Source organism: Ehrlichia chaffeensis str. Arkansas (genome assembly GCF_000013145.1).
GTDB classification, from domain to species: domain Bacteria; phylum Pseudomonadota; class Alphaproteobacteria; order Rickettsiales; family Anaplasmataceae; genus Ehrlichia; species Ehrlichia chaffeensis.
The window spans coordinates 1,038,087-1,153,429 of record NC_007799.1 but is presented as its reverse complement, the minus strand read 5'-3'; the positions used below and the strand labels follow the sequence as shown (position 1 = coordinate 1,153,429).

The following is a 115,343-nucleotide window of genomic DNA, read 5'->3' as shown; positions in this document are numbered from 1 at the left end:
GAAAGTTGAAATTTGTGTAGGTTGTGATATTACTGTTCCCTATGACACTGATGTCCTTTTTAAGCCCAACTAGTTGAGTAGTATTGTAGTTGGTTTCTTTGACTGAAAATTTGCTAAAATGAGAAACTCCTGGTCTATATTGTCCACTGATATATAACCTAGGTTTAAAATAAGTATGGTTACTTACATTTCCTGTAGAAGAGGCCTCAGATGTGAATAATAAGCTTGCTAGTAATGATGCACCTATTATAAAAAAACTTTTTCTATTATTCATAATATTCCTTTAAAATGTAAGTCTAATTCCGATTTCACCACCAAAATAACCAATGTTAAGTGTGGCTACTGCGTATACAGGTCCAAAATCTGTACTAGCCACGTGTTGAACATTTAGATTGTTGAATTGATTTCCTATAACCTTATGATAATATCCATCAATAAATACGCTTGCTTGAGTCGATAAGTGATAATTGATACCTAACTTGCCTTGGTATGCTAATTTAATGTGTAATGCGTCAAAAAATTCTATAAAATCTCCACCTACACCAACACATACATAAGGTGATACTTCTAAATCCTTTAAAAAGATGTCATAACAGCCATTAAATATAACAGAAGTAATGGAAACACCATCATTTCTCATAACAGTATAGTTGTTTGAGGTAGGGCTAGAACCTGATGGGTTTCTAGCTAAAGCGAAATATCTATAGGTATCTTTTATTAAGCAGTCTCCAGGATCTGTCACATCAAATTCTTCATAAGAACCTTCAAGCTCAAATCTTGCCCCTGTGGGATCAGAATAACCAATAGCTCCACTAAAGCTGGTAATGTTATTTTGAAATGTTACTTTATAGGGGATATTAAAATCTGTATTAATATTAAGGGTACTAGTAGAAATTGCGTTGTGTCTTAACCCAATTAGTTGAATGTTATCATTATAGATTTCTTTGACTGAAAATTTGCTGAAATGAGAAATCCCTGGTTTATATTGCCCACTTATATATAACCCAGAAAGTTTATCAGTGTTATTGTTAATAGTTTCTGGAAAAGATATGTTAGGTAACAACATATGAATAAGTGTTGCTCCTATTGTAATAAAATTTTTTTTACTCATAAAACTCCTTAAAATATAAATTTTAACCCAAATTCACTACCGAAATACTCAACATTAAGAGTAGCTACTGCAAAAGTAGACTTAGGATGACTGTTAAGACTAACAACGTGTTGAACATTTAAATTGTTAAATTTATTTCCTATGACCTTATGGTAATATCCGTCAGCAAATATAATCATATTAGAGAATAATGGATAACTGATACCTACCTTACCTTGATAAGCAAATTTAAAACTTACAGCACTAAAAAATTCTATAATGTCCCCACCAAACCCTACGCATATGTAAGGTGATACTTTTAAATTGTTTAAAGAAAAATCATAACAGCCATTGATTATAATGGATGCGACAGATAAGCCATTGTTCTTTATAACAACATACTTATTTGTTTCAGGATATTTTTGAAGATTATCAATTCCTCTTGCTAAAGCAATATACCTGAAGGCTTCACTTACTACGTAATTACCAGGATTTTTAACGTCAAATTCTTCATAAGACCATTCTACCTCAACCCTTGGACTGTCTTGGGAAATATATCCAACAGCTGCACTGAAGCTAACAGCATTATCTTGAAATTTTGTGTTATAAGGAATGTTGAATTTTTTATTTGTTGTTATATCTGTAATAGACTTAATATCTTTTGCTAGTCCTAATAACTCTTTAGTGTCAGTATAAGTTTCTTTAAGTGAAAAATTACTAAAGTGAGAAACAGTAGGTTTATATTGTCCACTGACATATAGCCCAGTGCACTTAGTGTTATTATTAATATTATTTAAGTTTGACAAAGATTTAGTAGGTAAGTATGACACTAAACATACTAACACTGACCCTATTATAAAAAGCTTTTTTTTAGCACTCATAAGAACTTTCCTTATTTATTGATATATTCCTTACTCGAATTTCATTACTGAACTCTCTAGCATTAGGTATTGGTATTATTACGAGAGTATTTTTATTATGTTGGTTTAATACAGAACGGTTATAGTTAATAAGTAATTTACATTGACAGATAATGTTTTCATATAGAATGTCAAAAAAATTACGGTACTCACTGCCAGTAAGTGTATATGTATAATGTAGTGCTGGATTATCCCATAACGTGGTATAGAAGCCGCATTTACTATCATTAGGAATTATTAGTGTGTTATTTTGAAAGTTTCTAATAAAGGAAAATATTCCATAAAAAATTTGTAAATTTAACGGTTTACCGTACAAATAACAATTCATGTTACTAAACTTAGTATCACGACATTTATCTTTTATTAATTTTTTTGTGCTAACGTTAAAGATATTAGTTCTTAGTAGACTGATAACACATATAGCAAGGCTGTTATATCTAATAATATTTACCAGCACTAGAAAGATATAAGTAGAAAGAATAAATGATAAATATGCTAAGATATATTCTCCCACTCTAGTAAGTTTTTCTTTATATATCATATGAGAACTGCCCACATATTATTTAAAATGTAAACTTTACTCCAGCTTCACCACCAAAATAAGCAACATTAAGTGTAGCTACTGCAGAAGTTGCTTTAGGAAATTCATCAAGTGTAACAACATGGTTAACATTTAAATTTTTAAATTTATTCCCTATAACTCTATGATAGTACCCACCAGCAAATACATTAATCTTAGGAAAGAAGTAATAACTAATACCTAGTTTTCCTTGATAAGCAAGTTTAATGTGCAAAGTATCAAAAAATTCAATGAAATCTTCACCAATACCTGCACATATATAAGGTGATACGACTAAATTATTAAAAGATAGATCATAACAACCATTGATCATGATTGATGCAACAGATAAGCCATTATTCTTCATAACTGTATATTTTTGAGCATCAGGAACAGTAGTAGACGTATTACGTGCTAGAGCAAAAAACCTAAAAGCATCTTTTGCTGAGTAGTCTTTAGGATCTTTGACATCAAATTTTTCGTAAGAACCTTCAAGTTCAAGTCTTAGACTTTCGGGGTAAGAATATCCAATTGCTCCACTGAAACTAGCAGCATTATCTTGAAATGTAACAGTATATGGACCTTGAAAGTTTGAATAAGTGTTAGGATCGATAGAAGACGCACTTTTTTTATATCCTACTAGTTGTATTGTATCAACATTAGTTTCTTTTACTGAGAAATTGCTAAAATGGGATACTCCTGGTCTATACTGCCCTGTAATATATATACCACTAGTGTTATTTCCTGTATGATTATGATTTATAGCTGAAAAGGATTCAATAGATAAGAATGATAATAGAGATGCAAGTACTGTTCCTATTGTAATAAACTTTTTTTTGCTCATAAAAATTCCTTATTTGATTATTTAAAATATAAATCTCATCCCAACTTCACCACCAAAATATTCAATGTTTAGTTTGGCTGTTGCAGAGGTAATGGTAGGTGAGTTTTTAAGTTCATATGAATACTTAACATGTAGGTTGTTAAATTTATTATTTATGACCTTGTGATAATGTGCATCAGCAAAAATAGTAATAGAGGGAGATATTGGATAGCTAATACCAACCTTACTTTGGCAAGCAAACTTGATATGCATTACTTCAAAAAACTCTATAAAATCTCCTCCAACTCCTATACATACGTAAGGTGATATTGTTGTGTTATTAAAAGAAAAATCATAACAACCGTTGATTATTACTGATGCAACAAATACCCCATTATTCTTCATTAAAGTATAAAAAGACTTTTTAGGATTACTGTCAGAGGGTTGACTAGTTTCATGTGGTTTTGGAGAGAAATTTGAACCATTTTTTTCACGTACTAAAGCAAAATATCTATTAACATCTTGTACTGCATAATTTTTATAATTTACAACATCAAAATCCCCATAAGAGCTTTCTATTTCTAACCTTGGTCCTTGCCCAGAATAATAACCAATTGCACTGCTGAAATTTATAAAATTGTTCTTGAACTTTGCAATATAATGAGTGTTGAATTTTGTATTATCTCGTAATATATGTTCTGTGATATATGTAACATCAGTTGTAAGACCTATCAAATCTACTACTTTGTCATTTTCTTCTACTGAAAAATTCTTGAAATGAGGAATACTTGGCTTATATTGACCACTTATGTACAATCCAACTTTTTGAGTGATTGTGTTATTATTTGCATATGTTGTAAATGACTTAAGTGGGAAAAGAAATAACAAAAATGTTAATATAACATTTACAAAATTAAATTTCTTTGTCATAGTATATAACCTTACTTAGTTAAACATAAACCTTATTCCAATTTCACTTCCAAAATAACCAATATCAAGTTTTGCTAATATAGGTATAGTTTCTTCAGAAATATTAGGATCAGCTACATATTGCATGTACAAATTTTTAAATCTGTTACCCATGACTTTATGATAATATATGTCAGAAAATAATAGGATATTGTTATTTATCAAATAACTCATTCCAACTTTCCCTTGATATGCAAGTTTAAAATGTATTGTATTAAAAAGCCCTACAAGATCTTCACCAATGCCTGTGCATAAATACGGTACTATTGATGTATTATTAATTGAAATATCATAGCAGGTGTTAACCATAATAGATGCGATGGATAATTTATTATTTGTTGTAATAGCATAATTTTCATCATGTATTCTAGAATGGTATTTATTTGAACTTATTATTAGTGAGTTATTGGAATTTTTTACGTTGAACTCTTGATAACAACCCTCTGCTTCAAGTCTTAGTCCCTTAGAAAAGTAGCCAATGGTTCCACTAAAACTAGTGGTATTATCTTGAAACTGTAGGTTATAAGCGTTTGATTTGAGTATATTATTTAGATTAGCCTTTATTTTTTTGAATTCTTCTGAACTTTTTTTAGGGTGAGATTCTTGTATTGAGAAATTTCTAAAGTGAAAAATACTGGGTTTATATTGACTACTGACATATGTACTAGAAACTTTTAAATCCTTTTCTACATTGCCTATTAATGCTGACAAAGATTCTATAGGTAACAATAGAAAGAATAGTGTTATAACATATGTTACTATATAGCAATAGTGTTTTTTGTTATACATATACATATTTCCTTCACTTTAAAATATAAAACTTAATCCAATTTCACTGCTAAAATGTTCTAGATTAAGGGTTAATGATGCAGTGACATCTTGATCTATATCTTTGCTAGTCTTGTTTGTAACTAGTCTTTTTAATTCAACAGGTTGGTAAACTGGTAAAAGTTCAAATTTGTTTCCTATAACCTTATGATACTGTCCATTAATGGAGAGAATTAACTTTGAAGTAATGGGATAGCTAACACCAACTTTACCTTGATAAGCAAACTTTATTCTCATGACATCAAAAATTTCTATAAAATCTCCACCAACGCCTATACATATGTAAGGTGTAAAGGCCTTATATTTTGTTTCGCTACATAAATTTATTATATTAGATATAATAGATATACCATTGTTTTTTGCTACAGTGTAACCAAAGGTATTGTCAAGAAACCCATGCTCCGACTTACGTGGTATAGCAAAGTATTTATACCCGTCTTTGGATTTATAACGTGCAAGGCGCTTTGTATTGAAATTTTTGTATGCTCCTTCAAATTCTATCCTAAAACTTTTTACAAACAGTCCAACAGACAAACCTATCCCTAATAAATCATTTTGATAGGACTTATAAGAATCAGTTTGATGTAGTGGGCTAAAGCTAAAATTTTCTTTTAAAGTATCAAATTTAGTGTTTGCTGTAATTTTAGCTAATCCAATTGGTTCTTGTGTATCAAAATCAGTTTCTTTAATATAGAAATTCTTAAAATGTGGAGTGGTTAATTGATATTTTATTGTTACATAAGATCCATCTATATTGTTGTTTTGGTGCATGCAAAAAACATACTTTGGCAATAACAGCCCAGATAATATTATAAAACTTATATATAACTTCTGCATAAATACGACCTACTATTTAAGAAATAAACCTGATTCCGATACTGCTAGTAAGAAAATTGGCGTTAAATTTTGCTGATATAGTTGGGAACCCGGAAGATGAGTAATCTACTACTGGCAAATCAGAAAATTGATTATTTAAGTGTCCATGAAAAGATCCATCAATAAAGAATGCTATATTTGGAGAAACAAAATAACTAATACCAACCTTAGCTTGATAAGCAAATTTAAAGCTTACTTGATCTAGAAAATCAATAAAATTACCACCAACCCCAAGACATAAATAAGGAGCTACATTGCGTGTCTTTTTTAAAATAAAATCATAACATGCATTAATTATAAAAGGTGATAAAGTAATACCTGTGTTTTTCATATAATAATATTTATCTTCTGCAGATTGATGTGGATGTTTAGTATCCATTGTAGTTGCTAAAGCAAAATACTCGTAAAAATTTTTATGAAGGTATCCTGCAGGGGCAGTTAAATTGAACTTCTCATAAAAAGCTTCAACTTCTACTCTAAAATGAGTGGTTGAATACCCTATAACACCACCTGCACCTAATAAATTTTTCTTGTATGTAGGGTTATAAGGTAAAGTAAAAAAAAGATAACCTCCATGTAGCAATCCTTTTGCAAGCTCTTCCAACGCTTCAGGTGGTAAAGTACCTTGTGCTACACTTTGCACCATGTGAGGTATAGTACTTCTACACTCTTCATCTGAGGACATTAGCTCTCTTATGTTGTTATTAGTTACTAAAAATCTATTAAAACGTGGAACACCTGGTTTATATTGTCCTCCTATATAAAAATGACCTATATTGTCCTTTAAGAAATCATTGTTTACAATTGCAAAGGATAATGAAGGCACAAGCAATATTAAACATATTAATATAAAGACCTTTGCATAGCTCATAATATAACCTTAATAATTATAATTAACAAAACCAGGGTATATCCCTATAATAACACTATTGATAAAACTAGTTGCTGTAGGATTGATAGTATACTTATTCAAAAGATAATTGATGGAAGAATTGTTACACTTATTTTTTAGTATCTTATAGTATATTATCAATACTCTAGGGTTAGTAAAAAAATTTAAATAAGAAATTTTAAAATTGGTTGTTCTTATAATACCAAAAAGTTTGAATAAACTCCTATGTAGGTAATTTGATGTTTTACTATAGTTGTAATTTACGAAAAATTTTCCTAGTTTTAAGAAAGTGCTTTTGTAATAAAAATACTTTAAAGGATTATAAACAAAACATTTTACACTTAGCCTAAACTTACTTGTGCAGCTATTAATATACTTAAAGATGCTATAAGCTGCAAATAATAAGACCTGACCTCTTGATTTTTTATTATTCATGCATAACCCTTTTAACACACTCACTTAATGAGCAATAGACACACTAAAACTTTATTATATACCTATATACATATAAACACAAATATAAATTTGTCAAAAAATATTTTTATAATATAAACTTTATTCCAATACTCCCACCGTAATATCCAATACTTAACATAGCTAATGCTGTAGTGTGAACATGTGGCTTGCTGTTTGGTGGTGTTGGTGATGGATAGTCACATGGATAATTTACAGGAATTTTCTCAAATTTTTTACCAAATAAACCATGATAATAACCTTCTATAAAAACCGATACTTGAGGAGAAACAGTATAACTAGCTCCTAATTTTCCTTGGTATGAAAACTTTGTAGTATACTTACTGAGAAAATCAATTGTGTCTACTCCAAATCCTAAACATGAATACGTTATTATATTATGTTTAAGTCCGTCAACATCATAACAAACGTTGATCAGAGCTGAGGTAAGTGAAATACCATTATTTATTAGGGTAACATATTTATTATTGGCAGGATTGTTACTACCACCGCTTATTTCCTTTGCAAGAGCAAAATGCTTTTCACAATCAATTCTTTTATATCCGTTGTTCTTTATGTGGAAAGTTTCGTAAGAAAGTTCAGATTCTATTCTGAAATTTTTGTTATAGTAATATCCAAATATACCGGAAAAACCTAAACGATTATTTTCATAATATGGGTTGTATTTTATATTAAAATTAGTATTATCTTTAATACCAGTTAATAGATCATTTAGTAAGTCTTTTTTTAACCCAAAAACTTCTACAGTGTTGGCTGCGCTTTCTTTTATAAGAAGTTTTGATAGGTGTTGTCTGGCTGGCTTGTACTGAATACCAACATACATAGAATTATGGTCATTTAAAACTGATGCTAAAGAAATATGTGGTGTAAATAATATTAACATAACCCACAAAACAAACTTTCTGTTACTCCTTTTACTCATACACCTAAACCTTAATAATTGTTTTTAAAGAACCACACACTTACAGCAAAATAAATATACTAAAAAAGAATTAAGTCAACAAAACTAATAATCGATTGTTATGTTTACGGCATAATTTAAGCATTTGTTATAAATGTGAAACGGTAATACACAATGATTGTTTTATTCTATAAAAAATATTTAGTCAAATAAAAAACAAATTTATAAAGTATAAAACAAGATTACATAACATGTAAATGTGTATTTAAGAACAAATTTCATTTATGGATTCTTAAATTGTTTTTGATAAGTGTCTAATATAAGTTTGCCATGATAGGATAGTTTTCCTGCTATCACCTGTTTTATTTTTATATCACGTGATAAAGTTATTATAACGTGAGAATATGCTATGTACACAGAACTTACTTTATAGTAGAATTAGCTTTACTAAAACTATGTTGTTGTTAATATGTTGCTATAGTCAGATTATAGAATAAATCTAAGACCGACTTCACCACCATAGTTGTCTGCATTAAAGCAAGCTATAGGGTCTATATGTTTTGGTGCTTCTTTAAGTTCAAGGGGGTACTGAACTGATAGGTTAGTGAAAGAATTGTCTTTTGTTTTTACATAATACCCATTGGCGAATATAACAGTTTTTGGTGAGATTAGAAACCCTAAGCCTAGTTTTGCTTTAAATAGGGTATGGATGTTTGTTCCTCCTAAAAAGTTAGTTATTCCTTGCCCTATACCAATACAAGCGCTTGGCACTAAAGAGGAATTACTAACTATCATATCATAACAAGCATTGAATGTTAAAGAAATAACTCTAAATCCTTCATTTTTCATGACGACATGGTTGCCATTACTGTTATCTGTACTCTCTATACTATCTTTTTTACATAATGCAAAATATCTATAGTTATCCTTTTTATATTTTTGTTTATCGACATCAAATCTTGTAAATGCTCCTTCTAATTCAACTCTAAGACCTCCTCCTGAATATCCGATAGCTCCTGAAAATCCTGTATAATTTCTATTGTATATAGGGCTGTAACCTTTTTTGTCGTTGAACTCACTTTTCTGTTTGAAAGTTGGAGTATCAGTACTTTCTTTTAATGTAAATAGAGTTAGTTCTTTTTCTGTATTTTCATCTGTTTTATATTTGACGGATATTGGACTAAATCTAGGGAACTGTATGTTGTAATGTCCGCTTGCGTAAAACCCAGCTGTTTCGCTTTCATTAGAGAAATCAATAGGAATCGGTGATGCAAATACATTACATGCGAATAATGTTACTAGAGAAAGTACAATTCCTATAGCTGAGAATTTAGTCATAATATTATCCAAATGATAGAACAGTTTCATATTAATTAAAATCATGCTTCAAGTCAAAAGTAATACTTCAATAATATACAAATAAAACCTTATTAATATACTGAATGACAATACCTGGTTTACTTATAGGTTAATATTATAAAATAAATCATTGTTAATGCATTACAATTATGAAAGCTTTAATTTATTAGCATACTTGTATATATAAGATACAATTTTATAACTTACTGTTTGTTATCTAAAGACAATGCCTTAACCAAATTGTAAATTATGTTACGTACTTTTTCATTTTTTATACAAGTATATGCTCTAACCATCATTAAAACTTCTTTGCTATCTATTTTGCTATCGTGAAACTCTGGTATAAACTTTTCCTCGTTATCTTTAAGAGTAGATGTAGATGCAACAGTGTGATCACATGAAATATTTTTTAGATCTTCCTGTAACTTTAACATTATATCTCTTACTTCAACGTTAAGTACGCTTGCAAGTTGATATAGCCTGCTAATCACTATACGGTTTGTTCCTTTTTCATACTTTTGTACTTGTTGGAAAGTGATTCCTAATTTGTTTGCAAGCTGGTTTTGACTCATACCTCTCATGATACGTTGTCTTTTTATTTCTTTCCCAACGCACTCATCAACAGGGTGAGGCCTAATTTTTGTTGTGCTATTTTTTAGATCTTTTGTGGATTCTACTCCTTCTTTTGTGAAATTTTTGGAAGTATGATTGTCGTTTACTCCTTTATTTGTAAATTTGTTTTTCTGCATGTTTTTATCGATCAAACCGGCAATTAAAGGATCATGTGCTTTTATTTCATCAGTATCTTCCATTTTATTTATTTTGTTTTTCGCATGTGTAGACATATTATTTTCCTATAACAAAGCAACCTATGTAAGATAAATCATGCATAAAGTGAATGCAATAGTTATTTAATGGATATATTCTATCTAGTTTGCTGGAATAGTATACTAATTATATAATATACAGAAATAACATATTATGCTTTATGAAATATAAGATAAAATTTATTTACTTTTTAGCTTGATTGGATCAATAATTTATATTAAACATGAAAGTCAGTTTGTCCGGGTAAGGGGGGATGTATTTTGTTAGAGAAAACTTTGTCTATATTAAAACCAGATGTGATAAAGCGTAATATTACTGGGCAGGTGAATTCTTATATAGAAAATTCAGGACTTAAAATAATTATACAAAAGATGTGTTTACTAACACGTTGTCAAGCTGAAGAATTTTATGCGATACATAAATCTCAACATTTTTTTGTACCTCTAATTGATTTTATGGTATCTGGTCCAATAATAGTGCAAGTGTTGCAAGGAGAAAATGCTATAAGCTTATATAGAGAAATTATGGGTGCTACAGATCCTAAAAAAGCAAGTCCTGGAACGATTAGAGCAGATTTTGCTGAGAATATAGATGCAAATTGTGTCCATGGTTCGGATAGTTTAGATAATGCCATGAGAGAAATAAGATTTTTCTTTAGTGACTATGAGCTCCTAGCGTTAAATGGGTAATTACCTGTATTGAAATATATTCATGTTAAAGCCTGAATTTATAATAACATGTTGTTATTTTAAGTTCAGGTACCTTGGTTTGTTGTAATATAAGTATTTATTACTTAAAGTACTTCTGTTGTTTATCTGTCAATTTTAGTTTGTTGTATATACAGGTGATAGTTGGGTGATTATGTAAAAAGTATCAATTTAGATATGATATCTTAATGAAATGGCTTTTGTATAAATAGAATATTATATTGTTTATACTTTTAAGTGTAATAGTTGATTTCTGTGCAATAAGTTTGAGTTTATATTTGTTTTAAATGTTCCTTTGAAGAATTATGAATTCTTCGATAGGAAAAGAATATATTTTAGTGTGTTTGGAAATAGCTATGTAATTTCTTGTAAAATACAGTTTGCAATAAAATGTTTTTATCTTATGTAATTTTTTGAAGATAGTACGAGATTTAATTCTTACTTTTTAATAATTTTCCTCTCGCGTAATCTAATAATTGGGTTTTTGTTAGTTGATATGAACTATTTTCCCATAGATCTTTGATTTTTTCTAAAGTGATACCAAGATTTTTTCCTGGTTGGTATCCTATATTAAGTAAATCTTTTCCAGAGATAGGAAATTCAGGAATAATTAATTGATCTGCGTACTCTATATATTGCATTAGGTCATGATAATTTAAATTTAATTCTGCATGTATTATTCTCAGTAGATTGCAGTATATTTCTTTTCCAAGCTTGTTAATGTGTTTGTGTTGTGCGGTAGTTGAAAGTGGAAGTTCTAAATTATTGTTTAATAGTGACACAAGTGTTTTTTGACTGTAGTTTGATAAGCATAAAGAAGCTTTAATTTTATCTAGAGAGTGGTTGTTATTGTTTGTTCTTAAAAGAGCTGCTAATTTTGTTAGTGGATCTGTGTTTGATAAGGTCTCAGATGACATTATGTCTGGTATGACTTCAAAGGGAATGATTTTATCTAGCACGTGGCATTTTTGCATAATCTTTAATGTGTTTGATAAGTTAGGACATAATAAAAGTTTAAAGAACTCATCGCGAATGCGTTCTCTGGATAGGTTATTGATATAAGATGAATATTTTGTGCAAGAGTGCACTATTTCATCACTCAATTTGTTTTGACTACATATAGAAGCATAAAATCTAAATGCTCGAAGTATGCGTAGGTAGTCTTCTTGTATTCTAATTTCTGGATCTCCAATAAAATTTAGATGTTTTTTTTCTAGATCTTGGATACCAGAAAAATAATCATATACTATTCCTTTTTCATCACAATATAGAGCATTGAAGGTGAAATCTCTTCTTGAAGCGTCTTGCTGCCAATTGTTTGTAAATTTTACTTCAGCATGTCTTCCATCACAGCTAATATCAGATCTTAGTGTTGTAATTTCATATGCTGTATTATTAACTAAGGCTGTTATTGTACCATGTTTTATACCTGTTGGAATAGCTTTAATATGAGCTGCAGTAAGAGCATTTATTGTTTGGTTGGGTAATAAAGTAGTTGCAAAATCAATATCTATGGTCTGTCTTTTTAGAAGACTATCTCTTACACATCCACCTACTAACCTAATATCTCCTTGAAATTTTTTTATTGCATTTATGATTAACAGAATATTCTCATTATTTATAAAGTCATCGTACATTTGTAACGTTAGATTGTTGAAACAGTAAAATGTTAAACAAATACTGATAGTATTGCATTGTTTTTTTAAATCCTATTAATTTTTAATTATTTGTGTACATAACGTGAATGGTTATTGTTACATGAAATTGATATCATTTAGCTATTATATCTGTAGGAATATATAGATGTGAGCGTATATATTTACAGCTAATGGTATGAAATATATACTAATTAAAAGATCATTGTTTTTCTATTAATTTTTTGATTGTTTGTATAATATAATGTGAATGGTTATTGTTACATGAAATTAATATTATTTAGCTTTATATCTATAGAAATATGTAGATGTGAGAGTATATATTTACAGCCAATAGTATGAAATATATACTAATTTAAAGATCATTTATTAAGGAAAAACTGTTGTAATATTTTTGCTATTTAATGTCCTTGTAGATTGTAAAGGTTATGTATTATTGAATTTATCTACCAATAACAACATTTGTGTTGAGTATTCCTATAATCTTTATAATTTGTGATCATTGTGACTTTTTGTAATCGCATCTTCTATTATAAACTGTATGTTCTCATTGCCTTTCCAATAGTTAACGCTGATTTTTCCTAGTAACATGATTGCAGTACGTTCTAATAGAGCTAAGCCCAATTCTGTGTCTGTACATCTGAAACAAATTCCTTTTATAAAAGTTTTGTTGTCATGAATTAAACATCTTATATGACTATCTCCTATAATCTCCGGATTTTTTATTTTGATATTTGTCAGGATAAACCTTGGTTCAGGATTGCCTATGCCAAAGGGTTCTAAAAACTGTAATTCTTTCCATAAGGTTAGATTAACTGCTGCTGCAGTAATAATGCCGTCTACTTTAAATACTTTTTGTTTATTAATATTGTGAAATCTTTGTGAAAGGAATTCATTTAATGTTTTAATTTTATCTTCCTGTATTGAGAATCCAGCAGCCATGGCATGTCCTCCTCCTTCAGTGATGATCCCTTCTAATTTTGCTGATAAAATGGCTGCACCCAAGTCTACATCTGGTATTGATCTAGCGCTCGCTTTGCCAATGCCCTTATCCAGTGAAATTACTATGCTTGGTAGAAAAAATTTATCTTTAAGTCTTCCTGCGACTATACCTATTATTCCTGGGTGCCAGTTTCCTGCAACTATAATTAAATTTGTATTTGTTGATATTAGAGCTTCTGCTTGTTCTACTGCTTCATTGAAACTTCTATGTTCTAACTCTTTTCTTTCTAGATTAAAGTTTTGTAATTTTTCTGAAATTTCTAGAGCTTCTTCTTCACTATTACTTGATAATAGCCTTGCTCCTAAACTTGCGTTTCCAACTCTTCCTCCAGCATTAATATGTGGACCTATATTAAATCCTAGTTGGTAAGTATTTGGTTTATCTTCTAAACCAATAACATCAGACAAGACTTTAAGGCCTATATTTTGTCTTGTTGCCATAATTTTTAAGCCTTGTTTTACGAAAGCTCTATTTAATCCTATAATAGGCATGACATCACATACAGTTCCCAATGCTACTAAATCTAGATAGTTTATTAAATTTGGTTCGTTGTTATTTGTAAAAAATCCTTTTTCTTTTAAAGTTTTATTTAGTGCTACAAGCATTAAAAATGATACACCAACTCCTGCTAAATATGTATATGGAGAATTTTCATCTAGGCGATTGGGATTAATAACTGCAATTGCATCTGGTAAAGTGTTCAAGCCCATATGATGGTCTATAACTATCACATCAAGATTTACAGATTTTGCTACGGATATTGGTTCATGTGCTATAGTCCCACAATCAACAGTTATGCATAAACTGTGCCCAATTTCTTGTAATTTAAGTAAGGCTTGAGTGTTTGGTCCGTATCCTTCACATATACGATCTGGAATATATATTGTTGTAGGTACACCTATTTGTGTTAAGTATTGCTTTATTAATGCAGATGATGTTGCTCCATCAACATCATAATCTCCAAAAATAACAATTCTTTCTTTATTATATATTGCGTGACAAATTCTCTGTATTGCTTTGTCCATATCTAAAAGATGGAAAGGATCAGGTAAAGATGACCTTAGTGTAGGATATAGAAAGTCATTGATCTCTTCTATATTTACTTTTCTTGTTGATAATACTCTTGCAACAATTTCAGATATACCAAGTTTTTGTGTTATTGTTAAAACATCACGGAAGTTTACATTATATGGCTTCCATAGTGCACCTGTTACCCCAATGTATTCTAAATTTTCCAAATTGCAATGTAGCATACTGTGTTAACTAAAAATATGTATTATAACACTGCTATTTTATACTTACTATAACATTATTTTAGTGTGTTTGTGTTTATAATTTTAAGATTTTGTAAAGAAGATTATTAGTAATATAAAATAGTAAAGAGAACAGATGCTTGCTTTGTTAACTGATATAAATTAATGAATGTAGATTATGATGATCATATTTATGTGACTTATTGTTTTGATAAGAGCATAAATTTTGGTTGATGACGGTACTAGCAAATTGTTTAACGTCTTATATCGTCTTATTAGATATAGACATGTTTGATATATTTTTGTTGTTTTTAATATTATATTGTCTATATAATCAAATTTTTTAGTCTGGAAGATATACTATATTATTGTTGAAAATGGAAGAAGTATAATGTCAATTCCAATAACAGTTGCTTATGGAGATGGTATTGGCCCAGAAATTATGGAAGCTGTACTATTGATCTTGAGTGAAGCAGAATCAGGTCTAGTTGTAGAAACTATAGAGGTGGGACACAATTTATATAAAAAAGAATGGTCTTCTGGTATTGCGCCTTCATCTTGGGATTCTATTTATAGAACGAAAGTACTGCTTAAGTCTCCTACCATGACTCCACAAGGTCGTGGGCATAAAAGTCTTAATGTTACGTTGAGAAAGAGATTAGGGTTGTATGCAAATATTAGGCCATGTATTTCTTATCATCCTGTGATAAAGACAAGGTATCCTAATCTCAATGTAGTGATAGTTCGAGAAAATGAGGAAGATACATATACTGGTATAGAACATAGGCTGACTAATGATACGTATCAATGCTCAAAAGTTATTACGAGATCAGGTTCAGAAAGAATATGTGATTATGCATTTCACTATGCTAAGGTTCATAATAGGAAGAGAGTTACTTGCTTGATAAAAGATAATATTATGAAAATGACAGATGGAATTTTTCATAAGTCTTTTTCAAAGATTGCAGAGAATTATCCTGACATTGAATCAGATCATTATATTGTTGATATTGGAATGGCAAAAGTGGCTTCTAACCCTGAAAATTTTGATGTTATAGTTACTACTAATCTTTATGGTGATATAGTGTCTGATATAGTTGCTGAATTATCAGGGTCTATAGGCCTTGCAGGTAGTGCTAATATAGGGAATAATTATGCAATGTTTGAAGCTGTTCATGGTTCAGCTCCAGATATAGCTGGAAAGAACATAGCAAATCCTTCTGGATTACTTAATGCAGCTATACAAATGTTGATGTATTTAAAACAGTTTGACAAGGCACAGCTAATTTATAATGCATTTCTTAAAACTTTAGAAGATGGTATTCATACAGCAGATATTTACCAAAGTCAGGTTAGCAAGAAAAAAGTTTCTACAATGGATTTTGCTAAGGCTGTTGTTGAAAATTTTGGACAATCTCCATCTCAATTACCAAAATCAATGTTTCAGGATAATGTAGATAGGACGGGTGTATCTTATACATATGAACCATCTTATGTTACTAGAGTTCTTGTAGGAGTGGATATTACTATTGGTTGTGATGGTGTAGGACTAGATTTTAAGCAGTTAATTAATAATCTTCAAAATATTACACATGATAAACTGGAGCTTGTGCTAATTCATAATAAAGGATTAGAAATTTGGCCTGATGAATCTGTGAGTGTAAATCTTTCTTATATGGATCAGGTATGTTGTAGGTTTTACATGAAAAGTAAAGATGATAAAATCATGAATGAGCATATTAATCAGTTGCTTTTTGACATAGAGCAAAAGAAAATAGATGTAGTAAAAATGGAAAAATTATACTTATATAATGATCAACCTGGCTTTTTTACTATGTAATGATTGTTGTTATACGTGTTGCTTTTAACCTAGATTAAAAAATAAGTTAGTAGCTTGTTAATGTAATATGAATTTCTTTTTAGTAAGAAATAATTAGCAATAGTGTAATGTTGTAGTTGTTATAGAATTTCAGATAAAGGGTATTTGTTATTGAACATATTTACTGTTCCAACATTGATTGCGAGGATAGTCTGGAAGGTGATTAATAATTTTTGTAGTAGTTATTGTGTTATGGTATATGTAATAGTTATGAAAGTGTTCGAATACAGGATAATTACATCTGAGCATATTATTTAACGTGGCTTATAAAGGGTAAATGCAGTGGACTTGTAAACGTTAATCTGGTTTTCATGTGTATAATGAGTATTACACAGTTTATTGAGTAACTATTTGAATTATATGATGTTTGTGTCGAATAGTAATCCTACAGCGAATTCTTTAGCAGAAAAGTCTTAAAGTTGTTCTACAGATTCACCAATACCTATTGTATGAGTTCAATTTATATTTGTGCTATTCTTATGGCTACTCTGCTGATATGGCTGAATATTAGACAGTTTATTAAGTGACTACAATTATATGGTGTTTATGTCGAGTAATCCTACAGCAAATTCTTTGGCAGAAAAGTCTTAAAGTTGTTCTACAGATTCATCAATATACCTATACATGAGTTCAATTTATATTTGTGCTATTCTTATGACTACTCTGCTGATATGGCTGAATATTAGACAGTTTATTAAGTGACTACAATTATATGGTGTTTATGTCGAGTAATCCTGCAGCAAATTCTTTGGCAGAAAAGTCTTGAAGTTGTTCTACAGATTCACCAATACCTATTGCATGAATGTTCAATTTATATTTTTGTGCTATTCTTATAACTACTCCTCCTTTTGCTGTGCCGTCTAACTTAGTTATAATTAATCCACTAATATTGACGAATTGTAAAAAAGCATCAACTTGATTGACAGCGTTTTGTCCAGTTGTTGCGTCTAATATTAGTATGACATCATGAGGTGCATTGTTGTCATGTTTGTTTATAATTCTTCTAATTTTTGCTAGTTCTTCCATCAAGTTTTTATGATTATGTAATCTTCCAGCTGTATCAATTAGCAAGACATCGGTTTGTTCATTTAAGGCTTGTTGCATTGCTTGATATGCTATACTTGCTGCATCTGCTCCCTGATTGCCTGTTACTACTGGGAAATTTACTTTTTGTGACCATACTATTAGTTGTTCAGTAGCTGCTGCACGAAATGTGTCACATGCTGCAACTAGTACTTTTTTCCCTGTGTTTTTAAACCTATGTGCTAATTTACCTATAGTTGTGGTCTTGCCATTTCCATTTGTACCACATACCATAATTACATGTGGCTTATTGTTTATAGAGAGAGGCTTTTCAACTTGTAATAGGATGTTTTCTATAGATTCAGCGAGTTTTTGCTTTACTGTATTATCATCCATTTCATTAAACTTTGTGGATGCAAGTTTTTGTGTAAGTAGTGAAGCATTGTCATAGCCTACATCTGCTGTGATGAGTAATTCTTTCAATTCTTCTAAAGTTTCTTGGTCAACTTTTTTTCCACTAGAAAAAATTTTCTTTATACCGTCACTTAACTTTGATGAGGTTTTAAATAAACCTTTCTTGATATTGCTGAAAAATCCTTTATTAGTTGCATCTGTCATATTGAATTGCCCTTGTTTCTAAAATATTGTGAACTGGGTTTGTATCAGTTAGGATACGTTTGTTAAATTATATTGGTTGTTGTGTAAATGTCAGCTTATTTTATTACATCTTGCGGTACTGATATAGGAAAAACTTTTATTATGACAGCCCTGTGTTGGCATTTAAGTAAAAGTTATAAGGTAGTACATGCAATAAAACCTGTTATTAGTGGGTGGAGTGATGCGAATATTTTAGATAATGATACAGGTAAAATACTGTGTAGTTTAAGTATGGATTGTCATGATAGTAATATAACGAAAGTTTCACCTTGGAGGTTGTATTATCCACATGCTCCTAATATAGCCGCTAAGTTAGAAAATACTAAATTGGACTATAATAAAATTGTGACATTTTGTTCCCAATGTATTAGTCAGGCTCATGATTATTTGTTAATAGAAGGAGTGGGTGGAGTTATGTCTCCTATTACAGATGATAAAACTTGTTTAGATATAATACGGGATTTAAATATTAATGTGATTTTGGTTATAGGCTCTTATCTAGGCAGCATAAGTCATACATTAACAGCACTGAAAGTGTTGTCTGGTATGTCTGTAAAGGTTGTCCTTACTCTTAAGGATAACAACGTTGTTAATGTTGATGATATAGTAAAGTTTATTTACGAATATACAGGTAAAACAGTATATATTCAACGCTATGTTACAGGTAGTTTTGATTTATGGAAAGGGACATCAGATAATATAGTAAATTTTATAAGTGCAGATAATTATGATAAGTCTTAACCTTTGATTACAAGGTATAGAACTTTGTGTAATGTTTATATTGGTATGATACTTAAGTATTGCAATTTTGAAATGAATTGTAACGTTATACTTCGCTATGAAAAAAATGAATGAGGATAAAATCTTATTTTTAACATTTTAGGTGAAAATAGTTGCTAGTTTTATAGGTGTTGATAGTTATGATTTGAGCTTATACTAATTAAGTTTGTGTCATTGATAATTATTCCATGATTTTTAAGATAGAAGAACCTTTTGTGAATGTTTAAATTTGGTTTGTTTGAAATAAATGGTGCAATGATTTATAACTTGACAATTAATATTAAGAGTGATTAGCTTTTTTAATTTATAAAGTATTTATCATATGTCTGATAGCAAAAATTTAAACCAGGAAAGACAAAAAGCATTGGATAGCGCAATTAGTCAAATTGAAAAGGCTTTTGGTCGTGGTGCAATAATGAAATTAAAACAAGGTGCTATTGAAAAAATAGATAGTATTTCTACTGGATCAATTGCGCTTGATACAGCTTTAGGCATTGGTGGGTTTCCTAAAGGTAGAATTGTTGAAATTTTTGGGCCTGAAAGTTCTGGTAAAACAACACTTGCTTTGCATGTAATTGCTGAGTCACAAAAAAAGGGTGGGAATTGTGCATTTATTGATGCTGAACATGCTTTGGATATCATGTATGCTCGCAAATTAGGGGTAAATACTGGTGATTTGATCGTTTCTCAACCCGATACAGGTGAACAAGCATTACATATAGTTGAGTATCTGGTTTGTTCTGGTGCTATTGATGTAATAGTAGTAGATTCTGTGGCTGCATTAACTCCTAGAGCAGAGATAGAAGGTGATATGGGTGATCAACATATGGGGTTACAAGCTAGGTTGTTAAGTCATGCATTGAGGAAGTTAACTTCTATTGTATCAAAAGCTAATTGTGTTCTTATTTTTATTAATCAGATACGTATGAAAATAGGGGTAGTTTATGGAAATCCTGAAACTACTACTGGTGGCAATGCTTTAAAGTTTTATAGTTCTGTAAGATTAGATATACGTAAGGTAAGTGCAATTAAGGATAAGGACGTAATTATTGGTAATCAAACTAAGGTGAAAGTTGTTAAAAACAAGGTGGCTCCTCCTTTTAAACAAGTAGATTTTGATATCATGTATAATGAAGGTATCTCAAAGGTAGGAGAGATTATAGATATGGGTGTAAAACTTAATATTATTGAAAAAGCTGGGTCATACTACTCGTATAATAGTGTGCGTCTTGGTCAAGGTAAAGAAAATGCAAAATCTTATCTTAAAGCTAATTGTGATACTGCACATGAAATAGAACAGAAGATAAGAAGTATACTTGCAAGTGATAATGAAGTTAGTTGTTTCAATGCAGAGGTTAATGATAATCTTCATGAAGTAGAAGAAACAGTTTTTTAAGGTGTTTTGTTATGGAAGCGGATTTATTAAATAGTGATTCTATATATGGTGAATTTACTAAAATTGGGGTAATAATAAGTGGTCACTTTGTATTATCTTCGGGATTACATAGTGATACTTATATTCAGTGTGCTAGGTTATTTGAAAACCCAGTTATTGCGGTGAAGTTTTGTGCTTTACTTGCTACAAAGATTGGTAAAGTTTTACCAAATATAGATCTTATAGTTTCTCCAGCAGTTGGAGCTATTACAGTTGGCTATGAAATTGCTAGGCAGTTGGGTATTAATAATGTGTTCTGTGAACGTGTTAATGGACTGTTTACACTGCGTCGGGGGTTTGAAATAAAAAAGGGAAGTAAAGTTTTAATTGTAGAAGATGTGATTACAACTGGAAAAACTTCTATGGAAGTAGTAAGTTGTGTAAAGAAGAATGGTGGTACTGTTGTTGCAGGTGCAGCTTTAGTTAAACGTAGTAGGGATATTAAACTACCTTTTCCTATAATTAGTTTAGTTGAATTAAATATTAAAAGTTATGTAGATGAAGATGTTCCAGAATATTTGCGAAAGATACCTGTATCAGTTCCAGGTAGTAGGTATTTACAGGAAAATTAGTGTTTGACCGTTATAAGAAACAAGTTCTTATTTCAGAGATAGGCAAAGTAGGTCAAAGTAAATTAAGTGAAAGTAATGTTTTGATAATAGGTTGTGGTGGCTTAGGAAGTACAGTTATTCCTCTACTTGCTGCTAGTGGTATTGGCCATATTACATTGTGTGATGATGATAAAATACAAATGTCCAACCTTAATAGACAGGTGATTTATAAGGAGAGTGATATCAATCAAAGTAAAGTGATAAAAGCACAGGAGTTTGTAAAATCACTTAACTCTGATGTTAATGTTCAAGTGTTAAATAATTTTGTTACGCCTAAAAATTTCGAGGAAGTGTTTAAGAATGTGGATGTTGTTGTCGATTGTACAGATCGTCTGGCTACAAAGTTATTTCTTAATGATGCAGCTGTTTTGTTAGGTAAACCTTTAGTACATAGTGCAGCGATTGGATTTACTGGACAAGTGTTAACAGTATTTCCTTATGGTAAACCTTGTCTAAGATGTTTTTTTGAATGTCAATATATGAGTCTGCACTTAAATTGTTCTAATGCTGGAATACTTGGAGCAACGGTGGGAGTAGTAGGAAGTATTGCAGTTGCAGAAACTATAAAATATTTATTAAAAATTCCAGATAATTTAGTAGGGAATTTGCAGAGAATAGACTTGCGATCTAATGAGTTTACTAAATATACATTTCAAAAAAATAGTGCATGTATAGCATGTAGTGACAATATGAAAGTCGATCCTTATGATTATAATTATTATGAGAGCAAATTGTGTTTTTAGATTAATTACTTATTTGATGTGTATATCTATAAATGAAATAGGATGTAAGAGTTAAATAGCATTTAATATGTATTATTTTTAATATAGAGGGTTTTATCCTATTGTTATGATTAAAATGCAATGTGTTTGATAGATTAATAAGTTTTTGAATAAGGAGTGTTAAGTATACATGAAAACATTATACATTTGTTTAAGTACGATGTTTTTCAATTTGGTTGCATTCATATTATGTTGTGCTGTATTAGATTAGTGATTTGTCTTAGAAATATAAAATATTTTGTTTGTTGCAATAATATAATATAATAGCCAGATATATTTGGTAGATGATATGTTTTCTAAGTTACAAATTAAGCCTATAGTTGTGACCTTGTTATGTGTTCTTGCTATATATTTAATACTACCAAATTTTATTAATAGTAAATTTTTGCTGTCAAAACAAAAAGTTAATCTAGGATTAGATCTGCAAGGTGGTGTTTACTTGTTGTTAGAAGCGGATTTTAAAGAATATTTAAAAGAAAGAATGTATAGCTTGTATGATGAAATGAGTGAATTTTTATCCAGCAAAAAAATAGAGTATAGTAAACTAGATGTAGAGCAGGATAAACTGGTGTTGGTACTAAAAAGTAGTCAGGATTTTAATAAAATAAAGTTGTTTGATAATAAAAACGTTAGAGTATTTGAACAGGAAGGTCAGATTGTCATGTCTTTTTATGACAGTTATAAGGCAAGTTTGTTGAGGAATGTTATATCTGATTCTATTAGTAACATAAGACGTAGGTTAGATAAATCTGGTACAAAAGAGATTATTATAAATAGTCATGGTAAAGATAGAATCTCTCTGCAAATTCCTGGGGTACATGATACTAGTCAAATCAAGACGTTATTGGGCAAGACAGCAAAGCTGACATTTCACTTGCTAGAAAATGTTAGTCAGTTATCATCTATTAATCCTCTTACTACTGTTTTGCTTAAGGATCATCGTGGAAATACATATCCTATATTAAAAAAAGTTGAAATTAGTGGTGATTCTTTAATAGATGTGTCATCTGGTATAAATAATCTTGGTAACGTAGTTGTACATTTTAAGCTGAATAATGCAGCAGCTAAAAAGTTTGCTAAAATTACAAAAGAAAACTTTAATAAACCATTTGCTATAGTGCTGGATGGAGTAGTACTTACTGCTCCTATAATACGTGAACCTATTTTAACTGGAAGTGGTGAAATTAGTGGTAATTTTACGGTTGAAACTGCAAAAGAATTATCTATATTGTTAAAATCTGGAGCTTTGCCAGTACCTTTGAAAGTAATAGAAGAAAAAACAATAGGTTCTAGTCTAGGTGCTGAATACATTAAGCAAGGTAGATTAGCAATGATAATATCAATTGTAGCAGTTTCTATTTTTATTATATTTTCTTATCGTATATTTGGTGTTTTAGCTGTAATTGGATTAGTTTTTAATATTGTTTTTATTATTACCATACTTACATTGCTTCAAGCTACGCTTACATTACCTGGACTTGCAGGAATTACTTTGACAGTTGGAATGTCTGTGGATGCTAATGTGTTGATTTTTGAGCGTATTAAAGAAGAGTTAAAGTCTACAAAAAAGTTAAAATGGGCTGTAGAATCTGGCTTTAAAAATGCTATGTCAACGATATTTGATTCTAATGTTACCACATTAATTGTTGCTGCAATTATGTTTGTAATAGGTAGTGGCCCTATTAGTGGATTTGCTATTACATTATCAATAGGTATTTTATGTTCCATGTTTTCTGCAATAACTTTAACAAAGATGCTAATAGATTTATATATTAGATTATTTAATTTGAAGACATTAAGTATATGATTTGTGAAATTTTGAAAAGTTGATTTATGTCTGGTAGTGATGAGAAAGATAAAGTGAAAATAGTTTGTTGCAGTGGGGAAGGGAATGCTTCTGAGTATATTGAACATCCGAAAATATATTTGACTGTTAAAATTGGACAAGAAGTTAGTTGTCCCTACTGTAGTAAGGTTTTTGCTTTTGCCTCTCGAGATTGATGTGAGTGTGTTTGTAATACTTTAAGTACCATTACTGTATATACTACTTACAACTTTTTATTTAAGTTTAACATAACTAAAAAACTTTCAACTGCATTTCAAAAACATAACACTATAAGAACATCCTACATTTGTAATATCACAAATTTAGAGTTGTAATTAAAAAAAATGTTAATTAAAACTGTAATGAAGAGTATATGCAGTATTTATTGTTGAGCTTTTAGAATATCTAGTTTGTCATCGTGCAAACAAGTGGTTAGTTGGTTTTGTATAAAACTGACAGTAAGTATTCAATGTGCTTGACAAAAACGTAATGATCTTTACCAGAAATAAAATCCTTACTTCTATGCTTAAATAATTAATGTATTTGCAGGAATTATATCGTATCCTTATAGTAGATAGTTTTTTTTCAATACTTATGCAAAATAGTCAAGATTACCATGCGTATGATAAACTTTTTAAAGAGCTAAAACGTGTTGTTTTTCATATTCCAGGTGTTGGTATTGTTCGTGTAGGACAATTAGTGCGTAATGTTACACCAGCATCTGTTATGGTTGGACCTCAGGGTGATGATATAGATGGAAACTTTTTAAGCAGAGTATTTGTGCATCGTTCTAAGAAAGAAGGTGATGTACAAGAACTTGCGGATTTTGTCAGAGGATTAGGATTTGTACCAGTAGTATGTGCTGATTATCCAATATTAGACAGTGAAGACACTCCTGTTTATAGTCTAACCAAACAGTATAGTCATAGGACTGTATTGATTGTTTCTTCTCGTGATGGGTATACATCACGTGATATATGTAGTATTGTAAAAAGAAACAAAAAGAATTTTGCTGACAGTAGTGCTGGTGGTAAACCTCCACGCGAAATTCATATAGCTACATATGATCCAAACAGTAAACCATTAAAACAGAAACTATATGATGCAGTGTTGTATGCTGAACGATGGTCTTTACTTACAACTCAAGAGAAAGTGATAAGATGTGTTGCGAGTGTATTGTCTCTTGCTCTTCCTTTGCTTCCTCCACTTCTTTTATTATCTTATATTGGGAATTTGGAGCTTAGAGAACAAGCATATAATATGAATTTATTGCCATGGCAATGTCGGTTATATGCAAATGCATCAGAGGGTGTTTATGATGTTATGGTTAATGGAACTGATAAAGCAAGAGAAAAAGCAGTGCAATCATACATCATAGAAGAAGCGAAAAAAAGGGGATTTGTTAAAGAACATGAAGGAGAGGGTGATCAACCTACTGATTTGGGAAAAGCAGTAAGTGAAAAACATAATCTACTCCTTGTAGCTAGTAATGAAGAACTTACAAAAAGACAATTATGGACAAGAATTACAACGTTTTTGGTATTAGCGTTTGTATGTCTTGCACACATGGTAGCATTGGCATGTCATCTTCTGAAATGTGATAAAGCGGCTTTGTATTGTTCGATGCTATCATATCTTGTGATATTTGCAGAAGGAATATACTTACTTTCTTTAAAAACTACAACCTCAAAAATTTGTGCTGCTGTTTGTATGATGTTTGCAGTGTTTATGTTAACGATAAGTGCATTTTTCTTGTATACAGGATGTATTATGGATGGGTATGTCCCTATAGTATCTAGCGTGATGGTTATGATGACAGCTGTTGTGTTATGTGTTACTTTATTATGTAATCAATACTATAAGCAAGATAGAGAGTTAGTAGCAAAGTTAGGTGGCCTTAGTACTACGGCTTGTGTGTCTATGAAGAAGCAAATTTCTGCGCTTGATGATGTTAAACATGTTAATGTTGAAGGAAATAGTTATCAGTTTCTTGATAAATTTAAGTTTGCACTTTTTAATGCATATAAAGCGGGGTTATTTGGTGTATTGCCACAACATGAACCTCAAAATGATTGTAGGCAAGAAAATGAAGGATCACCTAGTGTTGATATAGAAGCACGTGATTTAGAAAATGTTAGTACTAGAACAAGTGTACAAGTTGATGACAGTGTTGTTGAAGGTGTAGGTGTTGAGCGAGGTAAAACATAGTATTTACACAAAGAGTTATTTTTGTGAAATGATAGTTATCAAGATTTATGTATATTATTCTTGATTTTTCGATGAGTTCTTTATCAAGCAATAGCCTTCAAAGTTTGGATTTTTATTAACTGTAACTATTAAGGTTTGTCATATTGTTTGATTTTGTAGCAGGGGAGTTCTTTGTTATAGTCGGAGATAGCGTTTAAAATTTGGTCCTTTACTCCAAATTTGTTTATTCAAGCTGTAAGGCAATATGTGTGTAGTAATCTTAAATTATTGTGCCTGATTTATTATGCTTTGTACTTGATCATAAAAGTTTTTATTCAATTTGCTAAAGCTACGCATAATAATATGTGGGGCTGTGGAGAATTCTCCTGTATTATTTATAGCATCTTGTAATAGTTTAACAGAGTATGAATCTAGCAGTTGGTTACTTGCTAAATGTGAAAAAATATTTTCTACATTTTTGGCTATGTTTTTATATTTGCTTAAGGGATGATCAGTAGGATATAGAGCTATGTTTTTACAATTTGTAACTCATTAGATGTAAAATCATGAAAAGCAAGTTTAGTCAACTGTTGTAAAATTTTTTCTTTATCACTTTCTTCGGTAATTTGTGCTTTTATTAATGTGCTTACAAGTGACTGTATTATGTCATATATTGCAGTGTTGATCGATAGTAAAATACTATTTTGTTTATTATCTATGGTAATATCGCTAGTGCTAGTATGTGTTTTGAGTAAGCTCATTAGTTTTTGATTGTACTCTGAAGATAGGTCTAAATATTTTGTGGATATAGGATGTAATATAATTGTGTTGTTCCTAATACTGATATTAATACTGTATAGTGGCTTATCATTAAACCTACAAATAACTAAGTTATCAGTTTTTAAGGTATTACATCCTTGTTCTAGAGATTGCTCTATGGTATTTGTGTTAATTATAAAATCATGTTGTAACATGTGTGTTATTATCTTGTTAAGATCACTGAATTCAAAGTTTGTAGAAGATGTCAATATTGCACGGTTATCTTGATATTCTATATTAACTTCATGATTGAACAGGGCTTTAGCAGCTTTGTTTTTATCTAATACAGTGAATATTTTAGTGAATTTTTCTATTTCATCTTTTCCCGTGAAAAATATTGTTATACTACTGTTATCACTAATAATAATATTTGATATCACGACTTTTTCTCTTTAGAGTTGAATATTAATATTATGCTCAACATTTATTAATAAATAAATAATGTAGCAAGTTATTGTTGAATATTTTTATAGATTGTATTAAAATTACATCATAATGTGTGAAATATATAATAATCTTAGTAGAATAGCTTGTATTATAAGTTTTTTTAACAGGTGTAGTGAAATGTGCATGGTTAATATGCAAGTTCTTATACGGCATATATAAGAACATGAAGTATATTTTATAACAAGCACAACGTGAGTTAAACCTGTATACTTATAACATTGTTTAAGTATACTAAATAAATTTATCTTATCATTACTACATAGCATATTACTTATGAAAAAACCGTATAAATTTGTGTAACTTATAAGATAAATATTCTACTAAAGATATTACTATCATAATAGTCATGCTATATAAAGTATAATGCACTATTGTATTTATATATTATCAAAATGTTTTGAGTGCAATGTGTTATATAGTATCTAATGTTAAGTAGAGAAAGTTAGTAGGATTCTGTGTTTGTATGTATATGATGTGGTAAGAGTTGCGAAAATGTTGCAATTGTTTCATACTATTCAGAACATATATTTTATATACTTTTATGATTATAGATCCAGTAGCTTTTAGATTGGGATTACTAGAAATAAAGTGGTATTCGTTATCCTATGTATTGGGTATAGTGTTTGCTTATTGGTATATAAGAAAAATAGATAAGTATAGAGTTTTTAGCAAAGAAAGTTATGAATCAATAATGTCATGGTGGGTTATTTCTATAATTCTTGGTGGTAGGATAGGATATATATTGTTTTATAACTTAGATTTTTATATACATTTTCCTATTGAAATGTTTAAGTTGTGGAATGGTGGTATGTCATTTCATGGTGGTTTAATAGGGATAATTAGTGGCATGTATATTTTTTGTAGAAAAAATAAAATAAGTATTCTTTCTGCTCTTGATTTAGGTGCATGTGCTGTACCTGTTGGAATATTTTTTGGACGCATTGCAAATTTTATTAATGGTGAGTTATATGGTAAGGTCACAGATATAAAATTTGGTATGGTTTTTCCTAATAGTGGTGATTCTTTCTATAGACATCCCAGCCAATTATATGAAGCTTTTTTTGAAGGGTTTCTATTATTTGTAATAATGAATTCTCTTTTTTTCTTTACAAATGTTAGAGCATCTCAAGGAATGCTGAGTGCTGTTTATTGTATATGGTATGGAGTAGTGCGGTTTTTTATTGAGTTTATTAGAGAACCTGATGCTCAGGTTGGTTACATTTTGTTTAATCAGTTAACTATGGGACAATTGCTATCTGTTTTCATGGTGATTATGGGTTTTTATTTTATAAAATTAGCTAAGATGAAAGCTAAATTGTCAATGTAAAATTATTGCATCTATCCTGAAAATTTAGGAAAGGATTGAATTTTTGTTGATTATAACTGTAATATCCAAAACTCCTGTATGTAATAAATAATTTAATGCTTTGTGAAATGTTAATTTGTTTGTCCTACTGCAGTTTTAAATTCGCCTATAAGACGATGTTGCCTTTTTATGAAAAAGGTAATATAGTCTGTAAATATACTAGAATTAATATAAATTTTTAACTGTATAATGAAAACAAAATTATTTACTCCATTTCTTTCCGATAGCCAAAAATCTTCATTTTTGCAAAGTTTGTATTTGAGTATAAAGGAAAATAGTAGTCCTCTTTATCCTTCTACTTATGTTGTAGATGTAACTATAGAGGTAAAAAAAACTGAGTTGCTAGAGACAGAGTAAACATGTTGTAATAGATATATAAACTTTAATATTGTAGGCAGTAACAATTTGTTATGAGTTTTGCTATTAAACCAATCAGAATTAAGGTTTTGGTATATTCTTGTAAGTTTGAAGTGTGATTGTAATATTCAGATCTTTGTGTACATTAAATCCTAATCATAACTAATTTGATGGACTGAAAGAGTTATTGGAATTGTGTTCTAGATTTATGTTGGTGTATGTTTGAAGTTTTTTACAAGAGACATCAATTTAAAGTTCTGTGATATTGTAAGTATAGGGTGTTTTTGAAATGTAGTTGAAAGTTTTTTGTTATGTTAGGCTTAAATAAAAAAAGTTGTAAGTAGTATATATACAGCGATGATGTGTTAAAATTTGTGTATTTTAAAGTTTATTTATCTGATAGTTTTTTAAATCATATGAGTTTTGGTATGCAAATTTGTATTTTGATGATGTATAAATTTGATGTAGTGTACCTATAAATTTATTTGTTAGCGTTTTATAATAATAATATGTATTATATAGCTTTGGCATATAGGATAAATTGCTTGTTCTTTTTAGGTAGTTTTTGAAGTCTGAAAAAGATTTATCAGTATTTGATAAGTGGTATTTATATCTTTTCCAGTTGAGACTTTTGGTATTTTAGTAGATGCTAACCTATCAGCAACACGGTGGCTTTAAGCTTTATCCAATGATAAACAGATGTCTTACAATAAGGGGTAGATTACTGTTTTGAAGCGAATGATCTTTTTAAAACCTGAGATTCCTCAATATCATCTTTGGTCAGTTCTTTACCATTTATTATATTTTTGATATCTTCTCCAGTTAGAGTCTCAAATTCCAATAAATTTTTAGCAACTATATGTAATGATTCTAAATGCTCATTTAATAGGCTTTTTGCTCTTTCAAGTGCAGATGTTACTATAAGCTTGACCTCTTCATCTATCAAATTTGCTAAGTTATTAGAAATAGTGTCATTTTTATCGTCATTGTGATATAACGGACCTACTTTGTCGCTCATTCCCCACTTCATAACCATGGCTTTTGCAAGGTCTGTTGCTTGTTTTATGTCTGATGATGCTCCACTTGTTACTTTGTGGTATCCGAAAATCAATTCCTCAGCAGCTCTTCCACCCATTGCTACTGTCAAATCTGCAATCATTTTTTCCCTTGTATGAGAGACACGATCTGATTCTGGTAGTCTCATTACCAACCCTAAACTTCTTCCTCTTGGAATGATTGTTGCCTTATGTATAGGATCGGATGCTTCTGTGAAAAATGCGATAATAGCATGTCCTGCTTCATGATAAGCTGTTAGCCTTCTTTCTTCTTCTGTCATCATTAGTGATTTTCTTTCAGCTCCCATCATAACTTTGTCTCTTGCATACTCAAAATCACTCATTGTGACAATTTTTTTGTTGAGTCTTGCTGCTATTAGTGCTGCTTCATTTACTAGATTTGCCAAATCTGCTCCAGAGAATCCTGGAGTACCACGTGCAATGGTTCTAATATTGACATCTGGTGCTGTAGGTACTTTTTTGATATGTACATTAATTATTTTTTCTCGCCCGTTAATATCAGGTATGCTAATAGTAACTTGTCTATCAAATCTTCCTGGTCTAAGAAGTGCTGAATCTAATACATCTGGACGGTTAGTTGCAGCGATGATGATTACTCCCTCATTAGATTCAAATCCATCCATTTCAACAAGTAATTGGTTTAATGTTTGTTCGCGTTCATCATTTCCTCCACCTAAGCCAATTCCTCTGTGTCTTCCTACAGCATCTATCTCATCAATGAATATGATACATGGGGCATTTTTTTTCCCTTGTTCAAACATGTCGCGCACACGGCTTGCACCCACACCTACAAACATTTCTACAAAATCTGACCCAGATATACTAAAAAACGGAACATTTGCTTCACCTGCAATTGCTCGTGCTAATAAAGTTTTTCCTGTACCTGGTGAACCTATTAATAAGCATCCTTTTGGTATTTTACCTCCTAATTTTTGAAACCTTTGTCTGTGTTTCAAGAAATCTACTATTTCGATTAATTCTTCTTTAGCTTCATCAATACCTGCTACATCGTTAAAAGTTACTTTATTACGATTTTCGGTCATTAATTTCGCTCGTGATTTGCTAAAGTTTATAGTGCGGTTACCTCCTATTTGCATACGTTTGAGGAATATAAACCATATTATAACAAGTAATAACATAGGGAACCAGGATACCAATATGTTACTTAATACCCCAAAGAATGTATCTTCAGGTAAAAAAGTAAAAGTCACTTGCTGATTATGTAATGTTTTTATTAAACTGTCGTATACTATGGCAGTTGTTTGAAATTTAGAACCATCTTTCAATTTTCCAGTAATATTATGTTCGCCTATATTAATGCTTTCGACTTCATTATTATCAATCTTGTTTAAAAACTCTGAGAATGGCAATTTGATGGTATTACCGTTAATGATTTTATCATTAAATTGAACATATGCTGCAGCAACCAGAACAACTACTATAATCCAAATTGCTAACCCTTCAATTATTTTTCTCATAGCAGAGGCTCCTTGCTGATAAATTCACTGTAAGTTAAATTGATAAAATTTTGTTTGACCAACACCTCTTTTATTATAATAGATGACTTTACTTGATCAATATAGTTATTATTACTATTATTTTGTAGGGGGTAAGCAACAATTTTATTTTTATGTTTTAGTATAGGTAAACAACGTACTGCTTCTCTGTGTAACTTTTTTAGCTCTTCTGGAATATAATTATTATTTAAACTAGAAACAGTAACATTGTCAGCATTAGAATTGACAATACTTATTTTGAATCTATTGTCCCATTCTATTACTATATTTGTAGCAGAGTTAATAGTGAGTTCTTGTATTGCTGATACCTCTCTAGTAATGGAGATAATGTTATTATGATTTGTTGTGATTTTACAACCACATAAAGTTTGAGCTATCTTGTGTTTATTATTTTTTATTTTAGAAAATATATTACTAAGTTTGCTATACCTTGGCTTATATTTTTGTTGACCAATAGACATGATAGAGTATGTTAAAAGCCTTATTGATATTTCTTCTGGTAGTGTTAAAAATATATCTAGTTTTATATTAATATGTCCTAGGTTGGTAAACTCTAAACATTGGTCAGTAGCTAACCTTACATAATGTAAGATGCAATTTAGAGATCTTTTTATATGTTCTGATGCTGTGTAAAGTCTATTAATTAATACTTCAGGATTATCTGTTATTTCTAACATATTGCGGTATAGGGTTCTTTTGTACTTTTTATTGTTATTACTAGTATCATTTATCCAAGTAATATTGTTTTTGTTTGCATATTGTAATAATTCTGTCCTGCTAGCACTTAGGAGTGGCCTAAGTATACATATACCATTTAAGTATGTGTATTCTTGCATTCCAGCTAATCCGTCTAACCCACTTCCTCTTTCTAACCTAATCATAATAGTCTCTGCTTGATCATTTTTCTGATGTGCTACCATTAAATATTTTATTCTATTTTCATTACACCATTGTAGTAATAACTTGTATCGTATTCGTCTAGCAGAAGATTGTATATTACTTTCTGGTAATTTACCATGCCAATTTAGTATGTGGCATTTTAAGTTTAAATTCTGTGAATGTTGAAATACAAACAATGCTTCTTGTGCTGCTTCAGGTCTCAAGCCATGGTTTACTGTTAATACTATAGGGGTGTTCTTATTACAGTATCGTGCTGATAAATGTAATAGTGTCATGCTATCTATTCCACCAGAAACTGCAATTGCAAAATTATCATTCAAGTTTTGAATTTTTTTTTGAAATAACAGCCCTAAATTTATCATTAATCCCCAATAATAAAAACACATGGCGGAAAGAGAGGGATTCGAACCCTCGATACAGGATTACTGCATACACACTTTCCAGGCGTGCGCTTTAGACCACTCAGCCACCTTTCCAAGGTCACATTATTATAGTTATGAGTTTTTGTACAGTCTAGTAGTAAAAATGTTATTAATTTTGAAATGTATGATGGATTTAGTGGAGAATCTGTATTTGTTTGAGAAGTATCTGTTTATTGTATATCATGTATGTAGAGTATGTATTAGAGAATTGTAATGCTCATTTTGTATTAGCAGTATTTCTTAATATTAACACTGTTAGTTAGAATTTTTAAAAACAATATTCTATGTTAGATTTTTGATAGATTGCTTGTGGTTGACTGAGAATATAATGCATATGAATTTGAGCTTGTTGATATAGTGAAAAGATTACCGATGTTATTGTTGTTAGTAGTGCAATATAGTATATAGGTTTATTGTATTGAAAACTGTTTAGGTGTAAATGTTATTAATTACGTTTGATATATAGTGCTGAAAGAGGTGTGTACATATTTAGATATAATTGGATCAAGTGCTTAAGTTTAAGATTTCTCATTGCAGATTTCTGTGTTCAAATGTCATTAATTACATTATTAATGGCCTTGTACACAAAGATGTGTTTGGGCAGGTATAGTGTTCGAATACTATATGCATTTAAGATTAGATTCTTCCGTACAAATTATTGGTTCCAAATGTCATAAATTACATTGTTAATAGCCTTGTACACAAAGATGTGTTTGGGCATATAGTGTTAGATAATATTATTGCATGTTAAGGTTAGATTCTTCCGTACAAATTATTGATACCAAATGTCATAAGTTACTTTGTTAGTAACCTTGTACACAAAGATGTGTTTGGGCAGGATTATAGTGTTCGAATACTATATGCATTTAAGATTAGATTCTTCCGTACAAATTATTGATACCGAATGTCATAAGTTACTTTGTTAGTAACCTTGTACACAAAAATGTGTTTGGGCAGGATTATAGTGTTCGAATATTATATGCATTTAAGATTAGATTCTTCTGCACAAATTATTGATACCAAATGTCATTAATTATGTGTTAATGGTTCTATATTACAAGTGTACATTCATCAAAAAATGTATGTCATGTATAAGAGCTTACGTAGTATAATTTTTATTATAGGAGTGTTTTGTTTAATTTTTTCTCTACTTATGTTTATTCCAGTAGCAGTGGATTATTGTACTGGATATATCTGGCAAAACTTTTTTTGTGCATGTCTTTTTACTTTGTTTTTTAGTTTGATATGTATTTCTATTGGAAGATTATCTAATTTAAAAAAGACAGAAGTTTTTATTGTAACAACTGTTGTATGGATTGTGCTTTCTGTAATAGCAGCAGTACCATTTGTTTTTGAAGATAAGATTGCTTATATAGATGCTTTTTTTGAATCTGTATCTGGTTTAACTACTACTGGTGCAACAATATTAACTAATTTGCAAAATCAGTCTCCAGGTATTTTAATTTGGAGGTCTTTGCTAAATGCAATAGGAGGATTAGGTATTATTGTAAGTGGTATTTTTCTATTGCCTTGCTTGAAAGTTGTGAGTTTGCATGAGTTATATCGCTCTGAATCTTCTGATCAATCTAGAAAATTTAAATATGGCATTGTTAGATCATCAATGTATATTTTTGCTATATATTGTTTATTAATCATTTTGTGTTCAATGCTATATTGGATTGCTGGGATGTCATGGTTTGATGCTATATGTCATGCGATGTCAACTGTATCTACTGGTGGTTTTTCTAATTATGATGATTCTCTACAACATTTTAACAATGTGTATATTGAGGTGATAGCAATAATATTTATGTTATTAAGTTCTTGTCCATTGATACTCTATGTAAAGGTTATTACAAAGCAATGCTTTTATGATGAACAAGTAATATTTTTTGGCATAATTCTTTTTCTTTTTATAATAATATCTGCAATAAATTGCTATTTTGATGAAATAACGGCAGGTTATTCTTTGCCTAACGTGTTAAGATATTCTGCATTTTCAGTTGTTTCCTTAAGTACTTCTACGGGTTTTATCAATTATGACTATAGTAATTGGCATTTTTTTTCTGTTTTTGGTGTTTTTATAATGCTAATAGGTGGGTGTAGTGGTTCTACTAATAGTGGTATTAAGGTTTATCGAATTATGTTGTTATTGAAAGCTTTCAATGCTTATATTAGTGATCTTCTGCATCATTCTAGGACAAGTACTATTAGATATAATAGGAGATATGTTAGTAAAAATTTTATAGGAGACATAGGGCTATTCTTTTTTTTATATGTTTTTGTATTGTTTATAGGATGCATACTTATATCTAGTAGTGGAGTTAACTTTATTACTGCTTTTAGTACAGTAGCTGCTGCTTTTAGTAATACAGGACCTGGGATGGGAGATATAGTAGGTCCAAGTGCTAATTATTATCATATGTTGCCTTTAGTGAAAGTGTTTTTGTCTTGTTTGATGTTAATGGGAAGGTTGGAAATTATACCATTTTTTGCCTGTGCATATCTAATAGTGAATGGCCTGTTTGATAGTAAGTCTAAGTGTTAGTATTATATATGTTACCTTTAGTAAAAGTGTTTTTGTCTTGTTTGATGTTGATGAGAAAGTTGGAATTATACAATTTTTTGTCTGTGCATATCTAATAGTGAATGGCCTGTTTAATAGTAAGTCTAAGTGTTAGTATTATTATATGTTGCCTTTAGTAAAAGTGTTTTTGTCTTGTTTGATGTTGATGAGAAAGTTGGAATTATACAATTTTTTGCCTGTGCATATCTAATAGTGAATGGCCTGTTTGATAGTAAGTCTAAGTGTTAGTATTATATATGTTACCTTTAGTAAAAGTGTTTTTGTCTTGTTTGATGTTGATGAGAAAGTTGGAATTATACAATTTTTTGCCTGTGCGTATCTAATAGTGAATGGCCTGTTTGATAGTGAGTCTAAGTGTTAGTTATTATTATATGTTACCTTTAGTAAAATTATTTTTGTCTTGTTTGATGTTGATGAGAAAGTTGGAATTATACAATTTTTTGCCTGTGCGTATCTAATAGTGAATGGCCTGTTTGATGGTGAACCTAACAGTGTAAGTTATTATTATTGTTACCTTAAGTAAAGATATTCTAATCTTTTTTGGTGTTATAAAAGTATTTAGTAACATTTTATTTGTGTATATTTATGGTGAATGGCTTATAAGGGGGGAGTTAGCATAGCTCTATTGTAAGGTGTGTAATATATTTGCTAGTTTTTGTATTAGTAAAGTATTATGTTGATTAAAATGTTTAGTCAATTTGCACATAGAAGGTATGTTTGTTGAAAATATTAAACCTAGGTTTACTTGTGTATTTAAATTTGAAAAAAACTTGATATTCTTTTGTAAGGATATAACATTGAGTACTTAGAGTTAGTAATACTATAAATTTTTAATCATTTATCGTATATGTTGTATGTTATATTCTGCTACTATTACAGATCCAGGAAGTGGTACCTTTGCTGTTGTAGATCTTGGCTCTACAAAAATAGTTTGTTTTATAGTTAGAATTTCTCATAACAATGATTTTGAGATTGTTGGGATAGGATATAAAGCTGCAGAAGGGATCAGTGGTGGAGCTATTATTGATATAGAATCTGCAAAGTGTTCAATATTATCTTGTATAGAATCAGCGAAAGAAATGGCACAGGAACCAGTAATAAGCCAGGTTTTTGTTAATGTATCTGGGTGTGATATTAGTTCTATGAGTGTTGTTAATGAAATTGATGCAATGATGCATGAAGTTTCAGATGTTGATATCAGAAATATTATGCTGCAAACTTATGATAAGTGTCGAGATGAACAAGTTGTACTTCATAATATACCAGTAGTATACCGCCTTGATGATTTGAATAATATTACAGAGTTAAAAGGATTATATGGAAGTAAGTTAAAAGCTAGTATGCATGTGGTGACTGCTTCAAAGTCTGCATTGTTGAATATAGAAAACTGTATTACTAATTGTAGTGATTTAAATGTAGTTGGATGTGTAGCAGAGCCTTATACTTCAGGATTGTCGTGTCTTGCTGATGATGAGAAAGAACTTGGATCTATGGTTGTGGATATAGGGGGTAGATATACGTCTATTGGTATTTTTAGTAAGGGAAAATTAATGTATACAGATAGTATACCTTTAGGTGGTATTCATATTACTAATGATATTGCATATGGATTATGTATTAGTGTTAAAGATGCTGAACGTATAAAGGTATTATACGGTGATGCTATGTTAGTGTCTCCAGATAAAAATGGTATAATAGAAGCTGATGTTGGTGAAGATGAGGTTATTTCAGTTGTACGTTCTGATTTGGGGAAAATAATTAGACTAAGAGTAGAAGAAATCTTTGATATAGTAAAAAGTAGGGTAGTTAAGCAAAAACACTTGATTAATAAGATAATAATTACAGGTGGTTCTAGTCAGTTAACTAATGTTAAAGAAGTCGCAAGCAACGTCTTTAAAAGGCAAGTAAGAATAGGTTTGCCTGTAGAATTAAAAGGTATTACTGATGATTATAAATACAACCCATCTTTTTCTGCAGCTATAGGTACAGTTTTATTGGTTGTCAATAGAGTATATGGTAAAAAGAAGACCATGACTAAAAAAGGTAGCATACTACAAAAAATTTTAAAACTCGTGTCAGTAAAAGTTGAAAATTCAGTGTAATTTTTTTCTAAGGTCGCGATCTATTGTAGAAATAACACCACCATTATCCTGTTTTTGATGCTCATTGTATTCTTTGATTAACTCTTGAACGGCACTGGCTGCAATATCGACGGTATTTAGCTTTAGTGATTGAACCATTGCTGATGCTTGATCAGATATTCTTTGTACAGCTGCATCAAGATGTTTTTCTATAATATTCTCAATATCTTTTTTGTTGGATGCAATAATAAGTTTGTATTCTTCATTTGCTGTCTTTAGAACTTCGGCTATGGTTTTTTCAATTTCATAATTTTGAATTAATGCACTATCCAATAAATCTTTAGATTGTTTTTGGATATCATAAGGTAACATAACCTCCCTTCTCACCTTGTTTGACATTGAAGATAAAAGCTGATTGATTTTCCTATATAATGGCCAAAAAGCTGACAAGGCTCCGATGCAAAATGCAATGTTGGTAATAAAATATGTGGATATCATATTTTCTCCTTGTATAATCTAGTAGTTATATCGCGTAACTTATCTTTATCAACATATTCAGCAGTACCTAGCATTTTATTGTAGTACATTGAAGCTATTTCGCACGTAAGATCTATTAACTCTTGTTCTGTTTGGCGCTTTAAGTTATGCATATATTCATCTGCTATACTAAACATCCCTTGTATTTCTTCATTTAATAAAACTATTAAATCTGCATTAGTGCGTTTTACTTCTTGAAGAGCAGAACTGATAATCCTATCTGCTTCAGCTTTTGCTTCTTCTAGGTTAGATAACTGCTTTTTTAACTCATCTTGTGCGAGAATTAAATTGTTTTCAACACAATCTACAGAGTCTATCGTAACAGTATACCTTTTTTTTAAAACATTTTCAAGTTTTGGTATAATATTCTTGCTGATCAAAAAATATAAAATACCAAAAGATAGAAAGAACCAAAATAACTGAGAAGGATAAGATGTTATGTCTAATTGTGGTATTGTATCCATGATCTATGCTAAGCTACAAAAATTAATAATAGCGCTAAAAGAAAAGAGAATAGACCCATAGCTTCAACTAGAGCAGCACCGGTATAAACGTATTTTTTTAATTTATCTTCTGTTTCAGGATTACGTGCTAAACCGTTAAGCATGGTAGAAAATATATTTGCTACTCCTAGAGCAGAAGCAACCATACCAAAAACACTTAACCCTACAGCAATAAACTTCAAAGATTCCATATACTCCTACCTTTATAAAAAGTTAAACGTATTATAAGTACATCAACATGTGAAGTCAATTGATAAAATTTAGTGCTCGTTGATCGCATCTGATAAGTATACGCAAGTTAGCACTGTAAATATGTATGCTTGTAATATTGCAACAAATATTTCAAACCCAATTAAAATGATAATGAAAGCCATAGGCAAAGGGGTGAGAAATATGTTCATTTTTATTACGAATCCTGCTATTACTTTGATTATGGTATGTCCTGCTATCATATTAGCAGCAAGACGTATTGATAAGCTTACAGGACGTGCACAATATGCAAACAACTCAATAAATACCATCATTGGAGCTAGCCAACCTGGGGTACCTTTTGGTAATAGTATACGTAGAAAATGTATTCCCTGATGCTTAAACCCTATTGCTGTAACGCTGATAAATACAACCATGGATATTGCGAATGTTACGGCAATGTGACTAGTAACGGTAAATCCTAGTGGTAGGACACCTAATAGGTTACATGTTGCAATGAATGTGAATATTGTGAAAACCAAGGGGATATATTGTAATCCTTTTCTTCCTACATTACTTTCTATTGTTGAAACGATAAAATTGTAGATTGCTTCAATGATTAGTTGCATACTATTTGGAAGGATATTTTCTTTCCTTAATCCAATATAGCAGAAAAGGGAGATTATAAGTGTAGATAACACCATAAACAGTGATGCATTGGTGAAATCTATATTGTACCCACCAATACTAGGCAACTTAAATATAGTCGAAATTTTAAACTGATCTAAGGGGTTTGCTGACATTTATGCTCCATACAAACACGATATTATTAAAGAATATTATACTTAATCATATCAATTGCAGACAGTTAGTCAATTGGAGTTATGTGACTATAAAAAATTATATGATTTCTTTTTTAAGTTTTAGGATAGGTGTGTATAGTATTTTATGATATAAAAGAAATTATAGATGTTGTAGTTAGCTATTATAAGTTATTCCTTGTTTTAAAATTATATGTTGTTGTGGTAACAACTTAATATTTTGTAGGAATTAGATAGTTTTGTAGCTAGTATTATAACCTGTCGTTGTTGAAGATTATATATTAAGATTATAACAATATATACCAATTCCTGTTATATAAGAAATGATCGCTTGTTTATGTAGATTGGTTGTATGAAAGCAATATAAGTTATGATGTACTGTTTTAATAAATAGAATGTTTTTTTGTATTATGAGCTTATTAGATATATAATAATTAACACATTGGTTGTTTCTTTATTATGTATGATAAATTTTTAAAGCAGATTCTAGTTGATGAAAGTTTTTGTAAGTTGGAGTCAGTAGTTAATGCAATAAAGAGTATACGTATTAGTAAGAGAATCAGTGACAATATATGCGATATAATTAAACAGTATGGTAATAGTGGTTTCATAGTTACAGATGTTAATCTTGCTCCTCTGTTGAACAAGGTTGTATTTAATAGTGTTGCACATTTTATTATTCCTCGTTGGTCTTGTGCTTCTCAAAAATTAGTGGAACTAATTAAAGAGAAATCTCGGGATTCAGATGTTTTAGTATCTTTTGGTAGTGGTACAATCAATGATATTTGTAAATATGTAAGTTACATTACAAATAAGCGCTATATCTCATTTCCAACAGCTCCTTCTATGAATGGATATGTTTCATCTAATGCATCTATAGTATTAAACAATGGACATAAAAAATCATTACAAGCTCATTTACCTGAAGCTATATATATAGATGTTGATATTATTGTAAATGCTCCCCAAAGATTAATAATAAGTGGTTTTGCTGATTTTATTTGTAGATCTACAGTACAGGCAGATTGGTTATTATCACATTTGTTGTTAGGTAGTGAATATACTGAATTGCCGTTTTTAATTAGCAAAAGAAGTGAAAATGCATTAATCAACGATTATCTAGGGTTAATAAAACATGATGAGTATAGTATTATGCTTTTAATGCAAGCTTTGCTCTTATCAGGATTGGGTATGTTTATTGTAGGCGGAAGTCAATCTGCTAGTCAGGGTGAACATATGATTGCTAGTACCATAGAACTTTTACAAGATGATATGCATTTCTTTCATGGTGAATTAATAGGTGTAAGTATGTCAACTATGACATGTTTACAACATAGGATTTTGAAATCAGTACCAAGGTTTTATCCTACATTGATAAATGATGAAGATATAAAACAGTGTTTTCATATGCAGTATACTCAAGAGTATTGTGATATACTTGCTCAAAAGTTTATTAATCAACAAAAGGCGGATTATTTGAATAGCTTGATTAAGGATAAGTGGTCTTTTATTGTTGAAAAAATTACAGAGAAAACATTATCTGATATATTATTAAAAGACATGCTGGTTAACATAGGTTGTCCCAATAAACCAGAGCATATTGGATGGAATATTAGTCAATATAGTAAAGCAATAGAATTTGCGTTTATTACTAGATCAAGATTTACGTTTCTTGATATTGCGCATCATGGTAGATTTGCGATAGTTGAAGATATGTAACTGAATCATATGTTATTACAATCTATAAAATTATTTGATGTTGTTTTAGTGTATAAGTTTAAATCTTTATTTATTTCTGAGTATTGTCAGTTTTTACGTGACGCAAATTTGTTTTGTATGTGTTGATATCATTTAATTTACTGTTCGATAAGTTCGCGTTTTCTAAATTTGCATTAGAAAAATCTACATTTTTAAGTTGTGAGTTTTCAAATTGAGAAGATTGTAGATTTGTGTTAGTAAAATTTACGTTTTCTAATTGTGATCCTGAAAAGTTTGCATTCTTTAATATAGAGTTTGAAAAATTTGCATTGTTTAAGTTTATTTTTCTAAAATCAAAATTAGAAAAATTGACATCAAATACTTTATTGTTTGTGATAGCGTCTTGTAAAGCTGTAATAGATGTAATTGCCTGTTTAGAAAATTCTGTTGGTACAAAATTCTTATTGTTGATAATGATTGTATTTTTAATGTCACAATTATTAATTATGAAATTGGTGAGAGTATTTTTGTAAATGCTAGATCCGACTATGTTTGAATCTTCTACTTTTGCGGATTCTAAGTGATTTGTAAAAAAGCTCACTTTATGTATTTTATCATTATTGAATATTGCAGATTCAAAATTGCAGAAAATTATGTTGCTATCTTCTATTGTTGAATTAGACCATAATGTATTTGTTGCATTTACTTTATCATATGTACCATGTTTAATAATGTTGTTATCTATAACTGCAGAGGTTAATTTGCTTGAATAGATACTAGAGTTATTCCATTTAGAATCTTTTATTAATGTCATCGTAAGGTCAGAATTTGAAATAACTGTATTATTAATAGTTGCGTTATTTAAAATAGCATGCTTCATATTCGTTCTTGTAATATTAGTAGAGTCAAGAAGTATTTCTTGCATATCTGATTCTTCTATGCTGACATTGCTTAAATCTGCGTTGCTCAAATCTGCGTTAGATAACACAGCATGATTTAAATTTACTCCAATTAGAGTTGCATCACTCATACGAACTTTATGTAAATTTGTATTATTAAGATTTGTATAATGAGCATCTACAAGATGCATGTTTGTATTGCTTAAATTAGCATTGTGAAAATTAGCAAAAGAAATATTTGATACTTCCATGTTGCTATTACTTAGGTTACTTCCTGTTATATCTGATGAATCTAGATTTACTGCGTATAGGATAGTATTTGTGAGATTTGAAAATTGAATTTTTGAATTATTTAAATTTGCTCCAAAAAAGTTTGAATCTAGTAAATTACAATTTTGGATTACTATATTTTCACCTTCAATGTCATGAAAATTTGCTTTTTCTATATTAGAGTTGAATATTGAAACTAGTTTTAATTCTGTTTCAGAAAAGTTTGCAAGGGATCCATTGACTTCTGTTAGAATAGAAAAGCGCATGTCTGAGTAACTAAAGTTTGTATTGTTGATTTTTGATTGTGTAATTGTAGTTTTTTGTAAATCTGCAGATGTGAAATTGGCAAAATTTAAGTTTGAATTTTTTATGTTGGATTTACTTAAGTTTGCATTAATGAAGGATGCTCCTTGCATATTGGAATCTATAAAAGTGGAATTGGATAAGTTAGCTCTAGTAAAATTTGCATGTAGTAGGTTAACGTTATCAAATACTGATCCTCGAAGGTCTAGATCACTAAAATCTGCTCCAGATAAATTATTGCCGAATTCCTTCTTGAAATCTAAAGGTATTCCTTTAGCATGACATTTTACTATGAAGCTTACAAAATCTTCTTTAGTATAAGAAGTGCGTTTTACAGTAAAAAAATTATCTTGATCTGTCGTATGGGCAAAACATATATTAGTGTTCAAAAGTAATGTATATATTATTAAAACTGTAAAAGTGTGTTTTATACAATGCTTCATAGTATACTTGTATAGGTTGACAATGTAGTTTAGCTTATTATAAGTAATAAATCTCATAAAATTGTTAATGTTAGTTTTGCTATTGTATATTTTTTTAGATATTAAAGTAGATTATTTTTTTTCTTGTATAGTATGAACATATAAAAGGAGGTTATATAAACTGATGTAATGTTTGTATGCTATTTTTGGCATATTACTATATATTTATAATATTTGTTATTCGATGTAACGAAATATAGGAAAAGTTTAATGGTATGAGTTTCTATAATTTTTCTACCGTGCAGATTTGTGAGAAAGTATAGTTTGATTGTTTTTAGCACTGTTGTAATTTGTAATATAATGTTTGTCATTCAATGTAGTAGAATAAAATTTTTCTGATAATTTCATAGAATGAAAATTTGTATTTTTGTTATAGTATGAACGTTATAGTCTAATATGTTAGCGTATTTACAGAATAAATGATATGTGGTTAAAACTAATTATTGTTTTTGTCATCCCCTTTTCTATAATGATTTCTCTTGGTACATGGCAAATATTTAGACTAAAAGAAAAAACCAATATTATCCATGCTATGCAGGTACCATCTACTAAATTATCAGTTCATGATTTAGTAAAACAAAATTATAAAAATATAGAAGTAAATGGTACATTTGATAATGATTATAGATTTTTTGTTTTTGCAGGAACATTAGGTTATTATGTATTGCAACCTTTTCATTTAAATGATGGTAGATATATATTAGTCAACAAGGGTACAGTGTTAGATAAGACAAGTAAGCTTGAAATTAACAATACTACTCAACAGAATATTCAAGGAATTTTATATTGTGATAGTAACAAAAAGGTTGGATGGTTTGTAAAAAATGACGTTAATGCTAACGTGTGGTTCTGGTTTGATATAGAAAATATGATGAAACACATTAATATACCTTTAGAGAGTTGTATAATATGGGCTGGTAATGCAGTAGTGTTTGATGGTATAACAGCTAATGTTCCATTGAAAGTTAGAAATGATCATCTTGAATATGTGATTACTTGGTACTTATCAGCGTTGATATGGTTAGTAGGGTATATATACTTATGTCGTTATAAATAAGATGTTAAACTTAATGTAGCAAAAGATAATACAGTTCTGTTATGGATTTATCAGCAAAATATACTGTATTCCTATAGTTTGTTGTATATTTAATTATAAAAGGTAATTTTGAATATGTTATTACTTTGTACTTATCAGTGTTGGTATGGTTAGTAAGGTATATACTTATGTCGTTATAAGTAAAATGTTAAACTTAATGTAGCATAAAGATAATACGATTTTGTTATAGATGTCAGCAAAATATACTGCATTCCTATAGTTTGTTGTATGTTTAATTGTAAAAGGTAATTTATGTAGTAGTAGTGTTGATTTTATAGTAGTAAAAACGCTGTAGCTCTTAACTTAATGTTCCAATGTTGAACTCAAGGTTTGTTACTATGCTCTGATGTATGTTTAATGGGTTACTATAGGTAATATTTTTACTATTGGTATTTATAAGTTTCTTTTTGTAAATTTGTAATGCTACTGTGATTCTAAATAAGTATTTTTCAATGAGTTGTTTACATGTGGTTTTTTATAGGTATAGGGCTATATAAGATAATTAAACTGATAAAAGTATCAATTATTTGGATTAATAGAAGTGTTGTATTTCTAGAAAATTACTGTCGTGTCTTATATAAAGTTTTTGATGTGTGAATGTACAATTATAATGGTGATTTTTTAAATGCTATATAAAATAATTAACCTGATAAAAGTATCAATTATTTGGGTTAATAGAGGTGTTATATTTCTGGAAAATTGCTGTTGAGTTTTGTATAAAATTTTTGATGTGTGAATGTCAATTATAATGGTAGTTTTTTTAAGGCTATATAAAATAATTAACCTGATAAAAGTATCAATTATTTGGGTTAATAGAAGTGTTGTATTTCTAGAAAATTGCTGTTGGGTCTTGTATAAAATTTTTGATGTGTGAATGTACAATTATAATGGTAATTTTTTAAATGCTATATAAAATAATTAACCTGATAAAAGTATCAATTATTTGGGTTAATAGAAGTGTTGTATTTCTAGAAAATTGCTGTTGGGTCTTGTATAAAATTTTTGATGTGTGAATGTACAGTTATAATGGTAATTTTTTTAAGGCTGTGTAAAATAATTAAACTAATAAAAGTATCAATTATTGGGTTAGTAGAAGTGTTGTATTTCTAGAAAATTGCTGTTGTGTCTTAATAAAATTTTTGATATGTGAATGTATAGTTGTAGTGGTAATTTTTTATACGGCAATAAAGTTTTTATTCGCTAGTTTTAAGTTAAGCTTCTTTTTTTCGGATTTGTAGTAGTACTATTATTACAAATAAACATCCACCAATAATTGCCATAAGTCCACCGATTGTAAAACAGTGTTTTGCAATTTTTGATGCTGTATCAGGTAAATATGTTACTTTTCTTAATGCTCCATATCCACCTAACCATTCTAATCCGGTTATATGTAGAAATTGTCCTAAACTGTATATGTAAATTTGAAGATTAGTATAAAAGCTATTTGTATTGCCAAGGTTTAATTTTGGTAGGAGCCAGTAAATGAATCCCATGAATGCGATAGTCATTCCAACAATAGATCCATGATAATGTGCAGGTATTGTTACATTACCATGAATACTTAATATTCCTAGTATACCACCATAGCTAAATAGTAAAGTTGTACATAATAGACTATGATAGCTATGTTTTAGCAATATTTTGAGATTGAATAGTGTAAGTATGAATAAGAATACGGGTATTACTCCTCCAAGAATACGCATATGCCATGTGAAGAAATCTATGGTAAATTGAGAATCGGCTGGATGATATATGTATATGATAGGTGCTACGATAACTGATAATGTGTTTATTATAAATATGACGTGGATTACGTTTTTATTAAGTAGTTTAGTGTTTTTTCCTAATATAATTAAGTATACTATTAGTAATGCCTGACAAAAAGCTAGTTGCAGTATATGTCCTCCTCCCCAAAATATATTTTCATAAAAAGATGTTATGTGGAAATAGTTGTTTGTGTGTATTGTGTAATAAGCCATAGTGAAACATAGAACAGCGCATATGAGTATTATTGGAATGCCGTGTATTCCCAATGAAATGCCTTGAAGAATATTTAGGTGATGACATTTAGTTGATAATATTGAGTAAAAAAGTATGCTTGCAGTAAATATAAATAGTCCTAGTAAAAAACATAAGTTATTTATTACAGGAACGTAATTATTTTTTATTGGTTCTGCATTAGGAAAAAAAATAGATAGCACCATTAAAAATGTACCAATAAATGCGGAGTAGCATAGATATTTGAAACATTTTGAATACTTGTTAGTGGAAATTATTAAGCTTGATATTATAGAAATGATTGAGGATGCCCATACTAGTACTGATAAGTTAACATGTATTACTAGCGATATATCAAACACTTTATCTACATCTGTGATAAAAGATTTTGATATAGGCAATCTGAGCAAAATTACAAATATGGATAAAAGTCCAGATATTGCTAAAGCAGATACAGCTAATAATAACCACTTACGACATAGTTGTATGTTATAGTTATTTATATAAGACATAATTATGCATGGTCTTTTTAAAAGCTAAATTATAAATCTACTGTTAAAATACACAAGAGCATTTAATTAATCTTTTCATAGCTTTACTAAGGATGTAATATTAAAAATTAGTAGATAGTTTTCATAATTGGTGCTTTATATAAATTGTATATATGCAATTAATATTTTAAAGGTAGAAGTGATGTTTGTTAGAGTTGTTTCCATATACATAATTTGAATAACACATAACTTTAATATAAATATTGAAGTTATTGAGATTATCATTATTATAGGGTGGAATATAAGATATTATGCATTATGGTTGATTATTTTAGAAGAACTTTGCCTAATTTGTTAACTATATTTAGAGTATTTGCAATTCCTGCTATTGTATGTAGCTTTTATATTGGGGATAGTAACTCGAATTATATTGCGTTTGTTATTTTTATTTTTGCATGTATTACAGATTTTTTTGATGGTTATTTAGCGCGTATATGGCAAGCACAGTCTAAATTTGGTAAATTGTTTGATCCGATTGCTGATAAACTTATTGTAGTTGCAACCGTTATTATGTTAGTTTATATACGTAAAATTACGGGATTAACTATTATCCCTGTAGTTGTAATAATCTGTAGAGAAATTTTAATTTCTGGTTTGAGAGAATTTTTGATTTCTATAAGCGTTGAACTTCCTGTAATTAAGTTGGGAAAGGTAAAAACATTTATACAAATGGCTGCTATTGCTATGTTAATGTTAAATGATAGTGTGATATTGTACATTGGTGAAACGATACTATATTTAGCAGCTGTCTTGACTATGTATTCTGCATACGTTTATATTTGTATTGCTCTCAAGTATATATATCCGTAAAGAGAGTTGTTTGTTTTTTCTGTTCAGCTCTATCGAAGTGGCAGATACTTTGTGATATGCAATATTAAATATTATTCAATAGTTGCTTGTATTGCGTTTTTTATGTTATTGGTGCTTTTAATAGTACATTTGATTAGAGTATTTTTGAGAAAGGAAAGCGTTATTGGTCATCTAATAACTGGAATTCTTGCTTTATCATTACTATCTATCTAATATAGGATAAAAATGTTAATGCTACTAGTGGGAATAGTTATATATCGTCTACTGCAAATTTATGACATGATAGCTGGTATGCTGTTTATACAGTTATTGCATTGATATTAATTCAAAAGTTATTAAATGTTTGGATATCTAATATTAATGGAATAGCAGTTTTACATTAATGTTACTTGCAAATTAATTATTACCTATCATAAATTTGTAATGCTATAACTGTATATTGTTTATATAGTTATGTTAGCCTAAGAATCAATATAAAAGCTATTATTAGTTGATGTGACAATTCTAATGTTAAGTATAGCATTTTGTTTGTTTACTTGATTGTCACCTATAGTCATTGTGCTTATTTTAGGTTGTTATATTGATGTTGAGTAGTAATAAGTTATCTGTTAGTGATAAAAGTTTCTAATGTTGGTGAAAAACATAGCAATCTTTTTATTGTTTGCTTCTTCTATGACTTCTTGATCTCTTAGTGATCCTCCAGGTTGAATTATTGCACTTATATTTACAGATGCACTTAGTAATATACTGTCTGTAAAGGGAAAAAATGCGTCGGACGCTAAAACTGCTCCTGCGCAATCTTGGGCTTTTTTTATTGCAATTTCAAGACTATCAACACGGCTCATTTGACCAGCCCCAACTCCAATTGCACGGTGATCTTTTGCAATAACAATTGCATTGGATTTTACATGTTTACATATTTTCCAAGCAAATAATAGATTAGAAATAGTATCATCTGATACTGGGAAATTTGTAACTTGTATTAAGTCTTTCTCTGATAATTGGTTTGTATTACTTTCTTGTAGTAGAAATCCGTTACTGACATTTTTAATTATATATTTTGGTGGATTATACTCTGTGGACAGCATAATACGCACATTTTTCTTCTTTTGTATAATTTCCATTGCTTTGTCTGTAATAGATGGACCAACTATTACTTCGATGAAAATTTTATTGATTTCCTCTGCTATATCTTCGTTGATTTCTCTATTTAATGCAACAATACCACCAAAACTGCTTTTTGGATCACAAGCAAAAGCTTTGTTGTATGCAGTTGTAATGTCATCAGCAGTTGCTGCACCACAAGGATTACTATGTTTTATAATCACTGCTGCTGGTTGCGTAAATTCTGTCACTATGTTTATAGCAGATTCTATATCTACTATATTGTTGTAGCTTAATTCTTTTCCATGTAATTGTTTGAGAGGGTATTTATCCCCTAAAGTACTGTAAAACGCACCTTTTTGATGTGGATTTTCCCCGCATCTGAGATCCTGTACCTTATTTCCATGTATGACAAGCGTTTCAGGTAGTATATCTTTACTATCTTTATTTAACCAATTATATATGCTACTATCATAAGATGAAGTTATAGCAAATGCTTTTTTTGCTAATTGTTTTCTATATGTTAAGTTTGTAGAATTTTGATTATTAATCATTTCTGCCTTTAATGTATCATAGTCATTGATATCTGATATTACTGTTACATTGTGGAAGTTTTTTGCTCCAGCTCTTAATAAAGTAACTCCCCCTATATCTATTTGTTCTATTATCTCATTTTCGGTTGAAGTTTTATTATTTGCAACTTGAGAGAAGGGATATAAATTCACAATCACTAAATCTATATCATGTATGTCTAGCTTTAGACATTCTGCAGCATGAGTGTTGCGATTACTTAATATTCCACCATGAATTTTTGGATGTAAAGTTTTTACTCTCCCATCCATTATTTCTGGGAACTTTGTGTAACTAGATACTTCTGTTACTTGTAATCCTGCATCTAATAAAGCTTTATAAGTACTACTTGTTGCAATAATTTCTACCTTTTGTTCAATTAAAAATTTTGCAAGTTCTATAATGTTTGTTTTATTATATACAGATATAATTGCTCTTTTTATTTTCATATTTTTCTAAAAATTGATGTATAAATTTAAAAAAATCATGCTTCATTTTGTTTAGTCATTGCTAGAATTTGTGCTTCTGCAACTAATGTACCCTCTACATGTGCATGACACTCAAACTTGCATGTATTTTTTCTTTTATGTACAACGTTTACTGTAAGAATTAATGTGTCTCCTGGAATAACAGGCTTGCGAAATTTTGCTAGCTCTATTGACATGAGATATACGGAGTAATTCTGCATGCTACTCATTGTACATATTATACATGCTTGTGCCATAGCTTCTACAATAAGTACGCCAGGCATAATTGGATTACCAGGGAAATGACCAATAAAAAAAGGTTCATTAAAAGTAACATTTTTTATTGCTGTTACAGATTCATTAGGTGTGCATGCAGTTACTCTATCAATTAACAAAAATGGATACGAATGTGGTATCATTTTTATGATTTCTTGAATATTGAACTGCATACAAATCTCTAATTAATATCTCACTTCTTTATTTCTATATTTGGTAATTCTTTGTTTAACATTTCTAATACTTCGTTAGAAAAATCTATATTATCAGCAGCGTAAAATACTTGATTTTTCTTCATTAAGAATAAAACTAAGCTAATGCTTCTTTCCTTTGCTATTTTAGCTGAGATGTTTTTAATCTTATTGTAAACCATCTCCATAGCGTTCATATACATATTTTCTAATTCTGATCCTTTTACAGAAATATCTTGTTGTAGATTTGATACCTTTATTTTAAAATCTGCAACTTTCTTTTCAAAAGCTTCAGAACTTAAGATAGCTTTTTGCTTACTTAAATCTTCTTCGATTTTATGCAACTCTTCTTCTCTTGCTGAAAAATCTTTCTGTAGTTCTTCTCTTTTGTTGTCTAATTGTGTTCTAATGCTTTTTACTGCGAGTGCTTCAGATATAATTAGATCACGATCAATGAAGGCTACAGGGATGTTCTGATCATTTTTTGCCGAAGCTTGGCAACTTAAACCGAATAGTAATATAAAAATAGCTAAAAATAACCTTAATTGCATAAATACCTCTTTTTTCTATTGCATTGAAAATCTTATCATGTCTGTAACATCATAGTCTTTTTTTAGTATAGGGAAGCCAAAATCTAATCTCATTGGTCCAAATGGAGAACGCCATGAAATACCAAAGCCTACAGAAACTCTTAGTGATTTGTCTTCATAATATTCTTTATTTATATAGTCAAGGCCAAATAAAGTTGCTGCATCGACAAAGAGAGAGCCTTTTATTCCCAAATCGTCTGGTAAACCGATAGGAAAATCAACTTGATTAATCATATTAAAGTAAAACTTTCCACCTAATGCATCTAATGTCTTTTTATCTCTTGGTCCTATACCTGATACATGGAATCCTCTGATTTCATTGCTTCCTATTATGAAACGTTGATTGATTTTTACTTGCTCATCACTTTTATATGAGAATACATATCCCATAGAAGTTTTAATGTTTAAAAGGATATCGCTACTAACTTTAGGAAGAATCTCTCTGCTATAATTTACAGAACCTTCGGTTTTAATGTAATGTAGTGTTCCACCTAATCCGGAAAAGCTTTGATGTAGCTTAACAAGATATCCATCCTTAATTTTAGATAAATTATCAAACTTGCGGAATTGAAGAGAATAACCAACGGATGAATCAATATTCTTACCAGCTTGTTCCTTAATTAATTCAGATGCAGTATCTTTAACATTAAATATGTTTACATGTTTGTAAGCATAGTGCAATGCAAGATTGAGGTCATCAGTTATATCATGTGATGTATGTAACATGAAACCAGCGTTGCTGCTGCTGAATGCAGCATCTGTATTACCTGTAATAGCGGCTGGGTTAATGAGATTTGGAAAATCTTTGCCTTTTGGTTTGTTCTGATGTGAATAGAATAAACCAAACCCTACTGCTGAATCAGTCTCTGAGAAATTTGGCACTACAAAATCAATGCTGCTAGATAAGGAAGAAGTAGATTTTTCTGCTTGTAAAGACAATATTTTTCCAGTTCCAAATAAGTTTCTCTCTTGTATGTTTATTTTACCTACAAGTCCGGTGACACTAGAAAATCCTGCTGATACAGAAAATGTACCAGTACCTCTTTCTTTAACTTGAAAATTTAAATCAACTAAGCTGTCATTTATTTTATGATTCTCTACATTTACAGACTCAAAAAAACCTAATCCTAATATGTTTTTATAAGATCTATTAATGACGCTGGCATTATATATGTCGCCTTCAGAAATAGTCAACTTTCGTCTGATTACTTGATCTAAAGTAGTCTTGTTGTTAGTGATACTTATATTATTAATGTAAACTTTATTGCCTGTATATATTATGTAATCTATATCGACCACATCATCCTTGACACGGTATTCATGCTTTATATCTGAAAAGAAGTTTCCATTGTTACTTAAATATTGGGTAATTTTTTCGATAGAATTATTAATGGATTCTCGGTTAAATGTATCACCACTTTTTGATAATATAAGATTCTGAATTTCTTCTTTTAGTTGTTGGTGATTACTAACTTGTTTATCTATGATGATGTTACTATTACCAAACTTATACCTTATCCCTTCTTCAACAGCGAAAATAAGATTAATATTATGATCTTCTCTAATTTCTGGTACTACAGATTTAATCTTAAAGTCTATAAAACCTTTAGATGTGTAAAAGTTATATAATCCTGCTTGATCAAGCATTAATCTTTCAGAAGCAAATTTTGTATTACTACTGAATATTTTATAAGGATAGTATTCACTTGATTGTATAGCTTTTTTTAACATTGCATCTGAAAAGAACTGATTTCCAGTAAATTTAATAATTTTTATTCTTGATGTTGGTCCTTCATTTATTTTTATAATGATATCTATTTTATTATTCTCAAGTTCTTTTACTTCATAGGTAACTTTTGCGCTTAACTTACCTTTGCTTTGGTATAGTGATAAAAGATTTGATATATCTTGCTGTAATTTTGATTTTGTAAAAACTGCTAACTTTTTTAATTTTAAGATATCATTTACGAGATCTTTTTTACTGAATTCTTTGTTTCCATAGAAAACTATATTATTGATGACAGGATTTTCTGTTACATTGATTACTAAGTAATTATCCTGATTAACATATACTTCTATATGTGAAAATAGTTGTGTTGAATGTAAGTTTTTAATGATTTGATCTATAGTCTCTTGTGTTACATTATCTTGTAAGTTAATTTTTGAGTAAAAATATATAGTTTTGTAATCTAACCTATGGTTGCCATTGATTTGAACTTGCTTAATTTTAGTATTTAAAGCCTCTGCATGTGCAAGAGAAGAAGTAAATAATATTAAAATAATAATAATGTATCTCATAAAACTACTTAAACATACTTTTTATATCGTTAAACGTGACAAAAATCATTAAAGATAGCAGAAGCATTAACCCAATTGTAGATATATACCGCTGATATTTAGGATTGAGTTGTTTGCGTCGTAATATAGCTTGGACAAAATATTGGAAAATATGTCCACCATCTAGCATAGGAATTGGTAATAAATTCATTACACCTAGGTTAATGGAAATCATTGCCATGCACAATAGTACTTCGTTGTGTTTTACTGATTCTCCAGAATATTGAGCAATGCGTATAGGACCACCTAACTCAGAAATACTGCGTTTCCCTACCAACATTTGTCCCAATACTTGAAAAATTGACTTTGACAGTAAATAAGTGTAATTAATGGACTGAACAAAAGCACTAGTGATGCTTAATCTCTGAAATTCATAATTGCTGAGTACATTACTCATTGTAACTCCTAAAAATGGACTTTTCTTTATGCTTCCAAAAAGTCCTTTTTCTTCCTTAATGCTTGGTTTAACTTTCACAACATGAATGTGCCCGTCACGTGCATATTCTATAGTTAGCTCTTGATTATCTTTTGCATATTTTTCTATATACTGTTTAATTTCTTCAAACCATTTAACCTGGTAGTCGTTGATTTTTAGAATTGTATCCCCTGAAGCTAATCCTGCATGTTGTGCTGCACTATCTTGTACTACGCCTCCAATGACAGAGTTGTGCTTCATCATTCCTTTAGTAGTGAAGAACATCATGAGTACTACTATAGCAAACACTAAATTTGCGAATGGTCCAGCAAATACAATAAGAAATTTTTGGTATAGAGGTTTTTCACAAAATGCAAGTAACTTATCTTCTTCTGACAAACGGTTAGGATTTGCTTCAACACTTGCTGGGTCTTCATCCCCTAACATCTTTACATACCCACCTATTGGTATCACGCTGAACTTCCACCTTGTGCCAGACTTATCGTTAATTCCAAATAACTCTGGGCCAAATCCTATAGAAAAAACTTCAACCTTCACATTGCATAATTTTGCAACAATATAATGACCGTATTCATGTACGAAAACTATAATAGACATTATAATGAGAAACGACAGCAAATAAAATGAACCATTATTGAGTACATGATATAAGTTATCAATAATACTTGCCATAAGTAGAACACTAGATGTCATTAAAACTAAATTGGATAATATAGTATATTTATATGGTTGACAACATAATATGTAATAATTTTAATTAGACAATTTGAAATCTGTTGAACATAAATGTTATGGATGAATTACTAGTAAAACGTAAGAGATTATTATATAGGAGTTTGCATAGAGGGTGCAAAGAAATGGATATAATACTTGGTAATTTTGCATTGCATTGCATTCATCTATTGTCTTCTAAGGACGTTGATGAATATGAGAAAATTGTCAATACTAGTGATTATCAACTTTATAAGTATATTACAGGAGAGGAATTAATTCCACAGTACTTAGATAATAACATTATGAAAGATATTATCAGGATTAATGAGTCATTAATAAAATCAAAATTTGCAGACTGAACATAAGGTATAATATGTCTAGGTATATTAGAAGTGTGTATTGTTTGACATCACTTAATGTTAATTTGAACATATTTGTTAATTATTGAATTTATTATATAAATAACTTAGAATGTAAAGCTAGCTATGATTTGTAACAATAAGTAGATTTATTTCTTAAATTATGTGATTTAGAATAGTAAATTTGTCTTTATTAATGTTAATAGTTTTTTAGGTATACAAACTTATAGTTGTCTTGTGTGCATTTTTTTAATTTAATAGTTAATGTTATATCCTTTTTAGAATATTTAAATATGTTTTTTAATGTTAATTCAATATACATTTTGATATGTGCTTTACTTGGCGGCATAATTTTAAATTGTATGCCATGTGTATTCCCTATCTTATCATTAAAAATAATGTCAATGGTTAAGAATGCTCAAAAGAGTAAAATATTGATAAGAGCTGATGGGGTATTATATACACTTGGAGTTATGGTGAGTATGTTTCTACTGTCTTCAATACTTTTAATATTACGTCATTTTGGCTATTTAGTAAGTTGGGGATATCAAATGCAATTTCCAATATTAATTGCATTGTTGATGTATATAATGTTTTTGATGGGATTATCTTTTTCTGGATTTTATGATTTGCCTTTTATTGTTCCTAATTTTAATAATGTGAATTCTAAAAGAGAAGGATTAATAGGTAGTTTTATTGTGGGTATGTTATCAACGTTTGTTGCTACCCCGTGTACAGCCCCTTTTATGGTATCTGCTGTAACTGTAGCTTTAAATCAATCTAACCTTTACTCAGTGTTGATTTTTCAAGTTCTTGGTTTTGGAATTGCGTTGCCTTATTTATTATTGTCATTTTTTCCAGGTTTATTGAAAATTATTCCTAAGCCAGGTAGATGGATGGAAGTTTTACAAAGATTTTTAGCTTTCCCACTTTATTTTTCTTCAGCGTGGTTACTCTGTATTTTAATCAAACAGAAAGGTCCGGAAATATTATTTGCTGTGTTATCTTGTGCTATATTATTTGTCATGGGGATATGGATTATGAAATTTATAAAATCTTGGGAACCTATAAGTAAGTTTGTAATTTGCTTGTGTTTATTGTTTATAGCAATTTCTCCTTTATGTTTTGAGCCAATAAAAGAGTTTCTAATGAAACATAAGGAAGCAAAACATGTTGTAGTAATGGAATTTTCTCAAAAGAAGTTAGAACAACTACTTGAAGCGAAAGAGACAGTATTGTTGTCTGTAAGTGCAGATTGGTGTTTAACTTGTAAAGTTAATGAAAAAATTTTACAGTTGGACACTGTACAGGCTTTGCTTATGAAGAAAAAAATTTACTACATGAGAGGTGATTTAACTTCTAAAAATTATGAATTAACAGAGTATATTAATCAGTTGGATAAAAATAGTGTACCGCTTTATGTATTGTATGTTGATGGAGTTAAGATTAAAGTTTTACCACAAGTCCTCAGTGAAAAGATAGTAATTGATATTATAAACAAATATGTAAAATAGTAAGTTTTTTATTTGTTGATATTATAAATATTATTATATTCCTAGTTCTATGAAAGTTCTGTTACTTTATTTTTTATGCTGTTAATGTTATTGTCTCGTTGTGGCAATTAATATAGCAAGTTTAGGATATGATTTTTAATAATTTCTATAGGCAGTTTTTATAGTGGTTATTACGTTGTTCTAGTTTTTATATAAATATTAAAGCGTACTTCATAACAAGACTATACAAATTAGAGAAAAGTAGAAATGTATTCATATTGTATCTTATGTTTTTAATATAGTGGTAGGTTTACATAATTAATAAAACAAGTAAAAGTTAAAGAGATTGCTGATTTATAATTGATCTTTTAAGTTCTTGATGAAAAGCTTATGTAACTATGGGCTTTCTATAAAGTACTACTTAAACAATGTATATAAGTTCTTTGTAAGGAAAATAGCTTTATTAAAGAATATGTGTAAATTTTTATAAAAGTATGTGATTTAAGTCATTAATAAACACAGCGTTTGTTTATGCATATTATATAACTTTAAACTTGATATGAGTTAGAACTATGACTGTACATTATGAAGTAGCAACTTTATCTGTTTTAGGGGAAAACATGTACAATATTCTTTGGAAGAAATTGAGATGGTTTATATCATTTGCTGCGTACATAGGTATAACGCGTTCTGTAAGTTCTGGTACCTGTATGTGAAGATGACCAACTTCTTGTCCTTTTTTTACTGGTGCAGATATTGCATTTTCGTGTGAAAAAAAGGTTTTGACTGTATCATATGAGCCTTTAGGATATAGAATAATCACATCGTTATTGAACACAGCTTCTACATATTTTGCATCACCGTTTTTAACTATTATTTCCTTGGCTTTACTACCTTTGTGAAAGATGGTTTGGCTGCTAAAATCATTAAAAGCATAATCTAGCAACTGCTTTATTTCAGATATGCGTTCTTTTTCAGTTTTAAGACCGCTGATTAATATGAAGATACGTCTGCCTTCATGTTTAGCAGCTACTATAGACCCGTATCCTCCTGCATCTGTATATATGCTAATTATCCCATCTATTCTATTATCTGGTGACAATAAGTTGATGTTTTCTTGGTATATATTATTGTACTTAAAATCTTTTTTGGAGAATAGATGATAATATTCAGGAAAATCTTCGAAAATTCTTACTGTAAGAGTTATTAAGTCGCGTATTGACATGAATTGATTTTTATCTTGAGCACCTATTACATTGCTGAAATGAGATTTTGTTAGGTTAAGTTTTTGTGCTATACGATTCATTTCATCAACAAAGTTCTCCTGTGAACCTGCTACGCCTTCTGCAAGAGTAATACAGGCGTCATTTGCAGATGTTGTAATAATACCATTAATTAAATCTCTTACTGCTACTAGCTGTCCCGCCCTTAGGAAAATGGAGTTACCTCCTTTCTGCCAAGCCTCTTTACTAGTCTTAAATTTATCCTCCATTTTTACAAATCCAGCTTTTATGTAGTAAAATGTAACATATAAGGTCATTAAGTTAGTCATAGACGAGGGTGCAATTTGTTCGTCAATGTTGTGTTCTAATAACATTGTATTAGAAAAGAAATCGAATACTGCTGCTTGAGGTGCTGTTGTTTGTATAGGTAAGGCCACAGCATTACTTATATGTACCTGAATACTAATAAAACAATATAACAGTAGAAGGATTATATGGCGTAACATTGTAAAAATATTTCAGAGAACCTATGAGCTTTTATATATCAATCTTTGTATTAGATCAATATATAATTGCTTAATATATTTTGTGATAACTGTCAGTAGAAGATACTTTATGTTTTTTTAACAAATGTGTAGTGCAAATTTTTTGTTACAATGTATTTGATATGCTGAGGAATGTTGTTTTTATATAAAGTCGTATAGCTGTATAAGTTTAGATTTAAGGGGTTGCATGTAAATGTTATGTAAATTCTGGCCTTATAGCATTGTATAAGATATGTTATCATACAAACATTAGATATAGGTTTGTGGGTAAGTGAGTGATTTTATGCATAATGTAATCAGTTACAAGAATTTTTTTCCTAACATAGATAGTACTGTGTTTGTTGCACCTACTGCTTTTGTTATAGGCAATGTTTATATTAGTAAGGATGCAAGTGTATGGTATAACTCAGTGTTGCGTGGAGATGTAGGAATGATTAGTGTAGGTGAAGGTACTAATATTCAAGATAATACTGTGATACATGTTGATAGAAATTATGGTGATACACAAATTGGGAAAATGGTGACAGTTGGGCATAGTTGTATATTACATGCTTGTCAAATACATGATTATGCATTTGTTGGTATGGGTTCTGTTGTTATGGATAAAGTAATTATGGAAGAGAATACAATGCTAGCATCTGGCTCTTTAGTAACTAAAGGTAAAATAATCAAGTCTGGAGAGTTGTGGGCTGGTAGGCCAGCAAAATTTTTTAGGATGCTTTCTGAAGAAGAAATAAATCACATTAAGGAATCTGCTAGTAATTATATACAGTTATCTCGTGACTATTTAAGATGATAAACTACAGCAAATTGTTAGGAGAAGATTTATGCTGATTACTATTTTTGTGTAAAAGTTGTTTATTGAATTTCAATAACGCTTTATTATTGAGTTAAATGTTAAAGTTGTGATAATGTTATAATAAATGTGTACTTGTTGTACTATGTGATGTTGATAGTAAATCAAATGAAAGGTATAGCAATATATGTTGATTATTAAATTTTTATTGAAAGTAATATCAATGAGTAAAGATTAGTATTATGTAGAATATATGATTGTAATACTTTAGTAGTAATGTATTATTGTTGTAAGTCAGATTTCTATTTAAGTATAAAATGAGATTTAAATATTGAATTTTTGTCATGGTTTGAATCATAATTGTGAGTCATGCTTATGGTATAGTGGCATGTACAACTAAGTCTGTGTAGAGAGTTTTTTTAAGGTACATTTTATGAGTGAAATACAAGTAAAGGCTGAAAATCTTGGTGGTGAGTCAATATTAGAGGCTCCAATTAGAGTCTCAGTGAATGTTGGTGATAGTGTGAAACAAGGTGATATGTTATTTATCATAGAAACTGACAAGACCTCGCTTGAAATTGTATCTCCTGAAGATGGTATTATTAATGAAATATTTGTTGTTGATGAGGAAATCATACAGAGAGGGCAAGTTTTATGTACAATAAATACTGTAAAATCGAATGCTGTTAAGCCATCTGAGGGGAACACTGCACATAGTACTACTGTTACAGTAGCTGATGACATGCAACAATTTATACAGAAAAAGGATGCTCCATCTGCAATGAAGATTATGGAAGAAAATGTGATTGATAAAAGTCAGGTGAGTGGTTCTGGTATTGGAGGTCGCATTACAAAATCTGATGTGTTAAATTATATGAAACTTGCTTCTGAAGAAGATAATACTAAAGCAAATAGTATTAGTAGTTTATCTGTTGTATCTGAAGAGAAAAGAGAAGAACGTGTAAAAATGAGTAAGATCAGACAGGTAATTGCTGCAAGATTAAAGGAATCTCAAAATACTGCTGCGATATTAACAACTTTTAACGAAGTTGATATGAAGAATGTGATGGATCTTCGTGCTAAGTATAGAGAAACTTTTGAAAAGAAATATGGTATTAAGCTTGGTTTTATGTCGTTCTTTATAAAGGCAGTGGTGCTAGCATTAAAAGAACTACCAATAATCAATGCTGAGATATCAGGTAATGAGATTGTTTATAAGCATTATTATGACATGGGTATTGCAGTAGGAACAGATAAGGGATTGGTTGTTCCAGTAATACGTGATGCTGATAAAATGTCTTTTGCTGATCTTGAATCAACGTTAGCTTCTTTAGGGAAAAAAGCTAGGGAAGGAAAGTTGGAAGTTGCTGATATGGCAGGTGCAACATTTACTATCACCAATGGAGGTGTGTATGGGTCTTTGCTGTCTACTCCTATAATTAATCCTCCTCAGTCTGGAATTTTAGGGATGCATTCAATACAAAAGCGTCCTGTTGCAATTGATGATAAGACTATAGAAATTAGACCAATGATGTATATTGCTTTATCTTATGATCATAGAATTGTTGATGGACAAGGTGCTGTTACATTTTTAGTTAGAATAAAGCAATATATTGAAGATCCTAGTAGGATGTTTTTAGAGGTATAATTCTGGTTGTTGTTAATTATGGAATGTACTTAAATGCTTTCTTGAAGATAGTCTTGTAAAATATAGAGCTCATGGAAAGTTTATGTTCTATTATGTCTAAAAATAATGTAATTTAAGAATTATAGTAGCTGATGAAATACTACTTAGTGTACTTAAATATATAGGGATTTCTGAATAATTCCTTTTGCCTACTCTAATACATTACAGTATATTTGTCTTATTTCAAGTGTTTAAAATTGTTTAAAATGATGGGTATTGGTTCTAGTATAAGGATATTAGGCATTAGAGTATTAATACAATAGTTTAGGTCTAGGATTAAAGGTTATAGAGAATATGGGAAATTTAGGAAGAAGTATCACTATTCATAGTAAAGAAGACTTTAAGTATATGCATAATGCTGGAAGGCTTGCAGCAGAGGTGTTAGATTTTATTACTCCATATGTAAAACCAGGAGTTTCTAGCAATGAGCTTAACGATTTATGTCATGATTTTATTATTAACGCTGGTGCAATTCCTGCTCCGCTTGGATATAGGGGATACCCTAAGTCTATTTGTACCTCGAAAAATTTTGTTGTATGTCATGGTATTCCTGATGATTTGCCTTTAAAAGAAGGTGATATTGTGAATATAGATGTCACTGTTATACTAGACGGTTGGCATGGAGATACTAGTAGAATGTATTGGGTTGGGGAGCCATCGATTAAAGCAAAACGTTTATGTGAAGCTGCATATAGAGCATTAACTGTAGCGATTGAACAAGTGATACCTGGACAAAAGCTTAATCAGATTGGTTTGGCTATTGAAAAAGAGATGAAGAAATATGGTTATTCTATTGTTCGTGATTATTGTGGGCATGGGTTAGGTAGGGTATTTCATGCTTCGCCGAATGTAGTACATTATTATGATCCGGATGATCCTGTAATTATTAGAGAAGGCATGTTTTTTACAATAGAGCCAATGATAAATGCCGGAAGATGTGATACTGTACTTAGTAAAAAAGATGGATGGACTGTTACAACTCGAGATTTATCTTTGTCAGCGCAATTTGAACATTCTTTGGGTGTTACTGAGAATGGAGTAGAAATATTTACATTATCTCCACAAAATATGCATTATCCTCCTTATGTATGCTAATTTATTATGGATACTGTAATTTCTTTATTTAATAGAGCTGTTGATTTTTTATCTACTTATAACATAGACAATCCAAAACGTGATGTAGAGATAATAATAAAGCATCTTATTAACACTGAAAACTTAGTTACTATACTTGATCCACATATGCCTATTAATAAATGTGATGTGGAAGTATTTTGGAAAATGGTGAAACAACGTTCTACTAATATACCTATATCACATATTATAGGTAAAAGGGAATTTTGGAGTACGGATTTTATTGTCAATTCTGATGTTTTAGATCCTAGACCAGATAGTGAAACGATCATTTCCTCTGTGTTTGCAATGTATCCTTGTAAGAATCGTAGGTTAATTATAGGAGATTTTGGTACAGGGAGTGGATGTTTATTATCAATTTTATTATTAAGGTATAGAAATGCTGTTGGTATAGCTATTGAAAAAAGTGTTAAAGCTTATAGAGTTGCATATCAGAATTTTAAAAATCATGGATTATATAGTAGGATAAAGATGAGATTATCCTCTTGGAACACTTGCTATGATACTTTTGATTTGATAGTTAGTAATCCTCCGTATATTAGAAGGAGTAAAATTACTACATTACAGCCGGAAGTAAAATTACATGAGCCAATGGTAGCTTTGGATGGTGGGCCAATAGGATTAGAAATTTATTCACAAATTTTTGTAATCATAAAAAGATGTTTAAAGCAGAATGGTGTAGCTATTTTGGAAATAGGGGAAGATCAACATCAGATTCATAGAATAGTGCATCGTTATGGATTAAAATTCTGTACTTACCACAATGATTTATCTGGCAAGTTACGTTGCATAGTAGTTAAACAGATGTGAAATTAATTAGGGCTAATGTTTTAAGGTTAATGTGAAGAAAGGTTAGTATTTTATGGTTACATAAACCTAGGTATAGCTATTTTGGAAATAGGGGAAGTCAACATCAGATTCATAGGGTAGTATATCGTTATGGATTAAAATTCTGTACTTACCACGATGATTTATCTGGCAAGTTACGTTGCATAGTAGTTAAACAGGTGTGAAATTAATTAGGGCTAATGTTTTAAAGGTTAATTGAAGAAAGGTTAGTATTTTATGGTCACATAAACCTAAGCTTATCATTGAATGTGTTGCAGATTGGATCTTATAAGAAAAACTACATGTGCAACTTTATAATCTAAAAATTAGGTGTAATGTTGATTTGTATAGAGGGATGTTAGCTAAAAAACAGATATGTATAGCTGTTACTATAATTCTAGTGTGCCTGACTCGTACAATTTATATAAATCATCACAGCCACCTATGTGTTGATCATTAATAAATTTTGGGGTACAGTCTTCATACCGTTCGATTGTTGTATCATTTGTTCTAGCAAAGAATTGTTGCCTGTAATGTCAATTTCTTCAAGTTGATTTGTATAGAGGAGGAATGTTAGCTAAAAAACAGATATGTACAGCTGTTACTATAATTCTAGTTTACCTGACTCATACAGTTTATATAAATCATCACAGCCACCTATATGTTGATCATTAATAAATATTTGGGGTACAGTCTTCATGCCGTTTGATTGTTGTATCATTTGTTCTAGCAAAGAATTGTTGCCTGTAATGTCAATTTCTTCAAAAGGAATGTTTTTTTTGTTGAATAAAGCCTTTGCTTTAGTACAATAAGGGCAGAAGTCTTTAGTATATATTTTCACTTTTATCACTATAATGTATCCTATGATTAACTGAATTTCTGGATATCATAGTAATAGCAAAAAGTAAATATAGGAATTTTATAAAATTTTATTATGAAAATAATATATGGTTATCCTAACCAAAAAGGTAATGTAAATAGTGTTCTTGCTTTTGGGAATTTTGATGGAATACATTTAGGACATCAGTCTATAATTAATGCAATAAAAAATATTTCAGTTAGAGAAAAGATAACATCTGTGGTTATTACATTTTCTCCACATCCTGCTGAGTATTTGCGTAATAAACAAAATTTTTTGTTATTAGATCTTGAGCAAAAGATAGAATTGTTGCAAAGCTATGGTATAGATTATCTATATATTATTGATTTTAATGAAAGTTTTGCACAGCTTTCTCCGGATGCTTTTATAAAGGATGTATTAGTAAATAGTTGTAGAATAAAATATATTGTAGTAGGACATAGTTGTTTTTTTGGACATAAATGTTTAGGTAACATAGATTTGTTATATTCTTATGCAAATATTTATGATTATGAAATTGTAAGAATAGATCCTATTTTTATAAATGATAAATTATGCTCTTCTTCATTGATTAGAGAGTATTTGTCTGAAGGAAAAGTAGACTTAGCAAGTAAGATTTTGGGTAGACCGTATCAAATTAATGGCAAAGTGATAAAAGGATTGGCTAGGGGCCGCGTTATTGGTTTTCCTACAGTTAATGTTGATATTAAACATATATTAGTGCCTAGAGTTGGGGTGTATTCTGCATGTATAAAAATAGATGATAATAATGTGTGGTTAAATGGGATAGTTAATATTGGATTTAGACCTACATTTAATGATTTAAGTTTTCCTATATTGGAAATGCATATTTTTGATTTTGATAGTGATATATATAATCAGCATGTAGCTATTCAGTTATTGGACTTCATACGTCCTGAACGTAAATTTAGTAGTATTGAGCAGTTAAAACAGCAGATTAACGAGGATATTATTCAAGTAAAGAAAAGTTTAAAGTATATTGGGAGCAAAGATGACGAAGTAGTGTAAATGTTTAGCTATAGTACAGTAGATTAATAGAGATATTGCTTAAATGGAAAAAAGTTGATGCAAGATATGTATAAGTATATGCTTATAAGTCAACTTACTGAATTACGTGGATAGGCATATAGGGTTTTATACTCAGTTAATGTGGTAAGTTGATAAAGGTATTGCCAAGTAGCAGAGTTTATGAAAAAATATGTATTGATAATATGTATATTAGTTCTTGTAGATCAACTTAGTAAGTGGTACGTAATGAGTTTAGTAGGAGATACAAGAATAATAGAGATATTTAGTTTTTTGCGATTTTCTACAGTATGGAATACTGGAATAAGCTTCGGTATGTTACATGATTTCATGTATAGTAACCTTATTTTCTGTAGTATTTCCATCTTAATTACGTTTGTTTTGTTTTATTTTTTAGTAATACGTTTATCACATAGATTACCTCTTGCTATTATTATTGGGGGGTCAGTAGGGAATATAGTAGACAGAGTAAAATATGGAGCTGTCTATGATTTTATAGATTTCTATATTAATAAATGGCACTGGCCTGCATTCAACTTAGCAGATTCTTTTATATTCTTAGGTATTATAATAATGGTAAGAGCTAATAATTTTACAAAATAACTTACTAACTTTATCATTCTTTAACTTGTATAACTTTATAATATAGATGAAAGAACTACTTAAAGATGCTATTAACAAAGAATGAAAACCAACAACAAGATTAAACCATGAACTACTGTCTACTGAAACACACACTTAATGGTTGATTTTAAACATTAACATCTACTGTTATTTTGGTAATTGCTGCTGCATAGTATCAGCAAATGATATCACATTTAAAGAGGATAAGTGTGATGGCTCTAATCCGAGTGTTTGCATTAAATTTTCACACTCATCTCTTGCTGCAACATCTACCATCTCAGAAGTTCCTATAACTGTAACATGATTTTGTAAATCTGGTGCTATGATATGCTTGAGAGCAAGTGCTATAATTGTACATGCTAATACAGCTGCACTGACAGCAAATGCAATAGCTAATGGAAATTTGAGAGGGTTGTTCATGAACTGTGCAAATGACGGGAGCAATGACACCGTAGGATCTCTAAGCATCAATCCAGCACATACAGAAGTTGCTATGAGGGATAACCCACCTAATGTATATAATATTATAGATGCACTACTATCCTTTCGCCCAAAATTTTTCTTGATCTGTGACTTATTTGTTGTTTGGCTTCTCCTGCAGCAAGAAGATATTAATGATGCTGTAGCACAGAACATAAACACTGCAGCAGCTGCGATTGTAGCTATACAATATGCATTACTAAAACTGAGTTGATTACTTTTAAGAGCAACTAGAGCAGACATAATTAACGCCGCAAAAGATATTACCGACACCAGTAACATTAATCTTTGAACAGAAAAATCAGACGTTATTGGTCCTGTTGGATTGTTTTTCATAATTAATACCGTTAAGACTAAACACTTGAGAATTTTAATTTATTCATATGATTTTGTCAAGAATACAAATACAACCTCTAGTAATTTATTCTGTTGAAACATAATTACTATGAAAAAAATCACATGTGTAAAATACTAAAAATTTTTAATTAAGGAGTATACTGATTTTAATAGATACTAACCTTTTATTTTTAATAAATTGTACGTAGTTATTTAAGCATTATTGATTTATCAATTATTTTATTTTGTGTTTATGGAATTGTAACTTTAAGTTGAAAGTATGCTGCTTTTGCTATATATTAATGAATGGTACTACCTAATCTAAAGTAGATGTGATTACTGTGTTTATATAGCTAACAGCATACTTATAATAAATTAGCCAAGTATGTTTTCTTTAGCTTCTATCTGTTTACCGTTTATATTATTGTTTTTTCCCACTTCAATTATTACTAAATCATTAGATAAGATTTTCCTAGCAACTTTGGTTACTTCTTCTATTGTGAGGGTTTTATAGTAGGAATTATGTTTGTTTATATAACTTGGATCTAGACCGCGTAATTGTAGGTTTAATAATGTATTTGCAACATTATCATTGTTTAACATTGATAAAATGAAAGAATTAGTAATACTAGATTTTGCAGTTAAAAAAGTTTCCTGATTAATTCCATTATTTTTAATATTTTCTATAATTTCTTTTAATACAGATATGCATTTTGTTACTGTAGTATTATCAGTAGTTATTATGCCGAGTAACACGTTACTATGATTCATATTATCTAGCATGCTACTAGCATGGTAAGTTAGTCCTAATTTGTCTCGTAACTCTATCATCAATATTGAATTAAGGCTTAATCCTCCTAGCATATTGTTGAATAAGTTGGATGCATAATAATCCTCGTCATTGTATGATACTGTGTCTGTAGCAAACATTATGACACTTTGTGGTACATTTCTTCTTACATATAAGAGTTTCTGTTCTCTGTTAACGGTGGCATCTGGTATAGTATTTTTGTTATTACCAGACGGTAATTTTGATAGGATATATTTATCTAATAAATTCGATAGTTTTGCTGAATCTATATCTCCTGCTGCACTAATGACGATTTGGTCCTTATCAAAACTGTTTTTTATGTATGATGATACATCTTCTTGGGTAATGTTGTTAATAGTATTTAATGTACCATAGATTTTATTAGAGTATGGGTGTCCTTTAAATATGGCATGATTAATTTCAGTTGCTGCTATGAATTTAGGAGATCCATATAAAGATTTTACATGTGCACTTTGTTCTGCTATTACCCTATGAAATATTTCTGGGTCAGTTACTGGATTGAATAAGCAATCACTTAATAAAGTTAAAGCTTCTTCAAAGTTTTCTGATAGTGTTTTTATAGATATATAGAAATTATCTATGTCTACATGAAATTTTAAGTCTATACCTTTACCTTCTAATTGTTTTGCAAATTCTAGAGCATGATTACTTTCTGATCCTTCTTGTAATATTTGTGATGTGAAATGTGCAAGTCCTTGTTTGTCAGAAGCATCATATGCATATCCTGCTTTTTTGAATGCAAGTGTTAAAGAAATTGTTGGTAAGTCGTGATGTTCAACATATAAGTAGCGTATGTTATTATTAATAGTGGCTTCCTTTATGTTGATATTAATATCATCTGCATATGCATTATATGCAAAAAAAATCAATGTTATTATGTAGAATAATGTATTCCTCATAACTATTCTCCCAATTTAGGTAATAAATGTCCAGCTAATCTTACGTTCTTTAAGAAGATGTTTTCCATAGTGGAATCAATATCCTCAATCTTTATTTTATCTATTGTATCGTAAATATTGTTAATTTCTGATAATGGTACTCCTAGAATTAAGTTCATGCCGTAGAAATATGATATAAAGCTTAATCCATCAAGAGAATAAGTTAAGTGTGCTTTTACTTTTTGTTTTGCACTTTCTAAATATTCTGGTGAAATGCCATTTTCAAGATAACTATTTATACATTTGTGGATTTCTTTTTCTACAGTTTCTGTAGAGATCCCATCTTTAGGTACGGCTTCTATAAAGAGGTAGTTATCACTATCAGTTAAATAGTTATAATTGGTGCCTATTGATGTGACTATTGAGTTATTCATTACTAGATCATTGTAAAGCAAACTGAATTTACCGTTACCAAGTATTTCTGCTGCCATCATATTGAGTATATAGTTTTTATTTGCGATACCGCTTGGTATTTGATACATTAAAAATAATTCTGGGATTTCTACTGAACTATCTTCTAATGTTAATGTAATGTTTGCTTTGTGTGAAGGTTCTGCTCTAAAAACACGTGTGGATTTTTTGTGATTAGGTTCTATCTTCCCATAGTACTGTTGTGCAAGGTTGATTGTTTCCTGTGGATCGACATCTCCAGTTACAACTAATATAGCGTTGTTAGGGCTGTAGTGAAGTTTATAAAATGCTTCAGCAACTTCTCTATTGTAATTGCTGATTTCATGTTCCCACCCTACTACTGGTCTACCATATCCATTATAATAGAATGTGTTTTCCATCTCTTCTTGCAGTATGTTTTTTGCCTGACTTTCAACTCTCATTTTTCTTTCTTCTAATACTACCTTTTGCTCTCTTATTAATGCCTTATCAGTAATTTTAAAATTTTGCATTCTGTCTGATTCAATATCCATTGCAAGAGATAAATGTTGTTTTGGTATTAGTTCATAATATATAGTGCAAAATTCAGATGTACTTGCATTGAAGTTTCCGCCTATATCACTTAGAGTAGTTATAAGATTAGGGAATTTTTCTGTACCACTGAACATTAAATGTTCAAAAAAATGTGCAAGTCCAGAATAACCTACTGGATCATCAGTCCCACCAACTTTATATAATACCATATGCATAACTGCGGGTGCGCGATGATTAGGGATAACATATACTTCCATGCCATTATCTAGCTTTTCATGTGTAACTTTAATGTTAAAAGATAAAGCATGATTAGCTATTGTGAAGAAGATTGTAAAAAAACAAGTAAAAAATTTAACCATTACTGTAACCTTACGATTATTTGATTGATAGTTTATATGTATAATTTGAGAATATCAAATGAATTAAGGTTATTGTCTTTTTATTATCAAATCATTAATTATGCTTATAAATTTAGAGTAATGATAATGATGTTGTTAATTATCATTAATTTTAGTTATGCTTTATAATAAGTGATCATGTAAAATTATTTATAACTAAAGACTTGTCAGCTTTAATTTGATACATTTTTTATTGTAAAAAGAATTTATAGCGAGTTAATATTTTATTTAGAATTATAATAGATTGATTTGTAGTAGTGTGTATTACTTAAGTTGAGATGTATATTATTAATTTTTAATGATATTAGATTCATTAGATGTGAGGAAGAGTTAGTAGCTGAAGAACGTGTTATCTTGTTACTATAAATCACAAAGGTAGTTATAGGTAAAGTTTGTGTCATTTGATAGTGGTTAGATTTGATGATAAAGGCCTATTATCTACATATTTATACAGGCAACCAGAAGTTTATTACATATGGGTATAGGGATTTATTCTTTGTATTTGAAAAATACGTATGAAAGAGTTATTAATTTCACATCAGCAGTTTCAGGATCGGTTTCTATTGCAGGGTCTATAAAAAATGACACAGGCATAACAGTTTTTTGATAAGGAAATAGGGTTTGTTTGCTAAAGCAAAAACATGCAACTTTGTTAAAATATTTTCCTGCTTTATGAGGAGTAACATTATATACAGCCATTCCTGAAATGTCTTTATCAGATAAATTTTCTGCTCGGTAAAAAATTAACTTTTGTTCGCCTGGTTTTACAAATACATATGGTAATTCTGGATAAAATTTCCATGGCAATTGTTTATTAATATCTGCATTGAATCTAACTTTAATAGTAGTATTTCCTGTTTTGGAACTTGATAAAATATTACTTTTTCTAACTGTTCCTCCGTAACCTGTAACTTTACAAAATATGCTATATAATGGTACAGAAGCATATACTAAACATACCATGGATAATATTATTGTTATTAATATGTAAATAGTATTTTTTATTCTTGGTGTCATTTTGTTTTGTTATGAATTTGATTTAACATTAAACTTGCTGCTTTTTGTTCAGCGAGTTTTTTATTATGACCAGTTGCTTGTATTGCTTGATATGATGGAATTCTTACTTCTACTGTAAATGTAGGGTTGTGATCTGGTCCAGATTTATCTATGGTGTGATATGCAGGAGCTGGTAACCTTTTTCCTTGTACCAATTCTTGCAGTATAGTTTTTGCATCTTGTGGAGGGACATTCATATGTGTTGCAGAATGTTCCCAAAATAAGTATATAAAGTCTTGTGCTGCTGTAAATCCTCCGTCAAGGTATATTGCACCTATTAAAGCTTCTAATGCATTTTCTAAATTACGGAAATTATTTATACCACCACACGCTCTTTCACCATCTGACATCATGATAAATTGTCCGAGATTTATAGACTGTGCAACTTCTACTAACTTATTGCCACAAACTAATGCTGTCTTCTTTTTAGCGAGGTTACCTTCTGTATCTTTAGGGAAAATATTGAATAGCATTTCGGATATTACTATGTTTAATACTGCATCCCCTAGGAATTCTAGTCTTTCATAGTTAAATTTTAAGGTATCTTTTGATACTAGACTAGGATGTGTCAATGCCTCATTTAATAATTGGGGATTTTTAAAGTTATATTTTATGATTTTTGATATACTTTCTATCATGATTTTATTTTAATTGTAGTAAGATGTACTATGTTTAAATTCTGTATCCTTTATAGTAATATTATTTTGAATGTTGTAAAACTTAATATAAGTTATAGAATCTGGACTTGCTATATTTAATCCAACAATTGTTATAGGATTTGTATTGAAAATTATATCTGCTAGTAGTGCTGTTTTTTGATCTTGTATAGTAATCACTTTTTTACTGTCGGTTGTACTGGTATTTAGAAAGATTATATCTTTTATATCTTTAATATCAGAACTTAATAAATTAATAATAGGATTATTAATAATTGAATAAGAGTATTCTTCTAGTTCCTTATCATAGTAAGAAATGGTTCTACCGTGCATTATAATGGAAGCTGGAGTAGGTGGATAATAATCCCATTTTAATAATCCAGGTTTTTTCATAAATACCATTCCATGCTGAATATCGTTATTAGCAGAGCTTGTTTGAACAAACTCTGCTTTAAAAGAATGTATAGCACTAAAATAAGATAGTAATTCTTCTTTTATTGTTTCAGTTGAATACGCATGTATACTGACAAAATACACTATAAAAAAATATATATATGCTATTTTAGTTTTCATCCTACTGCTTCAGCTTGACAGTCACAAAAGCTGATATATTATCCCTACTGATTAACAATGCTACAGATTTATTTTTACGTACTTTTTTCATAACATTTTTAAAATCTTCGAGATTATTTACTGGTGATTGATTGATTTGTAATATTATATCGCCTTTTCTTATATTTCTGGTTGAAGCATTACTTGTACTATCTATATCTAATATCACCACTCCTTTTGCTTCTTCTTCCTCAATATTATTATATATGTTATTGCGTTGTACACTACCTACTGTTAACCCTAACTCCGGGGATTGGATAGCATCCTTAGGCATTCCGTTTTCTGAAATATCAGGATTCTCAAATTTCCCTATTTTGACTAGTATACTTATAATACTACCATTACGTGACACAAGTAATTTTACTTCATTGTCTGCTTCTGATCTTAGTACTAATTGATGTAGTTGTGATATTGAATTAATCTTAGTACCATTAAACTCAAGTATAATATCCCCTGGAAGCAAGTTTGCTTTACTTGCTGGACTACCTTTGACTACATTAGTAATTAAAGCTCCACCCACTTCTTTTAGTTGTAATGGTTCTACTAGTTCTTCAGTTATCGGTTGCATCACTACACCGAGCCAACCATGTTCTACTTTTTTCCCTTGGGATAAAACTTTTATTATAGAAACAGCATTATTTGATGGGATAGCAAATCCAACTCCTATGTTACCACCACCTTTTTGTGTAGATAATATTGCTGTGTTAATACCAATTACTTTACCATCTATATTAAATAGAGGACCACCAGAGTTACCCTTATTAATTGCAGCATCAGTTTGTAAAAATTCTGTTGCTGTGCCAATGTTAAGATCTCTTGCGCGTGCAGATATAATACCAATACTTGCAGAACCACCAAGACCAAATGGGTTACCTATGGCAACTACCCAGTCTCCAACCATAGTCTTGTCAGAATCTCCAAATTCTAGATAAGGAAGTTTTTCATTAACTTCAACTTTTAACACTGCTAGGTCTGTTTGTGGGTCAACTCCTAAAATCTTAGCAGGAATTGACTTGTTGTCACTAAATGTGACATAAACTTCTTTTGCATTGTGTACAACATGATAGTTGGTGACGATAATACCTGATTCATCTACAACAAATCCCGACCCTGCGCTTAATACTTCTTGTGGTATGTCTTTTTTTACTGGCTTGCCTTCTAATATATTCCTTAAAAGTTCTTCGAGAGTTATTAAAGGAAATTGTTCCTGTATTAAATCATGTACTATACTGATATTAACTACTGCTGGTGTAGATTCTTTGATTAATTTAGAAAAGCCTGACCTTGGATCATATTGTTCTGCTTTCTGATCAGCAAAACTACCTATAGGAACATTTGCCAATATTAGTACTAATATTAGTAATAGAAATCTTTTCATTAATTATTTACCTCTTTCTTTATTAAACAAATTAATAAAATCATTATTAGGTGATAAGATAATTCTTGTATTTTTCCCATTGAAAGCATGCTTATATGCTTGCATTGTTCTATAAAAACTAAAGAAATTTGGATCAGATTTTAAAGCTTCATTGTAAATTTTTGAAGCTTTAGCATCTCCATTCCCTCGAATGATTTGTGCTTCTTTGATCGCATTTGCGATGATAATACGAGTTTGAAGGTCTGCATCAGCTTTAATGCGCTGTGACGCTGCTTCTCCTTCTGCTCTGATTTCTTTTGCTTCTTTTTCTCTATCTGTTTGCATACGTCTAAATATAGCTATGCTATTTTCTTCTGGTAGATCTGCACGCTTAATTCTGACGTCTATCATTTCTATGCCAAATTTTTGGGACTCTTTGCTAACGCCTTCTTGTATCACTGACATAACTTCTGATCTTGCTTCATTTAGAAAATTAATAAGTGATACATTTCCTATTTTTTCACGGATGTTTGATTCGATGATAGAACTTAATCTATTCTTTAATCCTGTTTCATTTCTGACTGTTTGATAAAATTTGACGGCATCTACAATCTTGTATTTTGCATAAGAATCAACGATAAATCTCTTTTGATCAGCAGCGATAACTTCTCTTGAGTCAGAACTAATATCGATAATTCTTTTGTCAACATACACAACCTTCTGTATAAAAGGTACTTTAAAATATAATCCGCTATTGTGTATCTGTTTTACTACGCGTCCAAATTGTAGGACTATTGATTGATGTGCTTCATCGACAATAAACATGGAGTTTAATGATACGATAACTGTTGCGATAGTTAAAAACCCTAATATGAACTTAAATGATTTACTCATAAACTTACCTACTATTTCTAGGATCTGCTAACGGGAAGTAAGAAAGCATACCTTTCAGATCATCGCTGACAACTACCTTATCATTTTTATTTAATATTTCTTCCATTGTTTCTAAATATAAACGATTTCTCATTGCATCAGGTTGATATACGTATTCTTTATAGAGAGCAATGAACCTTTTTGTATTACCTTCAGCTGCGTTAACTACTTCACTTTCGTATGCTTCTGCATCTAGTTTAATTTTTATAGCCTCACCTTTAGCTTTTGGCAGTACTTGATTACGGTATGCATATGCCTCGTTAATCAACTTTTCTTTATCAGCTCTTGCACTCTGTACATCTCTAAAAGAATTGATCACTTTTTCTGGAGGATCAACTTTTTTTAGCTGAATTGATAAAATTTCAACTCCCATATTATATTGATCTAGAATATGCTGTAGTAATGTCTTAGTTTCTTGTGATATTATGGCTCTTCCTTTCCCCTCAATTGCAAAAGATATAGAGCTTTTTCCAATAACTTCACGCATTGCACTTTCAGCTGCATTTTTTACTGTATCTCCTACTTGGTTATCTCTGACTTTAAACAAGTAGTTGTATGCATTGTTGATGCGCCAATGAACATCAAAGTTTATGTTAACGATGTTTTCATCTCCAGTTAACATAACACCTTCGCCATGGCCTGAAGTGCTATCTGAATAAAACCTAGAACCTATTTCTTCCCTGTTAACTGTTTTAACTTTTAACTTAATTACCTGTCCAATAGGGGATGGGAGATAATAACGCAACCCGGGACCTACAGTGTCATGATATTTACCAAATAGTAGTTGTACAGCTTCTTCTTCAGGTTCGACTATGTAAAACCCAGACCCCATGTATAGAAGCATCATGACTAAAAATGCGATAATAAATTGTGTTTTTCCATGATTATTAGGTCGAATGCCTTTCTTGTTTTTTAAAAATGAACCAAATGTATTGTTGAAATAGTGAATAACTTTATTAATATCATTGGAATTTTTATATCCTTTAGATTTGTGGTCTTCTTTGTTATTACTATTCCAAGGATCATAATCATCAAACATAAGCTATTCCACCTATTTAACTAAATGCATTACTCATTTTCAGCACTGTACCGTATCTAATATATAACAAAACATAACTGTTGTTAACATTAAAATACCAAAACCACAATATTAAGCTCTTGAAAAATCAAGAAAACCCTCATTATACATCAATATCTTAAAAATCTATTGAAAATACTCATGTATGTCAAAGTTTATTTTTTTAGTGATTAACATATTAGGAAGTTGATATTAATAATTTGATATTCTTTAAATAAATTTTTTATTTATATTAATATCTTATATCTTTTAATTAAGTATTTTTAATATAGTATTTATTGTGAGCTGATACACTGTTTACTGATAATTGGTATACTTGGATAATAATTGTTTGTATTAATATTTTTTATAAAGATAGTATTAACTAAAATGCTAGAAATATACTTAATAAAATTAAAATATATTAATTTTTATTCGTATAAATGTTAGTAAAAGAGTCTGATTCTCTAAACTATTAATAATAATTGACTTTTTAAATATTTAAATGTATAGGGAAGTGAAAAAGTGTTGCATGACATTTTCAATGATAAGATTTTTTAGTGAAGTTAGGTTAGCAGCAGTTTTTATGTGTAAGTGTTGTATCAGTATATATCCTAGTTATGTTTTTATTTTTTATGAAAAAACAGACAATGGATTGTTATATAAACTAATTTTTAGGAAAAGTCTTTTATTTATTTAATAAACATTATAGAGTGTTTTGTTGATATTGTTGTTCATAAATTTGTGAGGGATTAATAATGGTGTATAATATAAGTAAGTATTTTATAGGTAGAGCTCTTCTATTTTTGCTGCTCTTAATGTTTTCTGTAGCACCAAATGTAAGTGATGCTAATACTGGTGGTCAAGCAGGAGATGATACAGTTACTAAGGTGATATGTAATGTTGTTGTGTTTGTGCAAAAATTGGGGTTGCCAATCATGACAGGGGTAATCCTTGGTTCAAGTGTTATGGCAATATTTGGTAGGCTACCATGGCCAGCAATAGTAATGTTAGTTGTGTTTACAGCTATATTCTTTGGGGCAGGTAAGCTGATATCTAAATTTGCTGGTGGAATAACAGAACTTTCAGCTGATAAGTTTGATTGTAGTTCAATATCAAAAGGTCCTTAATTGGTTTATAATGTGATGTATTTTTTTGTTTAATTGTATCTGTTGTTTCTGATATAAAGTAACTTTATTTCTGAAAATTCTTTATAGATTAAGTTAGTAGATGAATACATGTAATAAATTTGAACAAGTCAGTTATACTAAAAGTTGTCGATATGTTAATATTTACGTGGCTGCTTTAGTTATAACTGACTTTTAGTTTTGTATCTTGTGATACAGTTTATTGTGCACTAATAGTTATGCATGTCAGTTTGATTATCTAGCTAATGACTGGATAGATTATTTTGTATGTATAAATTTTAATGTCACTGTGTTTGTGTAATACTTTGTAATTATTTTCTTGTTTTCTCAAGCGGTGATTTGTGTCATTTAGTTAAGAGATTCTGTTATAGTTAAGGCGTAGATATATATAAGCAATGTCTGAGCGGTTATAACGTATTACATGTTCTACGTAACATTTGTGAGAATATGAATTTTAGATTAATATGATACAATAAATTTAATATATTCTTAAAGTAACATTTTTTTTAAATTAAACGTGTGTACCCTATTTTAAAAGATTTATGGCAATTTCTAGGGTATTGTTAAATATACAACTAAGATCAGTTGTAGGGGAAATTTTAGCAATAGTGGTGAAAGTACAGTTTGTCTTAGATTTATTGCTGGTTTTAATAAAAGAAGGTGCAGTATTTTGTCAATGTCACATATTTATCAAAATGAGTTTTAGATTAATACAGTAGAAGAAATTTAATATATTCTAAAGTAACATTTTTTTTTTAATTAAACGTATGTACCCTATTTTAAAAGATTTATAGCAATTTCTAGGGTATTGATTAAATATACAACTTAAGATCAATTGTAGGGGAAATTTTAGCGATAGTGGTGAAAGTACAGTTTGTCTTGGGTTTATTGCTGGTTTTTTAATAAAAGAAGATGCAGTATTTTATCAATGTAATATGTCTATTAGGATCTCAGCATTCAATGAATTGTTGTAAAGTTTTTATATAATTCTGTCATGAGATTGCATATCAAATCTTAACTTTAGATTCCGTATTTTACATTACTTTATTTTCTAATTTTGTAAGATCGCTTTTTACAACGACAACTAATCCAATTTATAATAAATGCTTATACTACATTCACATATAAAAAGGCATCATTAATTTACAATATGTTAATTATTTTGTGTTGTACTTAGGTTAACTTATACAACAGTAGGTTGAGATAGAGTGTGTAAATTCTTAGTATATCAACATTGTTGTTATTTTGATAGCAGGGGAATTTGTTGATGGGGTTATGATGTATAAAATTAGATAGAAAACTTTTTATAATCACTATGATTTTTAACGCTTTTTGTTTCAAAAACTATGAGTGTGTTATTAATAGTGTATAATGGATATGTTTATAAAGTAGATATCAGGAAAATTGTAGTAAATATACTGCATTTATAATGATTAGTATAAACGTTTTACCCATGATATTTTTGCAAACGTGAATTGAAAATTGCGTAGTCTAATTTATTGTTGGGAACAATAAGATTAAGAAAGCATGTCAAATATGCAATTTAATAGCACTACTATAGAGTTTGTGAGAGAAGCATAAATTGTGGCTGTGATCAATAGTGGTTAATTATATATGGTATATTGCTTTAGTGTTTAAGTTACTGATGTTTATATTGGTAGTTAGAATATTTAGGCTTAGGCATTACTAAGATCAGTGAATTAGTATGAGTAGCATTACAGTACATATTTGCGAGGTAAGCTATTAGCTTACTGAACATGTGTGATTGGTAATGTATTACTAGTTGAAGGTATGTCATATATAGAATTGTTCAGGTGTTTCGAAAATTCATGTAAGGTATAAGTTATATGTTAAAGGCTGTTTTTGTATTTCTTGTAATTGTGGGATTTATAGGTGTTATGTCATTAAACTTTTCTAGTGCTGCAGCAAATAATAATAGTAGTACTAGCACGGTTAGTCAGGATGATGATGTGAGTAAAGTTATATGTAATGTTATAAAGTTTGTGCAAAAGTTAGGATTGCCAATCATGACAGGGGTAATCCTTGGTTCAAGTATTATGGCAATATTTGGAAGGTTGCCATGGCCAGCAATAGTGATGTTAGTTGTATTCACAGCAATATTTTTTGGTGCAGGTAAATTGGTTAGTAAGTTTGTTAATGGAGTTAGTAATAATATGACTAGTGGAGCAGATTGTACTAAATAATCATCGTGAGAGCCTTTATGTTAAAGATTGTTTTAGTGTTTTTATAATAGTAGGTTTGTTGGCGTTGCACTGTTGTGTTATTCAGGTGCACATGCTAGCAAGCAAGCTGATACTGATAATTCAGATGATGTAAGTAGAGTTATATGTAATGTTATACAGTTTGTGCAAAAGTTGGGATTGCCAATCATGACAGGGGTAATACTTGGTTCAAGTATTATGGCAATATTTGGAAGGTTACCATGGCCAGCAATAGTAATGTTAGTTGTATTTACAGCAATATTTTTTGGTGCAGGTAAATTAGTTAGTAAGTTTGTCAGTGGAATTAATAATAATATGACTAGTGGGGCAGATTGTAGTACTACTCCATCAAAAAAATAAATGAGAGCCTTATGTTAAAAATTGTTTTAGTGTTTTTTATAATAGTAGGGTTTGTTGGTGTTGCACCGTTGTGTTACTCAGGTGCATATGCTAACGAGCAAGCTGGTACTGGTGATTCAGATGATGTAAGTAAAGTTATATGTAATGTTATACAGTTTGTGCAAAAGTTGGGATTGCCAATCATGACAGGGGTAATACTTGGCTCAAGCATTATGGCAATATTTGGAAAATTGCCATGGCCAGCAATAGTAATGTTGGTTGTATTTACAGCGATATTTTTTGGAGCAGGAAAATTAATTACTAAGTTTGTTGAAGGGGTGAATAATAATATGACTAATGTAAAAGATTGTTCTGCTTTAGTAACGCCAAGTAGCCAGGTTAAGTGATGGGTTTTGAAAGTTAAGAATACAGTGATTATGGAATATTGTGATCTATGTAATTTTCGTTCTTAGCTTTACTCAGGTATTCTTGCAATAATTTAAGGCTTCAAGTTGCTGCTTAATTTGTATATGATACAGTATTATATATGGGTTTTAAGTATTTAACTGGTATTTTTATTGTTATAAGCAGTAATACTTGGATTACCTAGCTGTTAGTATTCTCAAGATTAAAAAATCAGTATAATCCAATAGTAATTTTTAATTGTCATTAGGTAGTTTTGTTTGTGAATTGGTGGTAAGCTTGTTCTTCATAGATGAGTAGATAAGTAATTTTGATTATAGTGAATAGTTTAGAAAATCAATGAATTGTGGGAATATTTGGGTGTTTATATATTGAATTTTCTATTGCTTACTTAATTACATCGTTTTTAGATTGGATTACTTCGGAATTCTAAATGCAATTTTACATCTTAGTACTGTTATATTTTTGTATATCACATAAGTTTTTTTCTCTAATAGTCCGTGTTTTATATGTGTTTCTTAGTAAGTGATTTTTATGTTAAGACGGTGAATATTTATTGGCTAATGCTAGTTTAAATTTGTATTATTCAAGTAGAGTGTTATTGTATTTATTCAACTTGTAGTACTAATATAGATTTAAATGTAGAGTTGATTTTGTTTTTTGTATAATGCTGGATTGAAATTTGTGAATGCCATCTATGTAAAAATGAGTCTGAGATTCTTGATTTTTGCATTGTAAATTTCATAATAGGGTAGTTCATTAATTGTTTATTTAATTGTAGCATAAAGAAAATATTAATTTTGTATTTAGATAATGATGATTAAAGCAGATATTATCCTATATAGATGTTAATTTTACTTATGGATATTTATATAAATGTTATAGGGTTAAATAAGGGTTTCCTGTATGTCTTTTGTGAAAGAAATGATCGGCCATTCTTCTGATATGAATAATTTTTCTAGAAAAAGACGAGATAATACCTCTAGTAAAGGAGATTTTATTCCTGCAGCTTGTCATTATGATGAGAATACAATATTGAATAAAGATGGTGAACTTGTACAAATAATAAAGATAGAGGATTATGTACTTACTCATTATGTTAATGATAAAGATTTAAGAACAGTAGTGCGTAATAGTATAGTTAATAGTGTTGAAGTTCCAGAAGTTTCTTTTTGGATTTATACTGTAAGGAAACCACATAAGTTTGATTTTGCAAGAAAAAGTATAAACGATGTTTCTGATGCTTTAGGTAGTGCTCATCTTAATAATATAGGTCAACGTGTGACTTATATTAATGAGTTATATATAGCAGTGGTTACTAATCACTTACCTGAAAGTATGAAAGGAGTGTTAGGTGCTCTGTCATTCTCCTATGTAAAAAATAAGCATAAAGATTTTTTAAAAAATAAAATAGACAGATTAAATAAGGTCACTGCAAGTATTTTAGAAAATTTGAAAAAGTTTGAAGTCAGAAAGTTAGGATTGATAGTAATTGATAAAGAAAAAGTAAGATCGGAGTTGATAGAGTTTTTGTATTATTTAACTATGATGCATCATAAAGAATGTTTCCTTGATATGGTAGATATTTCTGGTATATGTAGTCATTGTAGTATTAGTATGGGATTTAATACATTTAAAATTTCATGTGATAATAACCAAAGATTTGGTGCAATATTAGCAATTAAAGATTATCAAGATTCTCCATTAGATGCGGTAGATGAATGTCTACAGCAGGATTATGGATTTATCGTAGTTGAAATTATAAAGTTTGCAAAAAGTAAGAATGCATTAAAGCTTTTTCAAAAGCAAGCTACATTTTTAGAATGTAGCAATGATTTTCAGTTGAGAAAGTTATCCAATATAGATGATTTCGTATCAGTTGATCCAAACTCTAATTTAAGTTTCTGCGAACGCAAAATAAACTTTGTAATAATGTCAGATACTTTACCACAGCTTCATAATAATATAGATAGGGCTGTTAATTCATTGTCTTCACTTGGTATTATTTGTGTCAGGTGTGATTTGAGCATGGAAGATGATTTTTGGGCACATTTACCTGGCAATTTTTCTTATATTTTAAACTTTAGGTATACGTTAATAAAATATGCTTGTGCATTTTCGTTGTTGCATTATTTCCCTTCAGGAGCACTTCAAGGAAACAAGTGGGGACAAGCAATTACTATGTTTTTTTCAAATAAGGGTAAACCTTATTTCTTTAGTTTTCATGTGTTTGATAAAGGACACACTTTAATGGTTGGTAGTCCTCAATCTTCAGTTACTATGTTACTGAACTTTTTATTGTCAGAATCTATGCAGTTGAATGCACGAATTGTCTTGCTAGATTATACTGGTAAGTCTATTGTTTTTGTTAAGGCTATGGGTGGTCAGTATTATAGAGCAGACCATAGGCGTGATTATCAGGAAATGTCGTTTAATTTCTTTCAAGTTGAAGATACTGCACTTAATCGTAGAATCGTTACTGGTGTTTTGCAAAGAATGTTGAATGTTAAAAACATAACTGAGGAAGTTAATAGTGCAATAGATAGAATAGTTAATGATCTTTTTACGTTGCCTCTTGAGTCTAGAACTATAAATAGTATTGCTGACCATGTCAGTACACTGGGTACCAATGCTAGTCAATGGTTAAATAATGGGGAGTTTGCGCATTTACTAAAGGAAGATGCTAATATTGATTGGGCAGCAAAAGTTTTAGGGTTGAATATTGGTATTTTGTTCTCTAAACCTCAATGTGCTTCTGTTATTGTTTATTACTTTTTGCATGCTTTAATTAATTATCTTGATGGGTCTCCTACGGTTTTAGTAATAGATGAAGCATGGATTTTGGATTATGTTTTTACTAGTGATCAGGAATTTGATGAGTGGATTGAAATGATGAACAAATTAAATGTTGTTGTTGTATTTGCTGGTGAAAACATTCCAGCTATTATTTCCAGTAATATCATTTGTAGGTTTAATCAGCATGTTGAAACACAAGTTTTCATGCCAAATTCAGTATCAACTAATAAAATGTATATGAGGGCATTTAATCTATCAAAGTCAGAATGTAATACTATGTTTCAAATGCCATCTCAGGAAGGATATTTTTTCGTAAAGCAGGATAATGATTCAGTAGTATTGTCTTTCAATTTGCCAAATATACCAGAAACTAATGTTCTTTCTGCTAATAAGAATACAATTCGGTATATGTATGAATCTATTAGTAGTCATGGGGATAATGTAAGAGAATGGCTGCCTGCATTTTATAAGAAATGTGGAGCTTAAAATTTTACACTGTATGAAATTTATGCAATGTAAATGGACTTAACATAATATTAGTAACATTTGTAGAAGTTGTTGATCACAAGCTTGTTTGTGATAAAAAAATGGAAGTTAGAAAATTTACTTATTTTTTTCAATTTTGGGAAACTGTGCTTTAATAAATTTAAAGTAGTTGATGGATTTCTGTTGAGTATGAAGAATTTGAAGATTAATCATAATATTTTGTATATAGCATATCATGTATTGTAAAATATAATTTCTGTTCCATATATTGATTCAAATGTTTTATGCACAGATATAGGATAATTATTCTGTTATTCTGTTTTATCGTCTATTATACAAGAAACTTCATAAAGTGTTGTTAAATTTTTATTCAACAATTACTGATACATCATATTTATCATTTTCTATTAATAGATTTATTGTGTTTTATATGGTAATATGCAGATGAAATGTATATATATTATTAATTTTCTGTATATTCCCTATAATAATTATGATAGTCAAATCTATAATTTATGCTTTAGAGGAAAACTTTCATTATTATATAAAAATCATGATCTATCCTATATTGAAGGAAATTTCATATAGATTGTTTCTTGTTTGGAGATATCTCTTAAGAGTGCGGATGATTTTTGTGCTGGTTTTTTATTAACGATTAGTAAGTGTGTTTATGAAGGTATGGTGTTACAAAAATATAGGCTTATACTTAATTGTTTTATTATCTTTCGTTTATCCACGTGCACTTTTACATGCTAAGATCAATATACATGTTCTCAGAGATTATGCTAATGTACATTATAACACTTACTATGGTCTTCATTTTGATAACTATTATAAACCTGTCGATAATACGGAAGGTAATCTTGATAGTGTTATGATAAGATTTGCTTCACATGATAGTTATAGATATATGTCTTTTATGCAATATGTAAAAGGGCAATATCAGGATGTAGAAAATCTAAATGTTTCTGGGTTAGATATACCTTTTAATAGGGAAGATCGTACATTTGATGACCATGATGTAATGTTTATGCAGCTGTCTTCTTATTGGGGAAAGGTGACATTTCATAGTTTACCTATAGGTGGTTGTAAAGTTCTATATGCTGGTAGTATAATTTATGATCCTGTCAGTGCTATAGCATTTTTAGAAAATGAAAACGCTAGTTCAAAGGTCTGTATATGTTTTGTAGGAAAGTGTAATGTTAAACCTGAAAGAAATTCATGTGATAAAAAAAGTATACGTTGTAAAAAGGTAACCGTAGCAATTAATCCTCCACCATTCTGTAGCATATTGGACGCATCTAGTATAGTCTCTATTACTCCTTTAAGATTTTCTCAGCAAACTTTTTTTAGACCTGGTGTTAGAATACATATTTATTCAGGATCTGGTAACCCTTATACAAAGGAGTTATATGTGAAATCTCATAAGATAGGTGATAAAACTTCTTATAATATTTCACATGCTGGAATTCCTTATGAATTTCAAGTTTATAAAGCTGGTTATGATACAGTATGTGCGGAATATAGTAATAATGGTGAAAAAGGGAAAAAAGTATGTGTTCCTTCTCCAGGATTGATGCGTCCTAAAGTAACTTCTAATGCTAATGGTGTTAATATACAATATCAAGATTGTCAGGGATTATCTAGTTGTAGTGTTGATATGTTGCCAGGTACACAAGATCTTGATATGTATTTTTCTGTAATAAAGCCTAAAATTGATTTTAATAATTACACTTTGCTCAGTCGGTATGAATGTGAAGATGGGAAAATTGTTGAGAATGAGAATCAATGTGTAAATGGAATAGGGCAAAGACTTGGATACGTGCATGATAATAACAGTAATGTTACATGTGTTGTTGATATGCCTTTTGTTCCTATGAAGTATTCTATTAAAAAGAATCATAGAGACTTGTGGTTAAGCATGCATGATAAAATGCTATTGGGTTATGGAGTTGTTGTTGGTAAAACTGATACTGGAAAGGATGTTGAAAGATATGTGCAATGTGATCAGAAATTTGCAATAGATATTAAAAGTATGACACAAGAACAGCTAAATAAAATTACTAGAATAAGGCAAGATGCATTTTTTGATATTGGAGGCCACTACAATCCTAAAAATGCTCCGTGTCAGGACAGTATGCTATATAGGTATGAAAATAACAGATTATATGAAAAAGGTGGACAGGTATCTTGTAAGAATATGGTTGAATTGGATTATGGAACAAAGAAGATAAAAGGATGTAGTTCACTTTATATGAGTGATGATGATTTTACATATTTCTTTCATGAAAATGATGAATTGGAAAAAATTGTACCTCTGAATCCAATCTTACAAGGTATGTGTGTCAGTAATTTCCCTTCTTATGAATATAAGAAAAGAGTTTTAGTAAGGAAGATATTACCAGATTCTTATAAATTGGGTATTGACCAGAAAAATACAGAATGTGATTTTTTAAAAATAGAAGCATGGGGAGGAGGAGCATCTGGGATATCAAGGTCTGGTAGGTCTGGTAAAGCTGGTAATTATGTTATGGGGTTGTTAAGGTTTGATAAAAATGTAGTTAATAAAAAATTGATAATTGATATTGGTGATGGAGGTAAAGGAGCGAATTCTTTAAGTAATTCTGGTGGGGATACCACTGTAAAGTTGTGTGATGATGATGATAAGAATTGCTTAGTGAAAATAATAGCGCATGGTGGTGATGAAGGCGGTAATTATTTACAAGATAGTTCCGAAGGGATTGACAATCTAGTACATTATAGATTTGCTCCTGGATTACAGAATTCAGGAGAAAGTGAAATATTAGTACCTTATCAAAGTCCGGATATGCCTTATGGTAAGTTACGTAAAGGAGATAAAGAGTGTTTATGTGATAGTAATATTTTGGAGAAAAATTCTAATAAATACTGGGGGGCTGGTGGATGTTCTAGTGTTTATAATTGTGCCCAAGAAGGTGCTAATGGTATGGTCAGAATAACTTGTGAAAAATGGTCAGGTAATGTAGGTAAAATAAGTTTAATAGATGAAAATGCATGCAGTGATTTTTTAGTTACATTAATAGAAAAAATGCACAAGTCAACATCTGGTATACCAAATGTAGTAAAGGAATTTTTGCAGAAAATAAGTAAGGTTAGCTTTTGTAGGCAATCAAAAAGTTTTCCAAATTTAATATCCAGTATGAGTAAATATTTTATTGCAATTGATAAGATATTGGTTGGTGGAGATATATTAGGTCATAATTTATCAGGTCTTCGTAAGGAGCTATTTACTGAATTAAATAATACAGAAGTTAAAGCAATGTTAGCTAAGTTAGGGATTAATGAGTCTCCTGAAACATTACTTTTATACCTTGATGTACTGAATTTTAATTTTGGTGTCAATATATCAAATCCACCTTCAGGTTTGTTAAATTATTATGTTTCTGATAATGAATTTGACTATGATCTTTCAAAACATGATGAGGATTATGATAAATTGTCTGACAATGAAGCAATGATGTTTAATGTAACTACTGAAAAGCCAGAACAGTGGTTTAGTGTGGAGTTGAAAGATCCGGAATTTGTAAGACGATATAGAAATTTTATTAATATGATACATAGAAGTGTTATTACAGATGAAGAAGGGCATAAAAAGAACAACATTGTAGTTTCTTGGATGTATACTTTCTTTAAGTCTGATAGACAACTTTTTGAGCTTTATGCAGCCCCTTTTGTTGAATTGATGCTAGGAATGGATCTGAATAAATTTATGAAGTGGGGAAACTGTAGTGATACACATATCAGATTGTTTGAATCTATAGGTAAGTATAGTGAAAGATTGCCTTCACAGATACAAGATTTTATAAAAAAAATAGCTACTGGAGATTTTTGTAATACATTCTCTAAGATGGAATTATTGAATTCATATGGTGTAGAGTTGTCAAATTATGCCATTGACTGTGCATTAAAGAATACGGATAAGCGTTGTCTGGAAAGTAAGTGGCGTAGCAGTCTAGGATCTATGGCGAAGAAGTTACAGGATGCGGTTGATCTTAATTATGAAGTTTTTACTGATATAGGTATTGCAAGTAATAGAAAAGAAATAGCGTTATTAATTGATGCAGTAATGTTAAATTATGTAATGTCTGATTTAAATGTGGGTAATTCTGATATAACTAGTACGTTATCGTTGTTAGATCCTATATCATCACAGGCTCTTGATAATTTTCCTTATGATACTATTGTGGAGTTACGACAAGATGCTAGTAATATGAAGTATGGGAAATATGGTGATCATAGAGCTAATATAGTTACATTGTGGTCTTACATGGCATACAATTCTTTTGAATGGAATATTGAAGATTTTAAATCTTTTGTTAAATTACTGTTGGCAGAAGATCTGACATCTGTGAAGATAAGAAAATGTAATGATAATTTACGTTATTTATTTGATAAGTTAAACAAGTACAAAAGTAAATTACCTGCGGTGCTGCAAGACTTCTTAGATAAAATAAGTAAAGAGAGTGTTTGTAAGAAAATATCAAGGTTTGCAGCGTTAGAAACTTCACTAGTGAAATATGAGGAAAATTTACTTAATGAATTACGTGGAGGTAATTTGTTCTATTTCAGTTCTTTATATGATCTAAACTATGCTCATAGAGGGAAGTTATCAAATATAGAAAAGGTATATTCTCATGCTGCAAATATTTGGTCAGATGTAGGAGAATTATCTTCTAACATTACAAATCTTTTAAATAACCCAGAGATATATAAAATTTTTACTGATGCAGGTATTACTAGCAGTAAAGAAGAAATATCTTTAGCTTTTGATGCAGTCATATTTAATTCACTGGTATCAGAAATAAAAATTGATCAGAAAAAACTGAAGAATTTGTTATTGTTGATTTATGATAATAGTCTTGCTTTGAATAATATAAGGTTGGAACGTAGTAAAGGTTCAGGTCAGATACAACAGGTTACGATTGATCAGAATCGATATCCTGGTAATGGTATTTTGATGCTACAGCAAAATGCTAATAACATGGAATATGGAAACTATGGTGTTCACAGAGCTGATATAATTGCATTGTGGTCTTATATATCATATATGTCTTCTGAATCTGGATGGAGTATTAAAAAATGTGAATCTTTTGTAAAATTACTATTAGGGATAGACTTGAAATTTATAGATCTGAAAGGCTGTGATAATGATGTGGTTGATTTATTTAATAAGTTGAATACTTATGGAGATAAATTGCCTTTAAGTTTACGAGATTTCCTAAAGAAAATAAGTGAGAAAAATTTCTGTGAGAAAATGTCGTTATTTCCAGAATTAGGAATTGCGTTAATGAACTATACAAATGAGTTGAGAAATGTATTGCGTGTTGGAAGTGTATTTCAGGTTGACTCTGTGGCTAATATTGTTAATGGACGAGTATCAAACATAAATGATGTATATTCTTATCTTGGAAATCTTTTATCAAATGTAAGGCAGTTATCTTCTAACATTGCAGACCTTTTGAATAATCCAGATATATATAAAATTTTCACTGATGTAGGGATTACAAGCAGTCAAGAGGCAATATTTTTAAGTATTGATGCAGTCATATTCAATTTATTAGTATCGGAAATAAAAATTGATAATAGTCAACTGAAGGAATTGTTGTCATTAGTTGGTGGGCATCGTAATGCTAGTTCTAATAATGCAAATAATGGTCGTAGTTTGTCTCAAGGTATAAGATACAAAATAACTTTTAAAATATCTTTTGCTCAAAATTATTTTCCAGTTGATGAAATTATTAAGTTGCAGCAAGATGCTAATAATATGGAATATGGAGTACATGGTGTTCATAGAACTGATATAATCGCGTTGTGGTCTTATATATCATATGCTTCTTCTAAGTCAAAATGGCTTTTTAAACGTTATCAATCTTTTGCTGGGTTGTTGTTTGAAATAGGAGCATGGGGAAAATGTACAAGTGCAGAAAGAGTATTTTTTACATCTATGAATCGATATAGTGAAAAATTGCCTTTAAAAGTATACAATTTTATAAGAAAAATAACTACTGGGGATTTTGCTCGTAAGTTCTCTGGTATGCAATCTTTGTATACATATAAACAACGAGTGTATGATTATGTAATGCACTGTGTATTAAGAGGGGGTTTGGGTGGAGAATGTTCCGATATGACATTACGAGAAATAAGCAATGAGCTTCATAAATTAAAGCAGGAAATTTATTCTAACTATGATGTCTTTAGGGATTTAGGCATTACAAATGGTCAACAAGAAGTGCTTTTATTGATTAATGTAATGATGTTAAACTATGCAATGTCTGATTTATTGGTTAGTACTACTCAGGTAAACTCTATGTTGGCAGATGTGCGTTCTTCATTGTCACGAACTGCTCATTGTTTGCCTTATGGTACTGTGTCACAATTGCAACGAAGTGTTAGTCATATGAAATATGGAGAATATAGTAATTATAGAGCTAGTGTCGTTGCTTTGTGGGCTTGTATTTCGTGCCTTGCTTCATTTAATGATGATATGGAGCCTTTGATAAAATTAATGCTGGAAGGGGATTAGAATATTAGAAAATTACCCTACTTGTTAAAACAATGAATGGAATTTTATAGATAAAAACATATACTAAAATTTCATAAGAGTATGGATAAGTTTAGTGAAAGTTGAAAAGCAGTACTATTTGTCAATAGATACTTATAAGTGGTGTTAGAGATATGAAAATGTTATCGTCTATAAAGTACGTATAAAATTAATATGTGATGTAGCTATTTTATAAGGTTTGCTGATTTATAGGAATAATAAGAAGTAACATTGTAAATTTTATCAGGATTTTTTTGTAAGAGTTATCAAAGGTTGTTATATGTATTCTGTAGAATTGTAGCAATAATACTAATTATCCATTTATGTTGTAATGTAACTGTATTTTATAGGTTTTGCTGATTTATAGGAATAATAAGAAGTAACATTGTAATTTTCTCAGGATTTTTTGTAAGAGTTATCAAAGGTTGTTATATGTATTCTGTAGAATTGTAGCAATAATACTAATTATCCATTTATGTTGTAATGTAACTGTATTTTATAGGTTTTGCTGATTTATAGGAATAATAAGAAGTAACATTGTAATTTTCTCAGGATTTTTTGTAAGAGTTATCAAAGGTTATTATCTGTATTTTGCAGAACTGTAGCAATAATACTAATTATCCATTTATGTTGTAATGTAGCTGTATTTTATAGGGTTTGCTGATTTATAGGAATAATAAGAAGTAACATTGTAATTTTCTCAGGATTTTTTGTAAGAGTTATCAAAGGTTATTATCTGTATTTTGCAGAACTGTAGCAATAATACTGATTATCCATTTATATATGTAATGTAGCTGTATTTTATAGGGTTTGCTGATTTATAGGAATAATAAGAAGTAACATTGTAATTTATCGAGATTTTTTTGTAAGAGTTATCAAAGGTTGTTATATGTATTCTGTAGAATTGTAGCAATAGTGTTAATGAGAAGTAATCATCCATTTTATGTAGTTGGTTAATATAGCATAAGGTGTGTGTTTCAATACAAATAGCTATTTTATAAAGTTTGCTGATTTGTAAAAATAATGTACTGAAAATTTTCATCAAATTTCTTTATAAAATAAGTTATATAATGTTATTATCCATAGTTGTAGTAATATTTTAGTTTAACATTGTTGCGTTTGATTAAGTATATTATAAGGGAATGTTGTTACCTATATCATTCACACTTGTAGTTTTGTTGTAGTTTAAGCAGTTACCACTTTTTATATATTAATTAATAGTTAACAGAGTTTTATAAATGTGGATTATATATTTTAAAAACTGTTGATTAATTTTTAGTCTATATATAAGAGTTTCTACTGTAAATAGCATGTGTAATGTTATATACAACAATTTATTAACAATAGGGAAAAAGAAAATTTTAATAGTGTGCAAGGTGTGTAGATTGAAATTTTGTTATTATAGGAAAGTTTGAGTGGTTTAATTGAAGTAGTTACTTGCTTTATTAGCGGTACTTCAATTTACTAATTAACTGTATATATCCTAAAATATGATGTAATTTTTAATTATAGAATATTTTTCACTGAATAGCGCTGGATTGATTGTATTTTGGGTAGATAGGTCTACAACCATGTAGATAGTTAATTGTGTAATATACAATTTTAGATATATACTTGAATAAGTGTATGTCTTCTATTCAATGGTAAAGTGTGTGTTAAAAAAGATAGCTCTTGTAATATTTTATTTGTGTGTTGTTTTCCCTTATGTTAGTTTATCTGCATGTGTTGATGGTAGTACATTTTATACTTTAGATCAAATTGATAAAAATCCTTATCCTTTCTGTGACACTATATTCAAGGAAATACCAGTTCTGGATTTTCGTATTGTACCATTTTATATGCAGTCATTTTTTGAGCCTAAATTATTTCTTATGCATCCTTCTAAAGGTTTGAAACTTGTGCCAGAAGCTGGTGAATCATTGTATGTAGATTTCAAGTCTATGATGTCTAAGGCAAATGGTAAAAGTAATCGTAGTCTGGCAGATTATGGTGTTATGTATTATGGGATGCATAGAAGTGGTATGGATGGCTTGTGTGTTTATTATAATAGTAGAGGACAATGTATAAAGCAATGTTTACCGATACCAGCGTTAAGGCGTCCTGTGTTTAAAATAAGAAAAAAAGATCAAATATTTGTTGCTGAAGTCAAGGTGAAAAGTGTAGTTGAAGGCAATCTAAATAGTGCTACTGGTCGTGATTATAAAGAACAAGTCAAGGAAATGACAGCAGAAGAGTTAAGGGCTGTATTTGGTAAATCTGTTGATCTAATTCAGCCTGAGATGAACTTGAAAACTCATGAATTTGAAACAAGAACTGAATGTGTTGATGGGAACGTGCGGGGAGATCGCATTGAATGTACTAAGACTGTAGAGAAAATTGCAACTAAGGAGGTATTTAATAATATAACATGTCTGTCAGGATTAAATTATACGGGAAAAGGGTATTATATAAAAAGATATGACCAAACTATTGGAGGACATAGATATTTTTGGTTAAGGTTAAATAAGAAGAAGTTAGTACGTCATATATATGATGGTGGGGTATATTACCCATGTGATGATAGTATGAGCTATGATCTTGATAATATAAATATGAGATCTTTTGTAACGTCTATTAAAGTTCGTGGTGATCACTATACTATTCCTAGGGTAGGGTATCGTATTGCTCCATATAAGGGAAATACAAAACAAAATTTATGTGGGAATAGTGAATTATATTTGTATGTTCCAACCTATCTTAAAAATGTTAAAGATGCTAAGGAGTGTATTTTTGGGAAATTGGAATATTCTTCTGATGACAGAGAATATAGTAAGAGTTGTTTATATAGTTATACAAGTGATGATTTTCAAACTTTTGGTCCAAATAGAAATAGGAGTGAATTAAAAAATCTGGATTTTATTCTACAAAATGAAGGAGTTTTAGATGGATTAGTAGAGAGAAACTTGTATTTTGAAAAAATGTGTGTCGATCATTTCCCTAAATATGAATATAGGGTAAAGAAACATATAGATGGTACCAAGACAAAACAATATGTATACGAAATAGGTAATTATCATCAGTGTGATTTTATAAAAGTTGAAGCTTGGGGAGGAGGTCAAGCTGGATATATAAGTGATGGTAAAGCTTATTCTGGGGCTCCTGCTCATTATACTCTTGGTATATTAGGAACTAATAATGGTAAACTAAAAGGGAAAAAATTAGTAATATATGTTGGAGAAGGAGGCAGCTATCCAGGAGAATATGGTGAAGATACAGTAGTGGCTCTATGTGACTCTGGTAGTTTTAATAGTAATTGTAATGTTTCATTTGTAGCTCGTGGATGTACTCATAATGAGTGTCAAAAGAATCACTCGTTTATTAATGATGATATTGTAATGCATTATAGGTCTGCTACTGGTATGGATTTTTCTAGACAAAGGCCTGTATGGTTACAGTATTATAGATTTATTCCATGGGGAGATCCTCAGTTTCCTGCTGGTACTATTAGATTAAATAGTAATGATTGTTCAGGACCAGCTAATGCATTTGAAAAGAACCCAAATCAGTATCCTGGTTCTGGAGGATGTGCTAATATCAGTAAATCAATTCAAGAAGGTGCAGATGGGTTAGTAAGACTAACGTGTGAGATGTGGAGTGGTAATACTACTAAACGAGTACAGAATGAAAAAAGTGCAAGCTATATTTATAATAAAAATAAAAATTCACTATGTGTAAATGGTCGTGGTGGATGTTTAAAGTCAGTTTGTATATATTCTGCAGATAATGAATATATGAAGTTTAGATCTCCTGTTACTATGTTTGGTGAAAAATGTGAACCTCTTGTTGAAAGAAAGCATCATCTTTTTGTGAATATTTTTGCTGCAGGAGATAAGATGACTATAAAACGTGTGAGTGATAGTAAATATTGTTATGACAATCACCAAGCTCTAGTTACTGGTTATATGTCTAATTTTGATAATGCAGATTATACTTATGCTACAGGTGGACTGCGTGTTAATCGTATAAAATGTTGGCAAAATTGGGAACATGAAAATATGAGTTTGTTATGCTATAGAAATAGGATGAGCCATTTAAAGATGTCGGAGGATAAATATGTATGTTGTTATCATAATATACAAGATACAGAGCATCGTAAAGATATTTGTTGGAGACAAAAAGGTGTTAATATACTGAAAATGTTTAATTACAGTACTTTGCCTATAGAACTTAGGGAAACTTTTGATGATGGTGGTAAAGAATTACTGACTAGTTTACCTCCGATTTCTAATACAGCTGAAACACAGAAACATAAAACAGAAAAAGTTGAGAATTTTGAGAAGGTGACTAAATCTATAGAAGGTGATAATAGTGTAAAAAAACAGGTATCCTATTTGAGTATTGGGAACAATATTCAATATCTGAAAACTATTGGTACTTATCCTATACAGAATAACGATAGTGTATCTATGGGAATGTTGGTTCAAGAGAGAATGAATTATCCATTTAAAAGTGAAATAAGGATAGAGAATTTAAAAATAAATACAGATGTGAAATCATATAACTATAATACATTGGAAAGTTATGGATTAAAAGATGAAAAAACACGTGTTTTTGCAAAAAAATATGCTGGCTTTGGATCTTCTGATGGTTTTTTAACATTAGCAAAATCACAGCGGAAAAATAATAAGCCGTTATCTAAGGAACAACTTGATATAAATTTGAATTTAGAGGAAACCAAAGGAGTAGAGCTACAGTATGCTTATTATCCTGAAGAGAAAACGTTTTGTATTGATACTACAGATAAGGTAAAAAATAAAGGGTGTTTAGTGTCTTTATGTATTTATTCTAAAGGTGGAACTTTTGATGGTCCAAATAGTTATAAATTAGTTAGAGATAAAGTTGAGAGTTCTGATGCTTGTTTGCCTAGTAGTGCTGTAGATGTAAAATATAATAGTAAAATAGGTGAAAGTATTAAAGTGTCATGTCCAAATGATAACCATTGTTGTTATCATAATGGAAAAATGACTAAATGTATAGCTAGTGAAAATCTTGCGTTATCATGTTATAGTAAGAGTAGCAGTAGTAGTGAGGTTTTTGATTATACGTGTTGTTATAGTGATATAAGAGACCATCACCGTGCTAAGGTTAAAGATGTTTTTAGTCTAGATATAAATCCTGTTTGTTGGAAGGTTGGTAGAACTATATGGCAAATACTAGGTTACTATAGGTTGCCGCAGGAAGTTAGAGAACAAGTAGACAAACAATCTAATAAGACTATGGTGAAAGTAGTAAAAAGTTCATCGGTGAAGAATGCAACACCAATTCAAGCAAAAAAGTAGCTGTAGCACTAAGTAAATATGTGAATTTGTATAAGGGTTAATGTGCTCAGAACCTTATGTGTTGTACTAGGTAATAGTTGTGTTTGGCATTACCTGATGCGAAAGTATTTCTAACTATCTAGAAGTAAGTTAATGGTGTTGTATATCAAGTTTATTACAAGTAAATTACTTCATTATATTAGTCTTCTTTTTAAGAAACTTAAATAAATAATTAATTATATATTATATTTATTATAAAATATGGTTAATATGAATAAATATTTATGTTAACATATTAAGCATTACTATAATTTTCTTTTCTATTTAAGTATATATATTTATGTTTAGGCATATTTTTAATATTGTAAAAGGAGTCTTATATATATTTATATTGACATTTTGTGTGGGTACTACATGTGTGTTTGGATATGAAGAGATTTTTAATGCAAAACCTAGTCTGAGTTATAAATCTCTACGTTTTTGTAATGATAAGATAAAATTGGCAAATCTTTTTTTTGAAACTACTGTTAATGCAGGGGAGTGTAAAAGTGTAGGATCATCTTCAATGTACTGTATCGCTTATATTGATGAAAGTGATTTTATGCATCCAAAGCTGTGTATGTGTCAAGTATATTCTTGTGAAAATTTGCCAGTTAACCAATCAGAATGGGGTACAAAGTGTGAGACTAGTATAATGTGTGAAAAAATATCTTCAAAACCACTTCCTATGGTATTTTGTCCTTTATTACTTGAAGAGAAAAATAGCATAAGATTTGTACCAGTAGAGTTTTCGCGCCAGACATTCTTTAAACCAGGTATTAGACTTATAATAGTAGATAATGGAAGTTTGTATAAACGAGACTTTTTCTTATTTGAGAATGATGTAATAGGGGGAGATTATAAAGTTGCATTTTCTGGAAAGTTGTATGAGTTTAGAATATATAGGTCAGGACATAATCTAATATGTGCTAGTTATTATGATCAAGGGAATTTTATGACTAAATGTGTTCCTATTCCTGTATTGTCTAAACTAAAGTTAAGTGAACATAAAAATGGTACAATGGAGATAAGATTTTATGATGTAATGACTTCAGAAAAAGGTAACCTTATTGATAATAGAATTATGCGTGATTTTAATGTTGATATTGTAAGGCCTAAAATTGATGTTAATAGTCATGACTTCTATTTGTACGAGCAATGCCAAAATGGGAAAATCTTGAAACTACATGAATATTGCGGAAATAATGAAGTAAGTAGGGTAAGATACAAGCATGATAATAAAATTACAGTAAAATGTGTAGATGGTATAAGCGCAATTTTCGGATATGTGTTGAAGTCTCGTGAGAAATATGAAGAATACGATAAACACACTTGGCTTAAACCTTTGCCGAGTGGAATGGTACGTTATGTACGTGTACATGAGAAAAAATATATTCAATGTGCTGATTATGAATATGATATAACGAATAAAACGCAGGATTTTTTAGATGATCTTTTCATAAATGGAGATGGTTACTATTTCTTTCCTGATGAACAGTATAGCAATAGGATAACCAATATCTATCCAGATGATAATCCTTGTAATAGCCTAAAAAATTCATATTATTTGTACCAAAATGCGAAGTTAAAGCTAGAAAGTAGTGAATTTTCAAATCCTGAGATTTTAACTCAGTTTACCAAAGCTAATAGATTTGATGCTTGTGTATTGAGATACTTTGATGTTGACCATAAAAAGATGTTGTCTTTAGATACAAAATTACAAAGTGAACTGCAGTTTTTAGATTATCATTCTATGGGGATGTGTGTTGATCATTTTGAAAGTAAAACATATGCAGTGGAAAAAATTGCACCACATGATAATACTTTAGATTCTGCCTTGTTGAAGTTTCAGGAACAGTTAAAAAATGACAAGCATGTGGATGTATTACTGCGTTATCCAAAGCTAACTGATGTATATAATGTGCCTAGCAGATGTGACTTTGTAAAAGTGGAAATCTGGAGTGGAGGGCAATCTGGTAAAATTGATATAGAAAATTGGAAAAGTGAAGAAGGACAACCTGGTGAATATGTTATGGGTATGTTTAAAACAGGAAAATCTAATAAATATTTTATAAAAGTACATTTACAAGGTATTCGTGATCAAGTTCTTGACAATGAGCATACTGTAGGAACAGATGCTATGATTGAATTTTGTAAGAGAGATAAATATTCACATAATGGTGAAGTTTGTGAGGTGAAATTGACAGCGAATGGAGCTGGGAAATTACTTAATGATATGAAAAAAAGGATAAAAAGTAATAAGTTAGTTCATGATAAGAAGATGTTATATTATAGAATAGTTAATAATTATGTAACCCGTCACTCAGAAAATGTACCAGATGGTAAGAGAATAAGATTTATACCATATCAAGACTTTATGACAGAAGTTTTGTGGGAGGAAATAGGTAAGAATGAATGTAACTCAGGGAAGCTTTTAGCTGAAAATAATAGTAATTATTTTGGAGCTGGTGGTTGTGCAGATGTTAATACTCAATCTACTGAGAAAGGAGCAGGCGGTATAGTAAAGATTACCTGTGAAGATTGGTATCAATAGGTTATGTGTTTGTATATTTGTATATTATCAATCAGAGAATGTACCAGATGGTAAGAGAATAAGATTTATACCATATCAGGACTTTATGACAGAAGTTTTGTGGGAGGAAATAGGTAAGAATGAATGTAACTCAGGGAAGCTTTTAGCTGAAAATAATAGTAATTATTTTGGAGCTGGTGGTTGTGCAGATGTTAATACTCAATCTACTGAGAAAGGAGCAGGCGGTATAGTAAAGATTACCTGTGAAGATTGGTATCAATAGGTTATGTGTTTGTATATTTGTATATTATCAATCAGAGAATGTACCAGATGGTAAGAGAATAAGATTTATACCATATCAGGACTTTATGACAGAAGTTTTGTGGGAGGAAATAGGTAAGAATGAATGTAACTCAGGGAAGCTTTTAGCTGAAAATAATAGTAATTATTTTGGAGCTGGTGGGTTGTGCAGATGTTAATGCTCAATCTACTAAGAAAGAAGCAGGCGGTATAGTTATAAAGATTACCTGTGAAGATTGGTATCAGTAGTTTATGTAGTTTGTGTATTATCAATTTATTTGGAAAGTCTATGGCCTACGTATTGATATGATAATCATAATGAGTGTATTTCTGGTTGCTTTTTTTGGTGTACTGTGTAGTTTATTATTTCATTTATAAATTCTGTGAATAATTTGTATTGTGAAACTAAACTTTCTAATGATAGTTGCTCTGGTTACTAGCTGAATTTTACTGTGTTAATATGGCCCATTTTTCTATTCTTAGTGGCCTTTTTCTTGCCATATATGTATAAGTTTTCATTAACCTTGATTTCGAAATAGTTGAGAATGTTGTCTCTTAATGAGTGTATTTCTGGTTGCTTTTTTTGGTGTACTGTGTAGTTTATTATTTCATTTATAAATTCGTGAATATTTGTATTGTGAAACTAAACTTTCTAATGATAGTTGCTCCGGTTACTGGTTGAATTTTAATGTGTTAATGTGGCCCATTTTTCTGTTTTTAGTGGCCTTTTTCTTGCCGTATATGTATAAGTTTTCATTAACCTTGGTTTCATGTTTATAATAGTTGTGTATATTATCTCCTAATATGTTATTCATAATACATGGAAAAAGTAATTTTACAGGCTTTAAAGGTAATCCACATATTGCTCTTATTAATTGTTCAAATTGGCTGATGTTACAAGCATCTAAGCTCCAATGTCCAGAGTTGTGAGGGCGGGGAGCTATTTCATTAACTATAAGTTCTTGTGTATCTGTTATGAAAAATTCCACTGCTAATAAACCTACTAAATTAATAGATTCTGCAATTTGTAAAGCAATTTTTTGTGCTTGTACATTTATCTCTTGAGAGATTAGGGCTGGTACTGATGATGTGGTTAAAATACCATCAGTATGACAGTTTTCCGCAGTTGGAAAAAATTCTATAGAACCACTGATGCTTTTTGTTATTATAACAGATATTTCTTTATAAATTTTGACAAATTTTTCTAAAATATATGATTGGTCCCAATTGAGAGTTGATAAAGCACTTAAATCATCTTGTTGTTTTATTATATACTGGCCTTTTCCATCGTAGCCTAATTCTGTGGTCTTAAGTAAGGTGGGATATCCTAGTTCTATAGTATTTTTGACTAAACTGTTGTAGTTATCAATTACTCTAAAATCTGAAGTTTTGATTCCTAAATTTCTTATGTGCTGTTTTTCTCTTATTCTATTTTGGGAAATGTATAAAGCTTCTTTTCCTGGATAAACTTTGATTTTTTGTGATAATATATCTATAGTAGTAGTAGGAATGTTCTCAAATTCTAAGGTTGCAATGTCGACATTAGATGCAAACTCAAGCAATGATTCTGTATTTTGATAATTGTGTGATATAGTTGCACTGTTAGTAATGTAGACTGATGGATCATCCGGGTTATTAGTTAATAAATGTGTTTTATATCCTAAGTTTGCTGCAGCAATGGATATCATTTTTCCTAACTGTCCTCCACCTATAATCCCAATAGTTGATCCAGGGCCGATGTATGAATCGTGTAGCATAGTGATCAATTTACTGTTGTTGTATTTTCAAAGTTAATAATAATCTGCCTCAAAAAAACAAGTCAATTAAATAATAAGGTGTGTAATTTTTGTAACACTGGGAAGTATGCTCTGTATTCATTATAGTGTTAACGTTAAGTTGTGTAGAATTGAAATGGTGTATATGGTAAGTTTGTAACTATTAATGATTGTGATCAGTATTTTTGATTATTTCGAATCATAAATTTCAGGTATTGTGTGTTGATATGTTGGTGAAATTGATGTATTATTTATTATGTAGCTAAGGGTTGTTTATGACACTACAATATTATAGTATGACCAAACTTATTGAAGTTAAAGTTGTTCCAAGTTACTTAGAAGAGCAATCTGCTCCACATGAAAATTGTTATATATGGTTGTATAACATCAGAGTTAAGAATAAAAGTAATTCTACAGTCCAGCTCTTGAGGAGAAGTTGGAAAATCATTGATTCAACAGGTGTTATTAATGAAGTAACAGGTTTAGGAGTAATAGGTAAACAGCCTGTATTAAAACCTGGAGAGTTTTTTGAGTATACTAGTGGTGCATATTTAAGTACTCCATCTGGTATGATGCATGGGGAATATCAATTTATGGATGAAGATGCTGCACAGGTTTTTTATGTTAGTATACCGATGTTCTCGCTAGATAGTCCTTATGTTAATACAAAGCCACATTAATGTTTTTATAATTTTGTTTATTACTGGTGTTGTGTGTTTAGGGTGTATTGTAGTCCCTATTAAATAAAGTGCATCTGTAGTTAAAATGAATCTTTTATGATTGCTTGAGTTTAAATTTGAAGTATTACAAAAGTCTTTAAATGGGTTGTTAATGCTTTTGTCTTTTTAGTAATCTGCCTTTAAGTAACAAGCTATCAGCAGTGAGTGCATTCTTCAGTAGATATTTTGCTGAATTTTTAATAAAAATTTGTAATATATGGTTTAATATGTATTTACCTTCACTCAAACTTAAGAGTGAATAATGTATTGCAATATATTAAAAAAGACGTTTTTGGTACGTTAATTGAAAATTATAGTGTAAGATAAGTATGCTACTCATATGAGTTGTTTAGCGTAGGTTAAATAGTAGAAGGTTATATCTTGATAAGTAATATGTGTTATCCTAAACATAAATGAGAAATTGCTAAGGATACTTTAACTTAAAGATTTAATGGTATATACTAAACTTTCTATTGATATGTTTAGTTATTTAGGTAAAAAAGTAAGGAGTGTATAGTGTGGAGTTTTTAGATTCTCTTAATGCGAAGAAAAAGTTAGTCTCAGGAAAAAATTGTTATGAATACTTTAGTTTAAGAACTGCAGCTAGTAAGTTAGGGGTTGATGTTACTAAGTTGCCGTATTCGTTGAAAGTATTGTTTGAGAATTTATTACGTAATGAAGATGGTCGTAATGTTAGAGTTGAAGATATAAAGAAATTAGCACAATGTGTTAATAAGCATGTAAGCTATGAAATTAATTTTTCTCCAGCTCGGGTATTAATGCAAGATTTTACTGGAGTACCAGCAATAGTTGATTTAGCTGCAATGCGTGATTATGTAAGAGAAAATGGTAGTGATCCTAGCATAATTAATCCCAAAGTACCAGTTGATTTAGTTATTGATCATTCAATACAAGTTGATTTTTATGGAAAAGAGGATGCATTTAATAAAAATGTATCTATGGAAATACAAAGAAATTTAGAAAGATATAGGTTTTTAAAATGGGGACAGAATGCTTTCAAAAATTTTCGTGTTGTGCCTCCTGGAGCTGGTATATGTCATCAAGTAAATTTAGAACATATTGCTAAAGTTGTATGGGATAAGGAAAATTTAGTATATCCAGACACTTTAGTAGGTACTGATAGCCATACTACTATGATTAATGGATTATCTGTCTTAGGATGGGGAGTAGGTGGTATAGAAGCTGAAGCAGTAATGTTAGGTCAGCCCATTACTATGCTGATTCCTAAAGTTATAGGATTTAAATTGACAGGAAAATTGTCTGAAGGTGTTACTGCAACAGATATGGTATTGACTATTACTAATATCTTGAGAAGTAAAGGGGTTGTAGGAAAGTTTGTTGAATTTTATGGAGATGGGTTAAGTGGGTTATCCATTGCTGATAGAGCTACTATTGCTAATATGTCTCCTGAGTATGGTGCGACGTGTGGTTTTTTCCCGATAGATAATAAAACTTTAGAATATTTGGAAATGACAGGACGTGATTTATCACTGATAGATTTAGTAGAATCCTATGCTAAGGAGCAGTGTTTGTGGTATACCAAAGAAGAGCCACGTTATGATGATAAGATAGAGTTTAATCTGGAAACAGTACAGCCTGTACTTGCTGGTCCAAAAAGACCTCAAGATAAAATTTTTCTTTCTGAAGTAAAAGCAACGTTACAGAACCTATTGCCAAATTCAAGATCAACAGTTAATTTAGCAGAAAGTTCTTTACAGGATGGTGATGTTGTTATTGCTGCAATAACTAGTTGTACTAATACATCAAACCCTAGTGTTATGATTGCTGCAGGACTTGTTGCGCGCAAAGCAAATATGTTAAATTTAAAATCTAAGCCATGGGTAAAAACTTCATTAGCTCCAGGTTCACAGGTTGTTACGGAATATTTGGTTAAGTCGGGATTACAAAAAGATTTAAATGCATTAGGATTCAATTTGGTTGGTTATGGATGTACTACTTGTATAGGAAATTCTGGTCCTCTAAGTTCAGATATTGAGAAAAATATAAAAGAAAATAATTTGGTAGTTGCATCTGTACTATCTGGTAATCGTAACTTTGAAGGGAGAATACATCCTTGTGTAAAAGCTAATTTTTTAGCTTCTCCTCCTCTTGTTGTAGCTTATGCTTTAGCTGGAACTGTTAATATTAATATTCATTTGGATCCAATAGCTGTGGATGATGATGGCAAAGATATCTATTTGCATGATATATGGCCTTCTAATGATGAGATAAATGAAGTTATTTGTAAGACTATTAATAAACAAATGTTTGTTGATAAATATAAGAATATTTTTGATGGAGGGAAATATTGGGAAGATTTAAAATGTATTGATAGTGATATCTATGCATGGGATATAGATAGTACTTATATACAGAGCCCTACTTATTTTAAAAATTTATCTCCTAATATGGATATCAATAATAATCTTAATATTAATAACGCGAGAATTTTGGCTTTACTAGGTGATAGTGTCACTACTGATCATATTTCTCCAGCTGGTAACATTGCTGAAAATAGTCCAGCAGGTAAGTTTTTAATGCAGAATAATGTTGTAGTATCAGACTTTAATTCATATGGCTCACGTAGAGGAAATCATCACGTAATGACGCGTGGTACCTTTGCTAATATTCGTGTACGTAATGAGATGGTAAGTTGTGAAGGTGGTTTTACTAAATATGTGCCTACAGGTGAAGAAATGTCGATATTTGATGCATCACAACTTTATCAACAAAATAACATACCATTGGTTGTTATTGCTGGAAAAGAATATGGTAGTGGTTCAAGTAGGGATTGGGCAGCTAAAGGTACTTTCTTTTTGAATATTAAGGCTATTATAGCTGAAAGTTTTGAACGTATACATAGATCTAATCTTATTGGTATGGGTATATTACCATTAATCTTTGAAGAGGGAGATACAAGGAAAACTTTAAATCTTGTAGGTGATGAAGAAATTAGTATTGTTGGTGAGATTGGTATAAATCAGGAAGTAGAATGTATTATTATTAGAAAAGAAACTCGTAGAAGTATAAGATTAATTTGTAATCTCAATACTGCTATTGAAGTTGACTATTTTAAAAGTGGTGGTGTTTTACAGTATGTACTAATGAAGATGATGTCCAGCTAAACTTTTATAATATATGTTATTGTAGTAAACACCATAAACTTAATAGTGCTGATCTATACACTATATAATGCAAAAAAAATAAAGTAATATGTTTTACCTGCTACTGAACGGTGCAAAGTGCTATTATGTGATGACATTTGTTGGTGAGATTGGTATGAATCAGGAAGTAGAATGTATTATTGTTAGAAAAGAAACTCGTAGAAGTATAAGATTAATTTGTAATCTCAATGCTATTAAAGTTGGCTATTTTAAAAGTGGTGGTGTTTTACAGTATTGAACTAGGATGTTGTTGATAAATACTACAACAAGTCACGATATGGGTCTAAAAATATTAGAAGAATAGAAGTATAATATGCTATGTATTGATGTACTTCTTATATAGTAAAAAAATGTAAGCTTTGAATTATTGGACATGTAGAAGTATGCAAGTACTACATATAATATATGTTAGTTAGTATACTGGAGCATAATACTGTAACTATCCAATGCGGATACGTAAGTTCTGTAGAATGTGCTGAAATAAAGATACAAGTTATAAAATTCCATTAGTGTTGCTGATATAGTTTTTGTTTATTTTGTGAAAAAGTGTATTATAAGCCAATATTACAAGTGGATTTTATATACCTTGTAACAAGATCAAATATATACAGTTTGTCAAAACTATTGAGGTGCATATTATTCTCAAGCATTTTTAATATAGCAAATATATTTTTGTCAAAAAGCTGGGGTATACCATGTTTTTTATGTTGCCTTCATCATTGATAATATCTTTACGTAGAGGAAGAGCATAAAAGATACATGCTGATATAGTTTTTGTTTATTTTGTAAGAGGTATATTATAAGCCAGTATTGCACAAGTGGAGTTTATATACCTTGCAATATAAGATCAAGTGTGTACAGTTTGTCAAAACTATGAGGTGCATATTATTCTCAAGCATTTTTAATATAGCAAATATATTTTTGTCAAAAAGCTGGGGTATACTATGCTTTTTATGTTGTCATTCATCATTGATAATATCTTTACGTAAAGGAAGAGCATAATTTACACTACCATGACCCATTGGAGTAACATCTTGAGTATCACTTCTGGGTATTGTATCCAATTTAATACTTGTTCTAATTCTTTGAGATGGTAATCAATTTCTTCATCTTGTATGTTTCTACTATAGCCATTAGAATAACATCTTGAGTATCACTTCTGGTATTGTTTGTATCCAATTTAATACTTGTTCTAATTCTTTAAGGTGGTAATCAATTTCTTCATCGGTATGTTTCTACCAATAGCCATAGTGTTTTGAGTGTTGACTTATGATGTTCTGTGTTGCTCTAATTCTTTGTGTGTATGTTTTTATTATTCTATTACTTTTGGTACAACAAAGAAATCATGTTCTTGTTTAGGAGATTGCGATAATACTGTGTCTTTTATATTGCCATCATTGATAATATCTTTACGTAAAGGAAGAGCATAATTTACACCACCATGACCCATTGGAGTAACATCTTGAGTATCAACTTCTGATATTGTTTGTATCCAATTTAACACTTGTTCTAATTCTTTAAGGTGGTAATCAATTTCTTCATCATTGAGCTTTATTCTAGTTAACTTTGCAGCTTGCAATATGTCATTTTTAGTTAATGACTTGCTTGTTTTTGAATGTGTACTATTTTCAAATTTATCTTCTATCAATTTATTCCTAAACTTATACTAAATTATACAGTATATAGTTGCTTAAAAATTTATCAATGGATAAAATTCGGATTTTTGATGTGTTGAAGAAACCATTATGTATTGTGTCTGTTATTATTAAATTATCAAGTTTTGAATTCGTAACTTTTTCTACTGCATTGCCAGATAATATTCCATGTGTAACATATGCACTAACTTGTAAAGCTCCCCTGTCTTTTAAAGCTGATGCCGCATTGCATAATGTTCCAGCTGAATCTACAATATCATCTACTATTATACAATCTTTGTTTTCTACATTACCAGTTATGTTCATTACTTCAGATACACCAGGTTTTGCTCTGTATTTATCTATTACTGCTACTTGAATTTCGTTGTGTAATTTGCACTGTTTTGATAATACGTTTGCAAAAGTTCGAGTTCTGTTTAATGCTCCATAGTCAGGAGATACAACAACTAAGTTGTTAGTATTATGTTTTTCTATAATATCTCCTATGAAAACAGTGTGGGAACTTAAATTAGTAGTTGCTATGTCAAAGAAACCAGATAATTGATTTGAATGTAGATCAATGAATATAATGTTGTTAATGTTTGCTGTTCTTAATATGTTAATGATAACTTTTGCACTTAATGCAGAGACCATTAGGCTGTTGTCATCTAAGTTTCTATACATTACTCTGTCTTGTCTAGTGTAACAAAGATAAGGTATTATCATGGTTATTTTTCTAGGATGCAATGTTCTATTAATTGCATCCGTTAACAAGAGTAATTCTAGTAAATTATCATGTGCTGGGGAACAAAGTGAATTTATAATTATGACGTGTTTATTTTTGTCATCTTGGTTTTCTTGAATTTCTACGTTTAATTCTTGATCAGAAAAACGAGAAATACAAGAGTTAACTAACTTTATACTTGTAATGTTTGATATGCACTTTGCTAAGTTAATACTAGATGTACCAGAAGATATTAACATCGAAAAAATCTATATGTAAAATGGATGTCCTGATAATACGTAATGGTTTACTAAAAGTAAATAGGTATTTTTTAATAATATGTGTTATCATAGGGTAATCTTTTTTAAGGATAATAGTGGTAAACAAACAAGAAGTATTAGATGCATTATTGACAGTTATTGATCATAAGAGCAATAAAAATATTGTTGAATTGGGATTAGTAACGTCTGTATTAGTGAATGATGGTGTTGTTTATTGTATATTAAATTTGTCAGATGCGTATCAGATAGAACAAAAAAATATCATTGAAAAAAAATGTAGAGATGTGATTAGTACTATACCTAATCTTAAAGAAGTAAAGATTGTTTTTACTGCTGCACATGATACTGTTAATAAGCACAATAAAAGCATATCTACAAATAAGATATCGATTCCAGGTGTGAAAAATATAATACTTATATCTTCAGGTAAAGGTGGTGTAGGAAAATCTACCATGGCAATGAATATAGTGTTATCCTTGTTGCGTAAAGGGTATAAGTCAGCATTAGCTGATCTCGATATTTATGGACCATCTATACCTCATATGTTAGGAGTTAAAGATGTTACTAATCCTGAAGTAGACCATAGTAATAAAATGATTCCAATTACTAAGTATGGTATTAAAAGTATGTCAATTGGATATTTAATTAATAAAGATAATGCTGCTATTTGGCGTGGTCCTATGGTAACAAAAGCAATATATAGTTTAATGATGAATACAGTGTGGGGAGAAATAGATTATTTAATAATAGATACACCTCCTGGTACAGGTGATGTACACCTTAGTCTTGTTGAAAGATTTAAAATTACTGGTGTTGTTGTCGTTTCTACTCCTCAAGATTTAGCTATTATTGATGCAGTAAAGATATGTGATATGATGAAGAAAATGAATGTTCATATTATTGGTATAGTCGAGAATATGAGTTATTTCATTAATTTTGATTCTGGTTGTAGGACTTACATTTTTGGTAAACAAGGTGTACATAAAATGGCAAATAGGTTAAACATAAGTTTTCTTGGGGAAGTGGCATTGTATCCTCAAATATGTAATGTAGCAGAGCTGGGAAACCCATTAGTATTAGATCATGAAATATGTAAAATTTATGATAATATTACAGATAATATATTATGCTGTTTGAAAAAATATATTAAATAATTATGATATTATTTCTATCATAGTGTTTTTATACGTATACATCTGTTTCAAATAAAATACTATTACTTGTATAATTTAAATTCTTTGCTGTAAAAATATACCTATAATTGTTATTTTTCATATAGTTCTTAAGCATCTTTATGCTGTTGAAAAATGGATATTGAAGTAAGGCAATGCTTATTGTATATGTTTTATTGCTTCCTTGATGCAGTTTTTAGATAAGTTATGCGGAGTTGTTTTTAATATTTATGTTTTTAGAATGTGAAATATGAATAACTCAAAAAGTTTGTATTTCAGAAAAGTAATAGAATATGTGTACTAAGTTAATAAATCCTACAGTTAGCTTTGGTTTGATTTCTTTATGATGTGTTTTATTTCTTTTTCAACAATCTCCTTTACTAACTTCTGTAAATTGTTATTAAGCCATGTTGATAATTCTGGTTTTAGCATGTTTATCACTAGTTCTTCAACAGTAGGACTTTTCTCACTTGAAATATTAGGGGGTTTAGTATAGTGGTGTATTTGTGTGATTAGCTTTTTTATTTCTTCACTGCTTGCAACTATACTTTCAGGTGATACTAAATTTTCAGTGATAAAACTATTTTGCTGATGAATACCTTTTATTTCTGATGTGTTATCAATTTTAGATACTTCTTCTGAAAGAGTATGTGTTGTTGTTAGCCTTCTTTCTTGAGATGATAGCCGTTGAGTTGATTGTTCAATTGAGATGAACTGATTTACGTTAGATAATTGTTCAGGGTAAATTTTCTCTTTTGTGACAGATACTTGTATATCTGGTTTATTTTGATATGTTGTTGTAGGTAAGTCTGTTATTGCTTGAAATGTATGATTTATTTCATTTAATGTATTGTGTACATGTTGTATGTTGTGTAGCTCTACAGAATTTTCTGGATTTTCTAAATTAAGTACTTCGTTGTCAGCGTCATTGTCAGTATCATGTTGTGCAGTTACAGGATCTGTATTATCGCTGCTAGACATGGCTTTTCTAATATTTGCAATTGTTTCTTTAATAGATTGAAAATTGTTAGTATTACTCATAAATTTCTATGTTAAATATAATTAATGTTTAGTTGTCCTATTAATGCAAGTAGGTTGTATATACTTATCACGACATTACTTTGTACATTAACAAGATTGACTTTTGCTTTTAGCAATTCTTGCTCTGCATCTAATACATCTAGAACTGTTCTTAAATTTAACTCTGCTTCCTGTTTTATTCCGAATAATGCTACTTCTGAATATCTCACAGAATCTTGAGCTGCTTGTAGCATGGAATTTGTAGTGAAAATATTTTCCCAATTTGAAATAACAGACTCTTTAATCGTGTTTAACACTTCATAATGTGAATACATCTTGTGTTGTGCTGCAAGTTTTGATTGTGCAATTGCAGCGATGTTTAATCCTTGTTGGAATATAGGTAATGACATTTTTATTTCAAATAGATTGTCAATTTTTTTAGGATTTGTGTTAGGAATATTAGAGTAAGTATAAGAATTTATTGATGATATGCTAATAGAAGGAAGTAAATGTGCAATTGCCATTAAGATACCCTGCTTAGCTGCTTTATATCCGTTGTGAGATGCTTGTAGAGAAAGGTTATTTTTTTGAGCTATTTCTAAAGCTTCTTCTACAGATGATGGTATTGCTGGTATAGCAGGATTTTGTAAATCTGTTGGTATTTCTCCTGTTATGTGAATGTAGTTAGCTTCTGCAACTTTCATTTCTCCGTGAGCTTTGATTAATTCTGATGTAGCTGATGATAACCTAGCAGTAGCTAGTGAGACATCTGTTTTAGTAACTTCTCCTAAAGAAAAACGTTTTTGTGTGGCTGTTAAATGTTCTGCTAATACTTTTTTAGTATGCTGTGTTAACTTATATACCTCAGCTGTTGTTAAAACCTTCATGTAAGCTTTTACTGTATTAAGTATAACATTTTGTTTCTCTAGTGAAAAATCAATATCTTCTATATTTGTTAAGTATTTTGATTGTTGAAAAGCAGCGGCATCAGCTCCTCCATTGAATAGCTGTTGAGTAACTATGAGGCTCATAGTTCTATTACTATTGTTGGTTAGAGATAATTCTGGCTGATGTACCTGCACGGAGTATGCAATTGATGGTAAAAACTTTGATATGCTATTCAATTTAATTTTTTGTTTATTCCCTAAGGAATGATAGAATTTTGCTTTTATGTTGGGGTTATTTGATAATGCAGCCTGTAAAGCTTCATCTAAGTTAGTACAATAACTGTTATTAGGTATAATTGACATAGATATCAATATCAATGTATAACAAACCTTACGTATATTAAATTTGCTTATCATTAAATGTTACCAACTAGTAATACTAGCAATGATTAAACTGTAATTAATTTTGATTAGCAAGAATTAAGTGTGAAGTTTGATTAATTCAATTCTATGTTATTACTTAAGCATAGGTTATAAGTTTCGGAGTTTTATTGCAATAAACTGTAGAAATGGAATATAAATGGGTAGTTGATTTCAAATGAGTTGTATTATAAATATAAGTTTTAAGGTCTTTTATGTGTTGGGTTTATAAGGATATGTATTTAAAATGTTATTACGTCTTATATAAGTTGTAATGCGTAAGGTATATGAGTAGTACAAATTTTTCCTAAGGACTGTAAAATAAAAGAGATCTTTGTTACTTGTTAATTATCTATAATCAGCAATTTGAATATAGCATACTTTTGCATTTTATTTTATTACTGTTGGAATATCAAAGTTATGTTATATAGGACTCACATGAAGAGTAAATAAAATTAGTTTTTATTGACAAAAATTGATTGTATGATTACTATGAAAATTTATTAACGATAGATGCAAATGGAGACTTTTTCTTTAAAAGCAAGTCAGATAAAGAAGCGTTGGGTTGTAATAGATGCAGATGGAGTAGTAGTTGGTAGGCTTGCTGCTTTTGTTGCTAATATATTACGTGGTAAGGATAAGCCTGAGTATACGCCTCATATGGATTGCGGAGATAATGTTATTATAATTAATGCAGAAAAGGTTCACTTTACTGGTAGTAAATTGAAAAATAAAGTGTATTATAGGCACACTGGGTATCCTGGTGGACTAAAAAGCTGTACGCCAGCTGATTTGTTTTTAAATAAACATCCAGAACGTATAATTAATATGGCAGTACGTCGTATGTTGAGTACTGGCCCGATGGCGCGTCGTCGTTTAAAGAATTTATATGTATATTCAGGTCCAGAACATAAGCATAATGCACAACAACCTGTAAAGTTAGATTTTTTATCAATAAATGCTAAGAATAATAAGAGGAGATAATGGAGAAAAGTCCTGATATGTTATCTGATCATCAACAAGATGATCACATCAAAGCTGTAAAAGTAGATGCTCGTGGCCGTGCTTATGGAACAGGTAGAAGAAAGGAAGCTGTTGCACGGGTATGGTTAACAGTAGGTAAGGGGAATGTTACTGTTAATGGTTTAGATATTTTTAACTATTTTAAGAAAAATACCTTGTGTAGAAAGGTTTATAATCCATTTATTGTTACATCAACTTCTGGGTGTTATAACGTTGTTGCTACTGTGAGTGGTGGTGGGATTTCAGGTCAGGCAGGTGCTGTTGCTCACGGAATTAGTAAGGCACTGAAAGATATTAATCCTAGTCTTCATCCTATTTTAAGAAGTGGTGGGTTCTTGACTAGAGATTCGCGTGTTGTTGAACGTAAAAAGTATGGTCAACATAAGGCTAGAAAAAGTTGTCAATTCTCTAAAAGATAACCTATTAAATGAGTTATCAAGTATCAGTTGCTGTAGTTGGGGCTACAGGTTATGTAGGGGTAGAGTTAGTACGTTTGTTATTATCTCATCCTATGGTTAAGATAAAGTATTTATGTGCAACTCAATCTAGTGGAAAGTTACTTTCTTCTAATTATTTCCACATTTCGCAGGATGATATATCCGTTAATATTTCGTCTTTTGATGATATTGACTTATCTAAAGTAGATGTGGTTTTTTTGTGCTTACCTCATGGTACATCAAGTGAAGTTGTAAGAAAAATTCATGATGTAGTAAGAATTATAGATTTATCAGCTGATTTTAGAATTAAGGATGCTGAAGTATATAAACAATGGTATGGCTCACATTGTTGTCCAGATCTTGTAAGAGATTTTGTATACGGGTTAACGGAGATATATTGGGAAGATATTCAAAGGTCAAGGTTTATAGCTTGTCCAGGATGTTATCCTACCTCTGTGCTAATACCATTATTTCCATTGTTAAGACTTTGTTTAATAAAAAGTCAGGGTATAATAGTTGATGCTAAATCAGGTGTGAGTGGTGCTGGTAGGTCTGTAAAGCAGGATAAGTTGTTCTGTGAAGTTTATGATGTTATTAAATCGTATAAAATTTCAGACCATAGACATATTCCTGAAATAGAGCAAGAGCTTTGTTTTGCTGCCTGTAGAGAAGACATTAATTTACAATTTGTGCCTAATTTAATTCCTGTCAAAAGAGGTATGATGTCTAGTATATACCTTGAGTTAGAAGAAGGCGTATCGCTTACTGATGTCCGTGAAGCATTGTTGCTTTTTTACAAAGATTCATCTTTTGTTTTTATTGATGAAGAGAAAGCTATGACAACTAGGTCTGTTGTGGGTACGAATTATTGTTATTTAGGTGTTTTTCCTGGAAGGGTACCTAACACGATTATTATCATGTCTGTTATAGATAATTTATTAAAAGGTGCAGCTGGTCAAGCAGTGCAAAATTTTAATGTTATGATGTCTTATGATGAGAAAATTGCTTTGTCAAATATTCCTTATTTTTAAATATTTACTTTAAAGTATATAAATTTAAGATCTGTTTTTTAGACAGATAGTCTGTGTGATTGATAGAAGTATAGAGTTTGATTTATTTTGATGTATTGGTCATCAGGTTGATTACTTTAGGTACTTCATTATCTGCATAGATATGTAAGTTTGTGATGTATTTTTATAGATAATTTGCTGTGGTAATTGAGTAGCATAAGATTTGATTATTGTGATATATTCTTAGGAAAACTGCTTTATCAGTACTGTTTTCTTTTAATGTATCAGTATGTGGTATGTTTTTGTAAGTAATTATGGGGTTGGTTAGGCAGTATGGGATTTTTGTGTACAAGTAACAGATTACTTTGTGAATGTTATATTTTGCAATAGGTACTTCATTGTCTACATAGATATGTAAGTTTGTTATGTGTTTTTATAGATAATTTACTATGGTAATTAAGTGGCATAAGATTTAATTATTGTGATATATTCTTAAGAAAACTGTTTTATCAGTACTGTCTTCTTTTAATGTATCAGTATGTGGTATGTTTTTGTAAGTAATTATGGGGTTGGTTAGGCAGTATGGGATTTTTGTGTACAAGTAACAGATTACTTTGTGAATGTTATATTTTGCAATAGGTACTTCATTGTCTACATAGATATGTAAGTTTGTTATGTGTTTTTATAGATAATTTACTATGGTAATTAAGTGGCATAAGATTTAATTATTGTGATATATTCTTAAGAAAACTGTTTTATCAGTATTGTCTTCTTTTAATGTATCAGTATGTGGTATGTTTTTGTAAGTAATTATGTGGGTTGGTTAAGCAATATAGCATTTTTTGTATTACTTGATTAATGTTATATTTTGCAATAATACAGTGTAGGTGATAAAAATATTATTATGTCAATGTAATTGTATATAGAGCTTTATTATATTGTTAAAAATCTTTATATTATGAGTATTTCCTGTTTAAGAAAAGCATTGACTAGAATATAAAGGATATTAGTATATAAGCTGATGGTCATTTATTGATCTATTCAAAATTTTTTTTATTTGTTTGTGATATCAAGAGATTAATTATGAATTTAGACAATGTGACTGGTGGTGATAATGTTCCTAAAGAAATCAATGTTATTATTGAAATTAGTCAGAATTCCTGTCCGGTAAAGTATGAGTTTGATAAAGAGAAAAATTTATTTTGTGTAGATAGGTTTTTACCTACATCTATGTATTATCCATGTAATTATGGTTTTATTCCACATACTTGTGCTGGAGATGGTGATCCTGTTGATGTTTTGGTTGCATCTAGATTTCCTGTAATGTCTGGGGCGGTAATCCGCGCAAGGCCAGTAGGTGTTTTAGTTATGCATGATGAAAGTGGAGAAGATGTAAAAATATTAGCTGTTCCTACACATAAAGTAGACCAATACTATAATAATATAAAAGATTATTCCGATTTTCCTGTATCTTTTTTAAATTCAATATCCCATTTTTTTACTTTTTATAAAAAATTGGAGGAAGATAAATTTGTATCTGTGGAAGGTTGGAAAGATGTTACGGTTGCAGAAAAATTGATATTAAGTGCTTTAATTAAATAAATGTTGTAGTGTTAGGTTGTAATAGTGCTACAGTGCTTATATTTATAAGAAATTGATAATCTGGGAAGTACTACTGTAAGCGATTTTTATTGTTGTAGTTGATTTATTAAATGACTATAAGGTTTTGTAGTTAAGCGTTTTATTTAATTGGTGTAGTAATGGTTTTTATATTGGGGTGTTATCCTGCAAAGATGGATTGCTAAAATAGAAGACTTTATAAAAAATATGGATCACCTATAAATAATGCTTGGGGGTTCTATTTTTTAGCAATGGTGAAGATTATTAGGTTGCTATTGCTACTTGGTTAGTATTTTTAGTTAATTATCAAATTGCATGTAGATTTTAATAGAATGCAAGCTCTGCTATGTATAACTTTATGGAAAAGTTATTTTTATAAGTTAGCACTGATTTTGTGTAAATTTTATAATTACTCACTAGTAATTTTATGATTTGGTATTCTCTATTAATGAATAATTCAATTATTACTTGAGTTTATGTACTTTAAATTGTACAAAAATGTAATAAATATTAACTGTAAGGTGAATTTATGAAAACAAGTAGTGATAATAGTATGATAGTTACTAGAATGAGATACCAAATGGATAAGATGGGAATAAATGCGCGTGAATTAGCGCATAAAGCTGATGTTGGTAAGTCTTTTGTATATGATATATTAAGTGGTAAATCAACGAATCCTACATCTAAAAAATTAATGGCAATAGCGAAGGTATTAAACGTTTCATTATCATATTTTATTAGTGATGATAATTATACTTATGGACAGAATAATGTTAATATAATGCCTGTATATGATTTAGAATTGGAAAATGGTAAAGTTGCATCCTCAGGTGATGTTAATTTGTATCTCTCTTCAAACATTAATTTAACTTCTAATATGAAGAATTTACGTGTATATTACGTAAAGGGAGATAGTATGATCCCAACATTAATGAATCAAGATGTAGTTCTAGTGGATATAGGAGATAAAATTCCTCATCCTGCTGGATTATTTGTTATAGTTGATTCAGTAGGTGTATCAATTAGGAGATTAGAGTATTTAAAAGATAATCAGAAGATAAAGTTACATGTAGTTTCTGATAATAAAAAATATTCTTCTTATGAGTGTCATTTAGAAGATATGGAAATATTAGGGAGAATAATTTGGTATGCAAGATCTTTATGAGTAAAATAGATATCAAATTTTGAAATTTTTATATTAGTGTGAATGCTTTTATTAATGTATAGTAGTACGTGTGTTAACCATTTTTATTATTAATAAAGTATTAACTTGTGCTTATATATAATCAGTGAAGTATTTTACTAATTAAGGAAAAATAGGTGTGTTTACTATAATGTCTCTAATAGTCTTTGGGGTAATATTGTGTTATATATGCAACACAAGGAAAGTATATTACATGTAATTTACTATTATACTTGAATAGCATAGTAACACTATGTATTAACTTTTGATGAAATGTTTAGTTGTTATAGGGTGATTATGTCTTTAGATTAGTGCTAAGTGCTTTATGTGTTAAGTTTGTTAATTATTGGGTTTTTAGAGGTATTTTATGCGTATATTATTAATAGAAGATGATATTGCATGTGCAAAGGCAGTAGAAGCTTCTTTATCTTCAGAAGGGCATTTTTGTGAGACTATGACTTCTGCGCAGGATTGTTATGGTAGTATCATTCCGAAGAATGATGACTATGATGTAGTGATATTAGATATACATTTTCCTGGAAAAATAGATGGATATGATATTTTAGTGAAACTGCGAGAGTCTGGTATCAAAGTTCCAGTTCTTATATTATCATGTATTTCATCAGTATCACATAAAGTAAAAGGTTTATATTATGGTGCAGATGATTATGTGACTAAACCTTTTCATAAAAGTGAATTACTTGCGAGAATAAAAGCTATTGTGCGCCGTACTAGGGGACATCCTGAATCAATAGTACGTGTTGGAAATATTGCAATCAATCTTGATCATAAGTGTGTTGAATGTAATGGTGAAATAGTGCATTTAACTAAAAAGGAGTATGGGATGATAGAGTTGTTATCATCTAGGTTAGGTACTGTTCTTACAAAAGAAATGTTTTTATCTCACCTATATAGGGAGTTAGATGAACCTTCTGATGATAAAATTATAGATGTGTTTATGTGTAAGCTTCGTAAGAAACTTAAAGTCGCTAATAATGGGAAAAACTACATAGAAACTGTTTGGGGACGTGGTTATGTATTAAAAGAGTGTGTTGACGAAGATGAAAGTGATGATAGAGGAGGATATAGATGGGATCATGGTGGTGCCAATGTTGACTCAATTTATGGTCAAGAGGAAGATAAAAAGTATGTTGAGGAAGCATAATATAGTTGAGAGGCATTTTAC

General features: G+C 30.0%; 92 protein-coding genes and 1 tRNA gene (1 of these 93 only partly in view). 46 read left to right on the top strand and 47 right to left on the bottom strand.

The window, feature by feature from the left end; genetic code table 11:
- From ECH_RS04575 to ECH_RS04515, 12 genes are all read right to left on the bottom strand, one after another.
- On the bottom strand, positions 1 to 274 hold the beginning of the coding sequence (locus ECH_RS04575; RefSeq protein WP_011453025.1) for a P44/Msp2 family outer membrane protein. It extends 584 nt beyond the left edge of the window; 274 of the gene's 858 nt are visible here — the first part of the coding sequence; it begins with the start codon at positions 272 to 274; its stop codon lies off the left edge, out of view.
- A gap of 9 nt (positions 275 to 283) precedes the next feature.
- Positions 284 to 1,111 carry a P44/Msp2 family outer membrane protein gene (locus tag ECH_RS04570; protein ID WP_011453024.1) on the bottom strand — a complete coding sequence of 276 codons (828 nt, stop codon included), beginning with the start codon at positions 1,109 to 1,111 and terminating at the stop codon, positions 284 to 286.
- 8 nt (positions 1,112 to 1,119) lie between these two features.
- Positions 1,120 to 1,971 carry a P44/Msp2 family outer membrane protein gene (locus ECH_RS04565; protein ID WP_011453023.1) on the bottom strand — a complete coding sequence of 284 codons (852 nt, stop codon included), beginning with the start codon at positions 1,969 to 1,971 and terminating at the stop codon, positions 1,120 to 1,122.
- Positions 1,961 to 2,338, bottom strand: coding sequence for a hypothetical protein (locus tag ECH_RS05060; protein WP_226988405.1), 378 nt, complete (start codon positions 2,336 to 2,338; stop codon positions 1,961 to 1,963). The genes ECH_RS04565 and ECH_RS05060 overlap by 11 nt, the downstream gene beginning before the upstream one ends.
- 235 nt (positions 2,339 to 2,573) lie before the next feature.
- Positions 2,574 to 3,413, bottom strand: coding sequence for a P44/Msp2 family outer membrane protein (locus tag ECH_RS04555; protein ID WP_011453021.1), 840 nt, complete (start codon positions 3,411 to 3,413; stop codon positions 2,574 to 2,576).
- Positions 3,414 to 3,434: 21 nt separating this feature from the next.
- A complete protein-coding gene (locus tag ECH_RS04550) occupies positions 3,435 to 4,322 on the bottom strand; it encodes a P44/Msp2 family outer membrane protein (RefSeq protein ID WP_011453020.1) in 888 nt (295 codons plus the stop codon).
- A 15-nt stretch (positions 4,323 to 4,337) separates the two neighbouring features.
- Positions 4,338 to 5,150 (bottom strand): P44/Msp2 family outer membrane protein, encoded by an 813-nt coding sequence (locus ECH_RS04545; protein WP_044233247.1) that lies wholly within the window; start codon positions 5,148 to 5,150, stop codon positions 4,338 to 4,340.
- A gap of 18 nt (positions 5,151 to 5,168) precedes the next feature.
- Positions 5,169 to 6,026 (bottom strand): P44/Msp2 family outer membrane protein, encoded by an 858-nt coding sequence (locus ECH_RS04540; protein WP_011453018.1) that lies wholly within the window; start codon positions 6,024 to 6,026, stop codon positions 5,169 to 5,171.
- A gap of 16 nt (positions 6,027 to 6,042) precedes the next feature.
- Positions 6,043 to 6,936: a P44/Msp2 family outer membrane protein gene (locus ECH_RS04535; protein ID WP_011453017.1), complete on the bottom strand. Its 894-nt coding sequence runs from the start codon at positions 6,934 to 6,936 to the stop codon at positions 6,043 to 6,045.
- Positions 6,937 to 7,498: 562 nt separating this feature from the next.
- On the bottom strand, positions 7,499 to 8,353 hold the full coding sequence (locus tag ECH_RS04525; protein WP_011453015.1) for a P44/Msp2 family outer membrane protein: 855 nt from the start codon (positions 8,351 to 8,353) through the stop codon (positions 7,499 to 7,501).
- A gap of 465 nt (positions 8,354 to 8,818) precedes the next feature.
- Positions 8,819 to 9,715 carry a P44/Msp2 family outer membrane protein gene (locus ECH_RS04520; RefSeq protein WP_011453013.1) on the bottom strand — a complete coding sequence of 299 codons (897 nt, stop codon included), beginning with the start codon at positions 9,713 to 9,715 and terminating at the stop codon, positions 8,819 to 8,821.
- Between the two features lie 179 nt (positions 9,716 to 9,894).
- Positions 9,895 to 10,536, bottom strand: a complete 642-nt coding sequence (locus tag ECH_RS04515) for a helix-turn-helix domain-containing protein (RefSeq protein ID WP_011453012.1) — start codon at positions 10,534 to 10,536, stop codon at positions 9,895 to 9,897.
- 243 nt (positions 10,537 to 10,779) lie between these two features.
- Here ECH_RS04515 and ndk point away from each other — a divergent pair, with 243 nt between their 5' ends.
- Positions 10,780 to 11,208, top strand: coding sequence for a nucleoside-diphosphate kinase (gene ndk, locus ECH_RS04510; RefSeq protein ID WP_006011293.1), 429 nt, complete (start codon positions 10,780 to 10,782; stop codon positions 11,206 to 11,208).
- Between the two features lie 449 nt (positions 11,209 to 11,657).
- On the opposite strand, the gene ECH_RS04505 is transcribed toward ndk, so the two are convergent.
- A complete protein-coding gene (locus ECH_RS04505; protein WP_006011295.1) occupies positions 11,658 to 12,863 on the bottom strand; it encodes a CCA tRNA nucleotidyltransferase in 1,206 nt (401 codons plus the stop codon).
- A gap of 504 nt (positions 12,864 to 13,367) precedes the next feature.
- Positions 13,368 to 15,137 (bottom strand): single-stranded-DNA-specific exonuclease RecJ, encoded by a 1,770-nt coding sequence (recJ, locus tag ECH_RS04500; protein WP_011453011.1) that lies wholly within the window; start codon positions 15,135 to 15,137, stop codon positions 13,368 to 13,370.
- Positions 15,138 to 15,528: 391 nt separating this feature from the next.
- On the opposite strand from recJ, the gene icd reads away from it, so the two are divergent.
- Positions 15,529 to 16,977 (top strand): isocitrate dehydrogenase, encoded by a 1,449-nt coding sequence (gene icd / locus ECH_RS04495; protein WP_006011301.1) that lies wholly within the window; start codon positions 15,529 to 15,531, stop codon positions 16,975 to 16,977.
- 747 nt (positions 16,978 to 17,724) lie between these two features.
- Here icd and ftsY read toward each other — a convergent pair.
- Positions 17,725 to 18,657: a signal recognition particle-docking protein FtsY gene (gene ftsY, locus ECH_RS04490; RefSeq protein ID WP_006011300.1), complete on the bottom strand. Its 933-nt coding sequence runs from the start codon at positions 18,655 to 18,657 to the stop codon at positions 17,725 to 17,727.
- Between the two features lie 87 nt (positions 18,658 to 18,744).
- Here ftsY and bioD point away from each other — a divergent pair, with 87 nt between their 5' ends.
- From bioD to ECH_RS05055, 8 genes are all read left to right on the top strand, one after another.
- A complete protein-coding gene (gene bioD, locus ECH_RS04485) occupies positions 18,745 to 19,437 on the top strand; it encodes a dethiobiotin synthase (protein ID WP_011453008.1) in 693 nt (230 codons plus the stop codon).
- 361 nt (positions 19,438 to 19,798) lie between these two features.
- Positions 19,799 to 20,872 carry a recombinase RecA gene (gene recA / locus ECH_RS04480; protein ID WP_006011556.1) on the top strand — a complete coding sequence of 358 codons (1,074 nt, stop codon included), beginning with the start codon at positions 19,799 to 19,801 and terminating at the stop codon, positions 20,870 to 20,872.
- 11 nt (positions 20,873 to 20,883) lie between these two features.
- Positions 20,884 to 21,483: an orotate phosphoribosyltransferase gene (gene pyrE / locus ECH_RS04475; RefSeq protein ID WP_006011558.1), complete on the top strand. Its 600-nt coding sequence runs from the start codon at positions 20,884 to 20,886 to the stop codon at positions 21,481 to 21,483.
- A complete protein-coding gene (locus ECH_RS04470) occupies positions 21,483 to 22,265 on the top strand; it encodes a HesA/MoeB/ThiF family protein (RefSeq protein WP_006011560.1) in 783 nt (260 codons plus the stop codon). Before pyrE ends, ECH_RS04470 begins: the two co-directional genes overlap by 1 nt.
- 328 nt (positions 22,266 to 22,593) lie before the next feature.
- Positions 22,594 to 24,111: a protein translocase subunit SecD gene (gene secD / locus ECH_RS04465; RefSeq protein ID WP_011453007.1), complete on the top strand. Its 1,518-nt coding sequence runs from the start codon at positions 22,594 to 22,596 to the stop codon at positions 24,109 to 24,111.
- Between the two features lie 26 nt (positions 24,112 to 24,137).
- Entirely contained in the window at positions 24,138 to 24,305 is a 168-nt protein-coding gene (locus ECH_RS04810; protein WP_011453006.1) for a zinc-finger domain-containing protein, read from the top strand.
- Between the two features lie 418 nt (positions 24,306 to 24,723).
- Entirely contained in the window at positions 24,724 to 26,337 is a 1,614-nt protein-coding gene (locus ECH_RS04460) for a hypothetical protein (RefSeq protein WP_011453005.1), read from the top strand.
- Positions 26,338 to 26,689: 352 nt separating this feature from the next.
- On the top strand, positions 26,690 to 26,827 hold the full coding sequence (locus ECH_RS05055; RefSeq protein WP_226988403.1) for a hypothetical protein: 138 nt from the start codon (positions 26,690 to 26,692) through the stop codon (positions 26,825 to 26,827).
- Positions 26,828 to 26,843: 16 nt separating this feature from the next.
- Here ECH_RS05055 and ECH_RS04455 read toward each other — a convergent pair whose 3' ends face one another.
- A complete protein-coding gene (locus ECH_RS04455) occupies positions 26,844 to 27,515 on the bottom strand; it encodes a hypothetical protein (RefSeq protein WP_011453004.1) in 672 nt (223 codons plus the stop codon).
- Between the two features lie 608 nt (positions 27,516 to 28,123).
- Between ECH_RS04455 and lgt the strand changes: the two genes are divergently transcribed.
- Together lgt and ECH_RS04980 are read left to right on the top strand one after the other, a co-directional pair.
- Positions 28,124 to 28,909: a prolipoprotein diacylglyceryl transferase gene (gene lgt / locus ECH_RS04450; RefSeq protein ID WP_006010306.1), complete on the top strand. Its 786-nt coding sequence runs from the start codon at positions 28,124 to 28,126 to the stop codon at positions 28,907 to 28,909.
- Positions 28,910 to 29,137: 228 nt separating this feature from the next.
- Positions 29,138 to 29,305, top strand: coding sequence for a hypothetical protein (locus ECH_RS04980; protein WP_011453001.1), 168 nt, complete (start codon positions 29,138 to 29,140; stop codon positions 29,303 to 29,305).
- A gap of 721 nt (positions 29,306 to 30,026) precedes the next feature.
- On the opposite strand, the gene ftsH is transcribed toward ECH_RS04980, so the two are convergent.
- From ftsH to ECH_RS04435, 3 genes are all read right to left on the bottom strand, one after another.
- A complete protein-coding gene (gene ftsH / locus ECH_RS04445) occupies positions 30,027 to 31,859 on the bottom strand; it encodes an ATP-dependent zinc metalloprotease FtsH (protein ID WP_006010304.1) in 1,833 nt (610 codons plus the stop codon).
- Positions 31,856 to 33,160 carry a tRNA lysidine(34) synthetase TilS gene (gene tilS, locus ECH_RS04440; RefSeq protein WP_011452999.1) on the bottom strand — a complete coding sequence of 435 codons (1,305 nt, stop codon included), beginning with the start codon at positions 33,158 to 33,160 and terminating at the stop codon, positions 31,856 to 31,858. Before tilS ends, ftsH begins: the two co-directional genes overlap by 4 nt.
- A gap of 23 nt (positions 33,161 to 33,183) precedes the next feature.
- A tRNA-Ser gene (locus ECH_RS04435) sits at positions 33,184 to 33,274 on the bottom strand.
- A 1,033-nt stretch (positions 33,275 to 34,307) separates the two neighbouring features.
- On the opposite strand from ECH_RS04435, the gene ECH_RS04430 reads away from it, so the two are divergent.
- Together ECH_RS04430 and ftsA are read left to right on the top strand one after the other, a co-directional pair.
- A complete protein-coding gene (locus ECH_RS04430) occupies positions 34,308 to 35,768 on the top strand; it encodes a TrkH family potassium uptake protein (RefSeq protein ID WP_011452996.1) in 1,461 nt (486 codons plus the stop codon).
- Between the two features lie 893 nt (positions 35,769 to 36,661).
- The gene (gene ftsA, locus ECH_RS04425) at positions 36,662 to 37,909 is read left to right on the top strand and encodes a cell division protein FtsA (protein WP_006010295.1); all 1,248 of its coding nucleotides are present in this window, start codon (positions 36,662 to 36,664) and stop codon (positions 37,907 to 37,909) included.
- Here the strand turns inward: ftsA and ECH_RS04420 are convergent.
- From ECH_RS04420 to ECH_RS04405, 4 genes are all read right to left on the bottom strand, one after another.
- Positions 37,901 to 38,386 (bottom strand): hypothetical protein, encoded by a 486-nt coding sequence (locus tag ECH_RS04420; protein ID WP_006010297.1) that lies wholly within the window; start codon positions 38,384 to 38,386, stop codon positions 37,901 to 37,903. The genes ftsA and ECH_RS04420 overlap by 9 nt on opposite strands.
- On the bottom strand, positions 38,383 to 38,889 hold the full coding sequence (locus tag ECH_RS04415) for an ATP synthase subunit B (protein WP_011452993.1): 507 nt from the start codon (positions 38,887 to 38,889) through the stop codon (positions 38,383 to 38,385). Before ECH_RS04415 ends, ECH_RS04420 begins: the two co-directional genes overlap by 4 nt.
- 8 nt (positions 38,890 to 38,897) lie before the next feature.
- Positions 38,898 to 39,119 carry a F0F1 ATP synthase subunit C gene (locus ECH_RS04410; protein WP_006011614.1) on the bottom strand — a complete coding sequence of 74 codons (222 nt, stop codon included), beginning with the start codon at positions 39,117 to 39,119 and terminating at the stop codon, positions 38,898 to 38,900.
- 69 nt (positions 39,120 to 39,188) lie between these two features.
- The gene (locus ECH_RS04405) at positions 39,189 to 39,920 is read right to left on the bottom strand and encodes a F0F1 ATP synthase subunit A (protein ID WP_006011616.1); all 732 of its coding nucleotides are present in this window, start codon (positions 39,918 to 39,920) and stop codon (positions 39,189 to 39,191) included.
- A 477-nt stretch (positions 39,921 to 40,397) separates the two neighbouring features.
- Here ECH_RS04405 and ECH_RS04400 point away from each other — a divergent pair, with 477 nt between their 5' ends.
- The gene (locus ECH_RS04400; protein ID WP_006011618.1) at positions 40,398 to 41,657 is read left to right on the top strand and encodes an iron-containing alcohol dehydrogenase; all 1,260 of its coding nucleotides are present in this window, start codon (positions 40,398 to 40,400) and stop codon (positions 41,655 to 41,657) included.
- Positions 41,658 to 41,727: 70 nt separating this feature from the next.
- Here ECH_RS04400 and ECH_RS04395 read toward each other — a convergent pair whose 3' ends face one another.
- Positions 41,728 to 43,497: a pentapeptide repeat-containing protein gene (locus tag ECH_RS04395; RefSeq protein WP_226988402.1), complete on the bottom strand. Its 1,770-nt coding sequence runs from the start codon at positions 43,495 to 43,497 to the stop codon at positions 41,728 to 41,730.
- Between the two features lie 517 nt (positions 43,498 to 44,014).
- Between ECH_RS04395 and ECH_RS04390 the strand changes: the two genes are divergently transcribed.
- Positions 44,015 to 44,647 carry an SURF1 family protein gene (locus ECH_RS04390; RefSeq protein WP_011452989.1) on the top strand — a complete coding sequence of 211 codons (633 nt, stop codon included), beginning with the start codon at positions 44,015 to 44,017 and terminating at the stop codon, positions 44,645 to 44,647.
- A gap of 1,250 nt (positions 44,648 to 45,897) precedes the next feature.
- Here ECH_RS04390 and ECH_RS04385 read toward each other — a convergent pair.
- On the bottom strand, positions 45,898 to 47,196 hold the full coding sequence (locus tag ECH_RS04385; protein WP_006011484.1) for a cbb3-type cytochrome c oxidase subunit I: 1,299 nt from the start codon (positions 47,194 to 47,196) through the stop codon (positions 45,898 to 45,900).
- 297 nt (positions 47,197 to 47,493) lie between these two features.
- On the opposite strand from ECH_RS04385, the gene pgsA reads away from it, so the two are divergent.
- Positions 47,494 to 48,045 carry a CDP-diacylglycerol--glycerol-3-phosphate 3-phosphatidyltransferase gene (pgsA, locus tag ECH_RS04380; protein ID WP_006011482.1) on the top strand — a complete coding sequence of 184 codons (552 nt, stop codon included), beginning with the start codon at positions 47,494 to 47,496 and terminating at the stop codon, positions 48,043 to 48,045.
- Positions 48,046 to 48,653: 608 nt separating this feature from the next.
- On the opposite strand, the gene purH is transcribed toward pgsA, so the two are convergent.
- From purH to rseP, 5 genes are read right to left on the bottom strand one after another with little or no spacing between them, the layout of a single operon-like run.
- Positions 48,654 to 50,168 carry a bifunctional phosphoribosylaminoimidazolecarboxamide formyltransferase/IMP cyclohydrolase gene (purH, locus tag ECH_RS04375; RefSeq protein WP_011452983.1) on the bottom strand — a complete coding sequence of 505 codons (1,515 nt, stop codon included), beginning with the start codon at positions 50,166 to 50,168 and terminating at the stop codon, positions 48,654 to 48,656.
- Between the two features lie 35 nt (positions 50,169 to 50,203).
- Positions 50,204 to 50,635: a 3-hydroxyacyl-ACP dehydratase FabZ gene (fabZ, locus tag ECH_RS04370; protein ID WP_006010498.1), complete on the bottom strand. Its 432-nt coding sequence runs from the start codon at positions 50,633 to 50,635 to the stop codon at positions 50,204 to 50,206.
- 20 nt (positions 50,636 to 50,655) lie between these two features.
- A complete protein-coding gene (locus ECH_RS04365; RefSeq protein WP_011452982.1) occupies positions 50,656 to 51,204 on the bottom strand; it encodes an OmpH family outer membrane protein in 549 nt (182 codons plus the stop codon).
- Between the two features lie 15 nt (positions 51,205 to 51,219).
- Positions 51,220 to 53,541, bottom strand: coding sequence for an outer membrane protein assembly factor BamA (bamA, locus tag ECH_RS04360; RefSeq protein WP_006010496.1), 2,322 nt, complete (start codon positions 53,539 to 53,541; stop codon positions 51,220 to 51,222).
- A gap of 4 nt (positions 53,542 to 53,545) precedes the next feature.
- Entirely contained in the window at positions 53,546 to 54,709 is a 1,164-nt protein-coding gene (gene rseP, locus ECH_RS04355) for an RIP metalloprotease RseP (RefSeq protein WP_006010495.1), read from the bottom strand.
- 164 nt (positions 54,710 to 54,873) lie between these two features.
- Between rseP and ECH_RS04350 the strand changes: the two genes are divergently transcribed.
- Positions 54,874 to 55,089, top strand: a complete 216-nt coding sequence (locus ECH_RS04350) for a succinate dehydrogenase assembly factor 2 (RefSeq protein WP_230577167.1) — start codon at positions 54,874 to 54,876, stop codon at positions 55,087 to 55,089.
- A 293-nt stretch (positions 55,090 to 55,382) separates the two neighbouring features.
- Positions 55,383 to 56,603, top strand: a complete 1,221-nt coding sequence (locus ECH_RS04345; protein WP_006010494.1) for a protein-disulfide reductase DsbD family protein — start codon at positions 55,383 to 55,385, stop codon at positions 56,601 to 56,603.
- A 562-nt stretch (positions 56,604 to 57,165) separates the two neighbouring features.
- Here ECH_RS04345 and ECH_RS04340 read toward each other — a convergent pair.
- Entirely contained in the window at positions 57,166 to 58,242 is a 1,077-nt protein-coding gene (locus ECH_RS04340) for a D-alanyl-D-alanine carboxypeptidase family protein (protein WP_226988401.1), read from the bottom strand.
- Positions 58,243 to 58,633: 391 nt separating this feature from the next.
- Between ECH_RS04340 and ECH_RS04335 the strand changes: the two genes are divergently transcribed.
- The 4 genes from ECH_RS04335 (at position 58,634) to prmC (ending at position 62,777) form a co-directional block, all read left to right on the top strand.
- Positions 58,634 to 59,146 carry a gamma carbonic anhydrase family protein gene (locus ECH_RS04335; RefSeq protein ID WP_006010492.1) on the top strand — a complete coding sequence of 171 codons (513 nt, stop codon included), beginning with the start codon at positions 58,634 to 58,636 and terminating at the stop codon, positions 59,144 to 59,146.
- 433 nt (positions 59,147 to 59,579) lie between these two features.
- The gene (gene odhB / locus ECH_RS04330) at positions 59,580 to 60,794 is read left to right on the top strand and encodes a 2-oxoglutarate dehydrogenase complex dihydrolipoyllysine-residue succinyltransferase (protein WP_006010491.1); all 1,215 of its coding nucleotides are present in this window, start codon (positions 59,580 to 59,582) and stop codon (positions 60,792 to 60,794) included.
- Positions 60,795 to 61,127: 333 nt separating this feature from the next.
- A complete protein-coding gene (gene map, locus ECH_RS04325) occupies positions 61,128 to 61,928 on the top strand; it encodes a type I methionyl aminopeptidase (protein ID WP_011452980.1) in 801 nt (266 codons plus the stop codon).
- Positions 61,929 to 61,934: 6 nt separating this feature from the next.
- The gene (gene prmC / locus ECH_RS04320; protein ID WP_006011541.1) at positions 61,935 to 62,777 is read left to right on the top strand and encodes a peptide chain release factor N(5)-glutamine methyltransferase; all 843 of its coding nucleotides are present in this window, start codon (positions 61,935 to 61,937) and stop codon (positions 62,775 to 62,777) included.
- Positions 62,778 to 63,399: 622 nt separating this feature from the next.
- Here prmC and grxC read toward each other — a convergent pair.
- Positions 63,400 to 63,645 carry a glutaredoxin 3 gene (gene grxC, locus ECH_RS04315; RefSeq protein WP_006011543.1) on the bottom strand — a complete coding sequence of 82 codons (246 nt, stop codon included), beginning with the start codon at positions 63,643 to 63,645 and terminating at the stop codon, positions 63,400 to 63,402.
- 84 nt (positions 63,646 to 63,729) lie between these two features.
- Between grxC and ECH_RS04310 the strand changes: the two genes are divergently transcribed.
- Complete coding sequence (locus tag ECH_RS04310) at positions 63,730 to 64,683, top strand: bifunctional riboflavin kinase/FAD synthetase (RefSeq protein WP_006011544.1); 954 nt, start codon at positions 63,730 to 63,732, stop codon at positions 64,681 to 64,683.
- A 180-nt stretch (positions 64,684 to 64,863) separates the two neighbouring features.
- Complete coding sequence (gene lspA, locus ECH_RS04305) at positions 64,864 to 65,304, top strand: signal peptidase II (RefSeq protein WP_011452979.1); 441 nt, start codon at positions 64,864 to 64,866, stop codon at positions 65,302 to 65,304.
- A 168-nt stretch (positions 65,305 to 65,472) separates the two neighbouring features.
- Here lspA and ECH_RS04300 read toward each other — a convergent pair whose 3' ends face one another.
- The 9 genes from ECH_RS04300 to hflK form a co-directional block, all read right to left on the bottom strand.
- Positions 65,473 to 66,141, bottom strand: coding sequence for a hypothetical protein (locus ECH_RS04300; RefSeq protein ID WP_011452978.1), 669 nt, complete (start codon positions 66,139 to 66,141; stop codon positions 65,473 to 65,475).
- 375 nt (positions 66,142 to 66,516) lie between these two features.
- Positions 66,517 to 67,872: a M16 family metallopeptidase gene (locus ECH_RS04295; protein WP_011452977.1), complete on the bottom strand. Its 1,356-nt coding sequence runs from the start codon at positions 67,870 to 67,872 to the stop codon at positions 66,517 to 66,519.
- A gap of 2 nt (positions 67,873 to 67,874) precedes the next feature.
- The gene (locus ECH_RS04290; protein WP_011452976.1) at positions 67,875 to 69,194 is read right to left on the bottom strand and encodes a M16 family metallopeptidase; all 1,320 of its coding nucleotides are present in this window, start codon (positions 69,192 to 69,194) and stop codon (positions 67,875 to 67,877) included.
- A 528-nt stretch (positions 69,195 to 69,722) separates the two neighbouring features.
- A complete protein-coding gene (locus ECH_RS04285) occupies positions 69,723 to 70,250 on the bottom strand; it encodes a cytochrome c oxidase assembly protein (protein ID WP_006011431.1) in 528 nt (175 codons plus the stop codon).
- On the bottom strand, positions 70,247 to 70,927 hold the full coding sequence (rnc, locus tag ECH_RS04280) for a ribonuclease III (RefSeq protein ID WP_006011429.1): 681 nt from the start codon (positions 70,925 to 70,927) through the stop codon (positions 70,247 to 70,249). Before rnc ends, ECH_RS04285 begins: the two co-directional genes overlap by 4 nt.
- Before the next feature lie 9 nt (positions 70,928 to 70,936).
- Entirely contained in the window at positions 70,937 to 71,518 is a 582-nt protein-coding gene (locus ECH_RS04275) for a LolA family protein (RefSeq protein WP_006011427.1), read from the bottom strand.
- Between the two features lies 1 nt (position 71,519).
- On the bottom strand, positions 71,520 to 72,935 hold the full coding sequence (locus tag ECH_RS04270; RefSeq protein WP_011452974.1) for a Do family serine endopeptidase: 1,416 nt from the start codon (positions 72,933 to 72,935) through the stop codon (positions 71,520 to 71,522).
- 3 nt (positions 72,936 to 72,938) lie between these two features.
- Positions 72,939 to 73,808 carry a protease modulator HflC gene (gene hflC, locus ECH_RS04265; RefSeq protein ID WP_006010602.1) on the bottom strand — a complete coding sequence of 290 codons (870 nt, stop codon included), beginning with the start codon at positions 73,806 to 73,808 and terminating at the stop codon, positions 72,939 to 72,941.
- Positions 73,809 to 73,812: 4 nt separating this feature from the next.
- Entirely contained in the window at positions 73,813 to 74,886 is a 1,074-nt protein-coding gene (hflK, locus tag ECH_RS04260; protein ID WP_006010600.1) for an FtsH protease activity modulator HflK, read from the bottom strand.
- 776 nt (positions 74,887 to 75,662) lie between these two features.
- Here hflK and ECH_RS04255 point away from each other — a divergent pair.
- The 11 genes from ECH_RS04255 (at position 75,663) to ECH_RS04210 (ending at position 97,246) form a co-directional block, all read left to right on the top strand.
- Positions 75,663 to 76,034 (top strand): TrbC/VirB2 family protein, encoded by a 372-nt coding sequence (locus tag ECH_RS04255; RefSeq protein ID WP_006010598.1) that lies wholly within the window; start codon positions 75,663 to 75,665, stop codon positions 76,032 to 76,034.
- 560 nt (positions 76,035 to 76,594) lie between these two features.
- Positions 76,595 to 76,771: a hypothetical protein gene (locus ECH_RS04975; RefSeq protein ID WP_011452970.1), complete on the top strand. Its 177-nt coding sequence runs from the start codon at positions 76,595 to 76,597 to the stop codon at positions 76,769 to 76,771.
- A gap of 1,128 nt (positions 76,772 to 77,899) precedes the next feature.
- Positions 77,900 to 78,256, top strand: a complete 357-nt coding sequence (locus ECH_RS04250; protein ID WP_011452969.1) for a TrbC/VirB2 family protein — start codon at positions 77,900 to 77,902, stop codon at positions 78,254 to 78,256.
- A 72-nt stretch (positions 78,257 to 78,328) separates the two neighbouring features.
- Positions 78,329 to 78,634 carry a TrbC/VirB2 family protein gene (locus ECH_RS04245; RefSeq protein ID WP_011452968.1) on the top strand — a complete coding sequence of 102 codons (306 nt, stop codon included), beginning with the start codon at positions 78,329 to 78,331 and terminating at the stop codon, positions 78,632 to 78,634.
- Between the two features lie 11 nt (positions 78,635 to 78,645).
- Positions 78,646 to 79,020 (top strand): TrbC/VirB2 family protein, encoded by a 375-nt coding sequence (locus ECH_RS04240; RefSeq protein WP_011452967.1) that lies wholly within the window; start codon positions 78,646 to 78,648, stop codon positions 79,018 to 79,020.
- Between the two features lie 922 nt (positions 79,021 to 79,942).
- Complete coding sequence (locus ECH_RS04235) at positions 79,943 to 82,318, top strand: hypothetical protein (RefSeq protein ID WP_006010592.1); 2,376 nt, start codon at positions 79,943 to 79,945, stop codon at positions 82,316 to 82,318.
- A gap of 670 nt (positions 82,319 to 82,988) precedes the next feature.
- The gene (locus ECH_RS04230; protein WP_011452964.1) at positions 82,989 to 88,880 is read left to right on the top strand and encodes an entry-triggering protein EtpE; all 5,892 of its coding nucleotides are present in this window, start codon (positions 82,989 to 82,991) and stop codon (positions 88,878 to 88,880) included.
- Between the two features lie 1,670 nt (positions 88,881 to 90,550).
- Positions 90,551 to 94,216 (top strand): hypothetical protein, encoded by a 3,666-nt coding sequence (locus ECH_RS04225; protein WP_226988400.1) that lies wholly within the window; start codon positions 90,551 to 90,553, stop codon positions 94,214 to 94,216.
- Positions 94,217 to 94,535: 319 nt separating this feature from the next.
- Positions 94,536 to 96,788, top strand: a complete 2,253-nt coding sequence (locus ECH_RS04220; RefSeq protein ID WP_011452962.1) for a hypothetical protein — start codon at positions 94,536 to 94,538, stop codon at positions 96,786 to 96,788.
- Positions 96,769 to 97,050, top strand: a complete 282-nt coding sequence (locus tag ECH_RS04215; RefSeq protein WP_044170465.1) for a hypothetical protein — start codon at positions 96,769 to 96,771, stop codon at positions 97,048 to 97,050. The genes ECH_RS04220 and ECH_RS04215 overlap by 20 nt, the downstream gene beginning before the upstream one ends.
- On the top strand, positions 97,031 to 97,246 hold the full coding sequence (locus ECH_RS04210; RefSeq protein ID WP_044147619.1) for a hypothetical protein: 216 nt from the start codon (positions 97,031 to 97,033) through the stop codon (positions 97,244 to 97,246). Before ECH_RS04215 ends, ECH_RS04210 begins: the two co-directional genes overlap by 20 nt.
- A 257-nt stretch (positions 97,247 to 97,503) precedes the next feature.
- On the opposite strand, the gene ECH_RS05045 is transcribed toward ECH_RS04210, so the two are convergent.
- Together ECH_RS05045 and ECH_RS04205 are read right to left on the bottom strand one after the other, a co-directional pair.
- Positions 97,504 to 97,572, bottom strand: coding sequence for a hypothetical protein (locus ECH_RS05045; protein ID WP_226988439.1), 69 nt, complete (start codon positions 97,570 to 97,572; stop codon positions 97,504 to 97,506).
- Between the two features lie 166 nt (positions 97,573 to 97,738).
- The gene (locus ECH_RS04205; protein WP_006010530.1) at positions 97,739 to 98,824 is read right to left on the bottom strand and encodes a 5-(carboxyamino)imidazole ribonucleotide synthase; all 1,086 of its coding nucleotides are present in this window, start codon (positions 98,822 to 98,824) and stop codon (positions 97,739 to 97,741) included.
- 293 nt (positions 98,825 to 99,117) lie between these two features.
- Here ECH_RS04205 and apaG point away from each other — a divergent pair, with 293 nt between their 5' ends.
- From apaG to ECH_RS04970, 3 genes are all read left to right on the top strand, one after another.
- The gene (apaG, locus tag ECH_RS04200) at positions 99,118 to 99,522 is read left to right on the top strand and encodes a Co2+/Mg2+ efflux protein ApaG (RefSeq protein ID WP_011452961.1); all 405 of its coding nucleotides are present in this window, start codon (positions 99,118 to 99,120) and stop codon (positions 99,520 to 99,522) included.
- A gap of 557 nt (positions 99,523 to 100,079) precedes the next feature.
- On the top strand, positions 100,080 to 102,707 hold the full coding sequence (gene acnA / locus ECH_RS04195) for an aconitate hydratase AcnA (RefSeq protein WP_011452959.1): 2,628 nt from the start codon (positions 100,080 to 100,082) through the stop codon (positions 102,705 to 102,707).
- Between the two features lie 130 nt (positions 102,708 to 102,837).
- Entirely contained in the window at positions 102,838 to 102,984 is a 147-nt protein-coding gene (locus ECH_RS04970; RefSeq protein ID WP_155265741.1) for a hypothetical protein, read from the top strand.
- Between the two features lie 1,074 nt (positions 102,985 to 104,058).
- Here the strand turns inward: ECH_RS04970 and gatC are convergent.
- Both gatC and ECH_RS04185 read right to left on the bottom strand, forming a co-directional pair.
- The gene (gatC, locus tag ECH_RS04190; protein WP_006010351.1) at positions 104,059 to 104,394 is read right to left on the bottom strand and encodes an Asp-tRNA(Asn)/Glu-tRNA(Gln) amidotransferase subunit GatC; all 336 of its coding nucleotides are present in this window, start codon (positions 104,392 to 104,394) and stop codon (positions 104,059 to 104,061) included.
- Positions 104,395 to 104,407: 13 nt separating this feature from the next.
- Positions 104,408 to 105,364: a ribose-phosphate diphosphokinase gene (locus tag ECH_RS04185; protein ID WP_006010349.1), complete on the bottom strand. Its 957-nt coding sequence runs from the start codon at positions 105,362 to 105,364 to the stop codon at positions 104,408 to 104,410.
- Positions 105,365 to 105,480: 116 nt separating this feature from the next.
- On the opposite strand from ECH_RS04185, the gene ECH_RS04180 reads away from it, so the two are divergent.
- Positions 105,481 to 106,539, top strand: a complete 1,059-nt coding sequence (locus tag ECH_RS04180; protein ID WP_011452953.1) for an Mrp/NBP35 family ATP-binding protein — start codon at positions 105,481 to 105,483, stop codon at positions 106,537 to 106,539.
- A 339-nt stretch (positions 106,540 to 106,878) separates the two neighbouring features.
- Here ECH_RS04180 and ECH_RS04175 read toward each other — a convergent pair whose 3' ends face one another.
- Together ECH_RS04175 and ECH_RS04170 are read right to left on the bottom strand one after the other, a co-directional pair.
- The gene (locus ECH_RS04175) at positions 106,879 to 107,598 is read right to left on the bottom strand and encodes a DUF2497 domain-containing protein (RefSeq protein ID WP_044147629.1); all 720 of its coding nucleotides are present in this window, start codon (positions 107,596 to 107,598) and stop codon (positions 106,879 to 106,881) included.
- Positions 107,599 to 107,609: 11 nt separating this feature from the next.
- Positions 107,610 to 108,881 (bottom strand): TolC family outer membrane protein, encoded by a 1,272-nt coding sequence (locus tag ECH_RS04170; RefSeq protein WP_006010344.1) that lies wholly within the window; start codon positions 108,879 to 108,881, stop codon positions 107,610 to 107,612.
- Between the two features lie 522 nt (positions 108,882 to 109,403).
- Here ECH_RS04170 and rplM point away from each other — a divergent pair.
- The 6 genes from rplM to ECH_RS04140 all read left to right on the top strand — a co-directional run bounded on the left by rplM (position 109,404) and on the right by ECH_RS04140 (position 115,322).
- Positions 109,404 to 109,868 (top strand): 50S ribosomal protein L13, encoded by a 465-nt coding sequence (rplM, locus tag ECH_RS04165; RefSeq protein ID WP_043881607.1) that lies wholly within the window; start codon positions 109,404 to 109,406, stop codon positions 109,866 to 109,868.
- Complete coding sequence (gene rpsI / locus ECH_RS04160) at positions 109,868 to 110,326, top strand: 30S ribosomal protein S9 (protein ID WP_006010335.1); 459 nt, start codon at positions 109,868 to 109,870, stop codon at positions 110,324 to 110,326. The genes rplM and rpsI overlap by 1 nt, the downstream gene beginning before the upstream one ends.
- 8 nt (positions 110,327 to 110,334) lie before the next feature.
- Entirely contained in the window at positions 110,335 to 111,375 is a 1,041-nt protein-coding gene (argC, locus tag ECH_RS04155) for an N-acetyl-gamma-glutamyl-phosphate reductase (RefSeq protein ID WP_006010333.1), read from the top strand.
- A gap of 1,062 nt (positions 111,376 to 112,437) precedes the next feature.
- Positions 112,438 to 112,956: an inorganic diphosphatase gene (gene ppa, locus ECH_RS04150; protein WP_006010331.1), complete on the top strand. Its 519-nt coding sequence runs from the start codon at positions 112,438 to 112,440 to the stop codon at positions 112,954 to 112,956.
- Positions 112,957 to 113,503: 547 nt separating this feature from the next.
- A complete protein-coding gene (locus ECH_RS04145) occupies positions 113,504 to 114,139 on the top strand; it encodes an ECH_1013 family putative transcriptional regulator (protein ID WP_044233243.1) in 636 nt (211 codons plus the stop codon).
- Positions 114,140 to 114,524: 385 nt separating this feature from the next.
- Entirely contained in the window at positions 114,525 to 115,322 is a 798-nt protein-coding gene (locus ECH_RS04140; RefSeq protein ID WP_006010327.1) for a response regulator transcription factor, read from the top strand.
- Positions 115,323 to 115,343 lie beyond the last annotated feature (21 nt).

What these genes read in the sequence shown, in the direction of transcription:
- tilS (WP_011452999.1), bottom strand. Translation starts at nt 33,160, where the DNA reads ATGATAAATTTAGGGCTGTTATTTCAAAAAAAAATTCAAAACTTGAAT.
- rplM (WP_043881607.1), top strand. Translation starts at nt 109,404, where the DNA reads ATGGAGACTTTTTCTTTAAAAGCAAGTCAGATAAAGAAGCGTTGGGTT.
- ECH_RS04430 (WP_011452996.1), top strand. Translation starts at nt 34,308, where the DNA reads ATGTATAAGAGCTTACGTAGTATAATTTTTATTATAGGAGTGTTTTGT.
- secD (WP_011453007.1), top strand. Translation starts at nt 22,594, where the DNA reads ATGTTTTCTAAGTTACAAATTAAGCCTATAGTTGTGACCTTGTTATGT.
- ftsA (WP_006010295.1), top strand. Translation starts at nt 36,662, where the DNA reads ATGTTATATTCTGCTACTATTACAGATCCAGGAAGTGGTACCTTTGCT.
- purH (WP_011452983.1), bottom strand. Translation starts at nt 50,168, where the DNA reads ATGAAAATAAAAAGAGCAATTATATCTGTATATAATAAAACAAACATT.
- recJ (WP_011453011.1), bottom strand. Translation starts at nt 15,137, where the DNA reads ATGCTACATTGCAATTTGGAAAATTTAGAATACATTGGGGTAACAGGT.
- ECH_RS05060 (WP_226988405.1), bottom strand. Translation starts at nt 2,338, where the DNA reads ATGAATTGTTATTTGTACGGTAAACCGTTAAATTTACAAATTTTTTAT.
- bamA (WP_006010496.1), bottom strand. Translation starts at nt 53,541, where the DNA reads ATGAGATACATTATTATTATTTTAATATTATTTACTTCTTCTCTTGCA.
- ECH_RS04140 (WP_006010327.1), top strand. Translation starts at nt 114,525, where the DNA reads ATGCGTATATTATTAATAGAAGATGATATTGCATGTGCAAAGGCAGTA.
- ECH_RS04240 (WP_011452967.1), top strand. Translation starts at nt 78,646, where the DNA reads ATGTTAAAAATTGTTTTAGTGTTTTTTATAATAGTAGGGTTTGTTGGT.
- ECH_RS04275 (WP_006011427.1), bottom strand. Translation starts at nt 71,518, where the DNA reads ATGAAAACTAAAATAGCATATATATATTTTTTTATAGTGTATTTTGTC.
- ECH_RS04205 (WP_006010530.1), bottom strand. Translation starts at nt 98,824, where the DNA reads ATGCTACACGATTCATACATCGGCCCTGGATCAACTATTGGGATTATA.
- recA (WP_006011556.1), top strand. Translation starts at nt 19,799, where the DNA reads ATGTCTGATAGCAAAAATTTAAACCAGGAAAGACAAAAAGCATTGGAT.
- ECH_RS04235 (WP_006010592.1), top strand. Translation starts at nt 79,943, where the DNA reads ATGTCTTTTGTGAAAGAAATGATCGGCCATTCTTCTGATATGAATAAT.
- ftsH (WP_006010304.1), bottom strand. Translation starts at nt 31,859, where the DNA reads ATGAGAAAAATAATTGAAGGGTTAGCAATTTGGATTATAGTAGTTGTT.
- ECH_RS04525 (WP_011453015.1), bottom strand. Translation starts at nt 8,353, where the DNA reads ATGAGTAAAAGGAGTAACAGAAAGTTTGTTTTGTGGGTTATGTTAATA.
- ECH_RS04300 (WP_011452978.1), bottom strand. Translation starts at nt 66,141, where the DNA reads ATGAAAAACAATCCAACAGGACCAATAACGTCTGATTTTTCTGTTCAA.
- prmC (WP_006011541.1), top strand. Translation starts at nt 61,935, where the DNA reads ATGGATACTGTAATTTCTTTATTTAATAGAGCTGTTGATTTTTTATCT.
- ECH_RS04540 (WP_011453018.1), bottom strand. Translation starts at nt 6,026, where the DNA reads ATGCAGAAGTTATATATAAGTTTTATAATATTATCTGGGCTGTTATTG.
- lgt (WP_006010306.1), top strand. Translation starts at nt 28,124, where the DNA reads ATGATTATAGATCCAGTAGCTTTTAGATTGGGATTACTAGAAATAAAG.
- ECH_RS04250 (WP_011452969.1), top strand. Translation starts at nt 77,900, where the DNA reads ATGTTAAAGGCTGTTTTTGTATTTCTTGTAATTGTGGGATTTATAGGT.
- ftsY (WP_006011300.1), bottom strand. Translation starts at nt 18,657, where the DNA reads ATGACAGATGCAACTAATAAAGGATTTTTCAGCAATATCAAGAAAGGT.
- ECH_RS04810 (WP_011453006.1), top strand. Translation starts at nt 24,138, where the DNA reads ATGTCTGGTAGTGATGAGAAAGATAAAGTGAAAATAGTTTGTTGCAGT.
- ECH_RS04385 (WP_006011484.1), bottom strand. Translation starts at nt 47,196, where the DNA reads ATGTCTTATATAAATAACTATAACATACAACTATGTCGTAAGTGGTTA.
- ECH_RS04255 (WP_006010598.1), top strand. Translation starts at nt 75,663, where the DNA reads ATGGTGTATAATATAAGTAAGTATTTTATAGGTAGAGCTCTTCTATTT.
- ECH_RS04415 (WP_011452993.1), bottom strand. Translation starts at nt 38,889, where the DNA reads ATGGATACAATACCACAATTAGACATAACATCTTATCCTTCTCAGTTA.
- ECH_RS04565 (WP_011453023.1), bottom strand. Translation starts at nt 1,971, where the DNA reads ATGAGTGCTAAAAAAAAGCTTTTTATAATAGGGTCAGTGTTAGTATGT.
- icd (WP_006011301.1), top strand. Translation starts at nt 15,529, where the DNA reads ATGTCAATTCCAATAACAGTTGCTTATGGAGATGGTATTGGCCCAGAA.
- ECH_RS04285 (WP_006011431.1), bottom strand. Translation starts at nt 70,250, where the DNA reads ATGACACCAAGAATAAAAAATACTATTTACATATTAATAACAATAATA.
- ECH_RS04400 (WP_006011618.1), top strand. Translation starts at nt 40,398, where the DNA reads ATGTATGATAAATTTTTAAAGCAGATTCTAGTTGATGAAAGTTTTTGT.
- ECH_RS04230 (WP_011452964.1), top strand. Translation starts at nt 82,989, where the DNA reads ATGAAGGTATGGTGTTACAAAAATATAGGCTTATACTTAATTGTTTTA.
- ECH_RS04535 (WP_011453017.1), bottom strand. Translation starts at nt 6,936, where the DNA reads ATGAGCTATGCAAAGGTCTTTATATTAATATGTTTAATATTGCTTGTG.
- ECH_RS04145 (WP_044233243.1), top strand. Translation starts at nt 113,504, where the DNA reads ATGAAAACAAGTAGTGATAATAGTATGATAGTTACTAGAATGAGATAC.
- bioD (WP_011453008.1), top strand. Translation starts at nt 18,745, where the DNA reads ATGTCAGCTTATTTTATTACATCTTGCGGTACTGATATAGGAAAAACT.
- argC (WP_006010333.1), top strand. Translation starts at nt 110,335, where the DNA reads ATGAGTTATCAAGTATCAGTTGCTGTAGTTGGGGCTACAGGTTATGTA.
- ECH_RS04270 (WP_011452974.1), bottom strand. Translation starts at nt 72,935, where the DNA reads ATGAAAAGATTTCTATTACTAATATTAGTACTAATATTGGCAAATGTT.
- ECH_RS04970 (WP_155265741.1), top strand. Translation starts at nt 102,838, where the DNA reads ATGACATTTGTTGGTGAGATTGGTATGAATCAGGAAGTAGAATGTATT.
- lspA (WP_011452979.1), top strand. Translation starts at nt 64,864, where the DNA reads ATGAAAAAATATGTATTGATAATATGTATATTAGTTCTTGTAGATCAA.
- ECH_RS04545 (WP_044233247.1), bottom strand. Translation starts at nt 5,150, where the DNA reads ATGTATAACAAAAAACACTATTGCTATATAGTAACATATGTTATAACA.
- ECH_RS04175 (WP_044147629.1), bottom strand. Translation starts at nt 107,598, where the DNA reads ATGAGTAATACTAACAATTTTCAATCTATTAAAGAAACAATTGCAAAT.
- odhB (WP_006010491.1), top strand. Translation starts at nt 59,580, where the DNA reads ATGAGTGAAATACAAGTAAAGGCTGAAAATCTTGGTGGTGAGTCAATA.
- fabZ (WP_006010498.1), bottom strand. Translation starts at nt 50,635, where the DNA reads ATGCAGTTCAATATTCAAGAAATCATAAAAATGATACCACATTCGTAT.
- ECH_RS04365 (WP_011452982.1), bottom strand. Translation starts at nt 51,204, where the DNA reads ATGCAATTAAGGTTATTTTTAGCTATTTTTATATTACTATTCGGTTTA.
- ECH_RS04170 (WP_006010344.1), bottom strand. Translation starts at nt 108,881, where the DNA reads ATGATAAGCAAATTTAATATACGTAAGGTTTGTTATACATTGATATTG.
- ECH_RS04505 (WP_006011295.1), bottom strand. Translation starts at nt 12,863, where the DNA reads ATGTACGATGACTTTATAAATAATGAGAATATTCTGTTAATCATAAAT.
- ECH_RS04520 (WP_011453013.1), bottom strand. Translation starts at nt 9,715, where the DNA reads ATGATTTTAATTAATATGAAACTGTTCTATCATTTGGATAATATTATG.
- ECH_RS04185 (WP_006010349.1), bottom strand. Translation starts at nt 105,364, where the DNA reads ATGTTAATATCTTCTGGTACATCTAGTATTAACTTAGCAAAGTGCATA.
- rpsI (WP_006010335.1), top strand. Translation starts at nt 109,868, where the DNA reads ATGGAGAAAAGTCCTGATATGTTATCTGATCATCAACAAGATGATCAC.
- rnc (WP_006011429.1), bottom strand. Translation starts at nt 70,927, where the DNA reads ATGATAGAAAGTATATCAAAAATCATAAAATATAACTTTAAAAATCCC.
- ECH_RS04345 (WP_006010494.1), top strand. Translation starts at nt 55,383, where the DNA reads ATGTTTTTTAATGTTAATTCAATATACATTTTGATATGTGCTTTACTT.
- ECH_RS04390 (WP_011452989.1), top strand. Translation starts at nt 44,015, where the DNA reads ATGTGGTTAAAACTAATTATTGTTTTTGTCATCCCCTTTTCTATAATG.
- ECH_RS04405 (WP_006011616.1), bottom strand. Translation starts at nt 39,920, where the DNA reads ATGTCAGCAAACCCCTTAGATCAGTTTAAAATTTCGACTATATTTAAG.
- ECH_RS04975 (WP_011452970.1), top strand. Translation starts at nt 76,595, where the DNA reads ATGGCAATTTCTAGGGTATTGTTAAATATACAACTAAGATCAGTTGTA.
- ppa (WP_006010331.1), top strand. Translation starts at nt 112,438, where the DNA reads ATGAATTTAGACAATGTGACTGGTGGTGATAATGTTCCTAAAGAAATC.
- hflC (WP_006010602.1), bottom strand. Translation starts at nt 73,808, where the DNA reads ATGAGTAAATCATTTAAGTTCATATTAGGGTTTTTAACTATCGCAACA.
- ECH_RS04310 (WP_006011544.1), top strand. Translation starts at nt 63,730, where the DNA reads ATGAAAATAATATATGGTTATCCTAACCAAAAAGGTAATGTAAATAGT.
- ECH_RS04570 (WP_011453024.1), bottom strand. Translation starts at nt 1,111, where the DNA reads ATGAGTAAAAAAAATTTTATTACAATAGGAGCAACACTTATTCATATG.
- hflK (WP_006010600.1), bottom strand. Translation starts at nt 74,886, where the DNA reads ATGTTTGATGATTATGATCCTTGGAATAGTAATAACAAAGAAGACCAC.
- ECH_RS04350 (WP_230577167.1), top strand. Translation starts at nt 54,874, where the DNA reads ATGGATATAATACTTGGTAATTTTGCATTGCATTGCATTCATCTATTG.
- ECH_RS04420 (WP_006010297.1), bottom strand. Translation starts at nt 38,386, where the DNA reads ATGATATCCACATATTTTATTACCAACATTGCATTTTGCATCGGAGCC.
- ECH_RS04335 (WP_006010492.1), top strand. Translation starts at nt 58,634, where the DNA reads ATGCATAATGTAATCAGTTACAAGAATTTTTTTCCTAACATAGATAGT.
- ECH_RS04290 (WP_011452976.1), bottom strand. Translation starts at nt 69,194, where the DNA reads ATGGTTAAATTTTTTACTTGTTTTTTTACAATCTTCTTCACAATAGCT.
- rseP (WP_006010495.1), bottom strand. Translation starts at nt 54,709, where the DNA reads ATGACATCTAGTGTTCTACTTATGGCAAGTATTATTGATAACTTATAT.
- ECH_RS04515 (WP_011453012.1), bottom strand. Translation starts at nt 10,536, where the DNA reads ATGTCTACACATGCGAAAAACAAAATAAATAAAATGGAAGATACTGAT.
- ECH_RS04555 (WP_011453021.1), bottom strand. Translation starts at nt 3,413, where the DNA reads ATGAGCAAAAAAAAGTTTATTACAATAGGAACAGTACTTGCATCTCTA.
- ECH_RS04550 (WP_011453020.1), bottom strand. Translation starts at nt 4,322, where the DNA reads ATGACAAAGAAATTTAATTTTGTAAATGTTATATTAACATTTTTGTTA.
- ECH_RS04410 (WP_006011614.1), bottom strand. Translation starts at nt 39,119, where the DNA reads ATGGAATCTTTGAAGTTTATTGCTGTAGGGTTAAGTGTTTTTGGTATG.
- pyrE (WP_006011558.1), top strand. Translation starts at nt 20,884, where the DNA reads ATGGAAGCGGATTTATTAAATAGTGATTCTATATATGGTGAATTTACT.
- ECH_RS04980 (WP_011453001.1), top strand. Translation starts at nt 29,138, where the DNA reads ATGAAAACAAAATTATTTACTCCATTTCTTTCCGATAGCCAAAAATCT.
- pgsA (WP_006011482.1), top strand. Translation starts at nt 47,494, where the DNA reads ATGGTTGATTATTTTAGAAGAACTTTGCCTAATTTGTTAACTATATTT.
- apaG (WP_011452961.1), top strand. Translation starts at nt 99,118, where the DNA reads ATGACACTACAATATTATAGTATGACCAAACTTATTGAAGTTAAAGTT.
- map (WP_011452980.1), top strand. Translation starts at nt 61,128, where the DNA reads ATGGGAAATTTAGGAAGAAGTATCACTATTCATAGTAAAGAAGACTTT.
- ECH_RS04460 (WP_011453005.1), top strand. Translation starts at nt 24,724, where the DNA reads ATGCAAAATAGTCAAGATTACCATGCGTATGATAAACTTTTTAAAGAG.
- ECH_RS04295 (WP_011452977.1), bottom strand. Translation starts at nt 67,872, where the DNA reads ATGAGGAATACATTATTCTACATAATAACATTGATTTTTTTTGCATAT.
- ECH_RS04220 (WP_011452962.1), top strand. Translation starts at nt 94,536, where the DNA reads ATGTTTAGGCATATTTTTAATATTGTAAAAGGAGTCTTATATATATTT.